At 65.1% G+C, this 109626-nt stretch carries 109 protein-coding genes and 1 pseudogene; 56 read left to right on the forward strand and 54 right to left on the reverse strand.

Translation table 11 applies throughout. From position 1 onward, the window contains the following. Positions 1-557 precede the first annotated feature (557 nt). The 7 genes from ACNFH5_RS19320 to ACNFH5_RS19350 all read left to right on the forward strand — a co-directional run bounded on the left by ACNFH5_RS19320 (position 558) and on the right by ACNFH5_RS19350 (position 9422). Positions 558-1529: a phosphate ABC transporter substrate-binding protein PstS gene (locus ACNFH5_RS19320; RefSeq protein ID WP_054910037.1), complete on the forward strand. Its 972-nt coding sequence runs from the start codon at positions 558-560 to the stop codon at positions 1527-1529. Positions 1530-1924: 395 nt separating this feature from the next. Then, positions 1925-3958 carry an ABC transporter permease subunit gene (locus ACNFH5_RS19325; protein ID WP_416749133.1) on the forward strand — a complete coding sequence of 678 codons (2034 nt, stop codon included), beginning with the start codon at positions 1925-1927 and terminating at the stop codon, positions 3956-3958. 25 nt (positions 3959-3983) lie between these two features. Continuing rightward, a complete protein-coding gene (gene pstA, locus ACNFH5_RS19330) occupies positions 3984-5660 on the forward strand; it encodes a phosphate ABC transporter permease PstA (RefSeq protein WP_416748686.1) in 1677 nt (558 codons plus the stop codon). 52 nt (positions 5661-5712) lie between these two features. Next, a complete protein-coding gene (gene pstB / locus ACNFH5_RS19335) occupies positions 5713-6549 on the forward strand; it encodes a phosphate ABC transporter ATP-binding protein PstB (RefSeq protein WP_015479583.1) in 837 nt (278 codons plus the stop codon). Between the two features lie 85 nt (positions 6550-6634). Continuing rightward, positions 6635-7378 carry a phosphate signaling complex protein PhoU gene (phoU, locus tag ACNFH5_RS19340; RefSeq protein ID WP_045217747.1) on the forward strand — a complete coding sequence of 248 codons (744 nt, stop codon included), beginning with the start codon at positions 6635-6637 and terminating at the stop codon, positions 7376-7378. A 133-nt stretch (positions 7379-7511) separates the two neighbouring features. Continuing rightward, a complete protein-coding gene (locus ACNFH5_RS19345; protein ID WP_416748689.1) occupies positions 7512-8399 on the forward strand; it encodes a response regulator in 888 nt (295 codons plus the stop codon). 123 nt (positions 8400-8522) lie between these two features. After that, positions 8523-9422: a peptidoglycan DD-metalloendopeptidase family protein gene (locus ACNFH5_RS19350; RefSeq protein ID WP_416748691.1), complete on the forward strand. Its 900-nt coding sequence runs from the start codon at positions 8523-8525 to the stop codon at positions 9420-9422. Positions 9423-9570: 148 nt separating this feature from the next. Here ACNFH5_RS19350 and ACNFH5_RS19355 read toward each other — a convergent pair whose 3' ends face one another. From ACNFH5_RS19355 to phoB, 3 genes are all read right to left on the reverse strand, one after another. Then, on the reverse strand, positions 9571-10911 hold the full coding sequence (locus tag ACNFH5_RS19355) for a hemolysin family protein (protein WP_416748693.1): 1341 nt from the start codon (positions 10909-10911) through the stop codon (positions 9571-9573). A gap of 92 nt (positions 10912-11003) precedes the next feature. Further along, on the reverse strand, positions 11004-12308 hold the full coding sequence (gene phoR / locus ACNFH5_RS19360; RefSeq protein WP_416748695.1) for a phosphate regulon sensor histidine kinase PhoR: 1305 nt from the start codon (positions 12306-12308) through the stop codon (positions 11004-11006). Between the two features lie 39 nt (positions 12309-12347). Then, positions 12348-13037 (reverse strand): phosphate regulon transcriptional regulator PhoB, encoded by a 690-nt coding sequence (gene phoB / locus ACNFH5_RS19365; protein WP_024762043.1) that lies wholly within the window; start codon positions 13035-13037, stop codon positions 12348-12350. 311 nt (positions 13038-13348) lie between these two features. On the opposite strand from phoB, the gene ACNFH5_RS19370 reads away from it, so the two are divergent. Then, positions 13349-13714, forward strand: a complete 366-nt coding sequence (locus ACNFH5_RS19370) for a hypothetical protein (RefSeq protein ID WP_416748697.1) — start codon at positions 13349-13351, stop codon at positions 13712-13714. Between the two features lie 85 nt (positions 13715-13799). Here ACNFH5_RS19370 and ubiA read toward each other — a convergent pair whose 3' ends face one another. Beyond that, positions 13800-14690 (reverse strand): 4-hydroxybenzoate octaprenyltransferase, encoded by an 891-nt coding sequence (gene ubiA, locus ACNFH5_RS19375; protein WP_416748699.1) that lies wholly within the window; start codon positions 14688-14690, stop codon positions 13800-13802. 27 nt (positions 14691-14717) lie between these two features. After that, positions 14718-15257, reverse strand: coding sequence for a chorismate lyase (locus tag ACNFH5_RS19380; protein WP_416749135.1), 540 nt, complete (start codon positions 15255-15257; stop codon positions 14718-14720). 235 nt (positions 15258-15492) lie between these two features. Here ACNFH5_RS19380 and ACNFH5_RS19385 point away from each other — a divergent pair, with 235 nt between their 5' ends. The 5 genes from ACNFH5_RS19385 (at position 15493) to ACNFH5_RS19405 (ending at position 18464) form a co-directional block, all read left to right on the forward strand. Beyond that, the gene (locus ACNFH5_RS19385) at positions 15493-15660 is read left to right on the forward strand and encodes a rubredoxin (protein ID WP_015479573.1); all 168 of its coding nucleotides are present in this window, start codon (positions 15493-15495) and stop codon (positions 15658-15660) included. Positions 15661-15858: 198 nt separating this feature from the next. Beyond that, positions 15859-16026: a rubredoxin gene (locus ACNFH5_RS19390; RefSeq protein WP_045217729.1), complete on the forward strand. Its 168-nt coding sequence runs from the start codon at positions 15859-15861 to the stop codon at positions 16024-16026. A 277-nt stretch (positions 16027-16303) separates the two neighbouring features. Further along, the gene (locus ACNFH5_RS19395) at positions 16304-17458 is read left to right on the forward strand and encodes an NAD(P)/FAD-dependent oxidoreductase (RefSeq protein WP_416748701.1); all 1155 of its coding nucleotides are present in this window, start codon (positions 16304-16306) and stop codon (positions 17456-17458) included. Positions 17459-17654: 196 nt separating this feature from the next. After that, positions 17655-17927 carry an HU family DNA-binding protein gene (locus ACNFH5_RS19400; RefSeq protein WP_017520695.1) on the forward strand — a complete coding sequence of 91 codons (273 nt, stop codon included), beginning with the start codon at positions 17655-17657 and terminating at the stop codon, positions 17925-17927. 135 nt (positions 17928-18062) lie between these two features. After that, entirely contained in the window at positions 18063-18464 is a 402-nt protein-coding gene (locus tag ACNFH5_RS19405) for a helicase (RefSeq protein ID WP_416748704.1), read from the forward strand. A gap of 150 nt (positions 18465-18614) precedes the next feature. Here the strand turns inward: ACNFH5_RS19405 and ACNFH5_RS19410 are convergent, their stop codons facing one another. The 3 genes from ACNFH5_RS19410 to ACNFH5_RS19420 form a co-directional block, all read right to left on the reverse strand. Continuing rightward, positions 18615-20021, reverse strand: a complete 1407-nt coding sequence (locus ACNFH5_RS19410; RefSeq protein ID WP_416748705.1) for an HDOD domain-containing protein — start codon at positions 20019-20021, stop codon at positions 18615-18617. Positions 20022-20112: 91 nt separating this feature from the next. After that, on the reverse strand, positions 20113-22188 hold the full coding sequence (gene recG / locus ACNFH5_RS19415) for an ATP-dependent DNA helicase RecG (protein ID WP_416748707.1): 2076 nt from the start codon (positions 22186-22188) through the stop codon (positions 20113-20115). Continuing rightward, the gene (locus tag ACNFH5_RS19420; protein WP_416748709.1) at positions 22185-23117 is read right to left on the reverse strand and encodes a hydrogen peroxide-inducible genes activator; all 933 of its coding nucleotides are present in this window, start codon (positions 23115-23117) and stop codon (positions 22185-22187) included. Before ACNFH5_RS19420 ends, recG begins: the two co-directional genes overlap by 4 nt. A gap of 94 nt (positions 23118-23211) precedes the next feature. Here ACNFH5_RS19420 and ACNFH5_RS19425 point away from each other — a divergent pair, with 94 nt between their 5' ends. From ACNFH5_RS19425 to ACNFH5_RS19435, 3 genes are all read left to right on the forward strand, one after another. Beyond that, complete coding sequence (locus ACNFH5_RS19425; RefSeq protein WP_416748711.1) at positions 23212-24081, forward strand: NAD-dependent epimerase/dehydratase family protein; 870 nt, start codon at positions 23212-23214, stop codon at positions 24079-24081. A 7-nt stretch (positions 24082-24088) separates the two neighbouring features. Next, positions 24089-24889: an AraC family transcriptional regulator gene (locus ACNFH5_RS19430; protein ID WP_416748713.1), complete on the forward strand. Its 801-nt coding sequence runs from the start codon at positions 24089-24091 to the stop codon at positions 24887-24889. Between the two features lie 66 nt (positions 24890-24955). Next, positions 24956-25579 carry a LysE family translocator gene (locus tag ACNFH5_RS19435; protein WP_416748715.1) on the forward strand — a complete coding sequence of 208 codons (624 nt, stop codon included), beginning with the start codon at positions 24956-24958 and terminating at the stop codon, positions 25577-25579. Positions 25580-25615: 36 nt separating this feature from the next. On the opposite strand, the gene ACNFH5_RS19440 is transcribed toward ACNFH5_RS19435, so the two are convergent. From ACNFH5_RS19440 to ACNFH5_RS19465, 6 genes are all read right to left on the reverse strand, one after another. After that, complete coding sequence (locus ACNFH5_RS19440; protein ID WP_416748717.1) at positions 25616-26350, reverse strand: hypothetical protein; 735 nt, start codon at positions 26348-26350, stop codon at positions 25616-25618. Between the two features lie 59 nt (positions 26351-26409). After that, positions 26410-26790, reverse strand: coding sequence for a RidA family protein (locus ACNFH5_RS19445; RefSeq protein WP_024762056.1), 381 nt, complete (start codon positions 26788-26790; stop codon positions 26410-26412). A 20-nt stretch (positions 26791-26810) separates the two neighbouring features. Next, positions 26811-28919, reverse strand: coding sequence for a bifunctional GTP diphosphokinase/guanosine-3',5'-bis pyrophosphate 3'-pyrophosphohydrolase (spoT, locus tag ACNFH5_RS19450; protein ID WP_416748720.1), 2109 nt, complete (start codon positions 28917-28919; stop codon positions 26811-26813). 60 nt (positions 28920-28979) lie between these two features. Further along, positions 28980-29246: a DNA-directed RNA polymerase subunit omega gene (rpoZ, locus tag ACNFH5_RS19455; protein WP_045217709.1), complete on the reverse strand. Its 267-nt coding sequence runs from the start codon at positions 29244-29246 to the stop codon at positions 28980-28982. Between the two features lie 99 nt (positions 29247-29345). Beyond that, positions 29346-29957, reverse strand: coding sequence for a guanylate kinase (gene gmk / locus ACNFH5_RS19460; RefSeq protein WP_416748722.1), 612 nt, complete (start codon positions 29955-29957; stop codon positions 29346-29348). Positions 29958-30003: 46 nt separating this feature from the next. Beyond that, a complete protein-coding gene (locus ACNFH5_RS19465; protein ID WP_416748724.1) occupies positions 30004-30867 on the reverse strand; it encodes a YicC/YloC family endoribonuclease in 864 nt (287 codons plus the stop codon). A 165-nt stretch (positions 30868-31032) separates the two neighbouring features. Here ACNFH5_RS19465 and rph point away from each other — a divergent pair, with 165 nt between their 5' ends. Further along, a complete protein-coding gene (gene rph, locus ACNFH5_RS19470) occupies positions 31033-31752 on the forward strand; it encodes a ribonuclease PH (RefSeq protein ID WP_015479557.1) in 720 nt (239 codons plus the stop codon). Positions 31753-31801: 49 nt separating this feature from the next. Further along, the gene (locus tag ACNFH5_RS19475; protein WP_416748726.1) at positions 31802-32173 is read left to right on the forward strand and encodes a DUF4870 domain-containing protein; all 372 of its coding nucleotides are present in this window, start codon (positions 31802-31804) and stop codon (positions 32171-32173) included. A gap of 76 nt (positions 32174-32249) precedes the next feature. Here the strand turns inward: ACNFH5_RS19475 and ACNFH5_RS19480 are convergent, their stop codons facing one another. After that, positions 32250-33029, reverse strand: a complete 780-nt coding sequence (locus tag ACNFH5_RS19480; RefSeq protein WP_015479555.1) for an exodeoxyribonuclease III — start codon at positions 33027-33029, stop codon at positions 32250-32252. 81 nt (positions 33030-33110) lie between these two features. Here ACNFH5_RS19480 and pyrE point away from each other — a divergent pair, with 81 nt between their 5' ends. Together pyrE and ACNFH5_RS19490 are read left to right on the forward strand one after the other, a co-directional pair. Continuing rightward, complete coding sequence (gene pyrE, locus ACNFH5_RS19485; RefSeq protein WP_045217699.1) at positions 33111-33752, forward strand: orotate phosphoribosyltransferase; 642 nt, start codon at positions 33111-33113, stop codon at positions 33750-33752. Positions 33753-33772: 20 nt separating this feature from the next. After that, entirely contained in the window at positions 33773-34390 is a 618-nt protein-coding gene (locus tag ACNFH5_RS19490; RefSeq protein WP_416748729.1) for a DUF4124 domain-containing protein, read from the forward strand. A gap of 16 nt (positions 34391-34406) precedes the next feature. On the opposite strand, the gene ACNFH5_RS19495 is transcribed toward ACNFH5_RS19490, so the two are convergent. The 5 genes from ACNFH5_RS19495 to coaBC all read right to left on the reverse strand — a co-directional run bounded on the left by ACNFH5_RS19495 (position 34407) and on the right by coaBC (position 40238). Next, on the reverse strand, positions 34407-34853 hold the full coding sequence (locus ACNFH5_RS19495; protein ID WP_416748731.1) for an acyl-CoA thioesterase: 447 nt from the start codon (positions 34851-34853) through the stop codon (positions 34407-34409). 112 nt (positions 34854-34965) lie between these two features. Next, positions 34966-35871, reverse strand: coding sequence for an acetylglutamate kinase (gene argB / locus ACNFH5_RS19500; RefSeq protein ID WP_024762065.1), 906 nt, complete (start codon positions 35869-35871; stop codon positions 34966-34968). A 30-nt stretch (positions 35872-35901) separates the two neighbouring features. Further along, positions 35902-38526 (reverse strand): phosphomannomutase/phosphoglucomutase, encoded by a 2625-nt coding sequence (locus ACNFH5_RS19505; RefSeq protein ID WP_416748733.1) that lies wholly within the window; start codon positions 38524-38526, stop codon positions 35902-35904. A 40-nt stretch (positions 38527-38566) separates the two neighbouring features. Next, positions 38567-39022: a dUTP diphosphatase gene (gene dut / locus ACNFH5_RS19510; protein ID WP_416748735.1), complete on the reverse strand. Its 456-nt coding sequence runs from the start codon at positions 39020-39022 to the stop codon at positions 38567-38569. A gap of 7 nt (positions 39023-39029) precedes the next feature. Beyond that, on the reverse strand, positions 39030-40238 hold the full coding sequence (gene coaBC, locus ACNFH5_RS19515; protein ID WP_416748737.1) for a bifunctional phosphopantothenoylcysteine decarboxylase/phosphopantothenate--cysteine ligase CoaBC: 1209 nt from the start codon (positions 40236-40238) through the stop codon (positions 39030-39032). Positions 40239-40379: 141 nt separating this feature from the next. Between coaBC and radC the strand changes: the two genes are divergently transcribed. After that, the gene (gene radC / locus ACNFH5_RS19520) at positions 40380-41054 is read left to right on the forward strand and encodes a RadC family protein (protein WP_416748739.1); all 675 of its coding nucleotides are present in this window, start codon (positions 40380-40382) and stop codon (positions 41052-41054) included. A 4-nt stretch (positions 41055-41058) separates the two neighbouring features. Here the strand turns inward: radC and ACNFH5_RS19525 are convergent, their stop codons facing one another. After that, a complete protein-coding gene (locus ACNFH5_RS19525; RefSeq protein ID WP_416748741.1) occupies positions 41059-42630 on the reverse strand; it encodes an ABC transporter substrate-binding protein in 1572 nt (523 codons plus the stop codon). 365 nt (positions 42631-42995) lie between these two features. Between ACNFH5_RS19525 and rpmB the strand changes: the two genes are divergently transcribed. Then, a complete protein-coding gene (gene rpmB / locus ACNFH5_RS19530) occupies positions 42996-43232 on the forward strand; it encodes a 50S ribosomal protein L28 (RefSeq protein WP_015479545.1) in 237 nt (78 codons plus the stop codon). 12 nt (positions 43233-43244) lie between these two features. Continuing rightward, positions 43245-43400, forward strand: a complete 156-nt coding sequence (gene rpmG, locus ACNFH5_RS19535) for a 50S ribosomal protein L33 (protein ID WP_017520721.1) — start codon at positions 43245-43247, stop codon at positions 43398-43400. Positions 43401-43514: 114 nt separating this feature from the next. Here rpmG and ACNFH5_RS19540 read toward each other — a convergent pair whose 3' ends face one another. Further along, on the reverse strand, positions 43515-43877 hold the full coding sequence (locus tag ACNFH5_RS19540) for a cupin domain-containing protein (RefSeq protein ID WP_024762072.1): 363 nt from the start codon (positions 43875-43877) through the stop codon (positions 43515-43517). A gap of 300 nt (positions 43878-44177) precedes the next feature. Here ACNFH5_RS19540 and ACNFH5_RS19545 point away from each other — a divergent pair, with 300 nt between their 5' ends. Together ACNFH5_RS19545 and ACNFH5_RS19550 are read left to right on the forward strand one after the other, a co-directional pair. Further along, positions 44178-45671 (forward strand): aldehyde dehydrogenase, encoded by a 1494-nt coding sequence (locus ACNFH5_RS19545; protein ID WP_416748744.1) that lies wholly within the window; start codon positions 44178-44180, stop codon positions 45669-45671. Between the two features lie 158 nt (positions 45672-45829). Next, a complete protein-coding gene (locus ACNFH5_RS19550; RefSeq protein WP_416748746.1) occupies positions 45830-46999 on the forward strand; it encodes an MFS transporter in 1170 nt (389 codons plus the stop codon). Here ACNFH5_RS19550 and ACNFH5_RS19555 read toward each other — a convergent pair. The 3 genes from ACNFH5_RS19555 to dadR form a co-directional block, all read right to left on the reverse strand. Continuing rightward, positions 46996-48549, reverse strand: coding sequence for a phospholipase D family protein (locus ACNFH5_RS19555; protein ID WP_416748748.1), 1554 nt, complete (start codon positions 48547-48549; stop codon positions 46996-46998). The genes ACNFH5_RS19550 and ACNFH5_RS19555 overlap by 4 nt on opposite strands. Before the next feature lie 68 nt (positions 48550-48617). Next, positions 48618-49937 (reverse strand): NAD(P)/FAD-dependent oxidoreductase, encoded by a 1320-nt coding sequence (locus ACNFH5_RS19560; protein WP_416748750.1) that lies wholly within the window; start codon positions 49935-49937, stop codon positions 48618-48620. A 165-nt stretch (positions 49938-50102) separates the two neighbouring features. Continuing rightward, on the reverse strand, positions 50103-50591 hold the full coding sequence (gene dadR, locus ACNFH5_RS19565) for a transcriptional regulator DadR (RefSeq protein WP_015479539.1): 489 nt from the start codon (positions 50589-50591) through the stop codon (positions 50103-50105). 172 nt (positions 50592-50763) lie between these two features. On the opposite strand from dadR, the gene ACNFH5_RS19570 reads away from it, so the two are divergent. The 9 genes from ACNFH5_RS19570 to ACNFH5_RS19610 all read left to right on the forward strand — a co-directional run bounded on the left by ACNFH5_RS19570 (position 50764) and on the right by ACNFH5_RS19610 (position 60536). Further along, positions 50764-53328, forward strand: coding sequence for an intermembrane phospholipid transport protein YdbH family protein (locus ACNFH5_RS19570; RefSeq protein ID WP_416748752.1), 2565 nt, complete (start codon positions 50764-50766; stop codon positions 53326-53328). A gap of 17 nt (positions 53329-53345) precedes the next feature. Next, entirely contained in the window at positions 53346-53537 is a 192-nt protein-coding gene (locus tag ACNFH5_RS19575) for a YnbE family lipoprotein (RefSeq protein WP_024762075.1), read from the forward strand. A 16-nt stretch (positions 53538-53553) separates the two neighbouring features. Continuing rightward, positions 53554-53898 (forward strand): YdbL family protein, encoded by a 345-nt coding sequence (locus ACNFH5_RS19580; protein ID WP_416748754.1) that lies wholly within the window; start codon positions 53554-53556, stop codon positions 53896-53898. Between the two features lie 361 nt (positions 53899-54259). After that, positions 54260-55555, forward strand: a complete 1296-nt coding sequence (dadA, locus tag ACNFH5_RS19585; RefSeq protein ID WP_239745978.1) for a D-amino acid dehydrogenase — start codon at positions 54260-54262, stop codon at positions 55553-55555. Then, positions 55530-55883 carry a RidA family protein gene (locus ACNFH5_RS19590; protein ID WP_416748756.1) on the forward strand — a complete coding sequence of 118 codons (354 nt, stop codon included), beginning with the start codon at positions 55530-55532 and terminating at the stop codon, positions 55881-55883. The genes dadA and ACNFH5_RS19590 overlap by 26 nt, the downstream gene beginning before the upstream one ends. A gap of 80 nt (positions 55884-55963) precedes the next feature. Next, positions 55964-57043 (forward strand): alanine racemase, encoded by a 1080-nt coding sequence (alr, locus tag ACNFH5_RS19595; RefSeq protein ID WP_416748758.1) that lies wholly within the window; start codon positions 55964-55966, stop codon positions 57041-57043. A gap of 303 nt (positions 57044-57346) precedes the next feature. Then, positions 57347-57895, forward strand: a complete 549-nt coding sequence (locus tag ACNFH5_RS19600; protein ID WP_416748760.1) for a cupin domain-containing protein — start codon at positions 57347-57349, stop codon at positions 57893-57895. A gap of 172 nt (positions 57896-58067) precedes the next feature. Continuing rightward, on the forward strand, positions 58068-58496 hold the full coding sequence (locus ACNFH5_RS19605; protein ID WP_416748762.1) for a c-type cytochrome: 429 nt from the start codon (positions 58068-58070) through the stop codon (positions 58494-58496). A 198-nt stretch (positions 58497-58694) separates the two neighbouring features. Continuing rightward, a complete protein-coding gene (locus tag ACNFH5_RS19610; protein ID WP_416749137.1) occupies positions 58695-60536 on the forward strand; it encodes an acetyl-CoA hydrolase/transferase C-terminal domain-containing protein in 1842 nt (613 codons plus the stop codon). Between the two features lie 217 nt (positions 60537-60753). Here the strand turns inward: ACNFH5_RS19610 and ACNFH5_RS19615 are convergent, their stop codons facing one another. Next, complete coding sequence (locus ACNFH5_RS19615) at positions 60754-61329, reverse strand: xanthine phosphoribosyltransferase (protein ID WP_184596606.1); 576 nt, start codon at positions 61327-61329, stop codon at positions 60754-60756. 224 nt (positions 61330-61553) lie between these two features. After that, complete coding sequence (gene rep / locus ACNFH5_RS19620; protein WP_416748765.1) at positions 61554-63563, reverse strand: DNA helicase Rep; 2010 nt, start codon at positions 63561-63563, stop codon at positions 61554-61556. A gap of 293 nt (positions 63564-63856) precedes the next feature. Between rep and ACNFH5_RS19625 the strand changes: the two genes are divergently transcribed. Next, positions 63857-65533, forward strand: coding sequence for a putative bifunctional diguanylate cyclase/phosphodiesterase (locus tag ACNFH5_RS19625; RefSeq protein WP_416748767.1), 1677 nt, complete (start codon positions 63857-63859; stop codon positions 65531-65533). Here the strand turns inward: ACNFH5_RS19625 and ACNFH5_RS19630 are convergent. Then, positions 65526-66911, reverse strand: a complete 1386-nt coding sequence (locus tag ACNFH5_RS19630; RefSeq protein WP_416748769.1) for a NorM family multidrug efflux MATE transporter — start codon at positions 66909-66911, stop codon at positions 65526-65528. The two genes, ACNFH5_RS19625 and ACNFH5_RS19630, sit on opposite strands and share 8 nt — an antisense overlap. A gap of 138 nt (positions 66912-67049) precedes the next feature. Between ACNFH5_RS19630 and ACNFH5_RS19635 the strand changes: the two genes are divergently transcribed. From ACNFH5_RS19635 to ACNFH5_RS19650, 4 genes are all read left to right on the forward strand, one after another. Beyond that, positions 67050-67970, forward strand: coding sequence for a LysR substrate-binding domain-containing protein (locus tag ACNFH5_RS19635; RefSeq protein ID WP_416748771.1), 921 nt, complete (start codon positions 67050-67052; stop codon positions 67968-67970). 48 nt (positions 67971-68018) lie between these two features. Beyond that, complete coding sequence (locus tag ACNFH5_RS19640) at positions 68019-68927, forward strand: AraC family transcriptional regulator (protein ID WP_416748773.1); 909 nt, start codon at positions 68019-68021, stop codon at positions 68925-68927. Between the two features lie 184 nt (positions 68928-69111). Then, on the forward strand, positions 69112-70164 hold the full coding sequence (locus tag ACNFH5_RS19645; RefSeq protein WP_416748775.1) for a haloacid dehalogenase-like hydrolase: 1053 nt from the start codon (positions 69112-69114) through the stop codon (positions 70162-70164). Positions 70165-70500: 336 nt separating this feature from the next. Then, positions 70501-72477 carry a methyl-accepting chemotaxis protein gene (locus ACNFH5_RS19650; RefSeq protein ID WP_416748777.1) on the forward strand — a complete coding sequence of 659 codons (1977 nt, stop codon included), beginning with the start codon at positions 70501-70503 and terminating at the stop codon, positions 72475-72477. 13 nt (positions 72478-72490) lie between these two features. On the opposite strand, the gene ACNFH5_RS19655 is transcribed toward ACNFH5_RS19650, so the two are convergent. Both ACNFH5_RS19655 and ACNFH5_RS19660 read right to left on the reverse strand, forming a co-directional pair. Continuing rightward, a complete protein-coding gene (locus ACNFH5_RS19655) occupies positions 72491-73294 on the reverse strand; it encodes a prolipoprotein diacylglyceryl transferase family protein (RefSeq protein ID WP_416748779.1) in 804 nt (267 codons plus the stop codon). 82 nt (positions 73295-73376) lie between these two features. Further along, positions 73377-74825, reverse strand: a complete 1449-nt coding sequence (locus tag ACNFH5_RS19660; protein WP_416748781.1) for a PLP-dependent aminotransferase family protein — start codon at positions 74823-74825, stop codon at positions 73377-73379. Between the two features lie 184 nt (positions 74826-75009). Between ACNFH5_RS19660 and ACNFH5_RS19665 the strand changes: the two genes are divergently transcribed. Next, positions 75010-75240 (forward strand): DUF1127 domain-containing protein, encoded by a 231-nt coding sequence (locus ACNFH5_RS19665; protein WP_416748783.1) that lies wholly within the window; start codon positions 75010-75012, stop codon positions 75238-75240. A 28-nt stretch (positions 75241-75268) separates the two neighbouring features. Beyond that, positions 75269-75748 carry a RidA family protein gene (locus ACNFH5_RS19670; RefSeq protein ID WP_416748785.1) on the forward strand — a complete coding sequence of 160 codons (480 nt, stop codon included), beginning with the start codon at positions 75269-75271 and terminating at the stop codon, positions 75746-75748. Here the strand turns inward: ACNFH5_RS19670 and ACNFH5_RS19675 are convergent. Both ACNFH5_RS19675 and ACNFH5_RS19680 read right to left on the reverse strand, forming a co-directional pair. Then, positions 75745-77235, reverse strand: a complete 1491-nt coding sequence (locus tag ACNFH5_RS19675) for a YifB family Mg chelatase-like AAA ATPase (protein WP_416748787.1) — start codon at positions 77233-77235, stop codon at positions 75745-75747. The genes ACNFH5_RS19670 and ACNFH5_RS19675 overlap by 4 nt on opposite strands. A gap of 39 nt (positions 77236-77274) precedes the next feature. Continuing rightward, positions 77275-77553: an accessory factor UbiK family protein gene (locus ACNFH5_RS19680; protein WP_416748789.1), complete on the reverse strand. Its 279-nt coding sequence runs from the start codon at positions 77551-77553 to the stop codon at positions 77275-77277. A 403-nt stretch (positions 77554-77956) separates the two neighbouring features. On the opposite strand from ACNFH5_RS19680, the gene glnK reads away from it, so the two are divergent. The 4 genes from glnK (at position 77957) to sutA (ending at position 80614) form a co-directional block, all read left to right on the forward strand. Next, positions 77957-78295, forward strand: a complete 339-nt coding sequence (gene glnK / locus ACNFH5_RS19685; RefSeq protein WP_003457590.1) for a P-II family nitrogen regulator — start codon at positions 77957-77959, stop codon at positions 78293-78295. Between the two features lie 41 nt (positions 78296-78336). After that, entirely contained in the window at positions 78337-79671 is a 1335-nt protein-coding gene (locus tag ACNFH5_RS19690; RefSeq protein ID WP_045215404.1) for an ammonium transporter, read from the forward strand. Positions 79672-79777: 106 nt separating this feature from the next. Further along, positions 79778-80203: a secondary thiamine-phosphate synthase enzyme YjbQ gene (locus tag ACNFH5_RS19695; protein ID WP_416748792.1), complete on the forward strand. Its 426-nt coding sequence runs from the start codon at positions 79778-79780 to the stop codon at positions 80201-80203. Between the two features lie 78 nt (positions 80204-80281). Then, on the forward strand, positions 80282-80614 hold the full coding sequence (sutA, locus tag ACNFH5_RS19700; protein WP_045215410.1) for a transcriptional regulator SutA: 333 nt from the start codon (positions 80282-80284) through the stop codon (positions 80612-80614). Between the two features lie 153 nt (positions 80615-80767). On the opposite strand, the gene ACNFH5_RS19705 is transcribed toward sutA, so the two are convergent. From ACNFH5_RS19705 to lptM, 6 genes and pseudogenes are all read right to left on the reverse strand, one after another. Next, positions 80768-81460: an HAD family hydrolase gene (locus ACNFH5_RS19705; protein WP_416748794.1), complete on the reverse strand. Its 693-nt coding sequence runs from the start codon at positions 81458-81460 to the stop codon at positions 80768-80770. Continuing rightward, positions 81457-82362 carry a tyrosine recombinase XerC gene (gene xerC / locus ACNFH5_RS19710; RefSeq protein WP_416748796.1) on the reverse strand — a complete coding sequence of 302 codons (906 nt, stop codon included), beginning with the start codon at positions 82360-82362 and terminating at the stop codon, positions 81457-81459. The genes ACNFH5_RS19705 and xerC overlap by 4 nt, the downstream gene beginning before the upstream one ends. Before the next feature lie 53 nt (positions 82363-82415). Beyond that, positions 82416-83117: a DUF484 family protein gene (locus ACNFH5_RS19715; RefSeq protein WP_416748798.1), complete on the reverse strand. Its 702-nt coding sequence runs from the start codon at positions 83115-83117 to the stop codon at positions 82416-82418. Positions 83118-83273: 156 nt separating this feature from the next. Then, positions 83274-84104 (reverse strand): diaminopimelate epimerase, encoded by an 831-nt coding sequence (gene dapF / locus ACNFH5_RS19720; protein WP_416748801.1) that lies wholly within the window; start codon positions 84102-84104, stop codon positions 83274-83276. A 13-nt stretch (positions 84105-84117) separates the two neighbouring features. Further along, positions 84118-84312 (reverse strand): annotated as a pseudogene (locus tag ACNFH5_RS19725) (diaminopimelate decarboxylase); the annotation flags it as partial. 114 nt (positions 84313-84426) lie between these two features. Next, positions 84427-84567 carry an LPS translocon maturation chaperone LptM gene (gene lptM, locus ACNFH5_RS19730; RefSeq protein WP_017520757.1) on the reverse strand — a complete coding sequence of 47 codons (141 nt, stop codon included), beginning with the start codon at positions 84565-84567 and terminating at the stop codon, positions 84427-84429. A gap of 154 nt (positions 84568-84721) precedes the next feature. Between lptM and ACNFH5_RS19735 the strand changes: the two genes are divergently transcribed. The 4 genes from ACNFH5_RS19735 (at position 84722) to rnk (ending at position 86887) form a co-directional block, all read left to right on the forward strand. Then, complete coding sequence (locus ACNFH5_RS19735) at positions 84722-85783, forward strand: AraC family transcriptional regulator (protein WP_416748803.1); 1062 nt, start codon at positions 84722-84724, stop codon at positions 85781-85783. Continuing rightward, the gene (cyaY, locus tag ACNFH5_RS19740; RefSeq protein WP_259758043.1) at positions 85780-86115 is read left to right on the forward strand and encodes an iron donor protein CyaY; all 336 of its coding nucleotides are present in this window, start codon (positions 85780-85782) and stop codon (positions 86113-86115) included. The genes ACNFH5_RS19735 and cyaY overlap by 4 nt, the downstream gene beginning before the upstream one ends. Beyond that, entirely contained in the window at positions 86093-86299 is a 207-nt protein-coding gene (locus tag ACNFH5_RS19745; protein ID WP_416748806.1) for a DUF1289 domain-containing protein, read from the forward strand. The genes cyaY and ACNFH5_RS19745 overlap by 23 nt, the downstream gene beginning before the upstream one ends. 183 nt (positions 86300-86482) lie before the next feature. Continuing rightward, positions 86483-86887 carry a nucleoside diphosphate kinase regulator gene (rnk, locus tag ACNFH5_RS19750; protein WP_416748808.1) on the forward strand — a complete coding sequence of 135 codons (405 nt, stop codon included), beginning with the start codon at positions 86483-86485 and terminating at the stop codon, positions 86885-86887. Between the two features lie 37 nt (positions 86888-86924). Here rnk and ACNFH5_RS19755 read toward each other — a convergent pair whose 3' ends face one another. The 3 genes from ACNFH5_RS19755 to ACNFH5_RS19765 all read right to left on the reverse strand — a co-directional run bounded on the left by ACNFH5_RS19755 (position 86925) and on the right by ACNFH5_RS19765 (position 90463). Next, complete coding sequence (locus ACNFH5_RS19755; RefSeq protein WP_416748810.1) at positions 86925-89774, reverse strand: class I adenylate cyclase; 2850 nt, start codon at positions 89772-89774, stop codon at positions 86925-86927. Positions 89775-89866: 92 nt separating this feature from the next. Beyond that, on the reverse strand, positions 89867-90100 hold the full coding sequence (locus tag ACNFH5_RS19760; protein ID WP_416748812.1) for a TIGR02647 family protein: 234 nt from the start codon (positions 90098-90100) through the stop codon (positions 89867-89869). A gap of 81 nt (positions 90101-90181) precedes the next feature. Continuing rightward, positions 90182-90463: a hypothetical protein gene (locus ACNFH5_RS19765; protein WP_416748814.1), complete on the reverse strand. Its 282-nt coding sequence runs from the start codon at positions 90461-90463 to the stop codon at positions 90182-90184. Between the two features lie 89 nt (positions 90464-90552). Between ACNFH5_RS19765 and ACNFH5_RS19770 the strand changes: the two genes are divergently transcribed. Together ACNFH5_RS19770 and ppk2 are read left to right on the forward strand one after the other, a co-directional pair. Further along, positions 90553-91518, forward strand: a complete 966-nt coding sequence (locus ACNFH5_RS19770) for a magnesium transporter CorA family protein (RefSeq protein WP_416748816.1) — start codon at positions 90553-90555, stop codon at positions 91516-91518. A 195-nt stretch (positions 91519-91713) separates the two neighbouring features. Then, a complete protein-coding gene (gene ppk2 / locus ACNFH5_RS19775) occupies positions 91714-92595 on the forward strand; it encodes a polyphosphate kinase 2 (protein ID WP_416749139.1) in 882 nt (293 codons plus the stop codon). Between the two features lie 2 nt (positions 92596-92597). Here the strand turns inward: ppk2 and ACNFH5_RS19780 are convergent, their stop codons facing one another. From ACNFH5_RS19780 to ACNFH5_RS19790, 3 genes are all read right to left on the reverse strand, one after another. After that, positions 92598-93356 carry a hypothetical protein gene (locus tag ACNFH5_RS19780; RefSeq protein WP_416748818.1) on the reverse strand — a complete coding sequence of 253 codons (759 nt, stop codon included), beginning with the start codon at positions 93354-93356 and terminating at the stop codon, positions 92598-92600. Between the two features lie 243 nt (positions 93357-93599). Further along, entirely contained in the window at positions 93600-94097 is a 498-nt protein-coding gene (locus ACNFH5_RS19785; protein ID WP_416748820.1) for an outer membrane beta-barrel protein, read from the reverse strand. 185 nt (positions 94098-94282) lie between these two features. Next, positions 94283-94972, reverse strand: coding sequence for a Crp/Fnr family transcriptional regulator (locus tag ACNFH5_RS19790; protein WP_416748822.1), 690 nt, complete (start codon positions 94970-94972; stop codon positions 94283-94285). Positions 94973-95046: 74 nt separating this feature from the next. Between ACNFH5_RS19790 and ACNFH5_RS19795 the strand changes: the two genes are divergently transcribed. Continuing rightward, positions 95047-95571, forward strand: coding sequence for a DUF962 domain-containing protein (locus ACNFH5_RS19795; protein ID WP_416748824.1), 525 nt, complete (start codon positions 95047-95049; stop codon positions 95569-95571). A 6-nt stretch (positions 95572-95577) separates the two neighbouring features. Here the strand turns inward: ACNFH5_RS19795 and ACNFH5_RS19800 are convergent, their stop codons facing one another. After that, a complete protein-coding gene (locus ACNFH5_RS19800) occupies positions 95578-96381 on the reverse strand; it encodes a helix-turn-helix domain-containing protein (RefSeq protein WP_416748826.1) in 804 nt (267 codons plus the stop codon). Between the two features lie 143 nt (positions 96382-96524). On the opposite strand from ACNFH5_RS19800, the gene ACNFH5_RS19805 reads away from it, so the two are divergent. After that, positions 96525-96926: a hypothetical protein gene (locus ACNFH5_RS19805; RefSeq protein ID WP_416748828.1), complete on the forward strand. Its 402-nt coding sequence runs from the start codon at positions 96525-96527 to the stop codon at positions 96924-96926. A gap of 100 nt (positions 96927-97026) precedes the next feature. On the opposite strand, the gene ACNFH5_RS19810 is transcribed toward ACNFH5_RS19805, so the two are convergent. After that, a complete protein-coding gene (locus ACNFH5_RS19810) occupies positions 97027-97617 on the reverse strand; it encodes a 2-hydroxychromene-2-carboxylate isomerase (protein ID WP_416748830.1) in 591 nt (196 codons plus the stop codon). Between the two features lie 185 nt (positions 97618-97802). After that, positions 97803-98531 carry an SDR family oxidoreductase gene (locus ACNFH5_RS19815; protein WP_138526602.1) on the reverse strand — a complete coding sequence of 243 codons (729 nt, stop codon included), beginning with the start codon at positions 98529-98531 and terminating at the stop codon, positions 97803-97805. A gap of 104 nt (positions 98532-98635) precedes the next feature. Here ACNFH5_RS19815 and ACNFH5_RS19820 point away from each other — a divergent pair, with 104 nt between their 5' ends. Continuing rightward, positions 98636-99199: a TetR/AcrR family transcriptional regulator gene (locus ACNFH5_RS19820; RefSeq protein ID WP_416748832.1), complete on the forward strand. Its 564-nt coding sequence runs from the start codon at positions 98636-98638 to the stop codon at positions 99197-99199. A gap of 203 nt (positions 99200-99402) precedes the next feature. Here the strand turns inward: ACNFH5_RS19820 and ACNFH5_RS19825 are convergent, their stop codons facing one another. The 7 genes from ACNFH5_RS19825 to ACNFH5_RS19855 all read right to left on the reverse strand — a co-directional run bounded on the left by ACNFH5_RS19825 (position 99403) and on the right by ACNFH5_RS19855 (position 107046). Next, complete coding sequence (locus ACNFH5_RS19825) at positions 99403-100152, reverse strand: sulfite exporter TauE/SafE family protein (protein ID WP_416748834.1); 750 nt, start codon at positions 100150-100152, stop codon at positions 99403-99405. A gap of 159 nt (positions 100153-100311) precedes the next feature. Further along, entirely contained in the window at positions 100312-101301 is a 990-nt protein-coding gene (locus tag ACNFH5_RS19830) for a sulfate/molybdate ABC transporter ATP-binding protein (RefSeq protein ID WP_416748837.1), read from the reverse strand. A gap of 10 nt (positions 101302-101311) precedes the next feature. Continuing rightward, on the reverse strand, positions 101312-102184 hold the full coding sequence (cysW, locus tag ACNFH5_RS19835; RefSeq protein ID WP_416748839.1) for a sulfate ABC transporter permease subunit CysW: 873 nt from the start codon (positions 102182-102184) through the stop codon (positions 101312-101314). Positions 102185-102194: 10 nt separating this feature from the next. Further along, on the reverse strand, positions 102195-103013 hold the full coding sequence (gene cysT, locus ACNFH5_RS19840; RefSeq protein WP_416748841.1) for a sulfate ABC transporter permease subunit CysT: 819 nt from the start codon (positions 103011-103013) through the stop codon (positions 102195-102197). Between the two features lie 267 nt (positions 103014-103280). Next, positions 103281-104279: a sulfate ABC transporter substrate-binding protein gene (locus ACNFH5_RS19845; RefSeq protein WP_045215475.1), complete on the reverse strand. Its 999-nt coding sequence runs from the start codon at positions 104277-104279 to the stop codon at positions 103281-103283. 170 nt (positions 104280-104449) lie between these two features. Continuing rightward, on the reverse strand, positions 104450-104632 hold the full coding sequence (gene oscA / locus ACNFH5_RS19850; protein ID WP_017520779.1) for a sulfur starvation response protein OscA: 183 nt from the start codon (positions 104630-104632) through the stop codon (positions 104450-104452). 140 nt (positions 104633-104772) lie between these two features. After that, positions 104773-107046 (reverse strand): putative bifunctional diguanylate cyclase/phosphodiesterase, encoded by a 2274-nt coding sequence (locus ACNFH5_RS19855; RefSeq protein ID WP_416748844.1) that lies wholly within the window; start codon positions 107044-107046, stop codon positions 104773-104775. Positions 107047-107224: 178 nt separating this feature from the next. On the opposite strand from ACNFH5_RS19855, the gene desA reads away from it, so the two are divergent. Next, the gene (gene desA / locus ACNFH5_RS19860; RefSeq protein ID WP_416748846.1) at positions 107225-108406 is read left to right on the forward strand and encodes a delta-9 fatty acid desaturase DesA; all 1182 of its coding nucleotides are present in this window, start codon (positions 107225-107227) and stop codon (positions 108404-108406) included. A gap of 138 nt (positions 108407-108544) precedes the next feature. Continuing rightward, positions 108545-109513, forward strand: coding sequence for a GGDEF domain-containing protein (locus tag ACNFH5_RS19865; protein WP_416748848.1), 969 nt, complete (start codon positions 108545-108547; stop codon positions 109511-109513). The last annotated feature ends 113 nt before the right edge of the window (positions 109514-109626 follow it).

A 109626-nucleotide genomic window follows, 5' to 3' on the forward strand; every position in this document is an offset into this window, starting at 1 on the left:
GCATCGCCGATGGTAGTGTGGAGTTTCTCCATGTGAGAGTAGGTCATCGTCAAGCTCCTATCCCAAGACCCCTGGTCAGCATCGCTGGCCGGGGGTTTTGCTTTTGCGCGCCGGAAATTCGGGACCGATTTTGACCGCAAGGCCGCCGTGCGTGGCGACGTGGCAGCCATTGCGGGCCAAAGCCGCCTACGGAGCAAAGATCAGCCTGTAGGAGCGAGCTTGCTCGCGAATTGCCCAACTTTAGGGGCGAATATACGCAACGAATTAGCCCTGATCGTGGCCATCCCCCTTTCGCGGCCTTCCGTCGATTATGACAATGCAGGGGGCCGGACCTGGTTCGCGAGCAAGGTCGCTCCTACAAGGTGTGCAGAGCCTTTGTATGGCTCTGGAATGCGCCTTTCGCCATGTCCCTGCCGCTGTTTTTCCTCGCGATATCCTTTGCGCAATTCCCTGATGGCATTTCATCCAACTGTCACATTCGCGTCATAGAGTCTTCATGCGGCCTGACGATACTGGCCCCCGTTCCATCCAACCCCATTCTCCTTAAGGAGCAAGGCATGAAACTCAAGCGTTTGATGGCGGCCCTGACTTTTGTCGCCGCAGGCGTAGGCACCGCCAGTGCGGTGGCCGCGATCGATCCGGCTCTGCCGGACTACCAGAAAGCCAGCGGTGTGTCGGGTAACCTGTCGAGCGTCGGTTCCGACACTCTGGCCAACCTGATGACCATGTGGGCGGAAGAGTACAAGCGCCTGTACCCGAACGTGAACGTGCAGATCCAGGCCGCCGGTTCCTCCACCGCGCCGCCGGCTCTGACCGAAGGCACCGCCAACCTGGGCCCGATGAGCCGCAAGATGAAGGACGTCGAGCTGCAGGCTTTCGAGCAGAAGTACGGCTACAAGCCGACTGCTGTTCCGGTTGCCGTGGACGCCCTGGCGATCTTCGTGCACAAGGACAACCCCATCAAAGGCCTGACCATGCAACAGGTCGACGCCATCTTCTCTTCCACCCGTCTGTGCGGCGGCAAGTCGGAAGTGAAGACCTGGGGTGACCTGGGCCTGACCGGCGACTGGGCCAACAAGCCCGTCCAGCTGTTCGGTCGTAACTCCGTATCCGGCACCTACGGCTACTTCAAGGAAGAAGCCCTGTGCAAAGGCGACTACAAACCGAACGTGAACGAGCAGCCGGGTTCGGCTTCCGTGGTGCAGTCGGTCAGCCAGTCCCTGAACGGCGTTGGCTACTCCGGTATCGGTTACAAGACCGCTAGCGTGAAGACCGTTGCCCTGGCCAAGAAAGAAGGCGGCGAGTTCATCGAAGACAACGAAGCTAACGCCCTGAACGGTAGCTACCCGCTGTCCCGCTTCCTGTACGTCTACGTCAACAAGGCGCCGAACAAGCCGCTGAACCCGCTGGAAGCACAGTTCCTGAAGATGGTGCTCTCCAAGACTGGCCAGCAGGTTGTCGTGAAAGACGGCTACATCCCGCTGCCGTCCAAAGTCGCCGAGAAAGCGATCAAGGACCTGGGTCTGTAATCAGCCTTCAAACCGGGCGGAGATACCCGCCCGGCATGGGCTGACGCTTACTCGACCGAGCCCGCCAGCATGGCTCTGCTGGTGGGCTTTGTCGCGTCACCTCCATGTCATCTTTCTGTCATACAGAGCCGCTAGGGTGTCACTCCATGAACGACATGGCCAACTCCCCGATGACTTCTTCTCTCCCCGAGCGGATCGATTTCAATACGCCTGCCCTGCAGCGCAAGCGCCGTATCCGGGCGCTCAAGGATCGACTGACCCGTTGGTACGTCCTGGTCGGCGGTCTCGCCGTACTGGCTGCCATTACCCTGATTTTCTTCTACCTCGCCTACGTCGTGCTGCCGCTGTTCCGCGGCGCCGAACTGGAAACGCGTGACCCCCTGGCTCCGGCTTGGCTGAAGACAGCCCAGGCACCGCTGCTGCTGAGCATCGAAGAGCAGAACATGGTGGGCATGCGCGTCGCCGCCAACGGCGAGGTCATCTTCTTCGACGCCAAGAAAGGCGACGAGATGGATCGCGTTGCGCTGAAGCTGCCCGCCGGCACCAGCGTCACGTCCATCGCCGAGGACCAGCCGGGCCATCCAACCGTGGCCCTGGGCCTGTCCAATGGTCAGGTGCTGGTGTTCAAGCACAACTACAAGGTCACCTACCCGGACAACAAGAAGACCATCGCTCCGTACATCGAGTATCCCTACGGCGAAGCTCCGATGAACCTGGACCCCCAGGGCCGTCCGCTGGAGCACGTCGCTATTGTCTCGGGTGACGACAGCCTGTTGCTCGCAGCCTCCACTGGCAGCGAAATGCTCCTGCTCGGCCTGACCCAGCAGGAAAACATGCTGACCGGCGAGAGCACCCTGCAGGAAGAGCGTATCAACCTGCCGCAGATCGCCGACCCGGTGAAGGCCATCTACATGGATCCGCGCAAGCAGTGGCTCTATGTGCTCAATGGCCGTGCCCAGGCCGACGTGTTCGACCTGAACAGCCACCAGCTCAATGGCCGCTACAAGCTGCTGGATGATGCTTCCGCCGAAGTGACCGCCAGCAGCCAATTGCTGGGTGGCATCTCGCTGATGGTTGGTGATTCCAAGGGCGGCATCAGCCAGTGGTTCATGGCCCGTGGCGAAGATGGCGAGCCGCGTCTGTCCCACGTGCGTGACTTCAAGCTGGGTGACCAGCCGATCTCCAGCATTGCACCGGAGCAGCGCCGCAAGGGCTTCCTGGCCCTCGACAAGCAAGGCAACCTGGGCATCTTCCACAGCACTGCGCACCGCACGCTGCTGGTGGAGAACGTCGCTCCGTCCGCCGGCCCGATGGCCCTGTCGCCGCGCGCCAATCGCCTGATCCTCGAGCAGGGCGGTGAGTTGCGCCGCTTCGCGCTGAGCAACCCGCACCCGGAAGTGTCCTTCAGCGCGCTGTGGGGCAAGGTCTGGTACGAGAGCTACGACAAGCCGTCCTACGTCTGGCAGTCCACCGCCGCGACCACCGACTTCGAGCCCAAGCTGAGCCTGTCGCCGCTGACCTTCGGTACCCTGAAGGCCGCCTTCTACGCGATGATCCTTGCCGCTCCGCTGGCCATCGCCGCCGCCGTCTACACCGCCTACTTCATGGCTCCGGGCATGCGCCGCAAGGTGAAGCCGGTGATCGAGCTGATGGAAGCGCTGCCGACGGTGATCCTCGGCTTCTTCGCCGGCCTGTTCCTCGCGCCGTACGTAGAAGGCCACCTGCCGGGCATCTTCAGCCTGCTGCTGCTCACTCCGCTGGGCATTCTCGCGGCCGGCCTGATCTGGAGCCGCCTGCCCGAGCGTATCCGCCTGAGCCTGCCGGCCGGCTGGGAAGCGGCGATCCTGATCCCCGTGGTCCTTGCCACTGGAGCCTTCGCGCTGTGGATGAGCCCGCACCTGGAGACCATGTTCTTTGGCGGCGACATGCGCCTGTGGATCAGCCACGACCTGGGCATTACCTACGACCAGCGCAACGCCCTGGTAGTCGGTCTGGCCATGGGCTTCGCGGTGATCCCGAACATCTTCTCCATCGCCGAAGATGCCATCTTCAGCGTGCCGCGCAGCCTGACCTATGGCTCCCTGGCCCTGGGCGCCACGCCCTGGCAGACGCTGACCCGCGTGGTGATCCTGACTGCCAGCCCGGGCATCTTCTCCGCGCTGATGATCGGTATGGGCCGCGCCGTGGGCGAGACCATGATTGTACTGATGGCCACCGGCAACACCCCGGTCATGGATGTGAACATCTTCCAGGGCATGCGCACCCTCGCAGCGAACGTTGCGGTGGAAATGCCCGAGTCGGAGGTGGGCGGGACTCACTACCGCGTGCTGTTCCTCTCGGCACTGGTACTGCTGTCCTTCACCTTCGTGATGAACACCCTGGCAGAGCTGATCCGTCAGCGCCTGCGCAAGAAATACGCGTCGCTCTAAGCGACGCCCGACGAGGCTACGTTCCGTGAAACAGAAACAGGAATCCGTCAAAGCGTGGTTCGCCAGCGGTTCTCCCTGGGTGTGGATGAACGCGGGTGCGGTGTCCATCGCCGTGATCATGACCATCGGCCTGCTCGCCGTGATCGCCGTGCGCGGTCTCGGCCACTTCTGGCCGGCGGACGTGATCGAGGCGACCTACACCGTCCCCGGTGAAGCGCCCAAGACCCTGATCGGCGAAGAAGTGCAGATCGAGCAGGTGCCGCGTGCGCGCCTGCGCGGTGCCGGCCTGCCGGTGCCGGACAGTGGCCCGGAGTTCATGACCCGCGAGCTGCTCAAGCTGGGCAACCGCGACCTCTACGGCAGCGACTTCTCCTGGGTGATTGGCGAGTGGCTGACTGACCGTCACCACCCCTCTGAGCTGGTGACCCTGGAGCGCCGCGAGTGGGGCAACTTCTATGGCTACCTGCTGAGCGTGAAGGAAAACGGCAAGGTGGTCGCCGAAGGTGCCGGCGCCATGGCCGAACTGCAGACCCGTCTGAAGCGCGTCGATGAGCTCTACACCAAGCTGTACCAGCTGGAGAAGAAGGACATCGGCGGCATCAACCACGGTCTGGAGCGCCTGCGCCTGAAGGAGCGTGGCCTGCAGCTGAACAACAAGCTGGATGCCACTGCCGAGGCTGATATCGCTGCCGGCCGCGCCGAGCTGAACGCCCAGTACAAGGTGCTGGAAGAGCAGCTCAACGGCCTGCATCAGGAGTTCAACCGCGACAGCATCGTCATGCGCGATGCTTCCGGCCAGCAGACTGAAATCAGCGTCGGCAAACTGGTGCATGCCTACCAGCCGAACCAGATGGGCGTGGCGACCAAGCTGAGTTTCTACTTCAAGAAGCTGTGGGAATTCCTCAGTGACGACCCGCGAGAAGCCAACACCGAAGGCGGCATTTTCCCGGCCATCTTCGGCACCGTGATGATGACCCTGGTGATGGCTGTGATCGTCACCCCGTTCGGTGTGATCGCCGCGGTCTACCTGCGCGAGTACGCTCGCCAGGGCCTGCTGACCCGCATCATCCGCATCGCGGTGAACAACCTCGCGGGTGTTCCGGCGATCGTCTACGGCGTCTTTGGCCTGGGCTTCTTCGTCTACGTGCTGGGCGGCTCGCTCGACCGGATGTTCTTCCCCGAAGCCCTGCCGGCGCCGACCTTCGGCACGCCGGGGCTGTTCTGGGCCTCGCTGACCCTGGCCATCCTCGCGGTGCCGGTGGTGATCGTGGCCACCGAGGAAGGCTTGGCGCGCATTCCGCGGGCCACCCGTGAAGGCTCCCTCGCCCTGGGTGCGACCAAGGCCGAGACCCTGTGGAAAGTGGTCCTGCCGATGGCCAGCCCGGCGATGATGACCGGCCTGATCCTCGCCGTGGCCCGCGCCGCCGGTGAAGTGGCGCCGCTGATGCTGGTGGGCGTGGTGAAGCTGGCTCCGGCGCTGCCGGTGGACGGTAACTACCCGTACGTGCACCTGGACCAGAAGATCATGCACCTGGGCTTCCACATCTATGACGTCGGCTTCCAGAGCCCGAACGTCGAGGCCGCGCGCCCGCTGGTGTACGCCACCGCGCTGCTGCTGGTGATGGTGATCGCCCTGCTGAACTTCTCGGCCATCGCCATTCGTAACCGCCTGCGCGAAAAGTACAAGGCGCTGGAAAACTGATTCTGCAGGCGGCGGGCCGGGCCCGCCGCCAAGCCTCCCAAGGAGACTGAACATGCAACATGAAACCGCAACCCACGGCATCGACATCGGCGCGCTCGGCCGCGGCGACCGCCAGGGCATGAACCTGGAAAGCGAGACCGTCGCCCTCGAAGTGCCCGGCCTGAGCCTGTTCTATGGCGAGAAACAGGCACTGTTCGACGTCAGCATGAACATTCCCAAGCAGCGCGTGACGGCCTTCATCGGCCCTTCCGGCTGCGGCAAGTCCACCCTGCTGCGTTGCTTCAACCGCATGAACGACCTGGTCGACGGTTGCAACGTGAAGGGCGAGATCCTCCTGGACGGCCACAACATCTTCGCCAAGAACGTCGATGTCGCTGAACTGCGCCGCCGCGTCGGCATGGTGTTCCAGAAGCCCAACCCGTTCCCCAAGAGCATCTACGAGAACGTGGTGTACGGCCTGCGCATCCAGGGCATCAACAAGAAGCGCGTGCTCGACGAAGCGGTCGAGTGGGCCCTCAAGGGCGCCGCGCTGTGGGACGAGGTGAAAGATCGCCTGCACGAATCCGCACTCGGCCTCTCTGGCGGCCAGCAGCAGCGCCTGGTCATCGCCCGCACCATCGCCGTGGAGCCGGAAGTCCTGCTGCTCGACGAGCCGTGCTCGGCACTGGACCCGATCTCCACCCTGAAGATCGAAGAGCTGATCTACGAGCTGAAATCCAAGTTCACCATCGTCATCGTGACCCACAACATGCAGCAGGCCGCGCGCGTCTCCGACTACACGGCGTTCATGTACATGGGCAAGCTGATCGAGTTCGGTGATACCGATACCCTGTTCACCAACCCGGCCAAGAAGCAGACGGAAGACTACATCACCGGTCGCTACGGCTAGTTTCGCGGACTTGCGTGCGCGGTAGAACTTCCCGGAGAACATCACAAGCCAGCGGCCTGGAGCCTGCGGCTTTCGCGGAGCGAACATGATCAACAAAGAAAGCCTCACCCACCACATCTCGCAGCAGTTCAACGCCGAGCTGGAAGATGTGCGCAGCCATCTGCTGGCCATGGGCGGCCTGGTGGAGAAGCAGGTCAACGACGCGGTCAACGCGCTGATCGACGCTGACTCGGGCCTGGCCCAGCAGGTGCGCGAGATCGATGACCAGATCAACCAGATGGAGCGCAACATCGACGAGGAATGCCTGCGCATCCTCGCCCGCCGCCAGCCGGCCGCCTCCGACCTGCGCCTGATCATCAGCATCTCCAAGTCGGTGATCGACCTGGAGCGCATCGGTGACGAAGCCTCGAAAATCGCCCGCCGGGCCATCCAGCTGTGCGAAGAAGGCGAATCGCCGCGCGGCTACGTCGAGGTGCGCCACATCGGCAACCAGGTGCGCAAGATGGTGCAGGAGGCGCTGGACGCCTTCGCTCGCTTCGATGCGGACCTCGCGTTGTCGGTGGCGCAGTACGACAAGACCGTCGACCGTGAGTACAAGACTGCTCTGCGCGAGCTGGTCACCTACATGATGGAAGACCCGCGCGCCATCTCCCGCGTGCTCAACGTCATCTGGGCCCTGCGTTCGCTGGAGCGCATCGGCGACCACGCGCGCAACATTGCCGAACTGGTGATCTACCTGGTGCGTGGCACCGATGTCCGCCACATCGGCCTGACCCGCATGAAGGAAGAAGTGCAGGGCACCGCTGGCAAGGCCGACAAGGCCGAATAAGCCTGACGCCCGTACCAGAACGAACCCGGCCCTCGCGCCGGGTTCGTCATTTTATGGCCGAGCGGTCCTGAGCCAATGGCATGTAGCCACTCGGCAAGGCTATCCTTCGCCCTATCGTTTTCGGGAGATGCCGATGGGCAAGGTCAGTGTGCTGGTGGTGGATGACGCTCCGTTCATCCGTGATCTGGTGAAGAAGGGGCTGCGGGACCATTTCCCCGGTCTGCAGATCGAAGAAGCGGTCAACGGCCGCAAGGCGCAGCAGTTCCTCGCGCGCCAGGCGGTGGACCTGATCCTGTGCGACTGGGAAATGCCCGAGCTGTCGGGTATCGAACTGCTCACCTGGTGCCGCGAACAGGACAACCTGAAGACCACGCCCTTCATCATGGTCACCAGCCGTGGCGACAAGGACAATGTGGTGCAGGCCATCCAGGCCGGCGTCTCCGACTTTATCGGCAAGCCGTTCTCCAACGACCAGCTGGTGAGCAAGGTGAAGAAGGCGCTGTCGCGCGCCGGCAAGCTGGAAGCCCTCGCCGCCCAGGCGCCGCAGCGCAGCCTGGTCGGCTCCATGCCCAATGACTCCCTGGCTGCCCTCACTGGCGGCAAGGCCGAAGTGGTACGCCCCGCGGCTGCACCCGCTGCACCGCGTCCGTCTGCTCCGACAGCTCCTGCCCCTGCCGCCCGCAGTGCTGGCAAGGGCCAGCAAGGCCAGCTGCGCCTGCCTTCGGCTAGCCTGCCCTGCGTGATCAAGGCACTCAGCCTCAAGGAAGCGCTACTGGTGGTGAAGCGTGGTACGCCACTGCCGCAGGTACTGGAGAGCGCCGTGCTCGATCTGGAGGAAGACAGCGACGTCGCCCGCCTCAACGGCTACCTGCACGCCGTGGCTGCACTGGAGCCCAAGCCGGACAGCGAATGGCTGCAGCTGACTTTCCGCTTCGTCGACCGCGACCCGCAGAAGCTCGACTACCTATCCCGCCTGATCGCCCGCGGCAGCTCGCAGAAGCACTACGTGCCCGGCGCCTGATCCGGTTACAAATCCGCGGTCGGCGAGCAGGTACTGCTTCACAGGCCGACCGGTGGCGGGTCGCGGCGCAGGGCCCGCGCTGCTAGTCTTGCCAGCGTCGCCATACCTATAACCAGAGTCGACATGCTAGGGCGCAGTATCCTCCTGTGCGGTCTACTGGCCGCCACCGGCACGGCTTCGGCTGTGACCATCTACAAGTACACCGACGCCAACGGCGTGGTCACCTACACGGACAAGGCCGTGGCGGGTGCGGCTGTGTTCGTCTTCCGTGATCGCATGGTCGAGCACCTGGAAGAGCAGGTGAAGCTGGAGACCAAGAAGCACGCCGGCGGCGAGACGCTGCAAGTGCGCAACGACCTGTACGCGCCGGTGGAAGTCGAGCTGAGCCTCACCGGGGTGCAGAACGCCGTGGGCGCGCCGGCGCGGCCGATCCGCTGGGTGCTGCCGCCGCGCAGCGCGATTCGCCTGGCCACCTTGGCGCCGGCGGACCCGAGCAAGCCGCTGCGTTACAAGCCCAAGCTGCGCTACGCGCTGGGCGATCCGCGACCGGCGCCGCTGTCATATCAGTACGCGCTGCCGTGGGTGGGCGGCCCGTTCCGCCTGACCCAGGGCGCCAACGGGCGCTACAGCCACTTCACGCCCAAGGGCCGCTACGCCATGGATATCGCCATGCCGGTGGGCACGCCCATCATCGCGGCCCGTGGCGGCACGGTGGTGAAGATCGAGAATGGCCAGAGCGGGCGCGGCAAGAACCCGTCGGGCAACTTCGTGCGGGTGCTGCATGACGACGGCACCATGGGCGTCTACCTGCACCTGATGCGTGGTTCGGTGCTGGTGCGTGAGGGGCAGCGCGTCAGCACTGGCACTCCGCTGGCGCAGTCGGGCAACACCGGCAACAGCAGCGGCCCGCACCTGCACTTCGTGGTGCAGCGCAACGTCGGCCTGGATCTGGTCTCGATCCCCTACGACTTTGCCCAGCCGGTGGATACGCTGCCGAATTTCGCGGTGGTCAAAGGCAACTGATAGCCGGTTCCTGTAGGAGCGAGCTTGCTCGCGAACAGCGCTCGCCAGTCGCGCCAGCGTTGTGTTTGTTCGCGAGCAAGCTCGCTCCTACGAAAAGCCCAAGAAAAAGGCAGCCCTGGGGCTGCCTTTTTTGTTGCCGAGCGCCGGATCAGTCCAGCTTCACCACCTTGGCGAGGACGATTTTCGGGCCCTTCATCTTCTTCACGATGATGCGCAGGCCTTCGGTATCCAGCACTTCCTCTTCTTCCGGTACGCGTTTCAAGGTGTCGTAGACCAGGCCGGCGAGGGTGTCCGCCTCGACGTGGTCCAGGTCCAGGCCCAGCAGGCGCTCGAGCTTGAACAGCGGAGTGTCGCCACGCACCAGCAGCTTGCCGGGCTGATAGGCGACGATGCCGCGCTCGGCCTTGCGGTGTTCGTCCTGGATATCGCCGACCAGCACTTCCAACACGTCTTCCATGGTCAGGTAGCCGACGACCTTGTGGTCGGCCTCCTCCACCAGCGCGAAGTGCGAGCCGCCCTGGCGGAACTGCTCCAGCAGGCGGGCCAACGGCAGGTGCTTGGTGACCATCTCCAGCGGGTGGGTCAGCTCGTCGAGGTCGAAGGACTCCGGCAGGCTGTCCAGCGTGGCGAGCGCCAGCAGCAGGTCCTTGATGTGCAGCAGGCCGATGAACTCGCCCTTCTCGCTGTCGTACACCGGGTAGCGGCTGTACTTGTGGCGGCGAATGGTGGCGAGGATGTCATCCAGCGGAGCCGTGCGCTCAAGGTAGACCAGGTCCTCGCGGGAGTTGGCCCAGTCGGCGACTTCCAGCTCGCCCAGCTCCACCGCCGAGGCCAGTACGCGCATGCCCTGGTCGCTGGGGTCGTGGGCGCGGCTGGAGTGCAGGATCAGCTTGAGCTCATCGCGGCTGTAGTGGTGCTCGTGGTGCGGCCCCGGCTCGCCTTGCCCGGCGATCTTCAGGATGGCGTTGGCGCTGGCGTTGAGCAGCCAGATCGCCGGGTACATCGCCCAGTAGAACAGGTACAGCGGTACCGCCGTCCACAGCGACAGCAGCTCCGGCTTGCGGATCGCCCAGGACTTGGGCGCGAGCTCGCCGACCACGATGTGCAGGTAGGAAATGATGAAGAACGCAGTGAAGAACGACACGCCGCGGATGACTTCCTCGGAGTGCACGCCGACGGCGGCCAGCAGGGGCTCGAGCAGCTCGGCGAAGGCCGGCTCGCCGACCCAGCCCAGGCCAAGGGAGGCCAGGGTGATGCCCAGCTGGCAGGCGGAAAGGTAGGCGTCGAGCTGGTTGTGCACCTTGCGCAGGATGGTGCCGCGCCAGCCGTGCTGGTTGGCGATGGTTTCCACGCGGGTGGAGCGCAGCTTGACCATGGCGAACTCGGCGGCCACGAAGAAGCCGTTGAGCACGACGAGGAACAGGGCGAACAGGATCAGGCCGAAATCGGCGAAATAGGTGAGGAAGTTGCTACTAGGGGAAGGGTCCATGGTTCTGTTGGATTAAGAATGGACGGACAAGAATGCGGTTCGTGGGGCCTGGCTGGCAAGCCCGTCTATACCAGAGTCGAAGTCGGACACCGTTATGCGCGGCTCTCCACCTGCTGCGGCGGGAAGTGGCAGGTGAAACTGCTGCCCTTGCCCGGCACGCTGCTGATGTCCAGGGTGCCGCGGTGGCGCAGCAACACGTGCTTGACGATGGCCAGGCCCAGGCCGGTGCCGCCGGTACTGGCGTTGCGGCTGGAGTCGACGCGGTAGAAGCGCTCGGTCAGGCGTGGCAGGTGCTTGGGATCGATGCCGATACCGCTGTCCTGCACGGCCAGGTGCGCGCCTTGTTCGTCCGCCCACCAGCGAATGCGGATCTCGCCCTCGTCGGGGGTGTACTTCACCGCGTTGAACACCAGGTTGGAGAAGGCACTGCGCAGTTCGGCCTCGCTGCCCTTGAGCTTCACCTTCGAATCCGCCTCCAGACTGATGCGATGGCTGCGCGCGCCGGACAGTGCCTGAGCGTCGTTGCGGATCGACAGCAGCATCAGGTCCACTGCCACCGGCTTGTTGTCCGCCGGGTAATCAGTGGCCTCCAGCTTGGCCAGCAGGAGCAGGTCGTTGAGCAGGTTCTGCATGCGCCCGGCCTGCTGCTGCATCTGCTGCAGCGCGCGGGTCCAGCGCGGGTTCACGTCCTCGACGTTGTCCAGCAGCGTCTCCAGGTAGCCGGCGATCACCGTCAGCGGCGTGCGCAGCTCGTGGGAGACGTTGGCGACGAAGTCCTTGCGCATCTGTTCCAGCTGATGGACGCGGGTTACGTCGCGCACCAGCATCAGGTGCTCGCCGGCGCCATAGAGGGTGATGTGGAACTGCAGGCGCAGGTTGTCGCTGATCGGCGAGGAGAGCTCCAGCGGCTCGCGATAATCCTCGCCTTCGAAGTATTCCTTGAAGCGCGGATGGCGGACCAGGTTGGTCACTGGCTGGCCGCCGTCCTGCGGGCTCTTGAGGCCCAGCAGGCGCTCGACGGACTGGTTCCACCATTCCAGATTGCCGTCGCGGTCGAGCAGGATCATGCCGTCGCGCAGCGCCGCGGTGGACTCCTGCATGCGGTCGATCACCGCTTGCAGACGCCCGCGAGCGCGCTGGTTGCGCCGCTGCAGGTGGTAGATGCTGTCGAACACCTCGCCCCACAGGCCGTAGCCATCGGGCGGGGCTTCGTCGGGCTGGTGGTTCTTCAGCCACTTGTGCAGGCGCAGCAGTTGCCAGGTCGACCAGCCGAGGTAGGCGGCCAGCGCCACGGCGATGGCCCAGCCGTACTGGCCGGTGATCAGGCCGAGCAATGCGCCGGCGGCGACGACTAGCAGCAGGTGGCGTATCAGCACGCCACTCCAGTTCTGGGTCACGAAATTCCGTTCCTTGTGCCCGTCGAGTCGATGACCCGGTCAGCTTTTGGTCGAGAAACGATACCCGGTGCCGCGCACGGTCTGAACCAGATTTTCGTAGACCTCGCCCAGCGCCTTGCGCAGGCGGCGGATATGCACGTCCACAGTGCGTTCCTCGACGTAGACGTTACCGCCCCACACCTGGTCCAGCAGTTGGCCGCGGGTGTAGGCGCGCTCCTGGTGGGTCATGAAGAACTGCAGCAGGCGGTACTCGGTCGGGCCCATCTCGGCGGGTTTGCCATCGATGGTCACGCGGTGGCTGATCGGGTCCAGCAGCAGGCCGCCGACTTCGATCGGCGTCTCGCTGTCGCCGGCGCCGGTGCGACGCAGCACGGCCTTCAGACGAGCCACCAGTTCGCGCGGGGAGAACGGCTTGGTGATGTAGTCATCGGCGCCAACTTCCAGGCCCTGGATCTTGTTGTCCTCTTCGCCCTTGGCGGTAAGCATGATGATCGGGATGGCCGAGGTCAGCTCGTCGCGCTTGAGGCGGCGAGCCAGCTCGATGCCGGAGGTGCCCGGGAGCATCCAGTCGAGCAGGATCAGGTCCGGCTTGCGATCGACGATCACCGCGTGAGCCGTCTGGGCGCTATCGGCCTCCAGACATTCGTAGCCGGCCATCTCCAGGGCCACGGCGATCATTTCCCGGATCGGAGCTTCGTCATCGACGATGAGGATTGTCTTGCCAACCATGCTGAGGCCTCAGAATTTCTGTAATGCGCCGCATTAGATAACGGAAATATTTCATGAATGTGACACCCGCATGGTAGCCGAGCCCTGGCGCAGAGCGCTCGTCTATGCTGATCGAGTCGCCGCGCGTTTCATGCGCGGTGTAAACGGAACGCGCCGGCCCGGTCGGCGGTGCGGCCGGCGCCCAGGCGTCGGAATGCTGCGATGACGGTAGTGAGTGCGTTGTCGACGTCGCCCTGGCCGGCCCTGCCTGCAATCCCGCCTGCCTTTGCGCCTGCACTCGCGCCAATCCACCTCACCAGAGGAGATGTGCGATGAAGATGCTGATTCCGGCCCTGGCACTGGGGCTGATGCTGCCGGCGATGCCCGCCCTGGCCGAGGCGCCCGGCATGGAGAAGAACGGCATGCTGGTCGATGCCAAGGGCATGACGCTCTACACCTTCGACAAGGACGGCGGCGGCAAGTCGATGTGCAGCGGCGGCTGTGCGCAGAACTGGCCGCCCCTGATGGCGTCGGCCGACGCCAAGGCGATGGGCGAGTGGACCCTGATCAAGCGCGATGACGGTTCCGTCCAGTGGGCCTACAAGGGCAAGCCGCTGTACACCTTCGTGCAGGACAAAAAAGCCGGCGACATGGCCGGCGAAGGCAAGATGGGCGTCTGGCACATGGCCAAGCCCTAGCGTCTCTTTGTAGGAGCGAGCTTGCTCGCGAACAGCTCCGCTGCGGGGTCGATTCGCGAGCAAGCTCGCTGCTACAGGGTCTGCATCAGCGCAGGGCGAAGTCCGCCACGGTGCCGAGGAAGATCGCCAGCCCGGCCCAGTGGTTGTGCAGGAAGGCCTTGAAGCACTTCATCGGCTCGCGGTCGCGCGTGGAGTGAAATTGCCAGGCGAAGCAGCCCGCCGCCACGGCCAGGCCCAGGTAGTAATACAGGTGCATGGCCAGCTTGTTGCCGGCCAGGATCAGCAGCAGGAGCATCAGGCCCTGCAGGCTCAGGTTGATCACCCGGTCGGCGTCGCCGAAGAGGATCGCCGTGGACTTCATGCCCATCTTCAGGTCGTCCTCGCGGTCGGTCATCGCGTAGTAGGTGTCATACGCGACCGTCCACAGCACGTTGGCGAAGAACAATAGCCAGGCTACCGCGGGCAGGGTGCCGCTGGCCGCCGTAAAGGCCATCGGGATGCCCCAGGAGAACGCCGCGCCCAGTACCACCTGCGGGTAGTAGGTGTAGCGCTTCATGAAGGGGTAGAGCGCGGCCACGGCCGCGCCACCGAAGGACAGCCAGATAGTCTGCTCGTTGGTGCACAGCACCAGCAGGAAGCTCAGCCCCAGCAACACGAAGAAGGCGATCCACGCCTCGCGCACGGTGATCCTGCCGGTCGCCAGCGGGCGTGCCTTGGTGCGTTCGACGTGGCCGTCGAGCTTGCGGTCGGCGAAGTCGTTGATCACGCAGCCCGCCATGCGCATCAGCACGGTGCCGAGGACGAAGATCACCAGGTTCTTCACGCTCGGCACACCGCCGCTGGCCATCCACAGCGCCCACAGCGTTGGCCAGAGCAGCAGGTAGATGCCGATCGGCTTGTCCATGCGCGTCAGCTGGATGAAGTCCCAGGCGCGGGGATGCAGGCGGGCGAGGGGTTTGATCAGGGCGACGAACATGGCGGCCTCCGGAAAGCGATCCGGGAATTATACGGGCTGTTGTTCCACGCGGTGCCACAGTGTCGGCAGGAATACCTCGGCGACCAGCACGCCCAGGCCGTCGCGGCTGAAGCAGGAGCGGCGGCCCCAGAGGCGCTCGGCGCGCACTTCGGCCGGCAGGCTGGCGGCCGGGTAGCGGCAGACCTCGATGGGCCCGCGCTGGAAGGCGCGATCGCTGAACAGCAACTCGCCCAGGGAGCGCGTGCCGAGCAGGCGCAGGTCGAAGCCCGAGCCCTCCAGCGCCGAGCGTGCTGCCACGCTGCGGGCGAACACCCAGGGCGTGTCGTGGCCTTTCAGGTACACCTCGCGAACCCAGCCCTGGCTGCCATCGGGCACGCCCAACGCGGCGCATTCGTCGGTGCGCAGGCGGTGCCAGCCCTCGGCCAGCGGCTGCACGGCAAAGGCCCCGTCAGACAGCGCAGTCAGGCGGCGTGTCAGCGAACCCTCGTCGAACAACCAGCCCACCACCTGGGCGGCGGGCGCGGGATGCAACTGGGCGGCGGTAAGCCAGCGGGGCGGATGGATCAGGGCGGCTTCGGGCACGGTTCGGACTGCGGTTGGCCAGGGACGCGGCAGCTTAACATGGCGGCTTTGCGGCTCCGATTGCGTTGTCCGCAACAGTGCCTTGCGCAAAACCCCACCAAAGGTTTGGCCGGCCATCCGGTGTTTTTCCAGGGGCTTGCGCCGCAAGCCCATCGCCAGTACAAAGCCGGACATTGGATGCACCGACGTCCAAGCGACAAGAACATGAGGGTGATAGCTGATGAAGAAGTGGCAGTGCGTGGTTTGTGGCCTGATCTATGACGAAACCAAAGGCTGGCCGGAAGAGGGCATCGCCGCCGGGACCCGCTGGGAAGACGTGCCGGAAGACTGGCTGTGCCCGGATTGCGGCGTCGGCAAGCTGGATTTCGAGATGATCGAAATCGGCTGATCCCGCCAGGATCGATTCCCGCGACGGCGGCCTTCGGGCCGCCGTCTGCGTTTGTGACGCCAGCAGGCCGCTGCCATGCGCGGTAGACTGGGCGGACGCCGGATTGGCCTTGCTGACGCTGTCCGGCGGCACGGGCGCCGTTGGCCGGCGCGATAAAGTACGTTAGGTTCACTTCGCGATCGCAGGAGGGCTTGGCTGATGCGCAAATGGCAATGCGTGGTCTGTGGCTTCATCTACGACGAGGCACTGGGCCTGCCGGACGAGGGCATCGCCCCCGGCACGCGCTGGGAAGACATTCCGGCGGATTGGGTCTGCCCGGATTGCGGCGTGGGCAAGATGGACTTCGAGATGATCGAAATCTCCTGAGAATCCATCCATGACAGGGCTGCGCGTCGGCATAACTGCATTGGAAGCGAACTCGGAAGCCACTTGTGGCTAACGCACTTTAGTGCGGCCCCGGAGGGGCGAGCGGAGCGAGTCATGCTCATGTACTGACGTACACTCCGCGCCCTCGCTCGCTTCCGCCTTGTTCTGCTCTAGCTCGCCCTGTCCTGAATGGACTCTTGGTGGCAGAACTAACATGCGGCGGCTTCCGGGCCGCCGTTCCGTCTTTACGCTGTGGCGATTTTGAGGTGAGAGAGCAATGAGCGACAACGCACCGCTGGTGATCATCGGAACCGGCCTGGCCGGCTACAACCTTGCCCGCGAGTGGCGCAAGCTGGACAGCGAGACGCCGCTGCTGCTGATCACCGCGGATGACGGCCGCTCCTACTCCAAGCCGATGCTCTCCACCGGCTTCTCCAAGGACAAGGACGCCGACGGCCTGGCCATGGCCGAAGCCGGCGCAATGGCCGACCAGCTCAAGGCGCGCATCCTCACCCATACCCGTGTTACCGGCATCGACCCGGGCCACCGGCGCATCTGGATCGGTGAAGAAGAAATCCACTACCGCGATCTGGTGCTGGCCTGGGGCGCCGAGACCATCCGCGTACCGGTCGAGGGCGATGCCCAGGACCTGATCTTCCCGATCAACGACCTGGAGGACTACGCACGCTTCCGCAGTGCTGCCGCCGGCAAGCGCCGTGTGCTGCTGCTGGGTGCCGGCCTGATCGGCTGTGAATTTGCCAATGACCTGTCCAGCGGCGGCTACCAGATCGACGTGGTGGCGCCCTGCGAGCAGGTCATGCCGGGCCTTCTGCATCCGGCGGCGGCGCAGGCCATACAGCAGGGGCTGGAAGGTCTCGGCGTGCGCTTCCACCTCGGTCCGGTGCTGAACAGCCTGGTGCGCGCCGGCGATGCCCTGGAAGCGCACCTCTCCGATGGCCAGGTGATCGCCTGCGACCTGGTTGTCTCCGCCGTCGGCCTGCGCCCGCGCATCGATCTGGCGGCTGCTGCCGGCCTGGATATCAATCGCGGGGTAATGGTCAACCGTGAACTGCGTACCTCCCACGCCAACATCTACGCCCTGGGTGACTGCGCCGAGGTTGACGGCCTCAACCTGCTCTACGTGATGCCGCTGATGTCCTGTGCCCGTGCGCTGGCGCAAACCCTGGCCGGCAAACCGACACCAGTGGCCTATGGCGCGATGCCAGTGACCGTGAAGACGCCGGTGTGCCCGCTGGTGGTGTCGCCGCCACCGCGCGGCAGCGAGGGTGAATGGCAAGTGGAAGGCTCTGGCCCGGACCTCAAGGTCCTGTGCCGGGATACCGCCGGTCGATTGCTCGGATATGCCCTGACGGGGGCCGCCGTGAGTGAAAAACTCTCCCTGAACAAGGAGTTGCCTGCACTGCTGGCGTGACAGGCGTCGCCAATGGCGTTTTTGCCGTGGGAAAGTGCCCGCAAATTGTCAGACGATACTGGCGTACCAGCTTACGGCGTGCCATTCTCCCCCCGTCTGCCGCAGCCTAGAGCCTGTACGGCAAGCCTGCGGTGCCTTGGGCGCTGTTGGGAAGACAGCACGGACACAACAACAACAAACCGTCAAAGAGGCATTTATGCGTAAACCAGAACTCGCCGCCGCGATCGCCGAGAAGGCCGACCTCACCAAAGAACAAGCCAACAAGGTGCTGAACGCGCTGCTGGATGAAATCACTGGCGCGCTCAACCGCAAGGACAGCGTTACCCTTGTCGGTTTCGGTACCTTCGTTCAGCGCCACCGTGGCGCCCGTACCGGCAAGAACCCGCAAACCGGTCAACCGGTCAAGATCAAAGCCAGCAATACCGTTGCCTTCAAACCGGGCAAGGCGCTGAAAGACGCGGTCAACTGATCGCGTCTGACCCGGAGCCAGAGCGGCTCCGGGTTGCCTCCTCCAGTTACATAATCCCTCCAAAAGACCGGATGTAGTCCGTTTTCAAACTGGCTACAATGCGCAGACTTTTGTCTCGAACGTCGAGGTTTGTGCATGAAATTCCGTCTTCTCCTGTGGATGCTCGGTCGCTTGATGGCCAAGGCCAGCCGCGAAAACCCGGCGTTCCAGAAGCAGCTCGAAGGCAAGGACCTGGTGTTCCAGCTCCACACCCTCGATGGCAAGGTTGCCCGCCACTACATCGTCAAGGACCTCAAGGTCAGCGCCCGTCGCGGCACCCATCCCAGCCCCGCCTTCGCCTTGGGCTTCAAGGATGGCGCCTACGGTTTCGCCACTATGACCGCAAAGAATCCGCAGCTGGCGTTCATGCAGGGCATCCAGAACAAGGACATTCAGATTCAGGGCAACCCCGGCCTGGTGATCTGGTTCCAGGGCCTGGTGAAGTACCTCAAGCCGAAGAAGAAAGCCGCGCCGGCCAGCGACAAGAAAGCCGCCTGAGGCGGCCACAAAAAAGCCCTCTTGAGAGGGCTTTTTTGTGGGTGCAGATAACGGCTTTTCGTAGGAGCGAGCTTGCTCGCAAACCGGAATCGCTCGGTGCTATTGGGTTCGCGAGCAAGCTCGCTCCTACAAGAGGAAGCCCGGCTTCGCTCAGTGCGCGGGATTGAACTGGCTGGCCAGCTCGCGCAGCACCGCTTCGGCGTCGAGTACCTTGCGCACGGCGTCTTCGGCCTTCTCGCGCGGGATATCCAGGCGATCCAGCAGGTCCTGCGGAATATCGGTCTCCGGGCCGCTGCCGATACCGTGGTTGCGCAACAGGCGGGTCGCCAGGCAGACCAGGTTGGCATAGGCCGAGCAGTCGCCAGCGTAGGAGGGGTCGTGCTGGAAGCGCAGCGCGGTGTAGATCTCTTCCGGCATGTCCCAGGTGCGCATCAGCCAGGCGCCGATCTGCTCGCGGGTAATGCCCAGCAGGTGCTGCTCGACGAGGTTGTGCTCGACGTGCGGGTTCACCTCCAGGTGCCGGCAGATCAGCGAGAAATGCGGCGGGAAGATATGCGCCAGGACCAGGTAGCCGATGCTGTGCAACAGGCCGCCGAGGTAGGTCAGGCCAGCTTCCGGGCGCTCGGCGCGCGGCACGGCGCGGGTCAGCCCCTCGATCACCGCAGCGGTGTAGATCGCCTGGTGCCAGTAAGGCGTGGCGTGCTGCGGCTGGTCCTTGGGCAGGCTCAGGGTCTTGCCCAGGGCCAGGCCGAGGGCGAGATTGATCACCAGGTCGAAGCCCAGCACGCGGACGATGGCGTCCTCCACCGAGCGGATCTTGCCCGGGGCGGCGTAGTAGGGCGAAGCGGCCCAGCTCACGACCTGCGCGGCCAGCGCCGGGTCGGTCTCCACCACGCCGGTGATGTCATCGACCGTGGCGTTGGGGTCGACGCGCAGCTTGATGATCTTCTGCGCGGTTTCCGGCAGTGGCGGAATCTCGATGGTTTCCTCGAGGCGCTGCTGGATGCGGCGGGCGGTGAACGCCTGCACGGCCTGGGTGATTTCCTTGCGGTCGTCGTCCGGGCGATCAAGGTTCGGTCGGATCGATTCCAGCGGCACGCCGAAGCGCGCGGCGCTGGCTTTCTCCAGCAGGCTGCGGAAGGACGTCGTGGGGATTTCCAGCAGGACGCCCGGCGCGCCGGACTCGATCAGCAACTGCGGTTCCTGCAGCAGGCGCTCGTCATACAGACAGGGCGAGCTGGTCAGCGGTGGCAGCGCCGGCAGGCGGCCGAGCTGGTGCTTGCCGAGCATGCGCTCCAGGCGATCGGGCTTGACCGCCACCAGCTTGCGGCCGGTGAGTTCGGCCAGGCGGTTCAGGTCCAGCAGTTGGCTTTGCGGGAACAGTACCAGCAGGGTGCCAACGGCATCTTCCAGCAGGCTGGCCTGCACCCGGCGCGCGGCCGGGAGCGTGGTGGCATCGCAGACTTCGCGAGACGGTATGCCCAGCTTGGCGAGCAGCTGCAGGATGACCTCGGGGGCCTGCGAGGAGTCGGATGGGGCGCGTGCGGCGTCGCTCATGAATGTGATCCGGTTATCAACGGCTGGGTCGGAGTATAACCACGCAGTCAGCGTGACCGAGCAGTCAACTGACCGATGAAAGTGAAATAGATCACACTTGTCCGTATTGCTGCCCGTGTCTCAGCCAGCGTGCCAGCAACGGGCTGACCGATTGCGGCCAGTGCGCCAGCAGGGCCTGGGCGGCATCGCGCACTGCTGGCAGCAGGTCGGCGTCGCGCATCAGGTCAGCCACCTTGAATTGCAGCAGGCCGGTCTGGCGGGTGCCGAGCATCTCGCCGGGACCGCGCAGCTCCAGGTCTTTCTCGGCGATGACGAAGCCGTCGCAGGTCTCGCGCATGATTCCCAGGCGCTCGCGGCCGATCTGCGACAGCGGCGGGTGGTAGAGCAGCACGCAGTGGCTCGCCGCGCTGCCCCGGCCGACGCGGCCGCGCAGCTGGTGCAACTGGGCCAGGCCCAGGCGCTCGGGGTTCTCGATGATCATCAGGCTGGAGTTGGGTACGTCCACGCCGACCTCGATCACCGTCGTCGCTACCAGCAATTGCAGCATGCCTTCCTTGAAGGCTTCCATGACCACGGCCTTGTCCGCCGGCTTCATGCGTCCGTGGATCAGGCCGACGCGCAGTTCGCCCAGCGCCGAGGAGAGCTCCTCGTAGGTGGTCTCGGCGGCCTGGCAGGTGAGTTCTTCGGATTCCTCGATCAGCGTGCACACCCAGTAGGCCTGGCGGCCCTCCGCGCAGGCGGCGCGCACCCGTTCGATCACTTCGATGCGGCGGCTATCGGCCACCAGCACGGTGTTCACCGGGGTACGGCCGGGCGGCAGCTCGTCGAGGATCGAGGTATCCAGGTCGGCATAGGCGCTCATCGCCAGGGTCCGCGGGATGGGCGTGGCGGTCATGATCAGTTGGTGCGGGCAGAGGCGGCCGTCGACGCCTTTCTGGCGCAGGGCAAGGCGCTGCTGCACGCCGAAGCGGTGCTGCTCGTCGATGATCACCAGGGCCAGGCGCTTGAACTTCACCTCGTCCTGGAACAGCGCGTGGGTGCCGACAATCATTGGCGCGCCGCCGGCGATCTGTTCCAGCGCGCTGGCGCGGGCCTTGCCCTTGAGCTTGCCGGCCAGCCAGGCGACTTCGATGCCCAGCGGCTGCAGCCACTTGGTGAAATTGAGGAAGTGCTGTTCGGCGAGGATTTCCGTCGGCGCCATCAGCGCTACCTGGTAGCCGGCTTCCAGCGCTTGAAGAGCGGCGAGGGCGGCGACCACGGTCTTGCCGGCGCCCACGTCGCCCTGCACCAGGCGCAGCATGGGTTCGGGCTGGGCGAGGTCGTAGGCGATTTCCGCGCCGACGCGCTGCTGTGCACCGGTGGGCTTGAAGCCGAGGTTCTTCAGGTACAAGGCCGGCAAGCGTTTGGCTGGCGGCAGTTGTGGCGCGGCCTGGGAGCGTACGCTCTCGCGCAGGCGTTGCAGCGACAGCTGGTGGGTCAGCAATTCTTCGAAGGCGAGACGATGCTGCGCCCAGTGGCGGCCTTCGGCGAGTTCTTCCAGGTCGGCGTCCGGTGGTGGCCGGTGCAGGTAGCGGATGGCTTCGTCCAGCGGGCCCAGGCGGTAGTCGCGCGCCAACTCCGCCGGCAGCCAGTCCGGGAGGCTCGTCGGGCCCAGGCGCGCCAGGGTCTGCTCGCTGAGCTGGCGCAGGCGCTGCTGGGTGAGACCTTCCGTGGTCGGGTAGATCGGCGTGAGTGTCTGCTCCACCGGCGCCGCGGCGGCATCGGTGAGCGAGCGGTATTCGGGGTGGTAGATCTCCAGGCCCGACGCACCGGGACGTGCCTCGCCGTAGCAGCGCAGGTGCGTGCCGCGCTTGAGGTTTTCCTTCTGCGCCTGGCTGAAGTGATAGAAGCGCAGGCTCAGCACGCCAGTGCCGTCCTGCAGACGCACCAGCAGGCTGCGGCGCTTGCCCATCACCACGTCGGCGCCGGAGACCACGCCTTCGACCACTGCATCCTGTCCCGGCCGCAGTGCGCCGATGGGGGTGATGCGGGTGCGGTCCTGGTAGCGCAGGGGCAGGTGGAAGAGGATGTCCTGGAGGTTCTCCAGGCCGACCTTCGCCAGCTTTTCTTCCAGCGCGGCGCCCACGCCCTTGAGCGCGGTGACCGGGACGTTAGACAGATCGGTCATGCCGGCTCGGCTTCACCCTTGACGGTCGGCTTGGCGACCGAGCACAGGCGGATCGAGTCGGCCAGCACCTCGATGGCGCGCGGCCGCGGGAAGCTGGCGCGCCAGGCGATGGCGACGGTGCGGAAGGGGACCGGCGCGCTGAACGGGCGCACTTCCAGCACACCCGGCGCGTAGTGGTGGCTATCCACGGCGGAGAACGGCAGCACCGACACGCCCAGGCCGGAGGCAACCATGTGGCGGATGGTTTCCAGCGAGCTGGATTCCACCGTGGTGTGCTTGTTCTCGCTGCCCTTGTGGGTGGTCGGGCAGGCTTCGAGTACCTGGTCGCGGAAGCAGTGGCCCTCGCCGAGCAGCAGCAGGCTCTTGTCGTTGAGCAGCTCCGGGTCGATGGTCTTCTTCGCGGTCCAGGCGTGGTCCGCCGGCATCAGCACGTAGAAGGGTTCGTCGAACAGCTGCAGGGTCAGCACGTCGGCTTCCTGGAACGGCAGGGCGATGATGATCGCGTCCAGCTCGCCGGTGCGCAGCTTGTCGCGCAGGATGTGGGTAAAGTTTTCCTCGATGTACAGCGGCATCTGCGGGGCGACCCGGTGCAACTGCGGGATCAGGTGCGGGAACAGGTACGGGCCGATGGTGTAGATGGCGCCGACCTTGAGCGGCGAGGTCAGCTGGTTCTTGCCGGCCTGGGCCAGTTCGCGGATGCCCTGGGCCTGCTCCAGCACCTTCTGTGCCTGCGCCACGATGCCTTCGCCGACCGGGGTCAGGCGCACCGCACTCTTGCTGCGCTCGAAGATCAGTACGCCGAGCTCGTCTTCCAGTTTCTTCACGCCCACCGACAGCGTCGGCTGGCTGACATGGCAGCGCTCTGCGGCGCGTCCGAAGTGTTGCTCCTGGGCAAGCGTGACGATGTAGCGCAGTTCGGTAAGGGTCATGGCATGGAATCCGTTGAGGTGGCCCAAGCATAGCGGCTGCACCGCCGCGAACCAACCGCGCTAAACTGCCGAGCTTTGATTCGCGGAGCCAAGCATGAGCAAGAGCACCTTCCCCAGCCTGATGATCGTCGGTTGCGGTGATGTCGGCAGTCGCCTGGCACGCCAACTGGCGGCGCGTGACTGGCGCGTCCATGGCCTGCGCCGCAACGTTGCCGCGCTGCCGCTGGAGGTGCTGCCAGTGGCGGGCGATCTGGGCCAGTTGGAGTGCCCCGACTCCTGGCCGATCGGCAAGCTCGATTACCTGGTGTACTGCGCCGCCGCGTCCCAGCACGACGAAGCCGGCTATCGCGCCGCGTACGTCGAAGGCCTGCGCAATACGCTCGGCTGGTTGCAGCAGCGCGGACAAACTCCCAAGCGTCTGCTGTTCGTTTCCAGCAGTGGGGTGTACGCCCAGCGCGCGGGTGAGTGGATTGACGAAAATTCGCCCGCAGAAGCCGAAAGCTACTCCGGGAGCGTGATGCTCGAGGCCGAGCAGGTGGCGCTGCACAGCGGCATTCCCGCCAGCGTCGTGCGCCTCACCGGTATCTATGGCCCTGGCCGCGAGTGGTTGCTCAAGCAGGTACGCGATGGCTATCGCGTGGCCAGCGAGCCGCCGTTGTATGCCAACCGCATTCACGCCGAAGACTGTGCCGGCCTGCTGGCGCACCTGCTGGAGGCCGACCGCAGCGGCGTTGAGCTGGAAGACTGCTACCTCGGTGTCGATAACGACCCGGCAGCGCTGCATGAGGTAGTCGGCTGGTTGCGCGAGCAACTGGGCGTCACCCAATGGTCCGAAGAACAGACCGTGCGCCGCGCTGGCAGCAAACGCTGCAGCAACGCCCGCGCCCGCGCGTTGGGGTGGGAGCCGCGCTACCCGAGCTTCCGCGAAGGCTACGCGGCAATCCTCGCCGGCAAACAGGACTAAAGGTCTGATGGACGCCAACCGGCTGCTGGTGCGCCCCTGGTTGCCGGGAGTGGAGTTGTTCCATGCGGACTTCTCCGGGCAGCCGTTCGGCCGTCACAGTCACGATGCCTTCGCCATCGGCGCTATCCTGCACGGCGCTGGCGGCTACCAGTGCCGTGGCGCGCACCATGTGCTGCCCGCGGGAACCCTGTCGCTGATGAACCCGGAGGAGCCGCATACCGGCAACGCCGAATCCGAGCGTCTGGTCTACCGCATGCTCTACATCGAAGAATCGCGACTGCTGCCACTGCTGGGGCGCAAGCAGTTGCCGCGCGGTTTCCAGGCATTGAATCCGAATGACGACGGGCAAGTAGCGGAAGCGCTGCGGCGCGTGACAACGGAGTTCGAGCGCAACGACGCGCTGGCGCTGGAAAGCGAGTTGCTGGCGCTGCTGGAGTTGGTGTTCGTTCGCCACGGCGGTATGCGCCCGAATGCTTGCGCATCGCGCGATGGCAGCGTTCCCGCCAGGCTGCGGGATTATCTGGAAGCGAATTACCGCGAGGCGGTCAGCCTCGAAGAGCTCGCCGCGCTATTGCAGCGCCACCCGCGCCACCTGATCGAAGCCTTCCGCAACGCCTACGGCGTGCCGCCGCATACCTACCTGCTGCAACGGCGCATCCGCGAGGCCAAGCGCCTGCTGGTGGCCGGCGAGAAGCCGCTGGACGTCGCACTGGCGCTGGGCTTTTACGACCAGGCGCATTTTTCCGGCACCTTCCGCCGCTTTACCGGCGTCACTCCCGGACGTTTCCTGCACGCCACGCGGACCTGAGTTTCTTCCAAGACTGCCGCCGGCCGGCCTCTCCAGACTGCGCGATACCGCATTCGGGAGATCACCATGTTCGCCGCCTTCGCGCTGGTCGCCAGCACTCACTTCGCCGCCCTGCTGTCGCCGGGGCCGGATTTCTTCCTGCTGATTCGCGCCGCGCTGCTGCGCGGTCGGCGCCATGCCGATGGTTGTGCGATGGGTATTGCCCTGGCCAACCTGGCGAGCATGCTGCTGGTGCTGTTCGTCCTCGGCCTGCTGCCGGAAGTGGCGAGCCACGGGCTGCGTGTGGTGCAACTGCTGGGCGGCGCGTACTTCGTCTGGCTGGGCGCGCAGGCCGTGCTGGCGCGGCGGGAGCTGGAGATTCCCACGGAGCTGGGCCGGCAGCGGAGTGGAGGTTTCCTGCGGGGCATGCGCGAGGGCCTGCTCGCCAGCAGCCTGAACCCCAAGCTGCCGATCTTCTACACCGGCTTGTTCGGCGTGCTCGGCCAGTTCCACCTGCCGGGCTGGGCGCTGGGCGTGTGCGTACTGTGGATGGGGGCGGTGGTGCTGTTGTGGGACCTGTTGCTGGTGCGCCTGCTGGATCGCCCGCGCTGGCGTGGCTGGCTCAAGCGCCGGGTCACGGCGCTGGACCGCCTCTGCGGCGGTCTGCTGCTGGCGCTGGGTGGCTGGCTGCTATGGAGCGGGCTGCACTGACGCGCTCAAACGCGCCGGCCAGCCCGCTTGCGCAGATCAGTCGCGCTCCAGGGTCCAGACCTTGTTGCCTGGCGCGTAGCTGGGCATTTCGTCGGCCTGGGCGCGATTCACCGCCTCGAACAGCTCCAGCTTGTCGCCGTCACGCTCGAACAGGTACTCGCGGCCTTGCTGGCCCTGTTGCAGCCAGATGCTGTCGTTGTCGCCGCTCATGGCCGCGCAGTCGCCGGCCAGGCACAGCGCATAGCGGTCGAAGCCGGGCATGCCTTCGAGGCTGCCGTTGGACAGGAACTTGACCTTGCTGCCCTTGCCCTCGCCTTCCTCGATGATCCAGGTACCGTTGAGGTAGGCCGCGTACAGGGCGTTCTGGAAGGTGCTGCCGGCCGATGCTTGGGCGGCGGGCTGCTCTTTGGGGCGCAGGAAGCGCTGCTCGGGCCAGTTGTCGCTGCCGACCTGCACCAGTTCCTTGCCATCCAGCTCCAGGGATTCCTGGTTGCTGCCGTAGAAGTCGACACGGTAGTGCTTGGGACCTTCAGCGCTAAGCTGGCCTTCGCCGAGCTCGAAGCCGTTGCTGAAGGTGGCCTGGCTGGCCTTGGTGTCCAGCTTCCATTCCAGGTTCGGGCCGTAGGCCAGCAACGCCTCGCGCAGTTTGCCACCCTTGCCGGCGGCATCGATGGCGGCCTGGTTGACCCAGACGCCAGAAGGGTCGGACGGGGTGCCGGCGCAGCCGGTGAGCAGGCCGATCAGGGCGCTCAGGATCAGGGCGCGACGCATGTTTGCTCCTTGCGGACAAGAGAACGGGGCCGCTGGGGCCCCGTATTCACAGGTGGTGCTTATTCCAGGACGACGATGGCGTCCATCTCGACCTGCGCGCCTTTGGGCAGGGCGGCGACGCCGATGGCGGCACGGGCCGGGTAGGGCTGGGTGAAGTACTTGCCCATGATCTCGTTGACCTTGGCGAAGTGCGACAGGTCGGTGAGGAAGATGTTCAGCTTGGCCACGTCGTGCAGGTAGCCACCGGACGCCTCGATCACGGCTTTCAGGTTCTCGAAGACCTGGACGGTCTGCTCTTCGAAGCCCTCGACCAGCTCCATGGTTTTCGGGTCCAGCGGGATCTGACCGGAAACGTAGACAGTGTTGCCAGCCTTGATCGCCTGGGAGTAGGTGCCGATGGCGGCCGGGGCTTTGTCGGTGTGGATAACGGTCTTGGTCATGTCGACTCCTTAGGGTGGGATCAGCTGCGCATGCGGGTGATGCGGATCACGCCCTTGAGCGCGCGCAGCTTCTTGATGACGCGGGCCAGGTGCACACGGTCATGCACGCTGACGACGAGCTGGACCACGCTGATGCGACCGTCGCGCTCGTCCATGCTGATCTTCTCGATGTTGCCGTCGGCGGCGTTGACGCTGGTCGCCAGCAGGGCGATCAGGCCGCGCTGGTGTTCCAGCTCGACGCGCAGCTCGACGTTGAATTCGCCGGTGACATCCTTGGCCCAGCTGAGCTGGATGCATTTTTCCGGGTTGTGGCGGATTTCGCTGATGTTCCGGCAGTTTTCCAGGTGCACGACCATGCCCTTGCCGGCGGACAGGTGGCCGACGATCGGGTCGCCCGGGATTGGCGTGCAGCACTTCGCGTAGCTGAGCACCAGGCCTTCGGTACCGCGGATCGCCAGCGGGCCTTCGGCGCTGGGCGCTTCCTCGCCTTCGCTGGAGAGCAGGCGGCGCGCGACCACGTAGGCCATGCGGTTGCCCAGGCCGATCTCTTCGAGCAGGTCCTCGAAGACTTCCATGCGGTATTCGGCGAGCACGCCCTGGATGCGCTCCTGCGGGATTTTTTCCAGGTGGCTGTCGAAACCGGCCAGGGTCTTGTTCAGCAGACGCTCGCCGAGGTTGATCGACTCGGAACGGCGCTGCAGCTTCAGCGCATGGCGAATGTGCGTGCGGGCCTTGCCGGTGACCACGAAGTTGAGCCAGGCCGGGTTCGGCCGGGTGCCCGGCGCCGTGACGATCTCCACTGTCGCGCCGCTTTGCAGCGGTTCGGACAGCGGTGCCAGGCGGCGGTTGATGCGGCAGGCGATGCAGCTGTTGCCGACGTCGGTGTGCACCGCGTAGGCGAAGTCGACCGCCGTGGAACCCTTGGGCAGCTCCATGATGCGGCCCTTGGGCGTGAAGACGTAGACCTCGTCCGGGAACAGGTCGATCTTCACGTTCTCGATGAATTCCAGCGAGTTACCGGCGCGCTGCTGCAGTTCGAGGATGCCCTTCACCCACTGGCGGGCGCGGGCGTGGGTACCTTTCTGCGCTTCTTCCTCACTGGACTTGTACAGCCAGTGCGCGGCGATGCCGTGGTTGGCCATCTCTTCCATCTCGCGGGTGCGGATCTGGATCTCGATGGGCACGCCGTGCATGCCGAACAGCGTGGTGTGCAACGACTGGTAGCCGTTGGCCTTGGGAATCGCGATGTAATCCTTGAAGCGACCGGGGAACGGCTTGTACAGGTTGTGCACGGCGCCGAGCACGCGGTAGCAGGTGTCGACCTTGTCGACGATGATGCGGAAGGCGTAGACGTCCATGATCTCGTTGAACGCCTTGCGCTTGCCGCGCATCTTCTTGTAGATGCTGAACAGGTGCTTCTCGCGGCCCAGGACCTGGCCTTCCATGCCTTCGCGGGCGAGGCAGTTGACCAGCGATTCCTGGATCTTGCCGACGATCTCGCGGCGGTTGCCACGGGCCTTCTTCACCGCCTGGCGGATGCGCTCGGAGCGCATCGGGTGCATGGCCTTGAAGCCCAGGTCCTCGAATTCCACGCGCATGCTGTGCATGCCCAGCCGGTTGGCGATGGGCGCGTAGATTTCCAGGGTTTCCTTGGCGATGCGCCGGCGCTTCTCGCCGGACAGCACTTCCAGCGTGCGCATGTTGTGCAGGCGGTCGGCCAGCTTCACCAGGATCACGCGGATATCGCGCGCCATGGCCATGGCCATCTTCTGGAAGTTTTCGGCCTGCGCCTCGGCCTTGGACTCGAAGTTCATCTGGGTCAGTTTGCTGACCCCGTCCACGAGTTCCGAGACGGTTTCGCCGAACTGCGCGGTGAGCGCTTCCTTGGCGATGCCGGTGTCCTCGATCACATCGTGCAGCATGGCCGCCATCAGGCTCTGATGGTCCATGTGCATGTCGGCGAGGATGTTGGCGACGGCGAGCGGGTGCGTGACGTATGCCTCGCCGCTGCGGCGGCGCTGCCCGTCATGGGCCTGCTCGGCGTAGTAGTAGGCGCGACGAACCAGATTGACCTGGTCCGGGCCGAGGTAGCTCGAAAGACGGTCGGCGAAGGCATCTATGCTCGGCATGGAGTTGCCTCCTGCCGAGCGGCCAGTCGCGGCGCGCCGATTCGTCGGCCCGACATCGACTTACAGGGCCTCGTTGTTGGCCTCGTCTTCGAAAGCAGCGAACAGCGGTTCTTCTTCAACCACGTCCTCCAGCAGAACGATTTCATTGTCAATCAGGCCGGAAGCGATTTCGCGCAGAGCAACGACGGTGGGCTTGTCGTTTTCCCACGGTACCTTGGGCTCTTTGCCGCCGGTAGCCAGTTGGCGCGAACGCTTGGTGGCGAGCATGACCAGCTCGAAACGGTTATCGACGTTGTCCAGGCAGTCTTCAACGGTGACGCGGGCCATGGTGTTCCTCGTTGCTAAATGGAAGCCCGGAGAAAGCCGGGCGGACTGAGTAGTTTAAAAAATCGCCAATCTTTATGGAAGTGCCTTCTCTCGGCTACTTCAGGCCAGCAAGCGCTGCAGCAGATCGGTGTGGCGCTGCTGCTGGGCATCCTGGCGCAGCTGGCGGGCGCGGAAAATCGCCTTGAGATCTTCCAGAGCGTGGGCGAAATCATCATTGATCACCAGGTGATCGTATTCCACATAATGGCTCATTTCGCTGACGGCTTCCTGCATGCGCCGCTCGATCACCTCGTCGCTGTCCTGGCCGCGGTTGGTCAGGCGCTGGCGCAGGGCTTCCTGGGTCGGTGGCAGGATGAAGATCGACTGCGCCTGGGGCATCAGCCGGCGCACCTGCTGCGCACCCTGCCAGTCGATCTCCAGGATCAGGTCGTTGCCTTCTGCGAGGGTCTTCTCGACCCAGCGCTGGGAGGTGCCATAGAGGTTGTCGAAGACTTGCGCGTGCTCGAGGAATTCGTTGCGCTCGAGCATGGCCCGGAAGGTGTCGTGGCCGACGAAGTGGTAGTTCACCCCGTCCACTTCGCCCGGACGCATGCCGCGGGTGGTGTGGGAGACGGAGACGCGCACGCTGGGCATGGCGTCGAGCAGGGCCTTGACCAGGCTGGTCTTGCCGGCGCCCGACGGCGCGGAAACGATGTACAGGGTGCCGGACATGGCGCTTTCCTGGAGTTGCGGTGGATTGGGGCCGGATGCGTCCGGCTTACTCGATATTCTGAACCTGTTCGCGCATCTGCTCGACCAGGACCTTGAGGTTGACCGCAGCCTGGGTGGAGCGCGGGTCGAAAGCCTTCGAACCTAGAGTGTTGGCCTCGCGGTTGAGTTCCTGCATCAGGAAGTCCAGGCGTCGGCCGGCGGCGCCGCCAGCCTTGAGCACGCGGCGCACTTCGGTGACGTGAGTAGTCAGGCGGTCCAGTTCCTCGGCGACATCGCTCTTCTGCGCCAGCAGGACCATTTCCTGCTCCAGGCGCTGCGGGTCGAGCTCGGCCTTCATCTCGGTGAAGCGGTCGAGGATCTTCTGGCGCTGGTTGGCGAGCATTTGCGGCACCAGCTCGCGCAGGTTGACCACTTCCTCCTGCATGGCGCTCAGGCGCTCGTCGATGATCTTCGCCAGTTCCGCGCCTTCACGGGCGCGGCCGGCCTTGAGTTCGTCCAATGCCTGGTTGAAGGCGGCCAGGGCACTGGCATTGAGCGCTTGCGGATCGGCGGCATCGCCCACCAGTACGCCCGGCCAGGCCAGCACGGCCAGTGGGTCGAGCGGGGCCGGTTGCTGGATCAGGCTGGCGACGGTCTCGGCGGCGGCGACCAGTTGCGCAGCGCGCTCGCGGTCAACTTGCAGCGCCTTGCCGGCGTTTTCCTCGTTGAAGCGCAGGGTGCATTCCACCTTGCCGCGCGACAGGCCCTGGCGCAGGGCTTCGCGCACCGCGCCTTCAAGGTCGCGGAAGGCTTCGGGCAGGCGCAGATTGGGTTCAAGGTAGCGGTGGTTGACCGAGCGCAGCTCCCAGCTGAGGGTTCCATGGGTGCCGGCGCGCTCGACGCGGGCGAAAGCGGTCATGCTGTGGACCATGGAGGTACCTCTCTGAAAGGGCTGGGAAACGTCCGACAGGTCGTCGGAAACCGGTAATTGTACCCCAGCGTGGCGCTCAGCAGCACGCCGGCGGTGGTTGCGCCCGTCCGCTGGCCTCTATAATGGCGGACATTCCCCCGCCAGTAATCTGTACAGGATGCCTCCATGAACCGTCCCAGTGGCCGCGCCGCCGACCAACTGCGCCCGATCCGTATCACCCGCCATTACACCAAGCATGCCGAGGGCTCCGTGCTGGTCGAGTTCGGCGACACCAAGGTGATCTGCACCGTCAGCGCCGAATCCGGTGTGCCGCGCTTCCTCAAGGGCCAGGGCCAGGGCTGGCTGACCGCCGAGTACGGCATGCTGCCGCGTTCCACCGGTGAGCGTAACCAGCGCGAAGCCGCACGCGGCAAGCAGGGTGGCCGTACCCTGGAAATCCAGCGCCTGATCGGCCGCTCGCTGCGCGCTGCGCTGGACCTGAGCAAGCTGGGCGAGAACACCCTGTACATCGACTGTGATGTGATCCAGGCCGACGGCGGCACCCGCACCGCTTCGATCACCGGCGCCACCGTGGCGCTGATCGACGCGCTGGCCGTGCTGAAGAAGCGCGGCGCACTCAAGGGCAACCCGCTCAAGCAGATGGTCGCCGCCGTTTCCGTGGGCATGTACCAGGGCGAGCCGGTTCTGGACCTGGACTACCTGGAAGACTCCGCCGCCGAGACCGACCTGAACGTGGTCATGACCGATGCCGGTGGCTTCATCGAAGTCCAGGGCACCGCCGAGGGCGCGCCCTTCCAGCCGGCTGAGCTGAATGCCATGCTGGAACTGGCGCAGCAGGGCCTGCGCGAACTGTTCGAACTGCAGCGCGCTGCGCTGGCGGACTGATCTGACGGGCGGCGAATCCGCCCGACCATCAAGTGCAAGGAGCGAAAGGATGAGCGACGAAGTACCGGTACAGCAGGTTCAGCCGAGCCAGGAAGCCCGGCAGTGGGCGATGTTTTGCCACTTCGCCGCCTTCCTTGGCTTCATCTTTCCCTTTGGCAATCTGCTCGGGCCGCTGATCGTCTGGCAGATCAAGCGTGAATCGGACCCGTTCGTGGACCGCCAGGGCAAGGAAGCGCTGAACTTCCAGATCACCGTGAGCCTCGCGGTGGTGGTCAGCTTCCTGCTGATGCTGGTGGTGATCGGCTTCTTCCTGCTGGGCCTGGTGAGCATCGGCGCGCTGGTATTGACCATCATCGCCGGGATCAAGGCCAACGAAGGGCTGGATTACCGCTATCCCTTCACCTGGCGCCCGATCAAGTAGCCGAAGAATTCCAGGCACGAAAAAGCCGGCATCAAGCCGGCTTTTTTCTGTCCGCCTTGCGGCGGCGCTACGGGACTCAGATGCTCAGGGTCCAGTCGTAGTCCACGATCAGCGGCGCATGCTGCGAGAAGCGCGGCTGGCGCGGCAGCTTGGCGCTGCGCACGAAGCGGCGCAGACCCGGCGTGAGGATCTGATAGTCGAAACGCCAGCCCAGGTTGAGCAACTCGGCCTGTTCGCTTTCCGGCCACCAGCTGTACTGGTCGCCTTCGCGGTTGACCTCGCGCAGGGCGTCGACATAACCCATGGTGCCGAAGATCTCATCCATCCAGCCCCGCTCCGGCGCCATGAAGCCCGGCGATTGCTGGCATTCGCGCCAGTTCTTCACGTCCAGCTTCTGATGCGCGACGTACAGCGAGCCGCAATAGATGTATTCGCGGCGCTTGCGGCGCTGCTTGTTCATGTACTGGGCGAAATCGTCCATGAACTTGAACTTGTGGTTCAGGTTCTCGTCCCCTTCCTGCCCGGTAGGCAGCAGGAGAGTGGCGATACTCACCTTATCGAAATCGGCTTGCAGGTAGCGCCCGTAACGATCGGCCATCTCGAAACCCAGGCCGCTTATGACAGCCTTGGGTTGCAGACGACTATAGATTGCGACGCCGCCCTGACTGGGCACTTCGGCATCGCAGGCGTACAGGAAGTAGCCATCCAGTTGGTAGGACGGGTCATCCAGATCGAAAGCGGAGGCGCGGGTATCCTGCAAGCAGATCACGTCGGCATTCTGGGCTTGCAGCCAACTGAGCAAACCACGCTCGGCTGCAGCCTGAATACCATTCACGTTCACACTGATGATCCGCATAAATGGCCCCCAAAATCACGTGTGTGTATGATACCCGAGCTCAAACGGTTTAGCTAAATTCATACCGGCCGGTTCTCTCCCATGCAGCCATATCAACGCGATTTCATCCGCTTCGCCATCGAGCGCGGCGTTCTTCGTTTCGGCGAATTCACCCTCAAGTCCGGGCGCACCAGCCCGTACTTCTTCAATGCCGGCCTGTTCAACACCGGCGTTGCGCTGTCCCAGCTGGGTCGTTTCTACGCCAGCGCGGTGGTCGACAGCGGCATACCTTTCGACGTGTTGTTCGGCCCGGCCTATAAAGGAATACCGCTGGCGGCCGCTACAGCCATTGCGCTGGCGGAACAGCACGGCCGCGACCTGCCCTGGTGCTTCAACCGCAAGGAAGCCAAGGACCACGGCGAAGGCGGCACGCTGGTCGGCGCCCCGCTGACCGGCCGCGCGCTGATCATCGATGACGTGATCACCGCTGGCACCGCGATCCGCGAGGTCATGCAGATCATCGACGCCCAGGGTGCCCAGGCCGCCGGCGTACTGATCGCACTGAACCGCCAGGAACGCGGCAAGGGCGAGCTGTCGGCAATCCAGGAAGTTGAACGGGACTTTTCGATTCCGGTCGTAAGCATTGTCTCGCTGGAACAAGTGCTGGAGTATCTGGCCGGTGACGGGCAGCTCAAGCAGCATCTTGCGGCTGTCGAGGCGTATCGAGCGCAGTACGGTATCTAACCGCAACCAGGATCTCGGGCATGGCCAAGCAGGGTGCTTACCGCTACAGGGTGTTGATGGGGCTTCTGGGAGCCATGCTCGCAGGCCAGGCGGCGGCTGCCGGTCAGCCCACCAGTCAGGTGGAGATGTACCGCTACGTCAATGACAAGGGCATCACCGTCATCGACCGCCTGGGCGTGCCGCCGCAGTACATCGGCAAGGGTTACCAGGTGCTCAACGAGCAGGGCCGGGTGATCCGCGAGGTGCCGCCGGCGCCGACCGCTGCCGAGATCGAACAGCGCAAGGCGGACGCCGCCCGCGCCAGTTCCGATCAGCAGCTGATGCGCATGTACACCAGCGTCGAAGACGTCGACCGTGCCCGCGACCGCAAGCTGTCCGAGCTCGATGGGTTGACCAGCGTTGCCAAGGGCAACCTGCAGTCGTTGAAGATGCAGCAGGCCAACCTGCAGGCCCGTGCCGCCGACCAGGAGCGCGCCGGGCGCCAGGTGCCGGCCGAACTGGTCACCCAGTTGGGCAACCTGCGCGATGACGAGCAGCGCCTGCTGCAGGACATTGCGCGCTATCAGCAGTTGCGCACGCAAGCCGTGAGCAGCTTCGGCGAGGACCGCGCCCGCGTCGCCCAGTTGGTGGGCAACTGAGCCGCCCTGTTGGCGCTTACTGTTGTGGCGAGACGCGCTCGAATTCGTTGATCTTCCCGCGCAGCCAGTCCGGCAGGGGCTGGCTCGTCCGATCCTCGCCGGCGTAGGCGTAGATCAGCTCCCCCAGCGTCAGCGGGGTTTCCTCACACCAGATCGATACCTGGAAGGTCAGGCTGCTGCGGCCCAGCCGGCTGACGCGCACGCCCATCTCCAGCCAGTCGTCGAAGCGCGCTGGCGCCAGGTATTCCAGGGTGGTCTTCACCGCGAACAGATCGCCGCCGCCGCGCAGCAGGTCGGCCGGGTAACTCACGCCCAGGTGGCGGTAGTACTCGGTAGTGGCGACGTCGGCGTAGGTCAGGTAATTGCCGTTGAAGACGATCCCTTGCGGGTCCACTTCCGACCAGCGCACGCGCAAGCCGTGGAAGAAACTGAAGTCGTTGCGGGAAACGGGGGACGCGGCCATGTCAGGAAGCTCCTGAAGACCTGTTCGAGGCAGAACATCCATGCGGCGGAAGCAGCTTCGAACAGGCGGAAAAACACCCGCGTGGATCGCTCCAGGCGGGTGTCGTTTTCGATCAGCGCTGTTTGCGGTTGGTGATCAGCGTACCGACACCGCTGTCGGTGAAGATCTCCAGCAGCACGGCGTTGGGCACTCGGCCATCGATGATGTGCGCGCTGGTTACGCCGCCCTGCACCGCTTCCAGGGCGCAGCGGATCTTCGGCAGCATGCCGCCGTAGATGGTGCCGTCGGCGATCAACTCGTTGACCTGCTCGGTGGTCAGGCCGGTGAGCACCTGGCCCTGCTTGTCCATCAGGCCGGCGATGTTGGTGAGCAGCATCAGCTTCTCGGCCTTCAGCGCTTCGGCCACCTTGCCGGCGACCAGGTCGGCGTTGATGTTGTAGGACTCGCCGTTGGCGCCCACGCCGATCGGTGCGATGACCGGAATGAAGTCGCCCTGCACCAGCATGTTCAGCAGGTCGACATTGACCCCGGTGACTTCGCCCACGTGGCCGATGTCGATGATTTCCGGCTTGGTCATCTCCGGCGTCTGGCGGGTGACGGTGAGCTTCTTCGCGCGGATCAGCTCGGCGTCCTTGCCGGTCAGGCCGATGGCGCTGCCGCCATGACGGTTGATCAGGTTGACGATGTCCTTGTTCACCTGGCCGCCGAGAACCATCTCCACCACGTCCATGGTTTGCGCGTCAGTGACGCGCATGCCATCGATGAAGTGGCTTTCGATCGACAGGCGGCTGAGCAGGTCGCCGATCTGCGGACCACCACCATGGACCACCACCGGGTTGATGCCGACGGCTTTCATCAGCACCACGTCGCGAGCGAAGCTGTTCTTCAGCTCGTCCGTTTCCATGGCGTTGCCGCCGTACTTGATCACCAGCGTCTTGCCGACGAAGCGGCGGATATAGGGCAGGGCTTCGGCAAGGACGCGGGCAACCTGGGCGGCGTCATCGCGGCTCTGGGTCATGGTGGGCTCCGGCATAGTCTTACTTGAGGGTCAGAAGGGCAGGCTGAGGGCGGGATCGACCGCTTTCAGCTGGGTGCGGAACACTTCCTTGATGCGTTCCAGTTCGTCCTGGGAATCCGCCTCGAAACGCAGGACCAGCACCGGAGTGGTGTTGGACGCACGAACCAGGCCCCAGCCTTTGGGGTAATCCACACGCACGCCGTCAAGGGTGGTGAGGTTGGCTTCACCCCACTGACCGCGGGCCTGCAGCGCCTCGATCAGGGCGAACTTGCCCTCGTCGGTGACGGTGATGTTGATTTCCGGGGTGGAGATGTCCATCGGGAACGCGGAGAACACGCGCTCGGCATCGCGCTTGTCCAGGCTGATGATTTCCAGCAGGCGCGCGGCGCTGTAGATGCCGTCGTCGAAGCCGTACCAGCGCTCCTTGAAGAAGATGTGGCCGCTCATCTCGCCGGCGAGCAGGGCGCCGGTTTCCTTCATCTTCTTCTTGATCAGCGAGTGGCCGGTTTTCCACATCACCGGACGGCCGCCGTAGCCGCTGATCAGCGAGATCAGGCGACGGGTGCATTTGACGTCGAAGATGATGTCGGCGCCCGGGTTGCGCGATACCACGTCCTTGGCGAACAGCATAAGCAGGCGGTCGGGGTAGATGATGGTGCCTTCGTTGGTCACCACGCCTACGCGGTCGCCGTCGCCGTCGAAGGCCAGGCCCAGGTCGGCGCCGGTTTCCTTCACCTTGGCGATCAGGTCTTCCAGGTTCTCGGGCTTGCCCGGGTCCGGATGGTGGTTGGGGAAGGTGCCGTCGACGTCGCAGTACAGCGGGATGACGGTGCAGCCCAGGGCTTCGATCAGTTGCGGGGCGATCACGCCGGCCACGCCGTTGCCGCAGTCCACCACCACTTTCAGCGGCTTGGCCAGGGCGATGTCATCGCGAATCTGCTGGAAGTAGCGCGGCAGGATGTCTACCTGCTGCACGCTGCCCACGCCGGAAGCGAGGTCGCCGTTCTGGATGCGCTCGCGCAGGGCTTGGATCTGTTCGTTGGCCAGGGTCTCGCCGGCGACGACGATCTTGAAGCCGTTGTAGTCCGGCGGGTTGTGGCTACCGGTGAGCATCACGCCGGATTTGCCTTCCAGCACGTTGGCCGCGTAGTAGAGGACCGGGGTTGGCACCATGCCCACGTCGGTGACCTGGCAGCCGCAGTCGAGCAGGCCCTGGATCAGGTGCTGGACCAGTTCCGGGCCGGACAGGCGACCGTCGCGGCCAACGGAGACGCACGGCTCGCCGCGCGCCAGGCTTTCGGAGCCGATCGCGCGGCCGACCCAGTAGGCGGTTTCAGTGGTCAGGGTATCGCCAACCACGCCACGGATGTCGTAGGCGCGGAAGATGCTGGCGGGCAGTTGCGGGGCTTTAGGCGTGCTCATAGCAGGGGGGTGCTCCAATCCCAGGAGATCCTGGTCTTCATCAAGAATGTCGATGTCCAGAATGTCGGTGTTCTGGAATAGCGGATCGACCAATGGTGATTCGGCGGCAGCGGTCGGGGCGCTTGCAACGGCGGCAGCCGGAGTCGGCTGGACGGGCGCTGCAGGCGCGGCGGGGGCGCTGGCACCGGGTGTTTCGGTCTTGCGGCGCGGCTGGCGAGCCAGCGCCTGGGCCAGTGCCTGCAGACTCGGCAGGCTCAGCTCAGGTGCTTTGGCAGTGCGTTGGCCGGCGAGTTCCTGAATGAACTGTCCCAGGGCCTGGGCATCTTTGCTGATCCGGCGCTGCATCGCACTTTGCGCAAGATAGAGGCCCAGCAGGCCGCCCACTAGTGCCAGCAGCGCGGCGATGCCCAGCAGGGCCGGCGAGTACAGCTGGCCGGTGACGGTCGGGCCGGGGGTGAAGCTCAGTTTCCAGTTCGGATTGCCACTGGGCAGTTCCGCGGCGGCGGTATTGCTGGCCTGGCCACGCTGCAGCAGAACCTGGGCGGGCGAGTTGCCGAACTGCTGGGAAAGCTGCAGTTGGCCGATATCGGCGGACATCGGCGGCAGGTTGCCGAGCAGGCGTTGCAGATCGACGACCAGCAACAGCGAGCCCTGGATCGAGTTATCCGCCGCGCGCAGGGCAGTGGGGCTGTAGACCAGCCAGCGGGTGCCCACCTTGTAGGCTTCCGGCGCCACGGCCTGGCCGCTTTCAACGCGGTGCAGCATGTCCAGCGCCGCATAGTTCAGCGGACCGGGGCGGGAGGTGTCCTGCACGGCCTGGCCATTGGCGTTCAGGTGAACGTCGATCAGCCCGTCCAGGTGGCCCTGGGTCAGCGCTTTCTCCAGTGCGGCGATGCGTGTCGGATCATTGCTTTGCAGGGTCGGCAGCAACTGCGGGTCGCCCGCCATGGCGCGGCTGTCCGCGGCCAGCAGATTGAGAGACTGGCGCAGTGCGCCTGCCTGGCTTTCCGACCAGGCGCTGCTCAGCTGGCTGACGTGCGCCTGGTCGGCCTGGCCGAACAGGCTGAACCACAGCAGCGCGCCGGCTGCAGCCACGCCGCCCACGGTAAGGACGAGGGATGGCAGCAGCGGCTTGAGGTCGACCCTGGGAGCCGTTCCCTTGACGGGCTTCTCCGCCGGTACGAGTTCCGGCAGCTCGGCGCTGTCCTTGGCAGTGCGTTGGAAAAGTTTCATGCAACGTCTCCTCGGCGATTCATCCTGAAATGGGTAAGGGTCAATGGCTGCCGGAGTGACCGAAGCCGCCGGCACCGCGCTGGCTCTCGTCGAAGCTCTCGACCAGCTCGAAATGCGCCTGCACCACCGGCACCAGCACCAGCTGGGCGATGCGCTCGCCGATGGCGATCTTGAAAGCCGTCTGGCCGCGGTTCCAGCAGGAGACCATCAGCTCACCCTGGTAGTCCGAGTCGATCAGGCCAACCAGGTTGCCCAGCACGATGCCGTGCTTGTGGCCCAGGCCCGAGCGCGGAAGGATCAGTGCGGCCAGGCCCGGATCGGCGACGTAGATGGACAGGCCGGTGGGGATCAGCACGGTCTGGCCCGGCTCGAGGACGCAGTCCTCCTTGAGCATGGCGCGCAGGTCGAGGCCGGCGGAACCCGGGGTGGCGTACTGCGGCAGCGGAAATTCGCTGCCCAGGCGGGAGTCGAGGATCTTGGCTTGCAGGGAATGCATTGAGTTCTCAGTGTTGATTGATGCGTTCGGCGATGAAGGCGATCAGCTGGCGGGCGATCTTGCCCTTGCTGGTCTGGGCGAACGCAGTCTTGTGCAATTCGCGGTCGATGACCGTGATGGCGTTCTCTTCACTATTGAAGCCGATGGACGGATTGGCCACGTCATTGGCGACGATCAGGTCGAGATTCTTGTCCTTGAGCTTGCGCGAGGCGTACTCGAGCAGGTTCTCGGTCTCCGCGGCGAAGCCGACGCTGAAGGGCCGGTCCTCGCGCAGCGAGAGGGTGGCGAGAATGTCGGGATTGCGCACCAGCTGCAAGAGCAGGCCGTCACCCTTGGTGGGATCTTTCTTGAGTTTCTGCGCTGCTACCAGTTCCGGGCGGTAATCGGCCACGGCGGCGGAGGCGATCAGGATGTCCGCCGGCATCGCTGCTTCGCAGGCGGCGAGCATGTCGCGCGCGCTGACTACGTCGACGCGGCTGACCCGGTCCGGGGTCGGCAGGTGCACAGGCCCGGTCACCAGGGTCACGCGGGCACCGGCCTCGGCGGCCGCTTCGGCAAGGGCGAAGCCCATCTTCCCGGAGCTGTGGTTGGTGATGTAGCGCACCGGGTCGATGTTTTCCTGGGTCGGACCGGCGGTGATCAGGATGTGCTGGCCGGTCAGGGCCTTGAACTCGAAGCAGTCGGCGGCCAGTTGCGCCAGCTCCTCGGCTTCGAGCATGCGCCCCGGGCCGACGTCGCCACAGGCCTGGCTGCCGGCGGCGGGGCCGAAGAAGTGCAGGCCGCGCGACCGCAGCAACTCGGCATTCACTTGGGTGGCCGGGTCGCGCCACATGGCCTGGTTCATTGCCGGCGCGAGTGCGACCTGCGCGTCGGTGGCGAGCACCAGGGTGGTCAGCAGGTCGTTGGCCACGCCCTGGGCCAGGCGCGCCATGAGGTCGGCGGTAGCGGGGGCGATCAGTACCAGGTCAGCCCAGCGGGCCAGCTCGATGTGCCCCATGGCCGCTTCGGCGGCGGGGTCGAGCAGGTCCAGGTGCACCGGGTGCCCGGAAAGGGCCTGAAGGGTGAGCGGGGTGATGAACTCGCGGCCGCCCTGGGTCATCACGACACGCACCTCGGCGCCCTGGTCGCGCAACCGGCGGACCAGTTCGGCGCTCTTGTAGGCGGCGATACCGCCGCCGACGCCCAGAACGATGCGTTTACGATAGAGCCGCTGCATAGGCCAGCCTTAAATACGGAAATGGATGACGCGCGCTGAAGCCGATGACGCCTCCCCAGGCCTCCGGCTGCGCGCAGCGAGGGGGCTAAGATAGCACAGCGCCTGCGTGGGAACAGCGGGCGGGCAAGACCTGGAGATCCCTTGAGCATTCGTGACTGGCCCGCGGCGGAACGCCCGCGGGAAAAGCTCCTCGAGCGCGGCGCGGCGAGCCTGAGTGACGCCGAGTTGCTCGCCATCTTCCTGCGCACCGGCGTGGTCGGCTGCAGTGCCGTCGACCTGGCCCGACGCCTGCTGAGTGAGTTCGGCAGCCTGCGCGCCTTGCTGGAGGCCGACCTCGATTCCTTCTGCAGCCACCTGGGCCTGGGCGTCGCCAAGTTCGTGCAGCTTCAGGCCGTTCTGGAGATCGCCCGGCGTCACCTGGCCGAGCAGATCAGCCGCGATTCCGCGCTGGAAAGCCCCCAGGCGGTGCGCGACTTTCTCAAGGCGCGGCTGCGCCATGAGCCCCATGAGGTCTTCGCCTGCCTGTTCCTCGACAGCCGCCACCGGGTGCTGGGTTTCGAAGTGCTGTTCCACGGCTCCATCGACAGCGCCAGCGTCCATCCCCGGCAGATCGTCAAGCGCGCCCTGGCGTACAACGCGGCCGCGCTGATCCTCACGCACAACCATCCTTCAGGCATCTGCGAGCCGAGTCATTCCGATCACCTGCTGACCCGGCGCATCGTCGACGCGCTGGCGCTGATCGACGTGCGCGTTCTGGATCACTTCATCGTCGGTGACGGCGAGCCGCAATCAATGGCCGAGCTGGGGATGCTGTAGCGCGCTACAGCTGTACCTTCGAGAAGTCCTGGCGGCCAAAGGGGTTTACCACGTAGCCCTTGACGTTCTGGCGGGTCAGCGCCGAGGCGGTCGGGTGCGCCAGCGGCAGCCACAGCGCCTGGTCGTGGATGATCTGCTGGGCCTGGTGGTACAGCGCGCTGCGCTTGCTCTGGTCGGCGACCGCCTTGCCCTGGCTGATCAGGCTGTCGAGCTTCTCGTCGCAATAACGGGCGAAGTTGAGGCCGGACTTCACGCTGGCGCAGGAGAATTGAGGGGTGAGGAAGTTGTCCGGGTCGCCGTTGTCGCCGGCCCAGCCCATGAACAGCAGGTCATGCTCGCCGGCCTTGGCGCGGCGGATCAGCTCGCCCCATTCGATCACGCGGATCTCGGCCTGGATGCCGACCTGCGCCAGGTCCGCCTGCAGCAGTTGCGCGCCGACGCTGGGGTTGGGGTTGAGCAGGCTGCCGGAGGGGCGGGTCCAGATGGTGGTCTTGAAGCCGTCCTTGTGCCCCGCCTCGGCCAGCAGCGCGCGGGCCTTGTCCAGGTCGCGGGGGTAGCCTTGGATGTCCTTGGCGTAGCTCCAGGTGTTGGGCGGGTAGACGCCGTCGGCAGCAGTGGCGCTGCCGGCGAACACGCTCTTGAGGTAGGTGCCCTTGTCGAAGGCGAGGTTGATTGCCTGGCGCACCTTGGGGTTGTCCAGCGGCGGATGCTGGCTGTTGATGCCGACGAAGGCGGTCATGAAGGCTGGGGTCTGCTCGACCTTGAGGTCGGCGCTCTTGGTCGCGGCCTCGACGTCCAGGGGCTTGGGCGACAGGGCGATCTGGCATTCGCCGCGCTTGAGCTTCTGCAGTCGCACGCTGGCGTCCGGGGTGATGGCGAACACCAGGTTATCCACAGCCGGCTTGCCGCCGAAGTACGCGGCGTTGGCGGCGTAGCGCACCACGGCATCCTTCTGGAAGCGCTTGAAGACGAAGGGCCCTGTGCCGATCGGCTGGGCGTTGAGCTTCTCCGGGGTACCGGCCTTCATCAACTGGTCGGCGTACTCGGCGGAGTAGATGGAGGCGAAGCCCATACTGAGCATCGCCAGGAAGGTCGCGTCCGGGTGGTTGAGGGTGAAGCGCACATGGTGCTCATCGACCTTTTCCACGGCCTTTACCAGGCTCGGCAACTGCATCGACTGGGCATGGGGGAAGCCACTCTGCGCAACCTTGTGCCAGGGCTGGGCCGGGTCGAGCATGCGCTGGAAGCTGAATACCACGTCGTCGGCGGCAAGCGCGCGGTTGGGCTTGAAGTAGTCGGTGTGGTGGAAGGCCACGCCGTCGCGCAGCTGGAAGTCATAGGTCAGGCCGTCATCGGAGACCTTCCAGCTTTCGGCCAGGCTGGGCACCACGGCGCCCTTTGCTGCGTCGAAGTCCACCAGGCGGTTCATCAGTACGTCGGCCGAGGCGTTAGTGGTGGTCAGCGAGTTGTACTGGACCACATCGAAGCCTTCAGGGCTGGCCTCGGTGCACACGCTCAGCGAAGCGGCGCTGGCGAGGGCGGGGGAAAGAAGGAGGGCGAGAAGGGCAAGACGCATGACGAACTCCGTGTGAGCTGGCAAGATGCCCATCCGCGATGGCTGGGCGGGTCATGCAAGGCTGTTGGCAACCTCGAAGGGGCTACCCTAGACCAAGCCGCCGCCCGTCACAACGATGACAGGCGACGAACGGCACCAGCGCCGCGGCCCACGGGGGCTGGCGTCGGCTTTTCCGAGTCATGCTTTCCCTTGCAGCGGGAAGTGACTTTCTGATATAAAGCTGCGCTCTTTTCTGGGGCCCTGCCTGATCCTGCGACTCGATCGCGGCGAAGCGGCAGTTAAGACCCCGGTGAAACTGAGAATCCTATTGAGTTAAGCAGCCAACCCATGCCGGGTTTGGCATGTGGTTTACAGAGGGCTGAGCCATGTCGAGAGTTTGCCAAGTGACCGGTAAGGGTCCGGTTACCGGGAACAACATTTCCCACGCACACAACAAAACCCGTCGCCGTTTCCTGCCGAACCTGCAGCACCACCGTTTCTGGGTTGAATCCGAGAAGCGCTTCGTGCGTCTGCGCGTTTCCGCCAAAGGCATGCGTATCATCGACAAGCGTGGTATCGAGGCCGTTCTGAACGACCTGCGCACCCGCGGCGAAAAATTCTAAGGAGCTGCAGTCATGCGCGAACTGATCCGTTTGGTGTCCAGCGCCGGTACCGGCCACTTCTACACCACCGACAAGAACAAGCGTACCAAGCCTGAGAAAATCGAGATCAAGAAATACGATCCGGTTGTTCGCAAGCACGTGATCTACAAGGAAGCCAAGATCAAGTAATTGATCTTCGCCCTTGTGAAGAAACCCGCCCTCGTGGCGGGTTTTTTCTTGCCTGGAGAAAGCTCCAGGCGAAAAAAAGCCCGCCGATCGGCGGGCTTTTTCATGTTCGGTGGATCAGGCCTTCTGCTCGAAGATCACGTAGACCTTGCGGCAGGGCTCCAGCACTTCCCAGGTGCCGCTGAAGCCGGCCGGGATGACGAAGCGGTCGCCGACGCGCACGGTCTTGGCACCGCCATTGGCGTCACGGATCACCGAAACGCCCTGGAGGATCTCGCAGTACTCGTGCTCGGTGTAGCTGACATTCCAGTGGCCCGGCTCGCCTTCCCAGATGCCCACATTGAACTGACCGCAGTCGCTGGCGTAGTGGTTGCGCACGTTCTGCGCCGGGTCGCCCTTGATGATGCGGTCCGGGGCGGGGCGGTAGTGTTCGGGGGCGGTGGTGGCCTGGGCGAAATCGACGATCTGCTCGACGTTCATGGCGGTCTCGGTTCTTTAGAGTTGTTGGCGAGAGTGCGTGCGGGCACGCGCAGCGCTGTTGGTTATTTACTCCGAAGCGGCTGTCGGAAAACCATCAGCCGACGAATCAGGGCAGTCTATGTTTAATAAAACGAACGTGACAAGGCCATTTGGCCGCTTAGTGTAAAAAATATTGAAAATTGACGGCCTCCGGTTTAGGGTTGCCAACAGCATGCGTTTGCTCCGCCTTGCGGAATTTTTGACAGCGCGCCCGCCGGGCGCCTGCACCTGATAAGTACATTAATAAGAGGACACGTTGTCATGGGTACCCTCACTCGCGCCGATTGGGAAGCTCGCGCCAAGGACCTGCAGATCGAAGGCCGCGCCTTCGTCAACGGTGAATACGTCGACGCCGCATCCGGCGCCACCTTCGATTGCATCAGCCCTGTGGATGGCCGCTTCCTGGCCAAGGTCGCCAGTTGCGACCTCGCCGATGCCGAAAGTGCCGTGCAGGTCGCCCGTGCCGCCTTCGATTCCGGCGTCTGGTCGCGCCTGGCCCCGGCCAAGCGCAAGAAGGTCATGATCCGCTTCTCCGAGCTGCTGCTGGAGAACGCCGAGGAACTGGCCCTGCTGGAAACCCTCGACATGGGCAAGCCGATCAGCGACTCGCTGAGCATCGACGTGTCCAGCGCCGCCAACAGCCTGCGCTGGAGCGGTGAAGCGATCGACAAGATCTACGACGAAGTGGCCGCCACCGCCCACAACGAACTGGGCCTGGTGACCCGCGAGCCGGTCGGCGTCGTTGCTGCCATCGTGCCGTGGAACTTCCCGCTGCTGATGACCTGCTGGAAACTCGGCCCGGCGCTGTCCACCGGTAACTCGGTGATCCTCAAGCCCTCCGAGAAGTCCCCGCTGACCGGCATCCGTATCGCCCAGCTGGCCATCGAGGCCGGCATTCCGAAAGGCGTTTTCAACGTCCTGCCGGGCTTCGGCCACACCGTAGGCAAGGCCCTGGCCCTGCACATGGACGTCGATACCCTGGTGTTCACCGGTTCGACCAAGATCGCCAAGCAGCTGATGATCTACGCGGGCGAGTCCAACATGAAGCGCGTCTGGCTGGAAGCCGGCGGCAAAAGCCCGAACATCGTCTTCGCTGACGCTCCGGACCTGAAAGCCGCCGCCGAAGCCGCCGCCAGCGCCATCGCCTTCAACCAGGGCGAAGTCTGCACCGCCGGCTCGCGCCTGCTGGTGGAGAAGTCGATCAAGGCCGAGTTCGTGCCGATGGTCGTCGAAGCCATCAAGGCGTGGAAACCGGGCAACCCGCTGGACCCGGAAACCAACGTTGGTGCGCTGGTCGACACCACCCAGATGAACAACGTGCTGAGCTACATCCAGGCTGGCCACGATGACGGCGCCAAGCTGGTCGCCGGCGGCAAGCGCACCCTGGAAGAGACCGGCGGCACCTACGTCGAGCCGACCATCTTCGACGGCGTGACCAACGCCATGCGCATCGCCCGTGAAGAGATCTTCGGCCCGGTGCTGTCGGTCATCGAGTTCACCGATGCCGAAGAAGCCGTGCGCATCGCCAACGACACTCCGTACGGCCTGGCCGCCGCGGTGTGGACCAGCGATCTGTCCAAGGCCCACCTGACCGCCAAGGCGCTGCGCGCCGGCAGCGTGTGGGTGAACCAGTACGACGGCGGCGACATGACCGCTCCGTTCGGTGGCTTCAAGCAGTCCGGCAACGGCCGCGACAAGTCGCTGCACGCGTTCGACAAATACACCGAGCTGAAAGCCACCTGGATCAAACTCTGATCCTAGGCTGAAGCAGGTCGGCCCCGATCCAGGGGCCGGCTCTGACAAAGAGCCACACCCGCGGCCGGGTTGCCCTCCGGGAAACCCGGCCGCTGTGCATTGCGCATCGGGCACCCCTCGCGCCTGGCGTGCGCTCCGGATGGAACGGGAGAAAGACAATGCGTTGGGGTCCTTATTTTGCTGTGTGTGCTGCCGTGATCAGCATCGGCCTGGCCCTGGGCCTGACCATGCCGCTGGTTTCTCTGCGTCTGGAGGGCTGGGGTTACGGTAATTTCGCCATCGGCGTCATGGCATCCACGCCTGCGGTGGGCGTGCTGCTGGGCGCGATGATCGCCGGCCGCCTCGCCGCGCGGGTCGGCACGCCGCTGCTGATGCGCATCTGCCTGATTTCCGGGGCCTTCTCGGTCGGCCTGCTGGCGCTGCTGCAGAGCTATCCGGTCTGGCTGATCCTGCGTCTGCTGATCGGTGTCCAGCTGACCGTGGTGTTCATCCTCGGAGAGAGCTGGATCAATCAGCTGGCCATCGAAAAATGGCGCGGCCGCCTGGTCGCCCTGTATGGCACCGGCTACGCATTGAGCCAGCTGTCCGGCCCGGTGCTGCTGACTTTCATCGGCACCGCCGACAACCGTGGCTTCTGGTTCAGCGTCTGCCTGCTGGTGGGTGGCTCCCTGTTGCTGCTCGGCCGCACTGGCGCGCCCAAGGTCGACCCGCACAGTGCCAACGGACGCGGACTGTTCAGCTTCTGCGCCCAGCTCCCGGCAATCGCCTGGGCGGTGGTGCTGTTCGCCGGCTTCGAGGCAATGATCCTCACCCTGCTGCCGGTCTACGGCGTTCAGCAGGGCTTCACCCAGGCCGTGGCGTTGGCGATGGTCAGCACCGTGGTGGTCGGTGATGCGTTGCTGCAACTGCCCATCGGCTGGCTGGCCGACCGCATCTCGCGGCAGACGCTGTTCAAGGGCTGCGGCATCGTATTGCTCCTCAGCAGTCTGGCCATGCCGCCGCTGTTGCACCACGCTGCCATCTGGCCGGTGCTGGTGCTGTTCGGCGCCAGTGCGGGCGGGCTGTTCACCCTGTCGCTCATCCTCATTGGTGAGCGCTATCGGGATGACGCACTGGTCCGCGCCAACTCGCACATCGCCCAGCTCTGGGGCATCGGTTGCCTGATCGGGCCGCTGGCCACGGGGGCCGCCAGCCAGTGGATCAGCGGCCATGCGCTGCCGCTGGTGATGGCGCTGGGCGCAGCCGGTTTTGTCGTGCTGGTGTCCTATCGCGGGCTGCCGCCAGTGATTCAGGCCACCGACGCCGAGCTGCAGCAGGAGCGCTCCTAGAGCATCTTCTCCAGCCCGATGGCGCCGGCAATCCACGCGTTGAGCCGGCGCCAGGCGTTGCCCGGCTCACGGTCCAGCGCCACCAGCTTGCCGCCGCGCTCCTCGATCCAGACCAGCTTGGGCGGATCGCTGTTGGGTGCGACTTTCACCTGGTAGCTGACGCTCGGCGACATACTCGCCAGCGCCAGGCGGCGCACCTCGTCGGCCAGCTCCGGGCTGTCGACGATGATGCCGACCTCGGTGTTCCACAGCACCGAGCGTGGGTCGAAGTTCAGTGATCCGACGAATACTTTTTGCTGGTCGAACACCGCCGCCTTGCTGTGCAGGCTGGCGCTGCTCGAGCCGCGCACCATCCACGGCGCCCCGGACAGGCGCTGGTCCGGATCGGCGCGCAGCTCGTAGAGCTTCACCCCGTGCTCCAGCAGCTCCAGCCGATAGGGCGCGTAGCCGGCATGCACGGCGGGTACGTCGGTGGCCTCCAGTGAGTTGGTCAGCAGGCGCACGCTGACCCCGCTATCGGCGCGCTGGGTCAGGTAATCCACCCCGGCGCTGGTCGGCACGAAGTAGGCCGAGACCAGGATCAGTTCCTTCGATACGCCGTCGAACAGCGGCTGCAACTGGGTGCTGAGCAACTGCTCTCCCTTCGGGTCGCCCTGGTCGAGCACCTTCAATGGCGTATCCCAGACTGCCTTGCCCGGCGCCCAGACGAGGCCGTCCAGCCAGTTCTGCAGGTGCGGGCGGTCGCTGCTGCGGTTCAGTCGGGCGATGTAGCTGGAGCTCTTCACCCGCTCTTTCGCCAGGTAGTGGTCCAGCTTGCGGCGTATGCGGCTGAGCTCGTCGAGGTCCGGCTCGCTCCACAGGTAGTCCTCGATGGGCCGGCTGATGCGGCTGTTCCAGTATTGGTCGAAGCTCTGCCCCAGCGACTGCGCCACCGGGCCGACGCCCATCAGGTCGAGGTCGCTGAAGTTCATCTCGGCCTTGGCATCGAAGTACTCGTCGCCCAGGTTGCGGCCGCCGACGATAGCCACGCTGTTGTCCGCCAGCAGCAGTTTGTTGTGCATCCGCCGGTGCTGCTCGGAGAGGTTGAACAGCCGCCCGAGGTTGCGCGTGACGCCGGTACTGCGGCCAAGGTGCAGCGGGTTGAACAGGCGCACCTGGATATTCGGGTGGGCGGCCAGGGTGCCCAGTTCGTAGTCCCAGCCGTCGCTACTGGTGTCGTCGATCAGGATGCGCACGCGCACTCCGCGGTCCGCCGCGTGCAGCAATTCGCGGATCAGGGCGCGGGTGGTGAGGCCGTCATGGACGATGTAGTACTGGATGTCGAGACTGCGCTGGGCCTTGCGGATCAGCTCGGCGCGGGCGAGGAAGGCATCGACGCTGGAGGCCAGCAGGTGGAAGCCGGATTGGCCGGGATGCGCCGCGGCCTGTTCGCTGATCTGGTTGTCCAGCCGGGTGCCCTGCACTGGCAGCACGTGCGAAGGCTCGGGCGGCGGCGCGCTGGCGCAGCCACCCAGGGCCAGCAGGATCAGCAGGAGCAGGCGTGGAAGCAAAGGGAGTCTCCGACAAGCCCGCCGGTGACGGGCTGCGGGAGATTCTAGCCGCTGGAACGCAGCGGTGGTCAGCCGCCGAGGGTTTCCTTGAAACGGTACCAGGCCATGCCCAGGGCCAGCAGCGGCGAGCGCAGCAGCTTGCCGCCGGGGAAGGTGATATGCGGCACTTTGGCGAACAACTCGAAGCCGCTGCCCTGCTGGCCGGTGATGGCTTCGGCGAGCAGCTTGCCGGCCAGGTGCGTGGCGTTCACCCCATGCCCGGCATAGGCCTGGGCGAAGTACACGTTGTTCTGGTCGGGCAGGCGGCCGATCTGCGGCAGGCGGTTGGCGCCGATGCCGATCATGCCGCCCCACTGGTAGTCGATGCGCACGTTTTCCAGATGCGGGAACACCTTGAGCATCTTCGGTCGCATGTAGGCGGCAATATCCGCCGGGTCGCGCCCGGAGTAGTGGCAGGCGCCGCCAAACAGCAGGCGGTTGTCGGCGGAGAGTCGGTAATAGTCCAGCGCCACACGCTGATCGCACACCGCCATGTTCTGCGGCAGCAGGGCATGGGCCTGCTCGGCAGACAGCGGCTGCGTGGCGATCACGTAGCTGCCGGCGGGCAGCACCTTGCCGTCCAGGTAGTTGTTCAGGCCGTTCTGGTAGGCATTGCAGGCGATCACCAGGGTCTTCGCGCGCACGCTGCCCTTGGCGGTGCGCACGCGCACTTCGCTGCCGTAGTCGATGCCGGTGACGGCTGAGTTCTCGAATAGCTTTACGCCCAGGCTCTGCGCCGCTGCGGCTTCGCCGAGGGCGAGGTTGAGCGGGTGCAGGTGGCCGGAGCCCATGTCTACCAAGCCGCCGACATACTGGTCGGAGCCGACGATGGAGCGCATTTCCTCTTTCGGGATCATGCGCAGTTCGTGGCGATAGCCGAGGCTTTTCAGTTCGTCGAAATCTTCCTGGAAGCCTTCGACGTCCGAGGGCTTGTTGGCCAGGTCGCAGTAGCCCCAGGTCAGGTCGCAGTCGATGGAGTATTGAGCGACGCGGCGGCGGACGATTTCTACCGCCTCCAGGCCCATCAGCTTCATGGCGTGGACGCCGTCGGCGCCGACGACCGGCTCGAATTGCTCAAGACCATGGCCGACGCCGCGGATCAACTGGCCGCCGTTGCGCCCACTGGCGCCCCAGCCGATCTGGTGGGCTTCCAGCAGGATCACCGAGAGCCCGCGCTCGGCCAGTTCGATGGCCGTGTTCAGCCCGGAGAAGCCACCGCCGATGACGCACACGTCTGCCTTTTCCTCGCCGGCCAGGGGCGGTACTTCGAGGCGGCGGTTGACGCTCGCGGCGTAGTAGGACGGGGCGTGGCGGTCGGTGTGCACCGGCTGGTGAACGCGGGCGTTCATGTGCGATATCCTGATTTTTGTGTTGTTAAAATTTTACGCAGGATAAACGCCGACTTCCCGCGCAGCCAATAGCCTCGGCCGCAAAAAGCGCCGGGAAGTCGCAAATAAATCGGATGAGCCTGCCGCGAACGGCGGGGAATCAGTCGGGCTTTTTAGTCCGGCTGTTTAGTCGGGGATGGGCAGCGTGAGGCTTTCCTTCACCTCTTCCATCACGATGTAGCTCTTGGATTCGCGCACGTGGGGCAGCTTGAGCAGGATGTCGCCCAGCAGCTTGCGGTAGGAGGCCATCTCGGAGATGCGCGCCTTCACCAGGTAGTCGAAGTGACCCGACACCAGGTGGCACTCCAGCACGTGAGGCAGCTTGAGCACCGAGCGGCGGAAGTCCTCGAAGGTATCGCCGGACTTGTAGTCCAGGCTGATCTCGACGAACACCAGCAGGCTGGCCTTGAGGTATTGCGGGTTCAGCCGGGCGTTGTAGCCCATGATGATGCCTTCGCGCTCCAGCCGGCGCACGCGCTCGGTGCACGGCGTGGTGGAGAGGCCGACGCGCTCGCCCAGTTCGGTGAAGGAGATGCGGCCTTCCTCCTGCAGGATGCGCAGGATGTTGCGGTCGATCTTGTCCAGTTCGCGGCGGCTTTGATGCTGGGTTCTCATGGGAAGGACTCTGAAGTCGAGCAATGAGCTTGGGGGAATGTCGGCAATATAGTCGGTTGTGTAGGGAATATCACTGGCATCCCTTGAACTTCCCGCGCCGGACGGCCAGCCTGTAGGCCAGCGCTTCGCCCTTTCCGGCCGAAGACGGTCGTTTATTCGCAGAGGCTTCGGCATGTCGTTTCCCCGCCTGCGCACCGCTCTCCTGCTGCTGTTGCTGCTTCTGGCATTGGCGGTGGGTGCCGCGTGGCTGGCGGTTCCGCGGCTGCTGGCGAATGCCGGGGTGAGCATCGAGCAGTGGCAGGGCCTGGGCATCTCGCGCCAGGGGCTGACCCTGGATCGACTGGCCATCCAGCGCCAGACGGCGGACGGTGCGCGCCTGGCGATCCAGCTGCAGGACCTGCGCGTCGGTTGGCCCGAACATGAAGACGGGCGTTGGCGGCTCAAGGAGCTGGCCGCCGTCAGCATCGACGTACGCCAGTGGCCAGGGCAGGGCGCGCCGGAAGAAGACGCCGCGCTGCCGGACATCGCCCAGCTCAACCGCTGGCTGGCCCTGCTGCCCGGTCGGCTGGCGCTGGAGCACGTCGTCGTCGAATTGCCCTGCGCCCGCGAGCAGCGCTGCACCCTCAACGGCAGTGCCCACTGGCAGCAGATCCAGGGCGGCGCGGCGGCGTTGGGCGGAGAGTTGCGCCAGGGTGGCCAGCAACTCGCGTTCAACGGCCTTCTGCAACCTGGGGAAGGCCAGTGGCGCCTGCAGCTGGACAGTTTCCTGGACAACGAGCAACTGCTCTCTCTGAATTCCAGTTGGGCGCCCGCCAGCCGCCAGCTCAGTGGCAGTATCGCCAGCCCCGCCGTGCCGCCGGTGCAGGCGGTGCGCAACTGGCTGGGGATGTGGCTGCCGACGCCGAACCTGCCATTGCCCATCCCCGAAGCCGGGCGCCTGCGCCTGAGCTGGGACACGCAGTTGGGCGGAGACGCTGCCTGGCCGGATTGGCCGGGCCTGCGCGATGGCCGTGGCAGCGTCGATCTGTCTCTGCAACTGCCGCAGCCCTGGCCGCTGCCGGGTCTTGGCAGCTTGCAAGGCGACCTGCGGCTGATCGCCAGCGCCGCGGATATCGGTTGGCGGCCCTCGGTGGTCAGCGGCGACCTGCGCCTGTCCGATCTCTACGGCGACTGGCTGCAGGCGCTGCCGGTCGGCCTGCGCCCGGCGCGCCTCACGCTGCACCTGGAGCCCGGTGTCGATGACGAAGCCGGCAGTGTGCGTGCCGATCTGCACGCCGTGGGCGCCGCCGACCTGCGCCTGCGTTCCCGCGTGGCGTTGCTGGAGGCGACGCCGCTGGCGTTGCAACTCCACGACGCACGGCTGGAAGGGAAAGTGCCTCACCTGGAACTGGCCAGCCTGCGCGGTGGCGACAGCCGCCTTGACCTGCGCTTCGACGGCCGCGTCGATCAGCAGTCGGCAAGTTTCAACGTTGCCGATGGCGCGCAGTTGCAGATCGGCACGCTGACCGGCCCTCAGTCGCTCAAGGCCAGCAAGGTTGCTGCCACCCTGGGCAAAGGCACGCTGAACCTGGGTTACGCCAGCGAAACACCCGCCACCCTGCAACTGAATGCGCCGATAAAGCTGGCCGTTGGCGAACTGCGCCAGCCCCACGTCAAGCCGCTCTCGTGGAATGCCATGGGAACGCTGGCGGCAAGCCTCGATACCCAGCAGTTCAAGGGTCGACTGCTGAACGCTGGTGGGCTGAATGCCGAAGTCGATCTCAGTCAGTCGGCGAAACAGGGTGTCGCCCTGGTTGCGCGCCAGCCGGAGTTCTTCCTGCGTACCGGCAATCCGCTGGAAAAGTCCCTCGGCGACTGGCCCGGTCTGCTCAGCCTGAACAATGGCAAGGCGAGCTTCGACCTGAACTGGCGCCTACCGCCGGGCGCCGCGCCGCAGAGCCTCGACCTGAACCTGCGCGGCAGCGGGCTGGAGGGCGTCTATGACCGCAGCGAGGTGCACGGCCTCGACTTGCAGGCGACGTTTGCGCTGAAAGGCTCACAGATGGAGCTGCAGTTGCCCCAGGTGAAGATCGCCTCGCTCAACCCCGGCGTGATCCTGGGGCCGCTGTCGCTACAGGGCAATTACAAGGGCTCGCTGGACGCGCCGCTGGCTGGGAGATTCGACTGGCAGCAGGCTGAGCTAGGCATGTTCAACGGCCGCGCCTGGCTGCCGCCGGGCACCGTGGATCTTTCCGCACGCCGCGATGGTCTTACCCTGAAGCTGGAAGGGCTGGCGCTGGAGGCTATCCTGGCGGCGTATCCGGCGGAAGGGCTGTCCGGCAATGGCATCATCGACGGCAACCTGCCGCTGGGGGTGCACGAGGGCAAGCTGGTCATCCACGGCGGTGAAGTGGCGGCGCGCCAACCGGGCGTGCTGCAGTTCCGCTCGCCGAAGATCCAGTCGCTGGGCCAGAGCAACCCGGCCATGCAACTGGTGGCCACCGCCATCGACGACTTCCGCTACGACAAGCTGAGCAGCCGCGTGGATTATGATGAATCCGGCAAGCTGCTCCTCGCCCTGAGCCTGAGCGGGCGCAACCCCGCGCTGGAGCAGGGGCGGCCGATCAACCTCAACGTCAACCTGGAGGAGAACGTGCCCAAGCTGCTCACCAGCCTGCAACTGAGCGACCGGGTCAGCGACACTATTCGCAAGCGCGTGCAGGAACGCCTGCGCAACGACCCGGCCGCCGCGCCCTGACCGCAAGGAGAACCCCGATGCGCCTTCGCGCCGTTTTGCCCTTCCTGCTCCTGGCGGGCGTCGTCCAGGGCTGCACCCCTACCGTGCAGCTCGCCGCGCCCAAGGAGCCAATCAACATCAACCTCAACGTGAAGATCGAGCACGAGATCTATATCAAGGTCGACAAGGCGCTTGATGGCATCATCAACGAGAACAGCGGCCTGTTCTGAAGAAGGGAGCCTTTTCATGAAATTGCACTTCAAGCTGGGTGCCGCGCTGGTTGCTTTCTGCCTGAGCCTGCCGGTCATGGCCATGAGCCTGGAGCAGGCGATGTCCGCCCTGGGCGGCGCCAAATCCCAGGGCCTGGTCGGCGAGCAGACCGACGGCTACCTGGGCGTCGTGAAGAATGGCGGCGACGCCTCCGATATCGCCGCACAAATCAACGCCGCGCGCCGTGCCGAGTACCAGAAGGTCGCCAGCCAGAGCGGCGCCACCCTCAAGGACGTGGAATCCCTGGCCGGCAAGAAGGCCATCGAGCGCACGCCTTCGGGGCAGTATGTGCAGGTCAACGGCCAGTGGGTGCGCAAGTAAGCGCGCCAAGGGGAATTCCCTGCTCGCCGCCAGTTCAGCAGGCTCGCACCGGGTGCTGCGGTGAGAGCAGGTAATTCCCGCTGGGGGTTGGGTTGGCGCGAGAAGTTCTGGCCAATCCCGTGCTGTTCGCTATTTCCTCTGGATCTGGTGAAATATTCGCCAGATCCTCGACCATCCGGTCTCGGGTTGAATTGGCGTTATCCTGGTGGATGTCCCTCCGTGAAAGCGACTTTTGCCAGGAATTTTCGTCAAATACCGCATCGCAATCAGTGAATATCGCTGAGCCTGACTTCCTATACTGCGCGCATCTACGTTCAGAATAAGAAACGTCCGCGCCCCTGGCGCGACGTAGGAGGCAAAGATGCGCGTTCTGGTGCTTGGCAGCGGTGTGATCGGTACCGCCAGTGCTTACTATCTCGCCCGTGCCGGCTTCGAAGTGGTCGTCGTCGACCGCCAGCCCGGCCCGGCCCTGGAAACCAGCTTCGCCAACGCCGGCCAGGTGTCCCCTGGCTACGCCTCGCCCTGGGCCGCCCCGGGCATCCCGCTCAAGGCCATGAAATGGCTGATGCAGACCCACGCTCCCCTGGCCATCAAGCTGACCGGCGATCCCAGCCAGTACAGCTGGATGTGGCAGATGCTGCGCAACTGCAACGCCAAGAGCTACGCGGTGAACAAGGAGCGCATGGTGCGCCTGTCCGAGTACAGCCGTGACTGCCTCGATGAGCTGCGCGCCGAGACCGGCATCACCTACGAAGGCCGCTCCCTGGGCACCACCCAGCTGTTCCGCACCCAGGCGCAACTGGACTCCGCCGCCAAGGACATCGCCGTCCTGGAAAGCACCGGCGTTCCCTATGAAGTGCTGGACCGCGCCGGCATCGCCCGCGTCGAGCCGGCCCTGGCCAAGGTGGCCGACAAGCTGGTCGGCGCCCTGCGCCTGCCCAACGACCAGACCGGCGACTGCCAGATGTTCACCACCAAGCTGGCCGAGATGGCCAAGGCCCTGGGCGTGGAATTCCGCTTCGGCCAGGACATCCAGCGCCTGGACTTCGCCGGCGACCGTATCAACGGCGTCTGGGTCGATGGCCAACTGGTCACCGCTGATCGCTACGTGCTGGCACTGGGCAGCTACTCGCCGCAGATGCTCAAGCCGCTGGGCATCGACGCCCCGGTCTATCCGCTCAAGGGCTACTCGCTGACCGTGCCGATCACCAACCCGGACATGGCGCCGACCTCGACCATTCTCGACGAGACCTACAAGGTCGCGATCACCCGCTTCGACCAGCGTATCCGCGTCGGCGGCATGGCGGAAATCGCCGGCTTCGACCTGTCGCTGAACCCGCGTCGCCGCGCCACCCTGGAAATGATCACCACCGACCTCTACCCCGAAGGCGGCGATGTCAGCCAGGCGGAGTTCTGGACCGGCCTGCGCCCGGCCACCCCGGACGGCACGCCGATCGTCGGCGCCACCCGCTACCGCAACCTGTTCCTCAACACCGGCCACGGCACCCTGGGCTGGACCATGGCGTGTGGCTCGGGCCGCTACCTCGCCGACCTGATGGCCAAGAAGCGTCCGCAGATCAGCACCGAAGGCCTCGACATCTCCCGCTACGGTTCCACCTCGGAGGCCCAGAATGGCCATCCAGCGCCTGCACACTAACCAACGGATGAGCCAGGTCGTCATCCACAATGGCACGGTGTACCTCGCCGGCCAGGTGGCAGATGACCTCTCCGCCGGGGTCGAACAGCAGACCCGCGAAGTCCTTGCCAGCGTCGAGCGCCTGCTCGAAGAAGCCGGCACCGACAAGTCGCGGGTGCTCTCGGCAACCATCTACCTGAAGGATGTCGCCGCCGACTTCGCCGGCATGAACGGCGTCTGGGACCAGTGGGTCCCTCAGGGCTGCGCTCCGGCGCGCGCCACCGTCCAGGCGGCGTTGTGCTACCCGGAGATCCTCGTTGAGGTCTCCATCGTCGCCGCATTGCCCTGATCGTTTTGCGTGGCCCGGCCGGAGCGCCGGGTTTTTTTCGTCTGCAGTTTCGTACCAGTTGATAAAAAGAGAGCCTCGCCATGCGTCCCGCCCGTGCCCTGATCGATCTCGCCGCCCTGCGCCACAACTACCGCCTGGCCCGTGAAGTCACCGGCGCCCGAGCGCTGGCGGTGGTCAAGGCCGATGCTTACGGCCATGGCGCCGTCGTCTGCGCCCGCGCACTGGAAGGCGAGGCCGACGGTTTCGCCGTGGCCTGCATCGAGGAGGCGCTGGAGCTGCGCGAAGCCGGCATCCGCGCGCCGATCCTGCTGCTCGAAGGCTTCTTCGAAGCCAATGAACTGGAACTGATCGATGCCCATGACTTCTGGTGCGTGGTGCATTCGGCCTGGCAACTGGAGGCCATCGAGCGTGCCCGCCCGAGCAAGCCGCTGACCGTCTGGTTGAAGATGGACTCGGGTATGCACCGCGTCGGCTTCTTCCCCCAGGACTACGCCGCTGCGCTGGCGCGCCTGAAGGCGCTGCCCCACGTGGCCAAGGTCGTGCTGATGAGCCACTTCTCCCGCGCCGACGAACTGGACTGCTCACGCACCGAAGAGCAGGTCGCCGCCTTCCAGGCCGTGCGTGAGGCCGCGGGCCAGGGTCATGAGATCAGCCTGCGCAACTCCCCCGGCATCCTCGGTTGGTCCGAAGTGCCCAGCGACTGGGTGCGCCCCGGCATCATGCTCTACGGCGCCACTCCGTTCGAACAGGCGCACACGCTGGCCGACCAACTGCGCCCGGTGATGACCCTGGAGTCGAAGGTCATCAGCATCCGCGAACTGCCGGCCGGCGAGCCGGTGGGCTATGGCGCGCGCTTCATCGCCGACCGCCCGGTGCGGGTCGGCGTGGTCGCCATGGGTTACGCCGACGGCTATCCGCGCCACGCGCCGGACGGCACGCCGGTATTCATCGACGGCAAGCTCAGCCGTATCATCGGCCGCGTGTCCATGGACATGCTCACCGTGGACCTGACGGATCTGCCGACCGCGGGCCTGGGCAGCCGCGTCGAACTCTGGGGCCCGAACGTCCCTGCCAGCCAATTGGCTTCCCTGTGCGGCAGCATTCCTTACCAGCTGTTCTGCAACCTCAAGCGCGTCCCGCGGGTCTATAGCGGCGAGTGACGGATACCGCCCGTAAAGTTTGCGCAGGATCGGCGGGCGATCTGTTGTAAATACTGAACGGTGTTGCCATGATACGTGGCACTTGGAACCCGCTCGGCTCAAGCCGTTGCGGGTTCTGCCTTTCAGAGCCTGTTTTTGATCTCGCGAGCTAGAGCAGAACAAGGCGAAAGTGGCTGAGGGAGCGGAATTTACGTCAGTAAATGAGCATCCCGAAGGCGCTTTCAACGCAGTGATGCCGACGCGCAGCCGATCAAAGACAGGTTCTTGAGCCTGCCTGATACAAAAATAAGGAGGACCCCACCCTTGGACGTCGGTGCTCGTCTGCAAGCCATCCGTAAGCTCAAAGGTTTGTCCCAGCGCGAACTCGCCAAACGGGCGGGTGTGACCAACAGCACAATCTCGATGATCGAGAAGAACAGCGTCAGCCCCTCCATCAGCTCGCTGAAGAAAGTGCTGGGTGGTATTCCGATGTCCCTGGTCGAGTTCTTTTCCCTCGATCTTGAGCAGAGCAGCAACACCCCTGTGGTCTACAAGGCAGACGAACTCAGCGACCTGTCCAGTGGCTCGATCATCATGAAGCTGATCGGCAAGGACTACCCCAGTCGCGCCATCACCTTGCTCGACGAGACCTATCCGCCGGGCTCCGACACCGGTGACGACATGTACGCCCACGAAGGCGAAGAGACCGGCGTGCTGGTCGAAGGCCGCCTGGAGCTGACCGTCGGCGACGAGACATTCGTCCTCGAATGTGGTGACAGCTACTATTTCGACAGCACCAAGCCGCACCGCTTCCGCAATCCATTCGAAACCCAGGCACGGCTGATCAGCGCGACCACACCGGCAAATTTTTGAACAGCCGGTAGGACCGGCCAGATCAGCTGCGACCTAATGCCGCAAAGGCCGGCTAGGTGGCGCAATTGTTTCGAGCTTCCCGGCTTTGCCGTTATACTTGCGCCCGCTCGCGCGGCCCGAGACTGTGACTGCACCGCGACCGGGCGTGATAAGCCACGATGAGGGTGAAAGGGTGAACCTGATTAGAAAAATCCTGGCAGCCCAAGCTGCCGTACTGGCCCTGTGGGCAGTGAGCGTTCAGGCCGCGACCAACGATGATGCCATTGCCAAGCGTCTCGAACCTGTCGGCAAGGTCTGCGTCCAGGGCAAGGAATGCGAAGGCGTTGGCGCCGTAGCAGCTGCCGGTGGTGGCGGTGCTCCGCGTTCGGGCGAAGAAATTGTCGGCAAGGTCTGCACCACTTGCCACGGCAGCGGCCTGCTGGGCGCGCCGAAAGTCGGTGACAAGGCTGACTGGGGCAAGCGTGCGAAAGAGCAGGGCGGTATCGACGGCCTGCTGGCCAAGGCCATCTCGGGTATCAACGCCATGCCGCCCAAGGGCACTTGCGCTGATTGCTCCGATGACGAGCTGAAAGCTGCGATTCACCACATGTCCGGCCTGTAACAGCCGACCTGTGCGAAAAAGCCGCCCAAGGGCGGCTTTTTCATGCCCGTGATTTGTCACCGGGTGAGTCGCGGGAGCAACTTTTGCGTAAAGCCGGTCCAAACTCCTGTCGTTGAAACGAACCAGGAGGGATGCCCGGTGCAATCCTGCTCGATCGAAACTGCCGTCGAACACCTGCTGCAGCGCCTGGACGGGCACATCCGCCTTGGCCTGCCGCTGGGGCTTGGCAAACCCAACCAGTTGGCCAACGCGCTGTACCGGCACATCCGCGAGAACCCGCGTCGCCAGCTCACGCTCTACACCGCGCTATCCCTGGGCCGACCTCAGGCCGGCGGCGAATTGCAAAGGCGCTTCCTCGAGCCCTTCGTCGCGCGCATCTACGGCGACTATCCCGAGCTGGACTACCTGCACGATCTGCGCAGCGGCAGCCTGCCGGATAACATCCGCGTCGAGGAGTTCTATCTGCAGCCCGGCAGCCTGCTCGACAGCGCCCCGGCGCAGCAGAACTACATCAGTTGCAATTACAGCCATGTGGCGCGGGACATCAACGCCAAAGGCGTCAACGCCGTTGCCCAACTGGTGGCCCGCGATCCGGCACGGCCGGGCAAGCTGAGCCTGGCCTGCAACCCGGACATCACCCTCGACCTGCTGCCGATGCTCCAGCGCCGCCGCGCGGCGGGCGAAACCATCGTCACCATCGGCGTGGTCCACGACCAGTTGCCTTACATGCCCGGCGACGCCGAGGTGGACGAGGATTTCTTCGACCTGCTGGTCGACGCGCCGGGAGACAGCAGCACGCTCTTCTCCACGCCCAACCTGCCGGTGGGCCTGCAGGACCATTGCATCGGTCTGCACGCCAGCGCCCTGGTGCGCGACGGCGGCACGCTGCAGATCGGCATCGGCTCCATGGGCGACGCACTGACCTCGGCGCTGCTCACCCGCCAGCGCGACAACGATGGCTATCGCGCGCTGCTCGACAGCCTCGACTCCACCGCCCGCCATGCTGAGCTGATCGAGCGCGACGGCGGTCTCGCCGCCTTCGAACAGGGCCTGTACGGCTGCAGTGAAATGTTCGTGCCCGGTCTGCTGGCGCTGGCCGAGGCCGGCGTGTTGAGCCGGCGGGTCGCGGCGCGGTCGGGGTCCTCCCCCACCGAACCGGGTGTCTGGCTGCACGGGGGATTCTTCCTCGGACCGCAGGCTTTCTACCGCAAGTTGCGCGAGATGCCCCGCGAACAACTGGCCGGTATCGGCATGACTGGCATCGGCTTCGTCAACAACCTCTACCGTGATGAAGAGCTCAAGCGTGAGCAACGCCGCGAGGCGCGCTTCATCAACAGTGCCTTCACCGTCACCCTGCTGGGCGCCGGCGTGGCCGACCAGTTGGAGGACGGCCGGGTACTCAGCGGCGTCGGTGGACAATACAACTTCGTTGCCCAGGCCCACGAACTGGAAGGCGGGCGATCCATCCTGATGCTGCGCAGCTGGCGCGAATCCGAGGGCGAGCTGAGCTCCAACATTGTCTGGAGCTACGGGCACACCACCATCCCGCGGCACCTGCGCGACATGGTGGTGACCGAGTATGGTGTTGCCGACCTGCGCGGCAAGAACGACGCTGAAGTGATCGCCGCCCTGCTGGCCATCGCCGACTCGCGCTTCCAGGATGAGTTGCTTGCCCAGGCCCGGGACGCTGGCAAGCTGCCGAAGAATTTCGAGTTGGACCCGCGTTACCGCAACAACACCCCGCAACGACTGCGCGAAGCAACCCACGGGTTGCGCAAGCTGTTGCCGGAATTCCCGCTGGGCAGCGACTTCACCGAGCATGAGCGCGACCTCCTGCGGGCCTTGGGCTGGCTCAAGAGCAAGCTGAAGCTCAGCGAGATTCTCGAGCTGGGCAAGGCGACGCTGGATGCTCCGGAGCCGGAGGCCTTCCCGGAGCACCTGGAGCGGATGGGGCTCGCGAAACCAGAGGGGTTGCGCGAGGAGTTGTATCAGCGGTTGGTCCTGGCTGGCCTGAAAGCCAGCGCGGGGCCGGAACTGTAGGAGCGAGCTTGCTCGCGAACCGCACGGTACCATCAACACCCTGCAGAGCTTCGCGAGCGAGCTCGCTCCTACAGGGCATGCCGGTTGCGTGGGGCGCATAACGCGCCAGCATTATTCGCCGCAAAGGCTACGTTGGAGCTCCGTTCGCGAAAGCCAGCGAGCAGGCATGAAAAAGGCGGGCCCTGTCGGTGCCCGCCTTTTTTCGTGCAGCGCTGGATCAGTCTTCGAGGAACTCGACCTGACCATTGGCCAGCGACTTCACGCGGGCCAGGGACTCCACGCGGTAGCCTTCGCTTTCCAGCAGGGCGCGGCCTTCCTGGAAGGATTTCTCGATGACGATACCCAGGCCTGCAACGCTGGCGCCCGCCTGCTGGATCAGGTCGATCAGCGCCTTGGCGGCATGGCCGTTGGCGAGGAAGTCATCCACCACCAGCACGTGGTCGGCGGCGGTCAGATGCTTGGCGGAAATGGCGATGGTGCTTTCGGTCTGCTTGGTGAAGGAGAAGACCTTGGAGATCAGTAGGTCGTTCTTCAGCGTCAGCGACTGGAACTTGCGGGCGAAGATCACCGGGATGCCCAGTTCGAGGCCGGCCATGACCGCCGGGGCGATACCCGAGGCTTCGATGGTGACGATCTTGGTGATGCCCTGGTTCTTGAAGCGTTCGGCGAACTCGTGGCCGATCTGCTTCATCAGCGCCGGGTCGATCTGGTGGTTGAGGAAGGCGTCTACCTTGAGGACCTGTTCGGAGAGAACGATGCCTTCGCTGCGAATTTTGTCTTTGAGAGTGTTCACGGGGGTGCTTCCGGAGCGGCTGTCGCTGATGAAGCGCGTAATTCTACAACGCCATTGGCCCTCTGCGCGACGTTCCGACCAATGCAATTGCTGATCGAATGGACAGTTTTTCGATGGGCGGCCGCGCGTGATCCCGGTGCGATGCCTTTCTGTAGGAGCGAGCTTGCTCGCGAACCGCGCGGCGAAGAGCTTCGCGAGTAAGCTCGCCCCTACAGGGAATTAGATCAGCGCTTGAGCATCGCCCGGATATCCGCCAGTGCCGAGTTGCCCTTGGCCACCTTGACCTCTTGCGGCGCGTCTTCCTGGCCTTCCCAGACCAGGTCTTCGGGCGGCAGTTCGTCGAGGAAGCGGCTGGGCGAGCAGTCGATGATCTCGCCGTACTGTTTGCGCTTGGCGGCGAAGGTCATGGCCAGGTTCTTCTTCGCCCGGGTAATGCCTACGTAGGCCAGGCGCCGCTCCTCCTCGATGGTGTCGGCCTCGATGCTGGAACGGTGCGGGAGGATTTCCTCTTCCACGCCGAGAATGAACACGTAGGGGAATTCCAGGCCCTTGGAGGCGTGCAGGGTCATCATCTGCACACCGTCGGCGCCTTCTTCCTCTTCCTGCTGGCGTTCGAGCATGTCGCGCAGCACCAGCTTGGCGATGGCCTGCTCGATGGTCATGTCGCCTTCTTCGTCGCGCTCCAGGGTATTTTTCAGGGCTTCGATGAGGAACCAGACGTTGCCCATGCGGAAATCGGCGACCTTGTCGCTGGACGCGTTCTGCCGCAGCCAGTTTTCGTAGTCGATGTCCATCACCATGCTGCGCAGCGCGCCGATCGGGTCGCTGCCGGCGCACTGCTCGCGGACCTTGTCGATGAAGCGCTTGAAGCGCTGCAGGCGCTCGATGTAGCGGGCGTCCAGGTGTTCGGAGAGGCCCAGCTCGCCGGAAGCGTTGAACATCGAGCAGCCGCGCTCGGTGGCGTAGTTGCCGAGTTTCTCCAGGGTGGTGGAGCCGATCTCCCGGCGCGGCACGTTAATCACGCGGAGGAAGGCGTTGTCATCGTCCGGGTTCACCAGCAGGCGGAAGTAGGACATCAGGTCCTTCACTTCCTGGCGTCCGAAGAAGCTGGTGCCGCCTGACAGGTGATAGGGAATCTGGTGGTGCTGAAGTTTCAGCTCGATCAGCTTCGCCTGATAGTTGCCCCGGTAGAGGATGGCGAATTCGCTGTAGGGCCGCTGCGTCTTCAGGTGGATGGTGAGGATTTCCATCGCCACCCGCTCGGCCTCGGACTCCTCGTTGCGGCAACGGATCACGCGGATCGGGTCGCCCTCGCCCATCTCGCTCCACAGCTGCTTCTCGAACACGTGGGGGTTGTTGGCGATGAGGATGTTGGCGCATTTGAGGATGCGGCTGGTAGAGCGGTAGTTCTGCTCCAGCATCACCACCTTCAGCGAGGGAAAGTCTTCCTTCAGCTGCATCAGGTTTTCCGGGCGCGCGCCGCGCCAGGCATAGATCGACTGGTCGTCGTCGCCCACCACGGTGAAGTGCGCGCGCTGCTGCACCAGCATCTTCACCAGCAGGTACTGGCTGGCGTTGGTGTCCTGGTATTCGTCCACCAGCATGTAGCGCACGCGGTTGCGCCACTTGTCGAGGATGTCCGGGTGCTCCTGGAACAGCTTCACCGGCTGCAGGATCAGGTCGTCGAAATCCACCGCGTTGTAGGCCTTGAGCGTGCGCTGGTAGTGCAGGTAGACCATCGCGGCGGTCTGTTCCTTGGGATTGCGCGCCTTTTCCAGCGCTTCTTCCGGAAGGATCAGGTCGTTCTTCCAGCTGCCGATCAGGCCCTTGATCTCGTCCAGACCGTCATCGCCGGAATATTCCTTCTGCATGATGTCGGTCATCAGCGCCTTCACATCGCTCTCGTCGAAGATCGAGAAGCCGGGCTTGTAGCCCAGGGCCGCATGTTCCTTGCGGATGATGTTCAGGCCCAGGTTATGGAAGGTCGAGACAGTCAGGCCCTTGCCTTCGCCCGGGCGCAGCAGGGTGCTGACGCGCTCCTTCATCTCGCGGGCGGCCTTGTTGGTGAAGGTCACGGCGACGATGTACTGGGCGCGGATGCCGCATTGCTGCACGAGGTACGCGATCTTGCGGGTGATCACGCTGGTCTTGCCGGAGCCGGCGCCGGCCAGCACCAGGAGCGGGCCGCCGACGTAGTTCACGGCCTCTTGCTGCCGGGGATTGAGTCGGGACATGAAAGGCGGGGTCTGTAGTGAAGCGGGCGCGTATTCTAGCAGGCCGTGCCGGGCGTCGGGGTGCCGCTCGGAATAGCGGCGATCTGTGACACGATCGTACTTATGTGTTTTGGATAAATCTGTACATGTATTAGGCTTGTGACAGCATTACTTGAAGAAAACTCTTAAGAGTTTCTCTGAAGTTTCGTCTACATCCGTGGGATGTCCGGATGGCGTCGCTTCAAAACCGGGAGAAATGGGCGCACGGAAGGTGCCTGGAGTTTCTCCCCTTTCTAGAGATACATGGGGGTCGCTTGGCAGCGTCGGTCGAACCAACGCGCCTGCTCCTGCTGGCGGAAGCGCCGCAGTGGGCCCAGCTACTGCGCGGGCATCTGGCCGCGTTGGGGCAGGGCTATTCGCTGATCACGGCCCCGTCCTGGCAGGCTGCCAGCAGCCTGTTCGACGAGGATCAGGTCGGCCTGGTGCTCGCCACGCCCGGCAAATTGCCGTCCGCCCACCAATGCCATCTGCCGTTGGTCCTGCTGCTGGAGCGCGAGCCCGCGGAGGAGCCGGTCGGCGTCGCCGATTATCTGGTGGCCGAATCCCTCAGCGTCGAAGTCCTGCGCCGCACCCTGCGTTACGTGCGTGAGCGCACTTCGCTGCAGAACACCCTGCAGAGCCTGGCCGAACAGGACCCACTGACCGGTATCGCCAACCGCCAGGGCTTCCAGACTCTGCTCGCCGCCCGCCTCAGCGAGAGCGAAGGGCGCGGCCTGGCGCTGGGCCACCTGGACCTGGACAACTTCCGCCACGTCAACGACGCCCTCGGCCACCAGGCTGGCGACCGCCTGATCCTGCAGGTGGTGGCGCGTCTGAAGGCGCACCTGGACAACGGCGACGACATCGCCCGCCTGGGCAGCGACGAGTTTGCCCTGCTGCTGGACACCCGCCGCGACCCGGCGCGGGTCGAGAAGATCGCCGAACTCATCGTCGAATCCCTGGGCGAGCCCTACTGGGTCGAGGGTGAAAGCCTGCTGCTGGGCTGCAGCCTGGGCATGGCCCACGCCCGCGCCGGCGAAGCCGCCGACCCGCTGCTGTGGCATGCACATATCGCCATGCAGCAGGCCAAGTCGCGCCAGGGCTGTACCTTCCACGTCTTCGACGAACGCATCAACCGCGGTGCCCGCAGCCTTGCCGACCTGGAAAGTGAACTGCGCCGGGCGCTGCGCCGCGACGAACTGGAACTGCACTACCAGCCGCGCCTGGACCTGCACAGCGGGCAGATCGTCGGTCTCGAAGCGCTGGTGCGTTGGCGCCATCCCGAGCGTGGCCTGCTGACGCCGGGCGACTTCGTGCCGCTCGCCGAGGAAAGCGGGCTGATCGTGCCGCTAGGCTATTGGGTCATCTCCCGCGCCCTGCGTGACATGCAGTGGTTGCGCGGGCGTGGTCTGCCGCCGCTGCACATGGCGGTGAACCTGTCGTTCCGCCAGTTCCAGGACAGCCAACTGCTGCCAACCCTGGAGCGCCTGATCCGCGAGCGCGGCGTTGATGCCCAGTGGCTGGAATTCGAACTGACCGAAACCGCCGTGATGCGCCGCAGCGACCAGGTCCTGCAGACCATGCAGGCCCTCGGCCGGCTTGGCGTGCGCTTCTCGCTGGACGATTTCGGCACCGGCTTCTCGTCCTTCGTGCACCTCAACAGCTTGCCGATCACCCTGCTGAAGATCGACAAGAGCTTCGTCGGCGGCATGCATGAGCGCACGGAAAACCTGCAGCTGGTGCGGGCGATGATCAACCTGGCGCACAACCTGAACCTGGAAGTGGTCGCCGAAGGCGTCGAGACTGCCGCCCAGCAGGACGAATTGCGCCAGTTCGGTTGCGATCAGGTACAGGGTTACTGGATCAGCCGCCCGCTGCCGCTCGCGGAGCTGGCTCGCTTCCTGGTGTTCGGCGCCAACCGTACGCTGCGCATGCAGGACTCGGTCAGCTAGCCGCCAGCGCTGCGCCAGGCGTGCGCGGGCGCAGCAGGCGCGAGGTTTTCCCCTCGAAGGCCAGCGTCAGGCCAATGGCCGCGCAGGCCAGGCCCGAAGCCAATCCCCACCACACGCCGCTCGGCCCCCAGCCCAGCGGGAAGGTCAGCAGCAGCGCCATCGGCACGCCCACCAGCCAGTAACCGGCCAGCCCGACGAGGAAGGTGGTGCGCGCGTCCTTCAGGCCGCGGATCGCGCCCATGGCGATGCACTGGGTACCGTCAAACAGCTCGAACCACGCGGCGATGGCCAGCAGGCTGACGGCCAGTTGCACCACCTCGCGGTTGGCCGGATCGTTGTGGTCGATGAACAGGCCGATGACCAGCTCCGGCGCGAGCCAGAACAGCGCGGCGAAGGCGAACATGCAGCTGGCGCCGAAACCGATGCCCAACCGCCCGGCGCGGCGCGCCTCGACCAGCCGCCCGGCGCCGTAGTGCTGGCCGATGCGGAAGGTCACGGCATAGGAAATCCCCATGGGCACCATGAAGGCCACGTACACCGACTGGATGGCGATCTGGTGCGCCGCCAGGGCGCTGCTGCCGATCACGCCCATGCACAGGGTCGCCACGGTGAACATGCCCGACTCCACCGCGTAGGTGCCGCCGATGGAAATGCCCAGGCGCAGGGATTCGCCGATCACCTTGAAGTCTGGCTTCGACAAACCGGCCAGCAGCGGGTAGGGCGCATAGGCCCGGTGCCAGCGCAGGTACAGTGCGAAGATCACCGGCAGCGCATTCATCACCACCGCGGTGACCATGCCGATCCCCGCCAGCCCAAGACGCGGCAGGCCGAACAAGCCTTCGATGAAGGCATAGTTGAGGGCGAAGTTGGCCAGCGCGCCGATCAGGCTGATGGCCATGACCGGGCCCGGCCGCTCGATGGCGCTGGTGAAGCCGCGCAGCACCATGAATGCCATGTAGCCGGGCAGGGCGAAGACGATGCTGTGCAGAAAACTCATGGTGCCGGCGACCGTTTCCGGCGCCTGGCCGAAGGCGATCAGGATCGGCCCGAGGTTCCACAGCAACAGCCCCGCCAGCAGCGCCAGCGCACCACCGATCCACAGGCCGGCCTGGGTCGCTTCCACCACGCCGCGAGCGTCTTTCGCGCCATGCCGGATCGCCACCAGGTTGCCCGTGGCTGCCACCACGCCGACGCAGAAGGTCGAGATCAACGCATAAGTGGATGCGCCCAGGCCGCCGCTGGCCAGCGCCTCGCGGCCGAGCTTGCCCATCATCACGGTGTCGGTGAACACCATGGCCACGTAGGCCAACTGCGCGGCAATCAGCGGGCCGGCGAGGCGAAGGATGGCGGCAAGTTCGTCACGGTACAGGCGTTTCATGAGTCAGGCTCAGCAAGCGGCATGCGCCGCGTCGATTGGGAGTCGCCCATTCTCCGGTGCCCGTGGATGCGGGCACAAAAGGATAAATGCGATGCCATGCATGAGTCATACTCATGCATGAATTGCCTGGAGCCTGCCATGACCCGCCAGTTGCCACCCCTCTATGCCCTGCGCGCCTTCGAGGCGGCGGCGCGTCACGCGTCCTTCACTCGCGCCGCCGAGGAGCTGGCGATCACCCAGAGCGCGGTGAGCCGGCACATCAAGACCCTGGAAGAACACTTCGCCTGCCGCCTGTTCCAGCGTCGAGGTCGTCAGCTGGAACTGACAGAAACAGCGCGGATGCTGCTGCCCGGCCTGCGTGATGGCTTCGATGCATTGGAACGCGCCTGCGCCAGCCTGCGCGCGGAGGAAGGGGTGCTGCGCCTGAAGGCGCCCTCGACCCTGACCATGCGCTGGTTGCTGGCGCGGCTGAGCAAGTTCCGCATGCAGCACAGCGATATCGAGGTGCAGCTGACCAGCGCCTGGATGGACGTGGATCGTGTGGACTTCGTCCATGAGCCTTTCGACTGCGCGGTGCTGCTCAGCTCCGGGCACTTCCCGCCGGACTGGGAAGCCACCTTGCTCTTCCCCGAATGGCTGATTCCAGTCGGCTCGCCGGCGCTGCTGGCGGATGGCCCGTGGAACGCCGAGCGACTGGCCGGCGCCGAACTGCTGCACCCCACGCCGGACCGCCGTGACTGGCGGCGTTGGTTGCAGCGCATGGACCTGGGCGAGCAGGTTTCGCTCAAGGGTGGGCAGGTATTCGACACCCTCGAACTGGGCATCGTGGCTGCGACCCGTGGCTATGGAGTTTCCATCGGCGACCTGGTGATGGTCGCCGAAGATGCCAACCAGGGCCGCCTGGCACTGCCATGGCCTAGCGCGGTGGCCAGCGGCGAGAGCTACTACCTGGTCTGGCCTCGCGCCCGCCGACATCAGGAACGGCTGCGGCGGCTGCGTGATTTCCTGCAGGCCGAGATGCAGGCCATGCAGATGCCGCCGGTGGAGTACTTCGAATGAGTCGTCGCTGTGGATAAGCTGTCAGCCACTGCCTTTGCCTGGAATGCCATGAACGCCCTCGATCGCCTCATCCAGCTCGCCGGCCTGCGCGGCAGCCTCGACCTGCGTTGCCGGTTCCTCGGCGACTGGGCGCTGGACCACGAGCCGTTGCCGGCCGGCACTGCGCAGTACCACGTGGTGCTGTCCGGCAGCTGCCGGATGGAAATGCCGGACGGGCAAGCCCTGGACCTCAAGGCAGGTGAAGTACTGGTCCTTCCCGATGGTGCAGCCCACCTGTTGCGCAGCCACGGCACGCGGGTGGCCGCGCAGGCGCCGGAAGTCCACGAGGAGGGTTTGTTGCCGGTCCATCGTCTGGGTGCGGGCGAAGGTGAGCTGGACATGCTCTGCGGGAGCTTCCATTACCAACCTGGCTCGCTGTTGATGGCGGCCCTGCCGGCGTTCGTGAAGGTGTCTTGCCAGGACAATGGCCTGGGCGACTCCGTGGCCGCGCTGGTCGCCCTGCTGCGCGCCGAAGCGGACGGCAACCAGGCTGGCGCGCGCTTTCTGGTGGATGCGCTGTCTTCGGCGCTGTTCACCCTGATCCTGCGCGTCCACCTGCGCGATCACGCCCCCGCCAGTGGCACCCTGGCGCTGCTCAGCGCCAAGCGCCTGGGCCGCGCCTGGCAGGCGATGCTGGAGGAGCCCGCCCGTGAATGGACCATCGAAGCGCTGGCCGAACGGGCGAACATGTCCCGCGCCACCTTCGCGCGCCAGTTCGCCCAGGTCGCCGGCGAATCGCCCTGGGTTCTGCTGACCCGTGTGCGCATGGAACTGGCGCACCGCCTGCTGAGCGACTCGCAGCTGAGCCTGACCGATATCGCCGCCCAGGTCGGCTACCAGTCCCAGGCGTCCTTCACCCGGAAATTCAAGGAAACCTACGGCGACGCCCCCGGCCGCCTGCGGCGTGCCGTGAACTAGACCAGTCGTCGCTGCTGGAAAACCCACGTGGCGCGGATGGATACGTCCTGCCGCCTTCGCGACGATTCACGTCGCTGCCGTCGCAGAGCTGAAACAGCGCTTTGCTAGGGTCATTGCTGGACTAGTCCAGTGAAGGCCCGCCATGGGCCTTCCCCATACCCACAAGACCACTCGGGGGAATTCCATGAAGCCCATGCGCACCTTGCTCGCCGGCCTGATCCTGGCCGGCCTCGCCAGCACCTCTTTCGCCGCCACCGAACTGAAGCACTGGCCGGCGCCCGCCGCCAAGCAGCTCGACGCCCTGATCGCCGCCAATGCCAACAAGGGCGCCTTCGCGGTCTTCGACATGGACAACACCAGCTACCGCTACGACCTCGAGGAATCGCTGCTGCCCTTCCTGGAAATGAAAGGCGTGCTGACCCGCGAGAAGCTCGACCCCTCGCTCAAGCTCATCCCCTTCAAGGACGTCAACGGCCACAAGGAAAGCCTCAACAGCTACTACTACCGCCTCTGCGAACTCGACGACCTGGTCTGCTACCCCTGGGTCGCCCAGGTGTTCTCCGGCCTCACCCTCAAGGAGCTCAAGGGCTACGTCGACGAGCTGATGGCCTACGGCAAGCCGGTGCCCAGCACCTACTACGAAGGCGACGTGGTCAAGACTATCGAGATCAACCCGCCCAAGGTCTTCACCGGGCAGACCGAGCTGTACAACAAGCTGATGGAGAACGGCATCGAGGTCTACGTGATGACCGCGGCCCATGAGGAGCTGGTGCGCATGGTCGCCAGCGATCCCAAGTACGGCTACAACGTGAAGCCCGAAAACGTCATCGGTGTCACCACGCTGCTCAAGGACCGCCAGAGCGGCGCCCTGACCACTGCGCGCAAGCAGATCGCCGAAGGTAAATACGATCCCAAGGCCAACGAGGGCCTGGAAATCACCCCCTACCTGTGGACGCCGGCAACCTGGATGGCCGGCAAGCAGGCGGCCATCCTCACCTACATCGACCAGTGGAAGAAGCCCATCCTGGTCGGCGGCGATACCCCCAGCAGCGACGGCTACATGCTGTTCAACGGTACCGCCGAGAACGGCGTGCACCTGTGGATCAACCGCAAGGCCAAGTACATGGACCAGCTCAACGGCATGATCAAGAAGAATGCCGAGGCCCAGGCCAAGCTCGGCCAGCCGGTGACCGCCGACAAGAACTGGGTGATCGTCACCCCCGAAGAGATCCAGTAAGCGCGTAGCGCTCTACGTAGGAGCGGACTCCGTCCGCGATAGGTTCGCATCGCGCCGGACCTTATCGCGGACAAAGTCCGCTCCTACGCCAATCTCCACCTGTAGGAGCGAGCTTGCTCGCGAACCGCCCGGCGCAGGTCCTGCTTCAAAGGGAGGCGTCGCTGATCCGTCTGGAACCCCCGTACCACGCTATTTCCGGGTGAAGAACTCAAGTATTTTTCCGGCCCGCCGATAGCCACGGTAGCCAGGTGTACAACACCGGCATTCCCCTCGAACCGAAGCGGGCCGCTCCCACACCACGGGCGACGGCTTGCCGTTGCGTGCAGAACCCGAAATATGAACCAGCCCCGATCCCGCATCGCCCTGCAGTTGGCGATGGCATTGGCCGTGCTCCTGATCCTGTTGATCAGCGGTAGCACGCTGTTTGCCTTGCGCTCGCTAGACAGCGCTACCCTGACCACCCGCGAAGAACACCTCGCCAGCGAGGCGCGCCTGTTGGCGGACCAGCTGGAAACCTTCCACGGCACCCTGCGCGAGAGCACCCAGCGCCTCGCCGGCCTGTTCGAGCAACGCTTCGCCGCCGGCCTGAAAGCGCACGCTGACGAGCGCGTGCCGGTTGCTGCGCTGCAAGCCCCGGCGCTGTACCTGGGCGACACTCGCCTGAATGGCGACTTCACCCTGGTCGACGAATTCCGCCAGCTCACCGCCGGGGTCGCCACCGTCTTCGTGCGCGACGGCGACGACTTCGTGCGCATCACCACCTCGCTGATGAAGCAGGACGGCAGCCGCGCCATGGGCACCGTGCTCGATCACAACAGCCCGGCCTACCCGCTGCTGCTGCGCGGAGAGAGCTACGTCGGCCGCGCACTGCTGTTCGACCGCTTCTACATGACCCAGTACACCCCGGTGCGCGATGCCGGCGGACGGGTGATCGCCGTGCTGTTCGTCGGCTTCGATTACACCGATGCGCAGAAGCGCCAGTTCGACAACCTGGGTCGTTTCCGCCTCGGCCAGGGCGGCTCTCTGGCGTTGCTGGATGAACAACACCATTGGCTGGTGCCGCCGGCCGGCGCGCGCAACCCCGAGCGCGCTGCCGACAGCCTTGCCAAGTTGCTGGACCACCCCGGCCGCGGCCGCTTCTGGAGCGACGGCCAGGACGACTTCTACAGCGTGGCGCAGCCTTTCGCCGGCGGCCCCTGGAGCGTCGTTGCAAGCATGCCGAAGGAGGAGATCCGCGCGGTGACCTGGCGTGTCGGCGGCCAACTGGCCATGGGCAGCCTGATCGCCATGCTGTTGGCGGTCATTGCTACTACCTGGCTGCTGCGCCGCCGCCTGCGCCCGCTGGGCGACCTGGTGCGCCAGGCCCATGCGCTGGGCGCCGGCGACCTGGGGGCGCGCCTGTCCGTTGCCAGCCGTGACGAGATCGGCGACCTGGCGCGCAGCTTCAACCAGATGGGCGAGGCGCTCTCCCGCATGGTCTCACGGGTGCGCGGCGCGGCGGAGGAAGTGGGGCATTGCTCGCGTTCGTTGTCGGGCCTTTCCAGCGGCGCGTATGCCGGTATGGAGCAGCAGTCCGGCGAAATCAACAGCATGGCTGGTGCGGTGGAGGAGTTCAGCGCCACCTCGATGGATATCGCCGACAACATGCGCAGCACCGAGCGTATGGCGAGCGAGAACACCCGGCAGACCCACATCGGCCTGCAGTCGATGGACGATGCTTCGGCCTCGCTGGCACAGATCGCTGGTGCGCTGCAGCAGACCGTGGAGCGAGTGAACCGCCTCGGCGCACGCTCCCAGGAGATCGGCAGCATCGTCGGCGTGATCACTTCGATTGCCGAGCAGACCAATCTGCTGGCGCTCAACGCCGCCATCGAGGCCGCCCGTGCGGGCGAGCAGGGGCGTGGGTTCGCCGTGGTTGCCGATGAAGTGCGCAGCCTGGCGGCGCGCACTCAGGCCGCTACCACGGAAATCTCGCAGATGATCGGCGCCATCCAGCAGGAAACCGGCAGCGCCACCGAGACCATCGAGCAGGGCAGCCAGCTGATGCAGCATGGGCTGGCATTGAACGAGAAGGTCGCCGCCGCGCTGGCGGAAATCTCCCAGCAAAGCAGCGCGGCCGGCGAACAGTTCGCCGCCATCACGACGGCAACCCAGGAGCAGAGCCGCACGGCGACCCTGCTCAGCAGCAACCTGCAGGGCATCGCCCAGGCCAACAGCGAACAGCGTCAGGTGGTGGCCGATCTGGCGCAGACCGTGCGCGAACTGGACAGCCTGGCGGCCGGCCTGCGCGACGAGGTCGGGCGCTTCCGCTGAAACGCCGGGCGGGTCAGTCCTTGAACTGGCCCAGCCCGTACTCCAGGCTGGCGGCGGACAGCTCGCCCATCTGGCTGTGCTTCAGGCGCCCCTGGGCGTCGTAGAACAGTGTGGTGGGCATGCCGTAGGAGCCGGTGAGCTGGCCCAGGCGGTTGCCGCTGTCGAGCAGCACCGCCGCCTCGCTCAGCCCCTGCTCGCGGAGGAAGCGCTGCACGGCTTCGGCATTCTCGCCCTGGTTCACCAGCAGGAAGCGCACATCACTGCGCTGTTTCTGCGCGGCTTCCAGCACCGGCATCTCGCGCCGGCACGGCGGGCACCAGGTGGCCCAGAGGTTGACCACCATGGGCCGACCATCCAGCGCGCGCAGGTCCACGGCGGCGCCGCGCAGGTCCATCACCGTGAGTTCGGGAATCTGCTGGCTGCGGTCCAGCGCGGAGGTCACGGCCTTGCCGCCGCCCCACAGGCATACACCGACCACCGCCGCAACGGCCAGCGGGCGGCGCAGCTCCGTCCTGCGCCAGGCCAGCACCGCGCCGATCAGCGCAGCGGCGATCACGCCTGGCAGCGCGAGAAAGCCGCCATCGCGGATATCCACGATGCTCAGCGGCGTCGCCGCGTACTGCTCGAAGTAGCGCGCGACGAAGACCAGCCGCGCCACCAGCAGACCGCCAAGGAGCATGCTGAACAGGGCACCTTCGGGGTTGGCGCCGCGCCTGCGTCCGGCCAGCCAGCCGGCCAGCAGGGCGCCGAAGAAACCGAGGTAGAGCAGCACGTGGGGCAGGGGAAGGGCCAGCGGGCCGAGGATGAGACTGGTCAAAGCGGAGGCCTGGCAAAAGGAAACCAAGGTACAGCAGGGCGCTGCCGTGCGGCAGCGCCGGGCTGTGGATAAATGTTTCGCCTCAGGCGGGCAGCGGTTCGGCTTGCTGTTCGCGCAACTCCGCGGTCAGTCGCCGGGCGCAGGCGCCAACCTTGCGCACGGCGTCTTCGATCACCGCCAGGTCACGGTTGGAGTAGTTCATGCGGATGCAGTTACGGTACTTGCCCGAGGCGGAAAAGATGTTGCCGGCCGCCACCTGCACATTGTCGCGGCGCAGCTCCTGGTTGAGGCGCACGCTGTCGAACAGCGGGTCGAACTCGACCCAGAGCATGAAGCCACCGCGTGGCCGGGTGACCCGCGCGCCTTCCGGGAAATAGCGGCCGACCCATTCGGTCATCAGGTCGCGGTGGCGCTGGTACTGCGAGCGCATGCGGCGGATGTGGGGCTCGTAGTGGCCGCCGCCGACGAATTCGGCCAGGGCCATCTGCGGCTGCGGCGCGCAGGTACCGCTGGCGATGTACTTGAAGTGGAGGATGCGGTCCAGGTAGCGCCCGGGCACCACCCAGCCGGTGCGCAGGCCGGGCGCCACGGTCTTGGAAAAGGAACTGGCCAGCAGCACGCGGTCGTCGGTGTCGAAGGACTTGATGCTGCGCGGACGGGGGTAGGCGTAGGCCAGTTCGCCGTAGACGTCGTCCTCGAGGATCGGCACGTCGTAGCGCGCCGCCAGCGTGAGCAGGGCGCGCTTGCGGGCGTCGGGCATGATGTAGCCCAGCGGGTTGTTGCAGTTGGGGGTGAGCAGGATCAGCTTCACCGGCCACTGTTCCATGGCCAGCTCCAGCGCTTCCAGGCTGATGCCGTTGGTGGGGTCGGTGGGGATTTCCAGCGCCTTCAGGCCGTACGCCTTGAGCGCCTGCATGGCGCCGTGGAAGCTCGGCGAGTCGATGGCGATGATGTCGCCCGGCTCGCAGATCGCGCGCAGGGTGATGGCCAGCGCTTCCTGGCAGCCGGTGGTGATGACGATTTCGCTGGGCGGCACCTGGCAGCCGGAATCCAGCATCAGCCGGGCGATCTGCTCGCGTAGCGGCAGCGAGCCCTGGATGCCTTCGTAACCGAGACTTTGCAGGTCGGTCCGGCGTGCAGCGTGCACCATGGCGCGCTGCAGCGGCTTGAGCGACGGGCTGGCGATGTCCGGCGTACCGCGCCCGAGCTGGACGAAATCACCCCCCGGCGCGCGTCTCACCTGTTCCAGCACCTGGTCCCACTGCGACACTTCTACCGGCCGCTGCGCCGGACGGGTCATCGCCGGCATCGGCGGCAACTCGCGGCGTTCGGGTACGAAGTAGCCGGACTTGGGGCGCGGCTCCACCAGTCCGTCATCCTCCAGCACGCGGTAGGCCTGCTGCACGGTGCTGATGCTGACGCCGTGCTCCTCGCTCAGCGCGCGCACCGAGGGCAGGCGGTCGCCGGGACGGTACAGGCCCTGTTCGATGCGTTCACCGAGGGTAGCGGCCAGCTGCGCGTAGCGTTTCATGACAGGTCTCCCGTGCCGGATCGACTCGGCAGAATGCAGTACAGATCGGGAAAAAATACGCCATTCAGAAGGATTTTTCCTGTGTCTGTATGGAAAAAACTTCACTGTGTTGAATCTGTAATGATTTTTCCCGATTCGCCACTCTAGTCCCACGTCCGGAGAAACCGACTGGAGGAGCGACGACATGAGCGGCCTGAGCGATGTGCGGCTGACCCTTTATCAACAGGAACTGCTGGAACTCCCTGGCGCCCGCGTGGCCCCGCGTGAAGGCGGCGAGAACCGCTGGCAGCAGTTCTGGCGCCGCGTGCGTACCCGCAAGCAGTTGCTGGAGCTTTCCGACGAGCAACTGCGCGACATCGGCATCAGCCGCGAGCAGGCGAAGCTGGAAGCGATGCGGCCGTTCTGGCGCTGCTGATCAGAAACTGACCCACCAGGGAGTACCTATGGGAGAAACACGCGCTGCCGCATTTGAACGGATTGCCGCCGAACTCGGCTATGACTTCAGCGGTGAAATGAAGATCGGCGGTAACTACGTGCCTTTCCTTATCGACGGCAACCAGGTGCACCTCAGTGGGCAGATTCCACGGGTGGGCGATGTGGTCGTCGTCACCGGCCGGGCGGGCAGCGAGGTGTCGCTGGGCGATGCCCAGTTGGCCGCGAAGGTCTGCGTGATGCGGGCGCTGGCGCTGCTGCGGCAGGCGCTGGGCGACCTCGACCGAGTCCGCAAGGTGCTCCAGCTCAACGTGTTCGTGCAGTCGGCGGAGCACTTCACGCAGCAGAGCGAAGTGGCCGACGGCGCTTCAGCCGTGCTGTACGAGGTGCTGGGCGCGGCCGGCGTGCACACGCGCACTTCGGTGGGCGTCTGGCAGTTGCCGAAGAATGCGACGGTTGAACTGAATCTCCTGGCCGTAACTGAGGGCTAATGCCCCGCGCGGTATTGCAGCGCTTCGGCCAGGTGCGGGCGGGCGATGTGCTCCGCCTGCTGCAGGTCGGCGAGGGTGCGGGCGACCTTGAGAATCCGGTGCAGGGCGCGCAGTGACAGGTTCAGGCGCTCGCCGGCCTTCTCCAGCCAGGCTTGGTCTTCCGCATTCAATGCACAATATTGGTGCATTTTCTTCAGGGTGAGAAAAGCGTTGGCGCAGCCCTGACGAGTTAACTGGCGCTGGCGCGCGGCCGCCACCTGCGTGGCCAGTTCGGCGCTGCTGGTAGTGGCTCCGCTGGGGGCGAGGCTGGTGCTTTCGCGGCTGACAGTCAGGTGCAGGTCGATGCGGTCCAGCAATGGGCCGGAGAGCTTGGCCCGGTAGCGCTGGATCTGCTCCGGCGAGCAGCGGCAGCGGCCGCTGGGGTCGCCAAGGTAGCCACAGGGGCAGGGGTTCATTGCCGCGACCAGCTGAAAGCGCGCCGGGAAGCGCACGCGGCCATTGGCGCGGGCGATGACGATCTCGCCGCCTTCCAGCGGCTCGCGCAGGACTTCCAATACCTTGCGATCGAACTCCGGTAGCTCATCGAGGAACAGCACGCCTTCGTGCGCCAGGGTGATTTCCCCCGGCTGCGGGCGACTGCCGCCACCGACCAGTGCTGGCGCGGAAGCGGTGTGGTGTGGCTGACGGAAGGGGCGCTGTGGCCAGTGGGTCAACGGCCCGCGCCCGGCGACGGAGTGAATCGCCGCCACCTGCAGCGCCTCGTCTTCGTCCAGCGGCGGCATCAGGCCCGGCAGGCGGCTGGCGAGCAGTGTCTTGCCGGTGCCGGGCGGCCCGCTGAACAGCAGGTTGTGTGCCCCGGCGGCGGCGACCAGCAGGGCCCGCTTGGCGGCGGTCTGGCCCTGCACTTCGGCGAGGTCGGGGTAGGGCTGTGTGGCGCGCAGCAGGCCGTTGGCTTCGTAGGGACGCAGGCGCTCCTGGCCGCTGAAGTGCGCGGCCAGCTCCAGCAGGTGGCCAACGGCGTAGACAGTCAGGCCGCTGGCGAGGCTGGCTTCTTCAGCGTTCTCCTTCGGCACCACCAGGGCGCGCCCGGCGGCGCGGGCAGCCAGCGCAGCGGGCAGTACGCCGGGAACCGGCCGCAAGGTGCCGGACAGCGCCAGTTCACCCAGGCATTCCAGCTCATCCAGCCCGGCAGCATCCGCCAGTTGGCCGCTGGCGGCCAGGATGCCCAGCGCGATGGCCAGGTCGAAACGCCCGCCGTCCTTCGGCAAATCAGCCGGGGCGAGATTCAGGGTAATTCTGCGATTGGGGAAATCGAAGCCGGCGTTGAGCAGGGCGCTGCGGACGCGGTCCTTGCTCTCCTTCACCGCGCCTTCGGGCAGACCGACCAGGGTCAGCGAAGGCAGGCCGTTGGCAAGGTGCGCCTCGACAGTAACGCCGGGTGCTTCCACGCCGACCTGGGCACGACTATGGACGATGGCGAGGGACATGGATCACTCCTTGATCGCATGCCGCCCGCCCGATGTGCGTTATTCGGCGGGGGCGGCGGTGTCGGCAGGCGGCGAGAGCTTGGCTTCCATCTCCGCGACCTTGGCTTCCAGCGCCTCGAGGCGGGCGCGGGTACGGGCGAGGACAACCATCTGGCTGTCGAATTCGTCGCGGCTGACCAGGTCGAGCTTGCTGAAGGCGCTCTGCATCAGAACCTTGAACTGGGCTTCCAGCTCGGCCTTCGGCAGGGGCGATTCGCCACCGAACAGGCGTCCGGCTTGTTGGCTGATGGCATCGAGGAAGGCTTTGGGCGGCAGCATGGTTCATGGGTTCCGGATTGAATCAGAGCGCAGTCTATCACGCAGCCGGCGACGGCTGCGGCGTCCGGGGTTGCACGCTTTTTGAGCAGTGTGCCCGCTCGCCGTGCGCGCTTTCGGTGCGCCAAAGCCGCGCTGGCTAATCGCCAGAAACCCCGGATTCTGGCCAAGTGCCTGATGTCACGGGCATTTCCACGAACTGGCAAGCTTCATGCTTTGGGGCATACATGGCGTGCACCGAGGCAGTTCCGGTGCGGCAGGCGAGGCGGTGGATCGCTTCGAACAAGGCAGTCGGAGTGCTGAGGTAGGGCGGCCGGCGCATTACAAAAGCCAGACACTGCGCTTAGACTTGTCTCCGGGTTCGTTCTTCCTGGGGCGGGTCCACCAAAACACGGGAGAGAGTTACATGAAGCTAGTCACAGCCATCATCAAGCCGTTCAAGCTGGACGACGTTCGTGAGTCGCTGTCCGAGATCGGCGTGCAGGGCATCACTGTGACCGAAGTCAAAGGCTTCGGCCGGCAGAAGGGTCACACCGAGCTGTACCGTGGCGCGGAATACGTTGTCGATTTCCTGCCGAAGGTGAAGATCGACGTCGCCATTGCCGATGACCAGCTGGATCGTGTTATCGAAGCCATCACCAAGGCCGCCAACACCGGGAAGATCGGTGACGGCAAGATCTTTGTCGTAAATCTGGAACAGGCCATTCGTATCCGTACCGGCGAAACCGGCACCGACGCGATCTAAGCCAAGCCCACACCGAACCCCACGCCCCAGGAGAAACAACAATGACTCTGCGCAAATACGCAGGGCTAGGCGCCCTATTGCCCCTCGCAATGCCCGGTCTGGCCTTGGCTGACGAGGCAGCGGCCCCTGTCCTGAACAGCGGTGACACCGCCTGGATGCTGATTTCCAGTGCTCTGGTGCTGCTGATGACCATCCCCGGCCTGGCCCTGTTCTACGGCGGCATGGTGCGCGCCAAGAACGTCCTGTCGATCATGATGCAGTGCTTTGCGATCACCGCGCTGATCAGCATCCTCTGGGTCGTCTACGGCTACAGCCTGGCCTTCGATACCGTCGGTATGGAGAAGGGCGTGGTCAACTTCGCTTCCTTCGTCGGCGGCCTGGACAAGGCCTTCCTCAGCGGCCTGACCAGCACCGGCCTGACTTCCGCCGCCGCGCTGTTCCCGGAAAGCATCTTCGTGATGTTCCAGATGACCTTCGCGATCATCACCCCGGCCCTGATCGTCGGCGCCTTCGCCGAGCGCATGAAGTTCTCGGCCATGCTGATCTTCACCGCGCTGTGGTTCACCCTGGTCTACGCACCGATCGCCCACATGGTCTGGAGCGGTGACGGCGGCCTGCTGTGGGACTGGGGCGTGCTGGACTTCGCTGGCGGCACCGTGGTGCACATCAACGCCGGTATCGCAGGCCTGGTGGCGTGCATCGTGCTGGGCAAGCGCAAGGGCTACCCGACCGCTGCCATGGCGCCGCACAACCTGGGCTACACCCTGATCGGCGCTGCGCTGCTGTGGGTGGGCTGGTTCGGCTTCAACGCCGGTTCCGCCGCTGCCGCCAACGGCACCGCCGGCATGGCCATGCTGGTCACTCAGATCGCCACCGCCGCCGCCGCCCTGGGCTGGATGTTCGCCGAGTGGATCACTCACGGTAAGCCGAGCGCCCTGGGTATCGCTTCCGGCGTGGTTGCCGGCCTGGTTGCCGTCACTCCGGCCGCTGGCACCTGCGGCCCGATGGGCGCCATCGTGATCGGCCTGGCGGCCGGCGTGATCTGCTTCTTCGCCGCCACCAGCCTCAAGCGTGCCGTCGGCTACGACGATTCCCTGGACGCTTTCGGCGTGCATGCTGTCGGCGGTATCGTCGGCGCGCTGCTCACCGGCGTGTTCGCCGCTCCGGCCCTGGGCGGCTTCGGCACCGTGACCGACATCGGCGCGCAGCTGTTCACCCAGTTCAAGGGCGTGGCCTTCACCATCGTCTACACCGGTATCGTCAGCTTCGTGATCCTCAAGGTCCTGGACCTGGTCATGGGTCTGCGCGTTACCGAGGAAGAGGAAACCGTGGGTCTGGACCTCTCCCTGCACAACGAACGCGGCTACAACCTGTAAGGGTTCGCGCAAGTTCGACGAAGGGCGCCCTCGGGCGCCCTTTGCTTTTTCGATCAGCACGCTAGAATGCGCGCGCATCACCGTCCGAGAAGGAGGAGAACGCGCCATGTGGCAGCAGAAATCCATCACCCTGCGCCCTCGCCCGCGAGGCTTCCACCTGGTCACCGAGGAGATCCTGGCTGCGCTGCCGGAGCTGTCGGAATGCCGGGTTGGCCTGCTGCACCTGCTGTTGCAGCACACCTCCGCCTCGCTGACGGTCAACGAAAATGCCGACCCCTCGGTGCGCCGCGATTTCGATCGATTCTTCAATCGTCTGGTGCCCCAGGGCGAGAGTGGCTATGAACATGACTACGAAGGTCCCGACGACCTTCCGGCGCATTTCAAGTCGAGCCTGCTGGGCTGTCAGCTGACGCTGCCGATACAGGGGGGAGGCTTGGCAATGGGTACCTGGCAAGGTATCTATCTGGGTGAGCACCGTGACCACGGCGGCCCGCGCAGCATAGTGGCGACCTGGCAGGGCGAGCTTGTATGAATTTTTTCCGGCGGCGTTCGTCAAAGCGCGCAGCTGGGCTATAACTAACGTGCTTTGCAGCACCACAGAGGTTGAATAATGAGCGACGAAGAACTGGAACAGGACGAGCTGGACGGCGCTGACGAGGACGATGGCGAGGAACTCGCCGCAGCGGACGACAGCGACGCCGAAGCAGACAGCGGCGATGGGGATGAAGCCCCTTCTCCCAAGGGCGGTGGCAAGAAAGCCAAGGCCGCTGCGGAAGAAGAGGAACTGCCCTCGGTCGAAGCCAAGCAGAAGGATCGTGATGCACTGGCCCGTGCGATGGAGGAGTTCCTCACTCGCGGCGGCAAGGTGCAGGAGATCGAGCCGAACGTGGTGGCCGACCCGCCCAAGAAGCCGGATAGCAAATACGGCAGCCGCCCTATCTGATATCTGACGTGACATGAAAAAGCCCCGCCGCTCCGTCTGGAGCGGCGGGGCTTTTTCATGCCCGTTCGTTGCGAGGGTTCATGTGCGTAGGAGCGGACTCCGTCCGCGATGGCCTCCTGCGCGATGCGTACCTATCGCGGACAAAGTCCGCTCCTACAGTCTTGCCAGAACCGCTGGCAGCTCCGACAGGTTATGGATGATCGCACTGGGCGCTTCTTCGCCATCCCACGCCTTGCGCGCGGGGTTGAACCAGATCGCCTTCATGCCTGCACGGCGCGCGCCAGCGATGTCGTCGCTGGGGTGGTCGCCGATGTGCACGGCGTGCTCCGCCGCCACGCCGCCGCGTTTTAGCGCTTCCTGGAAAGGGTGCGGGTCGGGCTTGCCGACACCGAGTTCTTCCGCGCACAGAGCGAACTGGAAGTAATCGGCCAGCCCCAGGCGGCGCACGTCGGCGTTGCCGTTGGTGAGCACGCCGAGGATGAAGCGGTTGGCCAGTTGCTCCAGGGTCGGGTGCACCTCGGGGAACAGGGCCACCTGATGCCGCGCGTGGAGGAAGGTCTGGAAGCCAGCCTCGGCCAGCTCGGTCGCCTCGGGCTGTGGATAACCGGCATCGAGCAACGCATGGAACAGGATGCGCCGGCGCAGCTCGCTCAGACGGTGGCGGAGCATCGGGTCCTGCTCCATCAGCCGCGAGCGGATCGCCCACAGGTGCTCGATGGGCACCGGGCCCAACTGCGCGGCATTCACCGCCAGCCAGTCGCGCAGGGTGGCTTCCGCGCTGTTCATCACCGGGGCAACGTCCCACAGCGTGTCATCGAGATCGAAGGTGACCAGACGGATACTCATTCTTCTGCTCCGGGTTTACGACGTGCCCGTGGGTGCGCCTGGTCGTAGACCGTGGCGAGGTGTTGGAAATCAAGGTGGGTGTAGATCTGCGTGGTGGCGATATCGGCGTGGCCAAGCAGCTCCTGCACTGCGCGCAGGTCCTGGGAAGACTCGAGCATGTGGCTGGCGAACGAATGGCGCAACATGTGCGGATGCAGGTGCTGGCCCAGCTCGCGAACCCCGGCTTCGCGGACGCGCAGTTGGATGGCGCGGGGCGTCAGGCGTTTGCCGCTGCGGCCGATGAACACGGCGTTGTCCTGTGGTGAAACCGAGGCCCGCAAAGGCAGCCAGGCTTCGATGGCCTGCCGCGCGGCGCGGCCGACCGGCAGCTCGCGCACCTTGTTGCCCTTGCCGTGGACACGCACCAGGCCGTCCTTGAGGTCCAGCCATTCCAGGTCGAGGCCGACCAGTTCGGAGAGCCGCAGGCCCGAGGAATAGAACAGCTCCAGCAAAGCCTGGTCGCGCCGGGCGATGAAGTCGTCTTCCACGCCGCCATCGAGCAGTTGTGCGGTGCGGTCGGTATCCAGCGTGCGTGGCAGCTTGCGCGCACCCTTGGGCGCGGCGAGGCCATCGGCCGGGTCGTGCCGGCAACGGCCTTCGCGGATCAGATACTGGTACAGCCCGCGCGTGGCCGACAGCAGGCGCGCCAGGCTGCGGCTGGCGAGACCCTGCTGGTGCAAGCGGGCGACGAACAGGCGCAGGTCGCGTACCTGCAGCGCCGACCATTCGTTGATCGAGGATTTTTCACACAGCCCGGCGAGGCGCGCCAGGTCCCGACGGTAGCCGTCGAGCGTGTGTACGGAGACCTGGCGCTCGCTGCGCAGGTGTTCCAGATAGGCTTGCAGATCGGCTTCGAGCGACAAGCGGAAAGCTCCCAGTGAGACAGCCAGGCTGGCAGCTTACCGCGTTGCGAAGGTCAGCGTACCGAGCGCAGTGGCGTGGAGAAGCGCGGCAGAGTGCGCGCGAGGACTTCGGCGACGTAGCCGAGGAACAGGGTGCCCAGCGAGCTCTTGTAGTGCTGCGGGTCGGGGCTGCCGATCGCCAGTACGCCGTGCAGGCCCTGGAAGGTCAGCGGCACCACGGCGGCGGAGCCGACCTGCTCGCGTTCGCTTTCGCAGAACAGGAAGGCCAGCTCGTGGGGGCGCAGCACACCGCTGACGGTCTTGCCGCCCGACAGCAGGCCGCCGATGGCCTGGTGCGCCTCGGCACTGCTCACCGAGCGGCCCACCGGCAGGTTGTTGTCGCTGAACAGGATCAGACTGACGTAAGGCACGAGGAACTCGTGGCGCAGGCTGTCTTCCACTGTGCTGACGATTTCTTCCAGGCTGGTCGCATCGAGGAGGTCGAGCACCAGGCGGCGGGTCTTGTCGAACAGGCGGTCGTTGTCGCGGGCCACGTCCATCAGCTGTGACAGCCGATGGCGCATCTCGATATTGCGCTCGCGCAGCAGGCGTACCTGGCGCTCCACCAGCGACACGGCATCGCCTGGCTGGTGCGGAATGCGCATTTCCGGGATCAGCTCGTCATGATCGACGAAGAATTCAGGGTGCCGGCGAAGATAGTCGGCGACCTGTTCGGCTTCGAGCGTAACGGTGGGGTCCTGCGGAATATCGGTCATAAGCGTCCCGGTTCAGCGCCTGTCCAATGTCTGCCTGCGCTTTGCTCATACGGCGTTGGAAACAGGCTCAAAATGCTCATTTACTCTTCGTAAACTGCGCTTTCTCGCCTGTTACCGCCTTGTCTGAGCTGCGCTCGGCAAGACCTTGAACAGGCTTTATAGACGTACCTGGCCTTCGAACACCCGCACGGCGGGCCCGGTCATCATAACGGGCTGACCCGGTCCTGCCCACTCGATGGACAACCGTCCGCCGGGAAGGTCGATCTGTACCGGCGATTGCAGCCAGCCCTGGCGAATGCCGGCGACCGCCGCCGCGCAAGCGCCGGTGCCGCAGGCCAGGGTCTCGCCAGCGCCGCGTTCCCACACGCGCAGGCGCGCCTGGTGCGGATTGACGATCTGCAGGAAGCCGATGTTGGCTTTCTGCGGGAAGCTCTCATGGATTTCGAGTTTCGGCCCCAGCGTGCGGACCGGCGCGCTGTCCACGTCATCCACGCGCAGCACGCCGTGCGGATTGCCCATGGAGATGGCCGCGAGGTCGTAGCGCTGGCCGTCCACTTCGAGGGGATAGCTCAACGCCTCGCCATCGGCCTTGAACGGCACCTGCTCGGGTTGCAGGCGCGGCGGGCCCATGTCGACGGTGACCTGGCCATCGTTGGCGATGGTCAGCTCGATCATGCCGCCCTTGGTTTCCACGCGGATGGTCTTCTTCGCGGTCAGGCGCTTGTCGACCACGAAGCGGGCGAAGCAGCGCGCGCCGTTGCCGCACTGTTCGACCTCGGTGCCGTCGCAGTTAAAGATGCGGTAACGGAAATCCGCGTCCGGCGTGCTCGGCGGCTCGACGATCAGCAGTTGATCGAAGCCGACCCCGAAGTTGCGGTCGCCCCACTGTTTGACGTGGCGGGATTGCACATGGGCGTGCTGGCTGACCAGGTCCAGGACCATGAAGTCATTGCCCAGCCCATGCATCTTGGTAAAGCGCAGAAGCATCGTCGTCTCGGCCTCAGTCCGGCAGCAGGCTTTCGCCGGCGAACAGCTCTTGTCGTGTTCCGTGGCGACGCATCCTGTGCGCGGCCGAGCTATCCACCAGCACCTCGGCGGCGCGGCCCCGGGTGATGTAGTTGGAATTCATGACGAAACCATAGGCGCCGGCCGGATGAACGGCCAGCAGGTCACCTTCTTTCCGGGCGGGAGCGCGAAGCCGTCGGCTCTGCGGAGCGGCGTGCCAGAACGCCCGGCGTACGCCGGCGATGGCACGTCTGCCGCGAGCAGTAGCCCGCCGCGGACGTCGAAGGCGTCCATGGGAACGCCCTCAGAGACCGTAGCGGTCCTTGCTGTGTTCGTTCTTGGCCTTTTCGTCGTCCGGCAGGTAGAGCGGGCCTTTCTGGCCGCAGCCAGCGATAGCGGCGGTCAGCAGGGCGATCGCGACGAAGGGAAGCAGCAGTCGCTTCATGGCGGAATCCTTGTAATTAAAGCGTCAATGGGGCCGGAGTATACCGGCCCCCCGCCGCCTTGCCTATTCAAGCGGGCGCCCGCCCGGCGGGGCTTGCGGCTCGCGCCGGAAGGGCCAGTGGCCCTATGATGGCGGGCAAAAAACGGAAAGCCCCATGGACTATCGCGATCCCCTGCCCAGTTCGGTGTCGGTGGCCTACCTGCAGGGCCTCGTGGAGCATCTGCAGCGCCAGGGCGTGGAGCCGGCGCAGCTCCTGGCGACGGTGCACCTGGAGCCTTCGATCCTTGCCCAGCGCGATCAGCGCATCGCTGCCAGCGCTTACCTGGAACTGGTGGGTGCCGGCGTGCGCCTGAGCGGTGACGACAATCTCGGCCTGCACCTGGGCGAGGCCGTGCGCCCCGGCTACTACGGTGTGCTCGGCTACCTGATCATGAGTTGCGCGACTCTTTCCGACGCCCTGCATCGGCAGGCGCGCTACGCCTCGCTGGTGGGTAACCTGGGCCGCGTCGAACTGGCTGACGAGCCGCCGCGCGCGGGCTGCGAGGCGCTGGTGAAACACAGCTGGGAGCCATTGTTGCCGCAACAGCAGCGGCAGATGAGCGAGGAGACGCTGGCTGGCTGGGTCAGTTTCGGCCATTGGGTCAGCGGCGTGGACGAGGCGCCGTACGAGGTGCGCTTCAGCCACAGTGCACCGGCGGATACCCGCGAACATGAGCGCATTTTCCGCTGCCCGGTGCTGTTCGATCAGCCGGACAACGCCCTGGTCTTCCCCAAGCGTCTGCTTTCACTGCCGCTGGGCCAGGCCGACGCCCAGGTGCAGCGCACCCTGGATGCCTACGCCGAGCGACTGCTGGTGGAGATCAACAAGGGCGACAGCGTGCTCGACCGTGCGCGCCTGGAACTGGCGCGCCAGTTGCCGGAGCAGGGCGCCGACCTGGAGCGCCTGTCGCAGACGCTGGCGCTGAGCCCCCGCACGCTGCAGCGGCGGCTGCGCGATACCGGCCTGTCGTTCAGCCAACTGGTGGACGAAACCCGCCAGCAACTGGTGCTGCACTACCTGCGCGACCCGGCGCTGGACAGCGCCGACATCGCCTACCTGCTGGGCTTCAGCGAAGCCGGCTCGCTTGCCCGCGCATTCCGTCGCTGGACGGGGCAGAGTCTGGGCGAATACCGGCGTAAACTGGTGCCTTTGACTGATCCCGAGGACGATGCATGAGCACTTTGAGCGAAGCCCGCTTCCATGACCTGGTGGACGCCGTACAGGTAACGGTGGAGGACGCCTTCGACGACAGCGACCTGGACGTGGACCTGGAGAACTCCAGTGGCGTACTGACCGTGCGTTTCGAGAATGGCACCCAGCTGATCCTCAGCCGCCAGCCGGCGCTGCGGCAGCTGTGGGTGGCGGCGCGCTCCGGTGGCTTCCACTTCGACTACGACGAGTCCGGCTCGCTGTGGATCTGCGACAGCACGCGCGAACCGCTGGGCGCGCTGCTCAACCGCGCCACGCTGGAACAGGCAGGCGAGGATGTCGACTTCCCCGGCATCTGAGCCGCCGGCGAGCGTCGCTTCGCCCTGCTGCCGGCGCTGCTGCCTGGACGACGCGGATGTCTGCGTCGGCTGCGGGCGCACGCTGGGCGAGATACTGGAGTGGAACGAGGCCGACGGTGTGCGGCGCCGGGCGATCCTGGCGGACTGCGAAAAGCGCCGAAACAACCACTCGCCGAAGTGGTGACTGGTCGGTGTTGCTTATTTTCTGTGCTGTGTTAGTGTCCGGGAAAACCCCGCCTTGGGCGGGGTTTTTCTTTTTTCGGATTTCACTGCGCGTTCGAACCTCGAACGTCTTTACTGCCAGAACACCCAGGGCCCCGAACGCGCGAGCGTCCGGGGCTCTCCTGTAAGGAGACTGCCAACCATCATGACCACGACACCCATCACCGTTACTCGACTCGACCTGCAACGTCTGGAGCGCATGCTCGACAGCCTGGATGAGTACGGCCCCGCGGCCGAGGCGCTGGAGGCCGAACTGGCCCGTGCCACGGTGGTCGGCCACGACGAGATACCGCCGGGCGTGGTCACGATGAACTCCACCGTGCGCTGCCGCGAGGAAAGCAGCGGCAAGGAGTACCACCTGACGCTGGTCTACCCGGCCGATCTTGGCGGCGAAGGCAAGGTCTCGATTCTCGCCCCGGTGGGCACCGCGCTGCTGGGCCTGACTACCGGCCAGAGCATCGACTGGCCGGCGCCCAGCGGCAAGACGCTGAAGCTGAGCCTGCTGGAAGTGGAATACCAGCCCGAAGCGGCCGGCGACTACGATCGCTGATCCGCCCGCTCCCTCCGCCGGGTGCCGGCGCGGCCGTTCAGGCCTCAGCCAGCGCCCGGTTCAGAGCCTGTTCCAGGCTTTGCTTGTAGCGCAGGAAATGCACTGTCTGCAGCTCCCCGCCTTCGCGCATGGCCGACAGGTCCAGGTCGGTGATGTAGCAGGGGTAGCGCTCCTGCCCGCGCCGGCGGTCGAGGATGTGCCGGGCTACGGCCTGGAACAGCTCGCTGCCGAACTCCAGCTCCGAGAACTCGCGGTGGTTGCAGAACAGCGTAGTACGCGCACGCTGGCCCTCGCCCGGTTCGACGATCGCCTGCACGTTGTAGAAAGGCAGTGCTTCCAGCGGCTGCGGTGTATTGCGCCGCTCGATGCGTTGCGCGCGCTGATTGCCGTTGCTCACCACTTCGTAGAAGAGGATGTCCGCCCCCACCGGACCCTGGGCTTCCAGTAGCGAGATCACCGCGTTGCGGCGGTACTGCACCGATTGCAGGAAGCGTTGCAGCGGTAGCAGCAGACCTTCCTCGGTGTCGTACTCCTGGCGCCGCCGCCAGAGGGCGTTGCGTTCGTCGAGGATGGTGATTTCCGCGTTGCCTTCATACAGGCGGTAGAACACCTGCACGGTATTGGCCCGGCCCAGCGGCAGGATCATGGCGAGGTCATCGCCCTCCAGTGCGTGCCGGTCCAGTTGCAGGAAGCCGCTGTCGTCCTGGGTGTCGCCCAGGTGTTCGACCAGCGCCGGCAGCCCGTCGATCACCCGGTGGCTGACGCTGCCCGGTACCAGGTGCAGCAGATGGAAGTGCTGGCGCACCTGCAGCAGGTAGCGCCCGCCCTTGCCGCTGGCGAGCTGCGCGTGGGCGTCGCGGAACAGGTCTTCGACGCGCTGGGCGATGGCGGTGGCGCGGTTGCGGCAGAAGCAGCGCACCAGCAGGCGCGGCGGCGGGGCATCGGTCGGTAGCGTATTGAGGAATTCGCGCAGGCAGTCGAGCAGCGCGTGGGGGCCTGCGTAGCGGCTGACCAGCAGTTCATTCCAGCTGTTGAGAGTGATCTGGTCGAGAGTCAGCACCAGGTTGTCGCGTACGCCGGAATAACCCAGCGAGTCCGTGCGCTCGGTGGTCATGTGCACATTCATCTGACTGTGCTGGCGCAGCGGATCGACGCCGACGTTCACCAGCAGCAACACCTGCGAAGGCACCGCGCTGCGCAGCAGGGCGCTTTCCGGTACTTCGTTGAGCGGCAGTGGTACGGCCTGCTGCAGACAGCCCAGCAGGTTCTGCAGTTCGAACTCGGTCAGGTCGCTGCTGCCCGGTTGCAGGGATAGCCGCGTGGTGGCGTCGATCACGCCGTTGCGGTGGCTCCAGGCAAGCAGCTCCAAAAGGTCACGGGCGCGCCGCAGCGGGGCGAAGTCGGCCATTTCCTGTAATGACAGATTGCCGCTGTACAGTGCCCAGAACGGTGGTTTGCCGGCCTCGCCGCCGGGCAACTGGGCGAGGGTGAGGATGTCTTCGGCCATGTCCGGGGCGATGCCCGGGTTGATGAATTCGACCTTGCCGGCCTTGCGCTCGAAGGCGGCATACAGGCGCCGCCCGAGGATGCCCATGTCCCGCGGGTTGATGCCGGCGGCGGCGTGTTGCAGGCGGGCGAACTGCGAGAGGAAGCGGTAGCTGTGGGTCAGTTCGTTGACCAGCGCGCGGCGTTCCAGCAGCACCTGGCGAACCTTCCACTGACTGCGGCTATCGAGCTGCGCGAAGGCGCGGCTGTCCCACTTCCAGGGTGCCGAGACGCGCTCCATCACCTTGCGTTGCCAGCTCTTGTGGCCCTGGCGTGGCGGGCGACTGAGCTTCTTGCCGACCTTCAGGTACAGGCAGCGGCGGATCAGTTCCAGGCGTTCGGTTTCGCCGCGCTCCTTGAGGTACTCCTCCAGGCGGCGGTAGAGCATGACGTAGGGGTCGAGTTCCTCCACGTCCAGGCGTCCGGCATAGATCGCCTGCTTGTAGCGCAGGCTCAGGCAGGAGACCTGCGGGTGCTCGCTGGCGTAGACCTCGGTGAGCAGCAGCTTGAGCACCGACTTGTAGGGTGACTCGATGCCCTTGAACAGCTGCCACATGCCGGCGCCAATGAATTCGCCCGGCGGGATGCGCGCCAGGTGGCCGAGGTCGAGGACATCCTCGGCGCGGATGAAGCGCTTGCTCAGCAACGTCTGGCAGTACTCGGCGTAACGGTTCTCTTCGTAGACCGGCACCAGCCACCACAGCGGCGTGCGGCCGCCGAGCCAGATGGCGGTACGGTAGAACTCGTCCAGCAGCAGGTAGTGCTGGCTGGTGCCGCAGTCGTCGGAGGTCAGCCGTGCCTCGCGGGCGCCCTGGGTGTAGTGCTGCGGGTCGACGAGGAAGCAGTGCACCTCGGCGCCCTGGGTGGCGGCCCATTGTTCGAGCAGCTCGCACTTGCGCCGCAGCTCCGCCAGCTCCCGCTCGGTGAGGTCGGAGGCGTGGCAGACCCACAGGTCCAGGTCGCTCTGTTCGGCCTGGGCGACAGTGCCCAGGCTGCCCATCAGGAACAGCCCGTGGATCGGCAGCGGCGGGTTGCCGCGGCGGGTCTTGTAGCTGAAGGAGCGGGTCAGGCGCTGGGCCTCGGCGAGAATCTCGTCGTCCGGGACGAAGTTCGACAGCCCGGCTGGCGTGCTGGCCGAGACGTAGCCGGGCAGCAGCGGGTGGTTCACATCCAGCAGCAGCGGCAGCAGCTTGAGCACCAGTTGCTGGCGCGTGGAGAGTGCTTCGCTGGCCCGTTGCAGACGCGCGGCGTTGACCTTCAGGAAGCGCTGGCGCAGCTGCGCCAGCACCTTTCGGTCGATGCCGTCGTCAATGTCCGGGCGGATCTCGGGGGTGAGCGTCATGGCGTACTGCTGCCTGGCCAGCGGCGCCGCATCAGAGAATGCGGCGCTTGGAAGTGTGCCAGGTTATCGCCCGCTCGCGGGGGAACTTGAGGTCAGCCGCGCAGGATACCGAGCAGGACCTGGGCGTGCTCGGCGGCATCGAGACCCAGGCTGGTGAGGTAGCCGCCATCGTGTTGATCGATCAACCCTTTGGCGTGGAGTCGGCCGGCGGCCGCGACAGCCTCGGTGGAGGCGTCATGGTGGACTTTCAATCCCGCCTGGCTGTTCTCCAGGTCATACAGTGCCAGCAGGTCCAGTTCCTCAACCATTTCTTTCGTGAAAGCCATTCGCGTAACTCCCGATGGTCAATGAGGCTCCAGTGTAGTCTCAAGTCCGACCGGTTCGGCAAGCGGTCTTATGCCGCTGACTCATTCCGCAACAGTACCGTCGGGCAGCGTCGGCAGCGCGCGCAGGGCCTGCTCGTACCATTCGCCATTGAATGGGCGATCTTCGGCGAGCATCGCCTCGATCTCGTGGGCGAGCACCAGGGCCATCAGGTGCAGTGCGTCCTCGCGTTCGTAGCCGACCAGGGTCAGCTTGTTGAACACCGCGCGGGCGGCTGCCGGGCTCTCGCTTTCGATCTGGTTCTCGATAGCCTGGATCAGGGTGTCTTCGGCGAAGGACTCTTCGGCATCGTCTTGGTCAGTCATCACATTGCTCTCCGCTGGACTTGTGAAGCCGCCTGAAGTTGGCCAACCTGCGGGGCAACTTCAGGTGCGTAAAAGGATCGTCGGGCGACATGATCACCTATTACACCCTTGTCGGCGACCGCCTGGTTCGCCACAACGGCAGCGAGTGCCACGGCATGCCCAAGGACACGCTGTGGATCGACCTGTTCCGGCCCACGGCGGAAGAGGAAAAACTGCTGGAGTCGATCATCGAGGTGGATGTGCCGACCCAGGAAGAGATGGCCGAGATCGAGGATTCCTCGCGCTTCTACGAGAGCAAGGGCGCGCTGTACATGACCACCACCGTGGTCGGCGGCATCCGCGAGCACAAGCCGAGCACCTCGGAAGTCACCTGTGTGCTGACCCCGCACTGGCTGGTGACGGTGCGCTACACCGACCTGCTGGCCTTCCGCACCTTCGAGACGCGTACCCAGCGCGGCGGCTGCGAGGGGCGCAGCGACCAGTTGTTCGTGACCCTGATGGACAGCGTGGTGGATCGCATCGCCGACGTGCTGGAGAACGTGCAGAAACAGCTCGACAGCCTGGGCACCAGCATCTTCCGCGAGGGCCCGGCCAACGAGAAGGCCGATCTGCAGGAAGTGGTCAAGCAACTGGGGCGCAAGAACTCCCTGCTGTCCAAGCTCAACGAGAGCCTGCTCAGCATCAGTCGGCCGCTGTCCTATTTCCGCCAGGGCAGCAACGGCTGGATCAGCGACGAAGTGAAGCTGGGCATGAAGTCGGTGGAGCGCGATGTGCGCTCGCTCAGCGAGTACCAGACGAAGATGGCCGGGGAGATTACCTTCCTGCTGGACGCCACCCTGGGCCTGATCAACATCGAGCAGAACAGCATCATCAAGGTGTTCTCCATCGCCGCCGTGCTGTTCCTGCCGCCGACCCTGGTGGGCACGGTGTACGGCATGAACTTCGCGCACATGCCCGAGCTGCAATGGCTGGCGGGCTATCCCATGGCGCTGGTGGCGATGGTGATCTCGGCGATCATTCCCTACTACTGGTTCAAGTACAAAGGCTGGCTGTAGACGGGTTGATGCGGGTCAAGAAAGGCTCGCGGCGCGGGTCGCACAGTGGAGGGCCGTCCCCACGTCTCACAGGAGGAGACCATGCCGCAATCCGAAGCCAGCAAGCCCGCCGTCGCCGCGCTGCCCGAAGCATCCACCGAGGGTGGCGCGCAGATCCAGGCGCAGAGCCAGGGCCCGGTCGCGCTGACCGTCGCTATGGCTCCGCGCGGTAGCAACGAGGATTCCACCTCGGCCCAGCTGCCCGCCAGTTATCCCTACCGCAAGCGCCTGCAGCGCCGGGAGTATGAAAAGGCCAAGGCCGAACTGCAGATCGAATTGCTGAAGGTGCAGAACTGGGTCAAGGAGACTGGCCAGCGCATCGTCCTGCTCTTCGAGGGCCGCGACGCCGCCGGCAAGGGCGGCACCATCAAGCGCTTCACCGAACACCTCAACCCTCGTGGCGCGCGTGTTGTGGCGCTGGAGAAACCCAGCGACGCCGAACGCGGCCAGTGGTACTTCCAGCGCTACATCCAGCACCTGCCCACGGCTGGTGAAATCGTCTTCTTCGACCGCTCCTGGTACAACCGCGCCGGCGTCGAGCGGGTGATGGGCTTCTGCTCGCCGCGCCAGTATCTGGAGTTCATGCAGCAGACGCCGGAGCTGGAGCGCATGCTGGTGCGCAACGGCATCCACCTGTTCAAGTTTTGGTTCTCGGTGAGCCGCGAGGAGCAGCTGCGCCGCTTCGTCTCGCGCCGTGATGACCCGCTCAAACACTGGAAACTGTCGCCCATCGACATCCAGTCGCTGGACCGCTGGGACGACTACACCCAGGCCAAGGAAGCGATGTTCTTCCACACCGATACCGCCGATGCGCCCTGGGTGGTGATCAAGTCCGACGACAAGAAGCGCGCGCGGCTCAACTGCCTGCGGCACTTCCTGCACAGCCTGGATTACCCGGACAAGAACCCGAAGATCGCCTGCGCCCCGGATGAGCTGCTGGCGGGCCGCGCCGCGCTGATGGACCGCGACGAGTTGGAGCGGCCGGCCCAGGCCGTGGTGCAGGTGCCGGCGAAGGCCCCGGAACCGCTGAGCGCCTGAGGTTACTGCTGGCTGATCAGCATGAGCTGGCCGGAGACGGCGCGGGCGTTGCGGTCGACGATGATCGGCGCCCAGGGACGGCCCGAGGCGCTGACACCGCTGTTGCTTTTGCTGTTCATGTCCAGCAGCGCCTTGCTCAGGTATTCCCAGCGGGTGCGCAGCTTCTTGGTCGCGTCGCTGTCCGGGAGTTGCTCGATGCGCTGGGTCAGCAGCGGCACCAGCACGCTTTCGTCCTGGCCGAGGTATTCCTGCGGCTGTTCGCGGGCCAATTCCAGGCCACTGATATAGGCGCGGCCCAGGTATTGGGTCGCCAGGTATTCGACGCGCACCGGCAATTCCCACAGGGGAATCTGGCTGGCATCGGCGGTGGCCGGTACGAAGCGCTCGATCTGGTTGAGCAGCTCGCGCAGGGACCGGCTCAGATCCTGGTTATAGCGCCAGGGCAGGTCTTCTTCCTTGGGCCCATAGGAAACGCCGTTGCGAATCTGGGTAACGAACTCGGTGTGGGCCTTGCGCAGTGCCTCGTCCGCCTTGGAGTAGCCCTTGACGGCGTTGTCCAGGGTGGCGAGGTCCTTCTCCAGCTGGGCCGCGTGAGCTTCCTGGAAGCCCTCGCCGCGCAGCAGCAACAGGCTGTTGATCGAGCGGCAGGTGTAGACCTGCAGGGTCTGCAGCTGCAGTTCCTCGCTGGGCAGGTTGGCCTGGGCGGCGAGGGCGAAGAGTCCGAAACAGCACAGCATGAACCCACGAACGATATCGAACATGGCGGAGGCGTCCTTATTGTTATTGTGAGCCGCGCGAATCGCCGTATGTGTGTCTTTTTGGCGCCAGAAACGCAGCTATCCCTAGGCTAGCCGCGAATGCGGCGGCTGCAACCGACCGAAAGAGTGATTTGCGCAGGCGATGCCTGGAACGGGAGAAGGTGCCGGCGGAGGTCCGTGAGGGGGGAGGACTGCTCTGGGGAGAGAGCCGAACCTCCGCCGGGCTTTTGCGGGATCGCGCTGGCGTCAGAAGCGCCAGTAGGCGGAGAGGGTGGTCTGGTCGAGGTCGATATCGCCGACGTCCAGGTATTCCTGTTCAAGGCGTACGCCCAGGCCGCCGATCAGGTCCATTTCGCCACCGAAGCCATAGAGCGGGTCGACATCGTCGGATTTGCCGGCGGCATCGTCGTCGGCGTGCCAGGCGTGTACACCGGCGATGCCGTACAGGCGGATGCGCTGGCCGATGGGGAAGCCCAGGTGCACGTTGGCCTGCAGTGATTCGCCATCGAAGTGCTTGCGGTCGTCGCTCATGTCGCCGAAATCGACTACCGCGCCTTCCAGGGACAGGTAGTTGTTGAAGCGGTAGCCGGCGTAGAGCTTGTAGCTGTTGTCGTGGTCATCGAAGGACCGGTCGTCGATCTCGAGGCGGGTCACGCCGCCACCCACGTAGAGGCCACGGTCGTCGGCCATTGCCAGTGCAGGTGCGGTCAGCGCGAGGGCGCAAAGGAGTTTCGAAAGGCGCATAGGATTCCCTGGCGGCCGGCGAGGGGGCCGGCCGCTTTGCTGTCATGCGGAAGGTTCGGGTGCCGGCTCGGCGCGGGCGGAGGGCCAGCGCGGCGGCGGGGGCATTAGAGCGAGGGAGCGGCGGGCGCGGCCATCGTAGGTTGTCGAGAGTGGCCTGGCTTTTTTTCTAGACGCGGCGAGTGGGATCAGGCGTGCGCAGCATGGCGCAGCCGCTCGCGGTCGAGGATCTCGATGCCACCGTAGCTCAGCCGCACGATGCCCTGGGCTTCCAGGTCCTTGAGTATCTGGTTGGTGGTCTGCCGCGACAGCGAGAGCATGGCCGCCAACTGGTCCTGAGGCAGGTGCAGCTCGCGCTTGGCGATGGCCGACTCGCCGTAGCCCTCGGCGATCATCAGCAGGCGCCGGGCCAGGCGGGGCGCGGCCGGCAGCAGTGACAGCTCCTCCAGCACGGCGAAGGTGATGCGCAGCTTGTGGCTCATCAGCAGGGCGAAGTCGCGCCAGTATTCCGGATGCTGGGCCAGGATTGCCTGCAGTGGCGCCTGGGGCACCTGCAGCAGCGTCGTGGCGCCTTCTGCGTAGGCATCGTGGGTGCGCGGCTGGCCGTCGAACAGGCAGATCTCGCCGAACCAGTTGGGCGCTTCCACCAACGCCAGCAGCGCTTCCTTGCCGTTCTCGCCGACCACGCTGACGCGCATCGCTCCTTCCACCACGCAATACAGGCCACATGGCGCATCGCCGCGGGCGAACAGGCGCTGGCCGGCGGGCAGGCGGCGCACCACGGCGGCGTCGCACAGGGCCTGGCGCAGGCCTTCGGGCAGGGTCTGGAACCAGCGGCCTTCCTGGAGGCGGGAGAGATAGGGCTTGGTGTCGGTCATGGGCAATGTCGGCTAGCTGACAGAGTGGCAAGGCGCACAACGCCATCATGCCAGTACCTTGCGGGAGAACAACAATGAAAACTCTGGTCGATCACCTTGCCCAATATGCCGCCTACCACCGTGACCGGCGGAACATCGTCAGCCATTTCATCGGCATTCCGATGATCGTGCTGGCCATCGCCACCCTGCTGTCGCGCCCCGGCTTCGAGCTGGCCGGCGTGCTGGTCTCGCCCGCCACGCTGCTGGCGCTGGCCTCGGTTGTTTTCTACCTGCGCCTGGACGTGCGCTTCGGCCTGCTGATGACCGCGCTGCTGGCTTTGTCGCTGTGGATCGGCGCCGCGCTGGCTGCCGGCACAACTACCTACTGGCTCACCTGGGGCATCGGCCTGTTCGTGGTGGGCTGGATCATCCAGTTCGTCGGCCACTGGTACGAAGGGCGCAAGCCGGCGTTCGTCGACGACCTCACCGGCCTGATCGTAGGCCCGCTGTTCGTCGCTGCCGAAGCGGCCTTCCTGCTTGGCCTGCGCGATGAAGTGCGCCACGCCGTGGAAGAGCGCGCCGGCCCGACCTGCATCCGCGAGAAGAAGGCAACCGCCTGATTCAGCTCACTCTGTGCCGCTGAGCTGGCGCAGGATTCGTGCGCTGTCGGGGTCGGCCGGGAAGAAGGTTTCCAGCGCCAGCTCCGACAGCGTCACGTCCACCGGCGTACCGAACACCGTGATGGTGCCGATCAGGCTGCACACGCCCAGTTCCGTCTGCAGTTGCACCGGGATCAGCACCATGTCGCCGCTGGCCGCCTCGTCATAGGGCGGTGCCGGATACCCCGCCACCTCGTCACGCAGCGCCGCCAGCGCCGGATCGCCGCTGGCCTCGAAGTCGCGCTGCAAGCGCTCTACCACGTGCGCCTTCCACGGCCCCAGGTTGAGGATGCGCGGCGCCAACCCCTTGGGGTGCAGGCTCATGCGCAGCACGTTGATCGGCGGCTGCAGCAGCTCCGGATCGACGCCAATCAGGAAGATATCCACCGTGCGGTTGGACGCCAGCAGGTTCCAGTGGCGGTCCACCACCATTGCCGGGTTCGGCTCGTGGGCCTTGAGCAACTGGTCGATGGCCTGCCGGGCGACGGTCAGCGCCGGGTCGTCCAGGCCCTTCTCCGAGTAAACCGGCGCGTAGCCGGCAGCGCTGAGCAGGCGGTTGCGCTCGCGCAGGGGGATGTCCAGCTGCTCGGCCAGATGCAGGAGCATCTCGCGGCTGGGCAGGGCGCGGCCGGTTTCGACGAAGCTCAGGTGGCGCGTGGAAATCTCCGCGTCGCAGGCGAGGTCGAGCTGGCTGAGTCGGCGGCGCTGGCGCCATTGGCGGAGCAGGGCGCCGACCGGTTGGGCCGGGCTGTTGTGGGTCGGGCTGTTCATGGCTGGAGTGTTCATGGGATCGAACGATAGACCTCCCTCCACGTAACGGCCATTACCTGGCAGGTAATCGACGCGCCTACCGCTGCGGCAGATTCTTCAGCCACACGCCGCCAACCGGTGGCGCCCCCTGAAGGAGCTTCGCCATGACTCTGCTGCAACCCTCCCCGCTGCTTCGTCTCACCCTCAAGGTCGACGCCATCGCCGGTGGCGCCATGGGCCTGCTGATGGCCCTGGCCGCGCAACCGCTGGGTGAGCTGTTCGGTCTGCCCTTCGTCTTGCTGCTGGTGGCCGGCATCGTGTTGTTGCCGCTGGCGCTGGTGCTCTACTGGATGAGCAACCAGACGCTGCTGTCGCGCACCGGTGTGTGGGCCGTCATCGCCCTGAATGCGCTGTGGGTCGTGGAGAGCGCCGTCCTGCTGGTGACCGGCTATGTGCAGCCGACTGCCCTGGGCTACGCCTTCGTCATCGGCCAGGCGCTGGTGGTCCTGCTGCTCGCAGAGCTGGAGTTCTTCGGCCTGCGGCGGTCCGCGGTTCTTGCCCTGTGATGTTCGCGAGCAAGAACTAGGCGTCCCCCTCGCTCCTACAGGTCAGCGCCGGTGCGCTCTTGGTAGGAGCGAGCTTGCTCGCGAACCGCTTCCTGCCGGCTTAAGCCAAGGCTTCGCGAACGAAGTCGAGGCGGTCCTGGCCGAAGAACATTTCGTCGCCAACGAAGAATGTCGGTGCGCCGAACATCCCGCGCTTGATCGCCGCCTCGGTATTGGTTTTCAGCGCATCCTTCACGTCCTGCTCGGTCGTCAGCGCCAGCAGCGCCTGCGGATCGAAGCCCGCCTCGGCCAGCAATGGGCCGAGCACTGCCGGGTCGCCCAGGTTCAGCGCATCCACCCACATGCCCTTGAACACGCAGGCCAGCAGCGCTTCGAAGCCCTCCGGCTGGCGCAGTTGTACGCCGGTGGCGGCGCGCATCAGGGTGAGGGTATTGATCGGGAAGTGCGGGTTCATCTTCATCGGCACGCCGTAGCGGCGGGCGAAGCGGGTCATGTCGATCAGCGTGTAGCGACCCTTGGCCGGCACGGCGATGGGCGAGGCGTTGCCGGTGGCCTGGAACACGCCGCCCAGCAGGACCGGGCGATAGACCAGCTCGGCGCCGGCTTCGGCGCAGATGCCCGGCAGTTGGGTATACGCCAGGTAGGAAGTCGGGCTGCCGAAGTCGAAGTAGAACTCGACGGATTTGCTCATGAGTGGCTCTCTCTTTTTATGTGGGTTCGCAAAATCGGCATACGACCTTGCGAGCTAGAGCCAGGCTAGGCGGAATTCAGCAGGGGCGCGGACCTTTTGCTTTGATAGTCAGCGTTTGTAAATGAGTAGCCCCTGCTGGATTCCAACGACGCCTGGCCGACGCGCAGCTGGTCGTCTGCCGATTTTTACCAGCGCTCGATCCAGGGGCGGAGATCCAGCTCGAAAGTCCAGGCATCGCGCGGTTGCGAATGCAAATACCAGTAGCTGTCGGCGATATGCTCGGGATCGAGGATGCCGTCCTGATCCTTCTGTGCGTATTTCTGCGGGAAGTTCTCGCGGATGAATTCGGTATCGATGGCGCCGTCCACCACCACGTGGGCGACGTGCAGGCCCATCGGTCCCAGTTCGCGGGCCATGCTCTGCGCCAGTGCGCGGATGCCGTGCTTGGCCCCGGCGAAGGCGGCGAAGCCCGATGCGCCGCGCAGGCCGGCGGTGGCGCCGGTAAAGAGGATCGTGCCACGCTGGCGCTTGACCATGCGCTTGGCCACTTCGCGGCCGGTGAGGAAGCCGGAGAAGCAGGCCATCTCCCAGATCTTGAAGTACTTGCGCGCGGTCTCTTCGAGGATGCTGCAGGGTACGTTGGCGCCGATATTGAAGACGAAGGCTTCGATGGGGCCGATGTCGCGCTCGATGGTTTCCACCAGTTCGATCACTGCTTCTTCCTGGCGCGCATCGGAGGCGAAGCCGTGCGCCTCGCCGCCTTCGGCGCGGATCTGATCCACCAGCGGCTGCAGCTTGTCCGCCGAGCGCCGGGTAACGCAGGCGACATAGCCTTCACGGGCAAAACGGCGGGCGATGGCGCCGCCGGTGGCATCGCCGGCGCCAATGACCAGCACGACTTTCTTGTTCGACATTCTCGTTTCCTCGGGGTGCGCGAAAGTGGGTAAACGGTCGTTAGGTAAACGAACGTTATGTTAATATTCGACGTATCGTCAACCGCTTCGCCGGAGTCGCCCCGATGCGTTACTCAGCCACCCACAAGGAAGAAACCCGCCAGCGCCTGCTCGACAGCAGCGGCGCCCTCGCCAAGCAGGGCGGTTTCGCCACCACCGGCGTGGACGGGCTGATGAAGGCGGTGGGACTGTCCGGCGGGGCGTTCTACAACCACTTCGGTTCCAAGGACGAACTGTTCGCCGCCATCGTCGAACGCGAATTGCAGCAGAGCGTCGAGCGCCTCGCCGCCAAGGGCAAGGTTCTGGATCGCGCCCGGCTGGAGCGCGGTCTGAAGCGCTACCTGAATGTCACGCACGTGCAGGATGCCGGCGCCGGCTGCGCGATTCCTGCGCTGGGCGCGGAAATCGCCCGCGCCGACGAAGCTGTGCGGCAGAGTGCCGAAGATGCGCTGGTGGAATTGCAGCAGGCCTGGGCCGAGGTGCTGGGCTCGGCGGAAGACGCCTGGGCATTGCTGGCGCAGTGCGTCGGCGCGCTGGTGCTGGCGCGGATGGTGGCGAGCGAGACAGCGCAGAAGACGATTGTCGAGTCGAGCCGGGACTTCCTTATCCGCCACCTGGACGAGAAGTGAGCCACTTCCCTTCGGGGCGCAATCTCGGGGTTGTCCCCAACTCTGGTAGGGCGGAAAACCGGCACGGATGTGGGTAGCGCCATAGGCGTTTTGTGCCCTACCGCTGTAGGAGCGAGCTTGCTCGCGAACAAGCTCCGCTGCTGGGCTGGGCTGGGCTGGGCTGGGCTGGGTTCGCGAGCAAGCTCGCTCCTACAAAAGAGCAGTTACAGACCGCGAATCGCGAGGTCCGCGCCCAGCAGCAACAGCCCACCGAAGAAGCAGCGGCGGAACGCCAGCGGGCTGATGCGCGAGCGCAGCCAAGTGCCCAGATACATGCCGGCCAGCGCCGGCAGCAGGGCCAGCAGCGAGAGGCCGAGGATGTCTGCCTGCAGCAGCGAGCCGTGCTGGCTGAGGGTGATTGCCAGGGCGAGCGTCGAGACGGTGAAGGACAGCCCCAGTGCCTGAACCAGATCGTCTTTCTCCAGCCCGAGGGCCTGCAGGAACGGTACGGCGGGAATCACGAAGACGCCGGTCACTGCCGTGACGCCACCGGTGACTACGCCGATCAGCGGCGACAGCCAGCGCTCATGCTTCGGCGCCACCGTGAAGCGCTTGTTCGACAGCCCCAGCAGCGCATAAAGAATCAGCGCCACGCCCAGCAGCGGCGTGGCGGCCGGCCAGTTTCGCCCGGCCAGCAACCAGCCTACCAGCAGGGTGCCGAGGACAATGCCGATGAGCATGCCCCACAGCCGTTTGAGCAGCCCAAGGAAGCGCGGACCGGCGGCGAGTTGCCAGACGTTGGTAACGGTGGAGGGGACGACGAGAATGGCAGCGGCCTGCATCGGGGGCATCACCAGCCCGAGCAGTCCGACGGCGACCGTGGGCAGGCCGAGGCCCACCACGCCCTTCACCAGGCCGGCGAGGAGGAAGGTGAGGACGATGAGTTCGAGGTGCTGGGGGAGGGCGTCGAACATGGCCGGGCCTTGTTGAAAGCAAGGTCGGCAGGATACGAGGGTTTGAAAGCCGGGGGAAAGCGCGGGGCTCTTGCAGGAGCGAGCTTGCTCGCGAACAAACCCCGCTGCGGGGCCGGGTTCGCGAGCAAGCTCGCTCCTACAGTAAAGTGGTTTGCCGCGTCAGATATTCGCCACCGGCTGATAGGCCTTCGGCTTGAAGTACAGCGTCTCGCCGCGGGCGAGGCCCGTCAGGCTGTCGTGGTCCTTCACCACTTCGGCCTCGATCAGCTCGTCCTGGCCGTCGACCTTGAGGGTGACTCGGGTGATCGCGCCCAGCGGGCGGATGTCGCGGACTTCGGCGGCGCGGTGTTCGGCCACTTCGGAGCGCGACAGCGAGATCTCGTGCGGACGGAACAGCACGTGCTCGTCGCCGCCCAGGTGCAGGCGGTTGGAGTCGCCGAGGAAGTGGTAGACGAAGTCGCTGGCCGGGTTCTCGTAGACCTCGCCCGGCGAGCCGATCTGCTCGATCACGCCTTTGTTCATCACCACGATGCGGTCGGCGACTTCCATCGCTTCTTCCTGGTCGTGGGTGACGAATACGGAGGTCAGGTTGATCTCCTCGTGCAGGCGCGCCAGCCAGCGGCGCAGCTCTTTACGTACCTTGGCGTCGAGGGCGCCGAAGGGTTCGTCGAGCAGCAGGATCTTCGGTTCCACCGCCAGGGCGCGCGCCAGGGCGATGCGCTGGCGCTGGCCGCCGGAGAGTTGTTCCGGGTAGCGGTCGGACAGCCAGTCCAGTTGCACCATGTTCAGCAGTTCGTGGACCTTCTCGGCGATGCGCGACTCGCTCGGGCGCACCGATTTCGGCTTCATGCGCAGGCCGAAGGCGACGTTGTCGAACACCGTCATGTGGCGGAACAGGGCGTAGTGCTGGAACACGAAGCCGACGTTGCGATCACGCACGTCGTGCTGCGAGACGTCCTCGCCGTGGAACACGATGTTGCCAGCGTCCGGGGTTTCCAGGCCGGCGATGATGCGCAGCAGGGTGGTCTTGCCGCAGCCGGACGGGCCGAGCAGGGCGACCAGCTCGCCGCTGTGGATATCCAGGTTGATGTCGTTCAGCGCCTTGAAGGCGTTGAAGTTCTTGCTGACGTTACGGATCTCGATGCTCATGGGTTGGCTCTCACTCTTCGTCAGCTTTGACTTTGGTGCGGGACAGGCGCGACTCGCTCCACTGCTTGAGCAGCAGGATGACGAGGGCCATCAGCAGCAACAGGGTGGCAACGCTGAAAGCGGCGACGTGGTTGTATTCGTTGTAGAGGATTTCGACGTGCAGCGGCAGGGTATTGGTGACGCCGCGGATGTGTCCGGAGACCACCGACACCGCGCCGAACTCGCCCATGGCGCGCGCGGTACAGAGCACCACGCCGTAGATCAGGCCCCATTTGATGTTCGGCAGGGTCACGTGCCAGAACATCTGCCAACCATTGGCGCCGAGCAGGCGCGCGGCCTCCTCTTCCTGCGTGCCCTGTTCCTGCATCAGCGGGATCAGTTCGCGGGCGACGAAGGGGAAGGTGACGAAGATGGTGGCCAGCACGATGCCGGGCACGGCGAAGACGATCTGGATGTCGTGGTCCGACAGCCACTCGCCGAAGTAGCCCTGGGCGCCGAACAGCAGCACGTAGATCAGGCCGGCGATCACCGGGGAGACCGAGAACGGCAGGTCGATCATGGTCACCAGGATGCTCTTGCCGGGGAACTCGAACTTGGTCACGCACCAGGCGGCGGCTACGCCGAACACCAGGTTCAGCGGCACCGAGATGCCGACGGCGATCAACGTCAGCTTCAGGGCAGCCAGTGCGTCAGGTTCCAGGATGGCTTCGAAGAAGGTGCCAAAGCCTTGCTTCAGCGCCTCGCTCAGCACCACGAACAGCGGCAGCAGCAGGAACAGCGCGAAGGCCAGCCAGGCGAGCGCGATCAGGGCGCGGCGGCCCCAGACATTACCCCGGCGAGCAGCGTTGGCAGCGGCCGCGGCGGAAAGGCTTGCGGTACTCATGGCGCGCTCCTCAAGGCGTTTCGATGCGGCGCTGCAGCAGGTTGATCAGCAGCAGCAGGACGAAGGCGACGACCAGCATCAGCACGCCGATGGCGGTGGCGCCGGTGTAGTCGTACTGGTCCAGCTTGACCATGATCAGCAGCGGCAGGATCTCGGTCTTCATCGGCATGTTGCCGGCGATGAAGATCACCGAGCCGTATTCGCCGACGCCGCGGGCGAAGGCCAGGGCGAAACCGGTCAGCCAGGCGGGCAGCAGCGCCGGCAGCAGCACATGGCGGAACACCTGCAGCGGCTTGGCGCCCAGGCAGGCGGCGGCTTCTTCGACTTCACGCGGGATATCCGCCAGCACCGGCTGCACCGTGCGCACCACGAACGGCAGGACCACGAAGGTCAGTGCCAGGGTGATGCCCAGCGGGGTGTAGGCGATCTTGAAGCCCAGTTCAGTGGCGAAGCGACCGACCATGCCGTTGGGCGCGTACAGCGCGGTCAGCGCGATACCGGCCACGGCGGTGGGGAGGGCGAAGGGCAGGTCGATCATCGCATCGATGATCTTGCGCCCGGGGAAGCGGTAACGCACCAGCACCCAGGCCAGCAGGGTACCGATCACGCCGTTGATCAGGGCGGCGATCAGCGCGGTGCCGAAGCTCAGCTTGAGCGCGGCGATGACTCGCGGCGCGGTGATGATGGTCCAGAACTGATCCCAGGAGAGCTGGGTCGTCTTGAGGAACATGGCCCCCAGCGGAATCAGCACCAACAGGCTGAGATACACCAGGGTGTAGCCCAGAGTCAGCCCGAAGCCGGGTATGACCGGGGAGATGCGTCGCGACATTTGCTGTCCTTTCTCGTGAACGCGTTGAGAACCTGATTACGATCTGCTGCGCGTCGGCATGACTGCGTTGAGAACAGGCTCGGATTGCTCATTTACAGCTCGTAAACTGCGCTTCCTTGCCTGTTTTCGCCTTGTCCTGCCCTAGCTCGCAAGATCGTAAACAGGTTCTGTGCCCCCGTCATGGGACGGGGGTTTTTCGTTCCGCGCGGGCTGTGCACCGGCCCTCGTGGATCGGGCCGCCCGGCTCAAGGCCGGGCGGGTGGCGCATTACTGCGCCTGGTAGATCTTGTCGAAGATGCCGCCGTCGTTGAAGAACTTGGGCTGCGCGACTTTCCAGCCGCCGAAGTCCTTGTCGATGGTCACCAGGTTCAGTTTCGGGAACTGGTTGGCGAACTCGGCAGCGACCTTGGCATCACGCGGGCGATAGAAGTTCTGCGCGGCAATGCGCTGGCCTTCTTCGCTGTACAGGTACTTCAGGTATTCCTCGGCGACCTTGCGGGTGCCTTTCTTGTCGACGGTCTTGTCGACCACGGCCACCGGCGGCTCGGCCAGGATGGACACGGACGGCACGACGATCTCGAAGTTCTCGCCGCCCTGTTCCTTCTTGGCCAGGAAGGCTTCGTTCTCCCAGGCCAGCAGTACGTCGCCGATGTTGTTGTTGACGAAGGTGATGGTCGAACCGCGGGCGCCAGTGTCCAGAACCGGCACGTGCTTGTACAGGTTCTGCACGTATTCCTGGGCTTTCTCGTCGCTACCGTATTCCTTCTTCGCCCAGGCCCAGGCGGCCAGGAAGTTCCAGCGGGCGCCGCCGGAGGTCTTCGGGTTGGGGGTGATGACTTCCACACCCTGCTTGGTCAGGTCGGCCCAGTCCTTGATGCCCTTGGGGTTGCCCTTGCGCACCAGGAACACGATGGTCGAGGTGTAGGGGGTGCTGTTGTCGGGCAGGCGCGCCTGCCAGTCGGCGGGCAGCAACTTGCCCAGCTTGTTCAGTTCGTCGATGTCGCCGGCCAGGGCCAGGGTCACCACGTCGGCTTTCAGGCCGTCGATCACGGCGCGGGCCTGTTTGCCCGAGCCACCGTGGGATTGCTGCACGGTCAGGTCATCACCGCCCTGGGCCTTCCAGTGCTTGATGAAGGCGGCGTTGTAGGCCTGGTACAGCTCACGGGTCGGGTCGTAGGAAACGTTCAGCAGTTGAGTGGCGGCGGATACCGGGCCGGCAATCAGGGCGCTGGCCAGTGCGGCCAGGGCGAAACGGCGGATGGACATGTGCAGCTCCTGAAAAAATGCAGTTCTTTATGTTTGTTGGGCAGGGTCTTTCGGGGGAGGGGCGTTGTCAGCCACGCATTCGCGGCTGACAGCTGCAGTACCGGTGGGGCAGTTTGGTCATGGCGACGCTCCGGTGGTCCAGTCGATTCGCGGCTCTTTCGGCTCGGGGCTCAGGCGGGCTTGCCCGGGCTCTGTTGCAGGCGGAATTTTTCCTTGCGCTCGATCTGCACGACCTGGCCGTTGTGCACGGTGATCTCGACGGCGCCGAAACGCAGGCCACGCAGGGCGCTCTGCACTTCGCGCAGGATGTTGGCTTCGTCCTGGCCGTCCAGGCTACGGAGGGTTGCGCTCATGGGTATCTGCTCCTAATGGGTTGACCACCGGCCGATTCACCAACGGCGCGTGCGGTGTGAGCGCATATTAGGCAGGAGCTGGATATTCTTAAAAATACTGTTTAAGAATTTTTATATATCAGAAAGTTTTTAGCGCGTTTTCATGCGGGGTCGCGCGGCAATTGCGCCAGCAGGAGCTCGGCTGGCTGCGGGGCGCCGTACCAGTAACCCTGGCCGAAGTTGCAGGCGTGAGTGAGGAGGAAGGCGGCCTGGTCGGGCCGTTCGATGCCCTCGGCGACCACCTGCAGGCCCATGCTCTGGCCCAGGGCGATCACCGCGCAGGCGATGGCGGCGTCCTCGGATTCGTCCGGCAGGCCGGCGACGAAACCCTGGTCGATCTTCAGCTTGTGCACCGGCATGCGTTTCAGGCGCATCAGCGAGGAGTAGCCGGTGCCGAAGTCGTCGATGGCCAGGTGTACGCCCAGCAGGCGCAGCTGGCAGAGCAGCTCCAGGGCCTGGTCGAAATTTTCCATCACCGCGCTTTCGGTAATTTCCAGTTCCAGGTGGTGGGGCGCCAGGCCGCTCTGCTCAAGCGCCAGGGCCACGCGCTCCTCGAGGCCTCCGCGGCCGAACAGCCGGCTGGAGACGTTCACCGCGATGAAGTCCAGGTTGATTCCAGCGTCCAGCCATTGGCGCATCTGCCGGCAGGCGCGCTCCAGCACCCAGGCGTCGATGGCGGTGATCAGGCCGCTTTCCTCGGCCACCGGGATGAATTCGCCGGGAGCGATCAGGCCCTGTTGCGGATGCTGCCAGCGCACCAGCGACTCGACGCCGACCATGCGCCCTGTGGCCAGGTCGTGCACCGGCTGGAAGTACAGGCGCAGTTCGTCGTGGTCCAGCGCGTGGCGCAGGGCCGACTCCACCTGCACGTGGGAGCGCGCGCGGGCAGTCAGCTCGGGGGTATAGAAGGCGTAGAGATTGCGCCCGCTGGCCTTGGCCCGGAACAGCGCGGCGTCGGCATGCTGGAGCAGGTGATCGACATTGCGTGCGTCTTCCGGGAACAGGCTGACGCCCAGGCTCACCGACATGTAGATGAGCTGGCCGTTGACCTCGAAGGGCGCGCTCATCGCTTCCAGCAGCCGCTGGGCCAGGCTGCTGGCGTGGTGCGGCTGCTGGCTTTCGAGGACCACGGCGAACTCGTCGCCGCCGAGGCGCGCCAGGGAGCAGCGCTCGTCCAGGCAGCTTTCCAGGCGTTCGGCCACGGCGCGGATCAGCAGATCGCCGATGTTGTGGCCGAGGCTGTCGTTGATGTGCTTGAAGTGGTCGAGGTCGATGCTCAGCAGCGCGCCGCCGCTCTGTTCCCGCTCCGCGCGGGCCAGCGCCTGCTCGATACGTTCGCGCAGCAGCAGGCGGTTGGGCAGGCTGGTGAGCGGGTCGTGATGCGCGAGGAAGTCCAGCTCGTGCTGCGAGCGCTTCAGGCTGCTGAGGTCGGAGAACACTGCGACGTAGTGGGTCAGCTCGCCCTCGTCATTGCGCACGGCGCGGATGTGCTGCCACTGCGGGTACACCTCGCCGCTCTTGCGGCGGTTCCAGATCTCGCCGCTCCACACGCCGTCCTCGTGCAGGGCTTTCCACATGCACTGGTAGAAGGCGGCGTCCTGGCGGCCGGACTTGAGCAGCGAGGGCTGGCCTCCGAGCACGTCCTCGGCGCTGTAGCCGGTGATGCGCGAGAAGGACGGGTTGATGTGCACGATCACGCCGCGCGCGTCGGTTACCAGCAGCCCTTCCTGGGTCGCCTCGAACACGGCGGCGGCCTGGCGCAGGTGGTCTTCGTTGCTGCGCTGATGGGTGATGTCGCGGTTGACCCCGGTCAGCCGCAGGGGGTGGCCGTCTTCGGCGCGGGTCAGGCGCCCGCTGCTGCGTACCCAGCGGTAGCTGCCATCGCCGTGGCGGATGCGGTAGACGCATTCCAGTTCGGTGCGCAGGCCCTGGATGCAGTCCTGGTGCAGGGCGAGGGTGCGCGCGCGGTCGTCTGGATGCAGGCGCTGTTCCCATAGCAGCAGGTCATCGCTGAAGTGCTCCAGGGGCAGGCCGAGGAGCTTGGCGTAGCCGGGTGAGTAGTAGACCCGCTGCGTTTCCAGGTCCCAGTCCCAGATACCGTCCTCGACTACCGCAAAGGCACGGCTCAGGCGCTGCTCATTGTCGGCCAAGGCGGCGAAGGCGGCGTGCTGCTGGCGGAAGTACCGCCAGAGCAGGAAGAACAGCACCAGGAAGGTAATTGCCAGGAATCCGTATTTCTTCAGCTCCATCGCCCGCGCCAGCGACGCGGGGTCGGGCAGGACATTTTGTAACCATTGGTCACCCAGCCAGACCCAGAGGGTGGCTACGACCAGGTACAGAAAGCTGATGCGCAGGGCGCTGAGGCGTGGATTCATGCGGTAGTGGATTGGATTTATTGGCTGCGCAGTATAAATGATGGCCACTTGGCCGCGTTCGTATCTAAAAGACCGGATGGTAATCCGGACCTGCTTGGTGATAATGCGGGCTGTCTTCTGCCGGCAAAGCTTGCCGGCAGGGCGTAGTCCACACCCCTTCCGAGGTACAGTATCGCCTATGTGGTACAACGGTTTCCTTGACCTGTCGCCGTGGCAACTGGTGGCGGTCACCCTGGTCCTGACGCACATCACCATCGTCAGCGTCACTGTCTATCTGCACCGCTACTCGGCGCACCGGGCACTCGAACTGCATCCGGCGCTGCAGCATTTCTTCCGTTTCTGGCTGTGGATGACCACCGCCATGAACACCCGCGAGTGGACCGCCATCCACCGCAAGCATCACGCCAAGTGCGAAACCGCCGACGACCCGCACAGCCCGGTCTACAAGGGCCTGGGTACCGTCCTGCGGCGCGGCGCCGAGCTCTATCGCGCCGAGGCGGAGAACGAAGACACCCTGCGCATCTATGGCAAGAACTGCCCGGAAGACTGGATCGAGCGCAATGTCTATTCGCGCTACCCCATCGGCGGCATCGTGCTGATGGCGATCATCGACCTGGCGCTGTTCGGTGTACTCGGCATGACCGTCTGGGCCGTGCAGATGATGTGGATCCCCGTGTGGGCTGCCGGCGTCATCAATGGTCTGGGCCACGCCGTCGGCTACCGCAACTTCGAGTGCCGCGACGCTGCCACCAATCTCGTGCCCTGGGGCATCCTGATCGGTGGTGAAGAGCTGCACAACAACCACCACACCTACCCGAACTCGGCCAAGCTGTCGGTGAAGAAGTGGGAGTTCGACCTGGGCTGGGCCTGGATCAAGGTGTTCTGCTTCCTGCGTCTGGCCAAGGTGGCCCGCGTCGCGCCGATTGCCCACCGCGTGGAAGGCAAGGGCAGCCTGGACATGGACACCGCCATGGCCATCCTCAACAACCGGTTCCAGATCATGGCCCAGTACCGCAAGCTGGTGATCGGCCCGCTGGTGAAGCAGGAACTGGCCAAGGCCGACGAGTCGGTGCGCCACCTGTTCCGCCGCGCCAAGCGCCTGCTCTCGCGGGAGACCAGCCTGCTGGAAGAGCGCCACCACGCGCGCATCCAGGACCTGCTCGCGCAGAGCCAGTCCCTGCAGGTGATCTACGAGAAGCGCCTGGCACTTCAGCAGATCTGGGTGAAAACCAGCGCCAACGGCCACGACATGCTCGCCGCGATCAAACAGTGGGTACACGAGGCGGAAGCCAGTGGCATCCAGTCTCTGCGCGAGTTCGCCGAGCAGCTGAAGACCTACTCTCTGCGTCCGGCCGTCTGATTGACGGAAACGTCCTAGGACGTTGAGAGATGTGTCTCAAGAAAAGCCCGCCGTTCGGCGGGCTTTTCGTTTAATTTGCAGCAGCCTGGCGTAGTTTGCGGTCATAGCCCCGGTCAATGAGCGGGAGGACGCTGATACATGGATGAGAATAAATTACCGGCCGATCAGGAAGAGGCCTTGCTGGCACTGCTGCACAGTCGCGCCGAGGTGACGCGCCTGAAAGAGCGCGAACAACTCTTCAGTGCGTTGCTGGCGAGCGTGAACTCGGTGCTCTGGGCTTTCGACTGGCAGGCCCAGCGCATGGTCTATGTCAGCCCGGCGTACGAGCGCATCTTTGGCCGCTCCGCCGCGCTGCTGCTGGCGGACTACAACGAATGGCGCAACTGCATCTATCCCGATGACCTGGACTACGCCCAGAGCACCCTGCAGGAAGTACTGGAGCGCGGCGCCATCGAGCAGCGCGAATACCGCATCCTGCGCGCCGACGGCGAAGTCCGCTGGCTCAGCGACAAATGCTTCGTCAGCCAGCACAGCGATGCCGGCCTGCCGCTGATGATCGTCGGCATCGCCGAGGACATCACCGACAAGAAGCACCTGGAGACCGAACTGCACCGTCTGGCCACCACCGACGTGCTGACCCAGAGCAGCAACCGCCGCTACTTCTTCGACAACGCCGAGCAGGCTTTCCGAGACTGCAAGGCCACCTCCACGCCGCTGGCTTTCCTGCTGCTGGACGTGGATGACTTCAAGAAGATCAACGATCTCTACGGCCACCAGGTGGGTGACGTGGTGCTGCAGCGCATCGCGCAAAGCGGCGCCGGAGCGTTGCGCCGCGGTGACCTGTTCGGCCGTATCGGCGGCGAAGAATTCGCCGTGCTGCTGCCCGGTTGCGACGAGGGTATGGCGCGGCAGATTGGCGAGCGCTTGCAGCGGGAAGTGCAGCGGCTGCGCTTCAACGAGGCCGAGCATTTCTTCAGCGTCACCATCAGTCAGGGGCTGACCCTGTTGCAGCCTGATGACCAGAATCTTTCCGCGCTCTACAGCCGTTCCGACGCGGCTTTGTATCAGGCCAAGCGCACCGGCAAGGACCGCATTGTTCAGGGATGAAACACTCCGCCGCGTCCGTGGCGGGCCTGTTAATACTTTCTGATTAATACTTTTCCGCAGATGCGGAGCTGTATGTTTCTGCTGTCAAAAGGCCTGTGTCGGGATTATGGCGC

It is taken from the genome of Pseudomonas sp. NY15435 (genome assembly GCF_048068295.1).
GTDB lineage: Bacteria > Pseudomonadota > Gammaproteobacteria > Pseudomonadales > Pseudomonadaceae > Pseudomonas.

Bases quoted from the DNA above. Each gene is read 5' to 3' on its own strand.
- ACNFH5_RS19355 (WP_416748693.1), bottom strand. From the start codon at position 10,911: ATGGACCCTTCCCCTAGTAGCAACTTCCTCACCTATTTCGCCGATTTC.
- sutA (WP_045215410.1), top strand. From the start codon at position 80,282: ATGAGCGACGAAGAACTGGAACAGGACGAGCTGGACGGCGCTGACGAG.
- lptM (WP_017520757.1), bottom strand. From the start codon at position 84,567: ATGAAGCGACTGCTGCTTCCCTTCGTCGCGATCGCCCTGCTGACCGCC.
- ACNFH5_RS19770 (WP_416748816.1), top strand. From the start codon at position 90,553: ATGATCACCTATTACACCCTTGTCGGCGACCGCCTGGTTCGCCACAAC.
- ACNFH5_RS19760 (WP_416748812.1), bottom strand. From the start codon at position 90,100: ATGGCTTTCACGAAAGAAATGGTTGAGGAACTGGACCTGCTGGCACTG.
- ACNFH5_RS19755 (WP_416748810.1), bottom strand. From the start codon at position 89,774: ATGACGCTCACCCCCGAGATCCGCCCGGACATTGACGACGGCATCGAC.
- ACNFH5_RS19405 (WP_416748704.1), top strand. From the start codon at position 18,063: ATGAAATTCCGTCTTCTCCTGTGGATGCTCGGTCGCTTGATGGCCAAG.
- desA (WP_416748846.1), top strand. From the start codon at position 107,225: ATGTGGTACAACGGTTTCCTTGACCTGTCGCCGTGGCAACTGGTGGCG.
- ACNFH5_RS19540 (WP_024762072.1), bottom strand. From the start codon at position 43,877: ATGAACGTCGAGCAGATCGTCGATTTCGCCCAGGCCACCACCGCCCCC.
- ACNFH5_RS19400 (WP_017520695.1), top strand. From the start codon at position 17,655: ATGCGTAAACCAGAACTCGCCGCCGCGATCGCCGAGAAGGCCGACCTC.
- rph (WP_015479557.1), top strand. From the start codon at position 31,033: ATGAACCGTCCCAGTGGCCGCGCCGCCGACCAACTGCGCCCGATCCGT.
- ACNFH5_RS19505 (WP_416748733.1), bottom strand. From the start codon at position 38,526: ATGAAACTTTTCCAACGCACTGCCAAGGACAGCGCCGAGCTGCCGGAA.
- ACNFH5_RS19395 (WP_416748701.1), top strand. From the start codon at position 16,304: ATGAGCGACAACGCACCGCTGGTGATCATCGGAACCGGCCTGGCCGGC.
- ACNFH5_RS19480 (WP_015479555.1), bottom strand. From the start codon at position 33,029: ATGCGGATCATCAGTGTGAACGTGAATGGTATTCAGGCTGCAGCCGAG.
- ACNFH5_RS19820 (WP_416748832.1), top strand. From the start codon at position 98,636: ATGCGTTACTCAGCCACCCACAAGGAAGAAACCCGCCAGCGCCTGCTC.
- ACNFH5_RS19855 (WP_416748844.1), bottom strand. From the start codon at position 107,046: ATGAATCCACGCCTCAGCGCCCTGCGCATCAGCTTTCTGTACCTGGTC.
- ACNFH5_RS19690 (WP_045215404.1), top strand. From the start codon at position 78,337: ATGACTCTGCGCAAATACGCAGGGCTAGGCGCCCTATTGCCCCTCGCA.
- ACNFH5_RS19650 (WP_416748777.1), top strand. From the start codon at position 70,501: ATGAACCAGCCCCGATCCCGCATCGCCCTGCAGTTGGCGATGGCATTG.
- ACNFH5_RS19390 (WP_045217729.1), top strand. From the start codon at position 15,859: ATGCGCAAATGGCAATGCGTGGTCTGTGGCTTCATCTACGACGAGGCA.
- ACNFH5_RS19560 (WP_416748750.1), bottom strand. From the start codon at position 49,937: ATGAACGCCCGCGTTCACCAGCCGGTGCACACCGACCGCCACGCCCCG.
- ACNFH5_RS19580 (WP_416748754.1), top strand. From the start codon at position 53,554: ATGAAATTGCACTTCAAGCTGGGTGCCGCGCTGGTTGCTTTCTGCCTG.
- recG (WP_416748707.1), bottom strand. From the start codon at position 22,188: ATGACCGATCTGTCTAACGTCCCGGTCACCGCGCTCAAGGGCGTGGGC.
- coaBC (WP_416748737.1), bottom strand. From the start codon at position 40,238: ATGCAGCGGCTCTATCGTAAACGCATCGTTCTGGGCGTCGGCGGCGGT.
- ACNFH5_RS19680 (WP_416748789.1), bottom strand. From the start codon at position 77,553: ATGCTGCCGCCCAAAGCCTTCCTCGATGCCATCAGCCAACAAGCCGGA.
- ACNFH5_RS19800 (WP_416748826.1), bottom strand. From the start codon at position 96,381: ATGAACAGCCCGACCCACAACAGCCCGGCCCAACCGGTCGGCGCCCTG.
- ACNFH5_RS19475 (WP_416748726.1), top strand. From the start codon at position 31,802: ATGAGCGACGAAGTACCGGTACAGCAGGTTCAGCCGAGCCAGGAAGCC.
- ACNFH5_RS19430 (WP_416748713.1), top strand. From the start codon at position 24,089: ATGGACGCCAACCGGCTGCTGGTGCGCCCCTGGTTGCCGGGAGTGGAG.
- pyrE (WP_045217699.1), top strand. From the start codon at position 33,111: ATGCAGCCATATCAACGCGATTTCATCCGCTTCGCCATCGAGCGCGGC.
- dadR (WP_015479539.1), bottom strand. From the start codon at position 50,591: ATGAGAACCCAGCATCAAAGCCGCCGCGAACTGGACAAGATCGACCGC.
- ACNFH5_RS19490 (WP_416748729.1), top strand. From the start codon at position 33,773: ATGGCCAAGCAGGGTGCTTACCGCTACAGGGTGTTGATGGGGCTTCTG.
- ACNFH5_RS19665 (WP_416748783.1), top strand. From the start codon at position 75,010: ATGAGCGGCCTGAGCGATGTGCGGCTGACCCTTTATCAACAGGAACTG.
- rpoZ (WP_045217709.1), bottom strand. From the start codon at position 29,246: ATGGCCCGCGTCACCGTTGAAGACTGCCTGGACAACGTCGATAACCGT.
- ACNFH5_RS19865 (WP_416748848.1), top strand. From the start codon at position 108,545: ATGGATGAGAATAAATTACCGGCCGATCAGGAAGAGGCCTTGCTGGCA.
- oscA (WP_017520779.1), bottom strand. From the start codon at position 104,632: ATGAGCGCAACCCTCCGTAGCCTGGACGGCCAGGACGAAGCCAACATC.
- ACNFH5_RS19465 (WP_416748724.1), bottom strand. From the start codon at position 30,867: ATGGTCCACAGCATGACCGCTTTCGCCCGCGTCGAGCGCGCCGGCACC.
- ACNFH5_RS19640 (WP_416748773.1), top strand. From the start codon at position 68,019: ATGAACGCCCTCGATCGCCTCATCCAGCTCGCCGGCCTGCGCGGCAGC.
- ACNFH5_RS19735 (WP_416748803.1), top strand. From the start codon at position 84,722: ATGGACTATCGCGATCCCCTGCCCAGTTCGGTGTCGGTGGCCTACCTG.
- cysT (WP_416748841.1), bottom strand. From the start codon at position 103,013: ATGTCGCGACGCATCTCCCCGGTCATACCCGGCTTCGGGCTGACTCTG.
- argB (WP_024762065.1), bottom strand. From the start codon at position 35,871: ATGACCCAGAGCCGCGATGACGCCGCCCAGGTTGCCCGCGTCCTTGCC.
- ACNFH5_RS19675 (WP_416748787.1), bottom strand. From the start codon at position 77,235: ATGTCCCTCGCCATCGTCCATAGTCGTGCCCAGGTCGGCGTGGAAGCA.
- ACNFH5_RS19790 (WP_416748822.1), bottom strand. From the start codon at position 94,972: ATGACCGACACCAAGCCCTATCTCTCCCGCCTCCAGGAAGGCCGCTGG.
- ACNFH5_RS19765 (WP_416748814.1), bottom strand. From the start codon at position 90,463: ATGACTGACCAAGACGATGCCGAAGAGTCCTTCGCCGAAGACACCCTG.
- ACNFH5_RS19805 (WP_416748828.1), top strand. From the start codon at position 96,525: ATGACTCTGCTGCAACCCTCCCCGCTGCTTCGTCTCACCCTCAAGGTC.
- ACNFH5_RS19550 (WP_416748746.1), top strand. From the start codon at position 45,830: ATGCGTTGGGGTCCTTATTTTGCTGTGTGTGCTGCCGTGATCAGCATC.
- ACNFH5_RS19635 (WP_416748771.1), top strand. From the start codon at position 67,050: ATGACCCGCCAGTTGCCACCCCTCTATGCCCTGCGCGCCTTCGAGGCG.
- dapF (WP_416748801.1), bottom strand. From the start codon at position 84,104: ATGCTTCTGCGCTTTACCAAGATGCATGGGCTGGGCAATGACTTCATG.
- ACNFH5_RS19795 (WP_416748824.1), top strand. From the start codon at position 95,047: ATGAAAACTCTGGTCGATCACCTTGCCCAATATGCCGCCTACCACCGT.
- ACNFH5_RS19445 (WP_024762056.1), bottom strand. From the start codon at position 26,790: ATGACCAAGACCGTTATCCACACCGACAAAGCCCCGGCCGCCATCGGC.
- ACNFH5_RS19780 (WP_416748818.1), bottom strand. From the start codon at position 93,356: ATGTTCGATATCGTTCGTGGGTTCATGCTGTGCTGTTTCGGACTCTTC.
- dadA (WP_239745978.1), top strand. From the start codon at position 54,260: ATGCGCGTTCTGGTGCTTGGCAGCGGTGTGATCGGTACCGCCAGTGCT.
- phoB (WP_024762043.1), bottom strand. From the start codon at position 13,037: ATGGTTGGCAAGACAATCCTCATCGTCGATGACGAAGCTCCGATCCGG.
- ACNFH5_RS19715 (WP_416748798.1), bottom strand. From the start codon at position 83,117: ATGACCGATATTCCGCAGGACCCCACCGTTACGCTCGAAGCCGAACAG.
- ACNFH5_RS19660 (WP_416748781.1), bottom strand. From the start codon at position 74,825: ATGAAACGCTACGCGCAGCTGGCCGCTACCCTCGGTGAACGCATCGAA.
- ACNFH5_RS19570 (WP_416748752.1), top strand. From the start codon at position 50,764: ATGTCGTTTCCCCGCCTGCGCACCGCTCTCCTGCTGCTGTTGCTGCTT.
- ACNFH5_RS19370 (WP_416748697.1), top strand. From the start codon at position 13,349: ATGAAGATGCTGATTCCGGCCCTGGCACTGGGGCTGATGCTGCCGGCG.
- ACNFH5_RS19575 (WP_024762075.1), top strand. From the start codon at position 53,346: ATGCGCCTTCGCGCCGTTTTGCCCTTCCTGCTCCTGGCGGGCGTCGTC.
- ACNFH5_RS19350 (WP_416748691.1), top strand. From the start codon at position 8,523: ATGCTAGGGCGCAGTATCCTCCTGTGCGGTCTACTGGCCGCCACCGGC.
- ACNFH5_RS19815 (WP_138526602.1), bottom strand. From the start codon at position 98,531: ATGTCGAACAAGAAAGTCGTGCTGGTCATTGGCGCCGGCGATGCCACC.
- rep (WP_416748765.1), bottom strand. From the start codon at position 63,563: ATGTCCCGACTCAATCCCCGGCAGCAAGAGGCCGTGAACTACGTCGGC.
- ACNFH5_RS19590 (WP_416748756.1), top strand. From the start codon at position 55,530: ATGGCCATCCAGCGCCTGCACACTAACCAACGGATGAGCCAGGTCGTC.
- ACNFH5_RS19495 (WP_416748731.1), bottom strand. From the start codon at position 34,853: ATGGCCGCGTCCCCCGTTTCCCGCAACGACTTCAGTTTCTTCCACGGC.
- rnk (WP_416748808.1), top strand. From the start codon at position 86,483: ATGACCACGACACCCATCACCGTTACTCGACTCGACCTGCAACGTCTG.
- glnK (WP_003457590.1), top strand. From the start codon at position 77,957: ATGAAGCTAGTCACAGCCATCATCAAGCCGTTCAAGCTGGACGACGTT.
- ACNFH5_RS19695 (WP_416748792.1), top strand. From the start codon at position 79,778: ATGTGGCAGCAGAAATCCATCACCCTGCGCCCTCGCCCGCGAGGCTTC.
- ACNFH5_RS19705 (WP_416748794.1), bottom strand. From the start codon at position 81,460: ATGAGTATCCGTCTGGTCACCTTCGATCTCGATGACACGCTGTGGGAC.
- ACNFH5_RS19425 (WP_416748711.1), top strand. From the start codon at position 23,212: ATGAGCAAGAGCACCTTCCCCAGCCTGATGATCGTCGGTTGCGGTGAT.
- dut (WP_416748735.1), bottom strand. From the start codon at position 39,022: ATGCATTCCCTGCAAGCCAAGATCCTCGACTCCCGCCTGGGCAGCGAA.
- gmk (WP_416748722.1), bottom strand. From the start codon at position 29,957: ATGTCCGGCACCCTGTACATCGTTTCCGCGCCGTCGGGCGCCGGCAAG.
- ACNFH5_RS19545 (WP_416748744.1), top strand. From the start codon at position 44,178: ATGGGTACCCTCACTCGCGCCGATTGGGAAGCTCGCGCCAAGGACCTG.
- ACNFH5_RS19435 (WP_416748715.1), top strand. From the start codon at position 24,956: ATGTTCGCCGCCTTCGCGCTGGTCGCCAGCACTCACTTCGCCGCCCTG.
- rpmG (WP_017520721.1), top strand. From the start codon at position 43,245: ATGCGCGAACTGATCCGTTTGGTGTCCAGCGCCGGTACCGGCCACTTC.
- ACNFH5_RS19745 (WP_416748806.1), top strand. From the start codon at position 86,093: ATGTCGACTTCCCCGGCATCTGAGCCGCCGGCGAGCGTCGCTTCGCCC.
- ACNFH5_RS19525 (WP_416748741.1), bottom strand. From the start codon at position 42,630: ATGCGTCTTGCCCTTCTCGCCCTCCTTCTTTCCCCCGCCCTCGCCAGC.
- ubiA (WP_416748699.1), bottom strand. From the start codon at position 14,690: ATGTTCGTCGCCCTGATCAAACCCCTCGCCCGCCTGCATCCCCGCGCC.
- ppk2 (WP_416749139.1), top strand. From the start codon at position 91,714: ATGGCTCCGCGCGGTAGCAACGAGGATTCCACCTCGGCCCAGCTGCCC.
- ACNFH5_RS19440 (WP_416748717.1), bottom strand. From the start codon at position 26,350: ATGCGTCGCGCCCTGATCCTGAGCGCCCTGATCGGCCTGCTCACCGGC.
- pstB (WP_015479583.1), top strand. From the start codon at position 5,713: ATGCAACATGAAACCGCAACCCACGGCATCGACATCGGCGCGCTCGGC.
- ACNFH5_RS19420 (WP_416748709.1), bottom strand. From the start codon at position 23,117: ATGACCCTTACCGAACTGCGCTACATCGTCACGCTTGCCCAGGAGCAA.
- spoT (WP_416748720.1), bottom strand. From the start codon at position 28,919: ATGCCGAGCATAGATGCCTTCGCCGACCGTCTTTCGAGCTACCTCGGC.
- ACNFH5_RS19345 (WP_416748689.1), top strand. From the start codon at position 7,512: ATGGGCAAGGTCAGTGTGCTGGTGGTGGATGACGCTCCGTTCATCCGT.
- ACNFH5_RS19630 (WP_416748769.1), bottom strand. From the start codon at position 66,911: ATGAAACGCCTGTACCGTGACGAACTTGCCGCCATCCTTCGCCTCGCC.
- ACNFH5_RS19670 (WP_416748785.1), top strand. From the start codon at position 75,269: ATGGGAGAAACACGCGCTGCCGCATTTGAACGGATTGCCGCCGAACTC.
- ACNFH5_RS19320 (WP_054910037.1), top strand. From the start codon at position 558: ATGAAACTCAAGCGTTTGATGGCGGCCCTGACTTTTGTCGCCGCAGGC.
- phoU (WP_045217747.1), top strand. From the start codon at position 6,635: ATGATCAACAAAGAAAGCCTCACCCACCACATCTCGCAGCAGTTCAAC.
- cysW (WP_416748839.1), bottom strand. From the start codon at position 102,184: ATGAGTACCGCAAGCCTTTCCGCCGCGGCCGCTGCCAACGCTGCTCGC.
- ACNFH5_RS19845 (WP_045215475.1), bottom strand. From the start codon at position 104,279: ATGTCCATCCGCCGTTTCGCCCTGGCCGCACTGGCCAGCGCCCTGATT.
- ACNFH5_RS19830 (WP_416748837.1), bottom strand. From the start codon at position 101,301: ATGAGCATCGAGATCCGTAACGTCAGCAAGAACTTCAACGCCTTCAAG.
- ACNFH5_RS19825 (WP_416748834.1), bottom strand. From the start codon at position 100,152: ATGTTCGACGCCCTCCCCCAGCACCTCGAACTCATCGTCCTCACCTTC.
- ACNFH5_RS19645 (WP_416748775.1), top strand. From the start codon at position 69,112: ATGAAGCCCATGCGCACCTTGCTCGCCGGCCTGATCCTGGCCGGCCTC.
- ACNFH5_RS19785 (WP_416748820.1), bottom strand. From the start codon at position 94,097: ATGCGCCTTTCGAAACTCCTTTGCGCCCTCGCGCTGACCGCACCTGCA.
- rpmB (WP_015479545.1), top strand. From the start codon at position 42,996: ATGTCGAGAGTTTGCCAAGTGACCGGTAAGGGTCCGGTTACCGGGAAC.
- ACNFH5_RS19410 (WP_416748705.1), bottom strand. From the start codon at position 20,021: ATGAGCGACGCCGCACGCGCCCCATCCGACTCCTCGCAGGCCCCCGAG.
- alr (WP_416748758.1), top strand. From the start codon at position 55,964: ATGCGTCCCGCCCGTGCCCTGATCGATCTCGCCGCCCTGCGCCACAAC.
- cyaY (WP_259758043.1), top strand. From the start codon at position 85,780: ATGAGCACTTTGAGCGAAGCCCGCTTCCATGACCTGGTGGACGCCGTA.
- ACNFH5_RS19810 (WP_416748830.1), bottom strand. From the start codon at position 97,617: ATGAGCAAATCCGTCGAGTTCTACTTCGACTTCGGCAGCCCGACTTCC.
- ACNFH5_RS19385 (WP_015479573.1), top strand. From the start codon at position 15,493: ATGAAGAAGTGGCAGTGCGTGGTTTGTGGCCTGATCTATGACGAAACC.